General features: G+C 68.5%; 80 protein-coding genes and 1 tRNA gene (2 of these 81 running past the window's edge). 30 read left to right on the top strand and 51 right to left on the bottom strand.

Features of this window, described 5'->3' with window-relative positions; translation table 11 throughout:
- The 3 genes in view from P3L18_RS09430 to P3L18_RS09420 are tightly spaced (each overlapping or abutting the next) and all read right to left on the bottom strand, a layout consistent with a single transcriptional unit that may run on beyond the window.
- A protein-coding gene (locus P3L18_RS09430; RefSeq protein WP_276113948.1) for a cobalt-precorrin-4/precorrin-4 C(11)-methyltransferase crosses the window boundary here: on the bottom strand, positions 1–137 show its 5' end (the start). 661 nt of this gene lie to the left of the window's left edge; the window shows 137 of its 798 coding nt (coding positions 1–137); its start codon is at positions 135–137; the stop codon falls past the left edge of the window.
- Entirely contained in the window at positions 134–1,417 is a 1,284-nt protein-coding gene (cbiE, locus tag P3L18_RS09425) for a precorrin-6y C5,15-methyltransferase (decarboxylating) subunit CbiE (protein ID WP_265077969.1), read from the bottom strand. The genes P3L18_RS09430 and cbiE overlap by 4 nt, the downstream gene beginning before the upstream one ends.
- Positions 1,414–2,199, bottom strand: coding sequence for an SDR family NAD(P)-dependent oxidoreductase (locus P3L18_RS09420; RefSeq protein WP_170320203.1), 786 nt, complete (start codon positions 2,197–2,199; stop codon positions 1,414–1,416). Before P3L18_RS09420 ends, cbiE begins: the two co-directional genes overlap by 4 nt.
- A gap of 76 nt (positions 2,200–2,275) precedes the next feature.
- Between P3L18_RS09420 and P3L18_RS09415 the strand changes: the two genes are divergently transcribed.
- Positions 2,276–2,692 carry a PPOX class F420-dependent oxidoreductase gene (locus P3L18_RS09415; protein ID WP_006370174.1) on the top strand — a complete coding sequence of 139 codons (417 nt, stop codon included), beginning with the start codon at positions 2,276–2,278 and terminating at the stop codon, positions 2,690–2,692.
- A gap of 18 nt (positions 2,693–2,710) precedes the next feature.
- Here P3L18_RS09415 and P3L18_RS09410 read toward each other — a convergent pair whose 3' ends face one another.
- The gene (locus P3L18_RS09410; RefSeq protein ID WP_276113947.1) at positions 2,711–3,829 is read right to left on the bottom strand and encodes a Xaa-Pro peptidase family protein; all 1,119 of its coding nucleotides are present in this window, start codon (positions 3,827–3,829) and stop codon (positions 2,711–2,713) included.
- 121 nt (positions 3,830–3,950) lie between these two features.
- On the opposite strand from P3L18_RS09410, the gene P3L18_RS09405 reads away from it, so the two are divergent.
- On the top strand, positions 3,951–4,919 hold the full coding sequence (locus P3L18_RS09405; RefSeq protein WP_079929720.1) for a 5'-3' exonuclease: 969 nt from the start codon (positions 3,951–3,953) through the stop codon (positions 4,917–4,919).
- A 39-nt stretch (positions 4,920–4,958) separates the two neighbouring features.
- Here the strand turns inward: P3L18_RS09405 and P3L18_RS09400 are convergent, their stop codons facing one another.
- The 11 genes from P3L18_RS09400 to dop form a co-directional block, all read right to left on the bottom strand.
- Positions 4,959–5,930, bottom strand: coding sequence for a DUF4333 domain-containing protein (locus tag P3L18_RS09400; RefSeq protein ID WP_276113946.1), 972 nt, complete (start codon positions 5,928–5,930; stop codon positions 4,959–4,961).
- A gap of 231 nt (positions 5,931–6,161) precedes the next feature.
- Positions 6,162–9,002, bottom strand: coding sequence for a DEAD/DEAH box helicase (locus P3L18_RS09395; RefSeq protein WP_276113945.1), 2,841 nt, complete (start codon positions 9,000–9,002; stop codon positions 6,162–6,164).
- 91 nt (positions 9,003–9,093) lie between these two features.
- Positions 9,094–10,089, bottom strand: coding sequence for a twin-arginine translocase subunit TatC (gene tatC / locus P3L18_RS09390; RefSeq protein WP_276113944.1), 996 nt, complete (start codon positions 10,087–10,089; stop codon positions 9,094–9,096).
- 11 nt (positions 10,090–10,100) lie between these two features.
- A complete protein-coding gene (tatA, locus tag P3L18_RS09385) occupies positions 10,101–10,373 on the bottom strand; it encodes a Sec-independent protein translocase subunit TatA (protein ID WP_014360029.1) in 273 nt (90 codons plus the stop codon).
- A gap of 90 nt (positions 10,374–10,463) precedes the next feature.
- Positions 10,464–11,471: a WYL domain-containing protein gene (locus P3L18_RS09380; RefSeq protein ID WP_079929712.1), complete on the bottom strand. Its 1,008-nt coding sequence runs from the start codon at positions 11,469–11,471 to the stop codon at positions 10,464–10,466.
- Positions 11,471–12,469 carry a WYL domain-containing protein gene (locus P3L18_RS09375; protein WP_006370166.1) on the bottom strand — a complete coding sequence of 333 codons (999 nt, stop codon included), beginning with the start codon at positions 12,467–12,469 and terminating at the stop codon, positions 11,471–11,473. The genes P3L18_RS09380 and P3L18_RS09375 overlap by 1 nt, the downstream gene beginning before the upstream one ends.
- 16 nt (positions 12,470–12,485) lie before the next feature.
- On the bottom strand, positions 12,486–13,844 hold the full coding sequence (gene pafA, locus P3L18_RS09370) for a Pup--protein ligase (RefSeq protein WP_014360026.1): 1,359 nt from the start codon (positions 13,842–13,844) through the stop codon (positions 12,486–12,488).
- Between the two features lie 84 nt (positions 13,845–13,928).
- Complete coding sequence (prcA, locus tag P3L18_RS09365; RefSeq protein WP_006370161.1) at positions 13,929–14,744, bottom strand: proteasome subunit alpha; 816 nt, start codon at positions 14,742–14,744, stop codon at positions 13,929–13,931.
- Positions 14,741–15,610, bottom strand: coding sequence for a proteasome subunit beta (gene prcB, locus P3L18_RS09360; RefSeq protein WP_006370160.1), 870 nt, complete (start codon positions 15,608–15,610; stop codon positions 14,741–14,743). The genes prcA and prcB overlap by 4 nt, the downstream gene beginning before the upstream one ends.
- A complete protein-coding gene (locus P3L18_RS09355) occupies positions 15,607–15,798 on the bottom strand; it encodes a ubiquitin-like protein Pup (protein WP_006370159.1) in 192 nt (63 codons plus the stop codon). The genes prcB and P3L18_RS09355 overlap by 4 nt, the downstream gene beginning before the upstream one ends.
- 257 nt (positions 15,799–16,055) lie before the next feature.
- Positions 16,056–17,555, bottom strand: a complete 1,500-nt coding sequence (gene dop, locus P3L18_RS09350; RefSeq protein ID WP_006370158.1) for a depupylase/deamidase Dop — start codon at positions 17,553–17,555, stop codon at positions 16,056–16,058.
- Positions 17,556–17,714: 159 nt separating this feature from the next.
- Between dop and glgP the strand changes: the two genes are divergently transcribed.
- On the top strand, positions 17,715–20,270 hold the full coding sequence (glgP, locus tag P3L18_RS09345; RefSeq protein ID WP_276113943.1) for an alpha-glucan family phosphorylase: 2,556 nt from the start codon (positions 17,715–17,717) through the stop codon (positions 20,268–20,270).
- A 33-nt stretch (positions 20,271–20,303) separates the two neighbouring features.
- On the opposite strand, the gene P3L18_RS09340 is transcribed toward glgP, so the two are convergent.
- The 3 genes from P3L18_RS09340 to P3L18_RS09330 form a co-directional block, all read right to left on the bottom strand.
- Positions 20,304–22,856 carry an FHA domain-containing protein gene (locus tag P3L18_RS09340; RefSeq protein ID WP_006370156.1) on the bottom strand — a complete coding sequence of 851 codons (2,553 nt, stop codon included), beginning with the start codon at positions 22,854–22,856 and terminating at the stop codon, positions 20,304–20,306.
- Between the two features lie 193 nt (positions 22,857–23,049).
- The gene (arc, locus tag P3L18_RS09335) at positions 23,050–24,915 is read right to left on the bottom strand and encodes a proteasome ATPase (RefSeq protein ID WP_276113942.1); all 1,866 of its coding nucleotides are present in this window, start codon (positions 24,913–24,915) and stop codon (positions 23,050–23,052) included.
- A gap of 173 nt (positions 24,916–25,088) precedes the next feature.
- Positions 25,089–25,919 carry a tRNA (adenine-N1)-methyltransferase gene (locus tag P3L18_RS09330; protein WP_006370154.1) on the bottom strand — a complete coding sequence of 277 codons (831 nt, stop codon included), beginning with the start codon at positions 25,917–25,919 and terminating at the stop codon, positions 25,089–25,091.
- 191 nt (positions 25,920–26,110) lie between these two features.
- On the opposite strand from P3L18_RS09330, the gene P3L18_RS09325 reads away from it, so the two are divergent.
- On the top strand, positions 26,111–27,025 hold the full coding sequence (locus P3L18_RS09325) for a RecB family exonuclease (RefSeq protein ID WP_276113941.1): 915 nt from the start codon (positions 26,111–26,113) through the stop codon (positions 27,023–27,025).
- A gap of 29 nt (positions 27,026–27,054) precedes the next feature.
- Here P3L18_RS09325 and P3L18_RS09320 read toward each other — a convergent pair whose 3' ends face one another.
- Positions 27,055–28,677, bottom strand: a complete 1,623-nt coding sequence (locus tag P3L18_RS09320; protein ID WP_276113940.1) for a PE-PPE domain-containing protein — start codon at positions 28,675–28,677, stop codon at positions 27,055–27,057.
- 263 nt (positions 28,678–28,940) lie between these two features.
- On the opposite strand from P3L18_RS09320, the gene P3L18_RS09315 reads away from it, so the two are divergent.
- Positions 28,941–29,774 carry a thioesterase family protein gene (locus P3L18_RS09315; RefSeq protein ID WP_276113939.1) on the top strand — a complete coding sequence of 278 codons (834 nt, stop codon included), beginning with the start codon at positions 28,941–28,943 and terminating at the stop codon, positions 29,772–29,774.
- 30 nt (positions 29,775–29,804) lie between these two features.
- Here P3L18_RS09315 and hisG read toward each other — a convergent pair whose 3' ends face one another.
- The 4 genes from hisG to P3L18_RS09295 all read right to left on the bottom strand — a co-directional run bounded on the left by hisG (position 29,805) and on the right by P3L18_RS09295 (position 33,263).
- The gene (hisG, locus tag P3L18_RS09310) at positions 29,805–30,653 is read right to left on the bottom strand and encodes an ATP phosphoribosyltransferase (RefSeq protein ID WP_026920137.1); all 849 of its coding nucleotides are present in this window, start codon (positions 30,651–30,653) and stop codon (positions 29,805–29,807) included.
- A 69-nt stretch (positions 30,654–30,722) separates the two neighbouring features.
- On the bottom strand, positions 30,723–30,986 hold the full coding sequence (locus tag P3L18_RS09305; RefSeq protein ID WP_006370149.1) for a phosphoribosyl-ATP diphosphatase: 264 nt from the start codon (positions 30,984–30,986) through the stop codon (positions 30,723–30,725).
- Positions 30,987–30,992: 6 nt separating this feature from the next.
- Positions 30,993–31,676: an HAD family phosphatase gene (locus P3L18_RS09300; protein ID WP_079929705.1), complete on the bottom strand. Its 684-nt coding sequence runs from the start codon at positions 31,674–31,676 to the stop codon at positions 30,993–30,995.
- A 51-nt stretch (positions 31,677–31,727) separates the two neighbouring features.
- The gene (locus P3L18_RS09295) at positions 31,728–33,263 is read right to left on the bottom strand and encodes a hypothetical protein (protein ID WP_276113938.1); all 1,536 of its coding nucleotides are present in this window, start codon (positions 33,261–33,263) and stop codon (positions 31,728–31,730) included.
- A 131-nt stretch (positions 33,264–33,394) separates the two neighbouring features.
- Here P3L18_RS09295 and P3L18_RS09290 point away from each other — a divergent pair, with 131 nt between their 5' ends.
- Positions 33,395–34,318 (top strand): manganese-dependent inorganic pyrophosphatase, encoded by a 924-nt coding sequence (locus P3L18_RS09290; RefSeq protein WP_276113968.1) that lies wholly within the window; start codon positions 33,395–33,397, stop codon positions 34,316–34,318.
- A gap of 14 nt (positions 34,319–34,332) precedes the next feature.
- Here the strand turns inward: P3L18_RS09290 and metH are convergent, their stop codons facing one another.
- On the bottom strand, positions 34,333–37,944 hold the full coding sequence (gene metH, locus P3L18_RS09285) for a methionine synthase (RefSeq protein ID WP_014360015.1): 3,612 nt from the start codon (positions 37,942–37,944) through the stop codon (positions 34,333–34,335).
- A 50-nt stretch (positions 37,945–37,994) separates the two neighbouring features.
- On the opposite strand from metH, the gene P3L18_RS09280 reads away from it, so the two are divergent.
- Positions 37,995–38,876 (top strand): PAC2 family protein, encoded by an 882-nt coding sequence (locus P3L18_RS09280; RefSeq protein WP_006370143.1) that lies wholly within the window; start codon positions 37,995–37,997, stop codon positions 38,874–38,876.
- A gap of 3 nt (positions 38,877–38,879) precedes the next feature.
- Here the strand turns inward: P3L18_RS09280 and P3L18_RS09275 are convergent, their stop codons facing one another.
- The 6 genes from P3L18_RS09275 to P3L18_RS09250 form a co-directional block, all read right to left on the bottom strand.
- Positions 38,880–39,188 (bottom strand): hypothetical protein, encoded by a 309-nt coding sequence (locus P3L18_RS09275; RefSeq protein WP_006370142.1) that lies wholly within the window; start codon positions 39,186–39,188, stop codon positions 38,880–38,882.
- A 70-nt stretch (positions 39,189–39,258) separates the two neighbouring features.
- A complete protein-coding gene (mshC, locus tag P3L18_RS09270) occupies positions 39,259–40,500 on the bottom strand; it encodes a cysteine--1-D-myo-inosityl 2-amino-2-deoxy-alpha-D-glucopyranoside ligase (protein ID WP_006370141.1) in 1,242 nt (413 codons plus the stop codon).
- A 79-nt stretch (positions 40,501–40,579) separates the two neighbouring features.
- Entirely contained in the window at positions 40,580–41,473 is an 894-nt protein-coding gene (locus P3L18_RS09265) for an SCO1664 family protein (RefSeq protein ID WP_006370140.1), read from the bottom strand.
- Between the two features lie 57 nt (positions 41,474–41,530).
- The gene (locus P3L18_RS09260; protein WP_006370139.1) at positions 41,531–42,244 is read right to left on the bottom strand and encodes a DUF3090 domain-containing protein; all 714 of its coding nucleotides are present in this window, start codon (positions 42,242–42,244) and stop codon (positions 41,531–41,533) included.
- A gap of 27 nt (positions 42,245–42,271) precedes the next feature.
- Positions 42,272–43,051: an MSMEG_4193 family putative phosphomutase gene (locus P3L18_RS09255; protein ID WP_079929699.1), complete on the bottom strand. Its 780-nt coding sequence runs from the start codon at positions 43,049–43,051 to the stop codon at positions 42,272–42,274.
- A gap of 116 nt (positions 43,052–43,167) precedes the next feature.
- On the bottom strand, positions 43,168–44,010 hold the full coding sequence (locus tag P3L18_RS09250) for an undecaprenyl-diphosphate phosphatase (RefSeq protein WP_006370137.1): 843 nt from the start codon (positions 44,008–44,010) through the stop codon (positions 43,168–43,170).
- Between the two features lie 111 nt (positions 44,011–44,121).
- Here P3L18_RS09250 and P3L18_RS09245 point away from each other — a divergent pair, with 111 nt between their 5' ends.
- Genes P3L18_RS09245 through P3L18_RS09235 form a run of 3 tightly spaced genes read left to right on the top strand, consistent with a single transcriptional unit; the run spans position 44,122 to position 46,804 of the window.
- Positions 44,122–45,315 (top strand): hypothetical protein, encoded by a 1,194-nt coding sequence (locus P3L18_RS09245; RefSeq protein WP_276113937.1) that lies wholly within the window; start codon positions 44,122–44,124, stop codon positions 45,313–45,315.
- Entirely contained in the window at positions 45,312–45,707 is a 396-nt protein-coding gene (locus P3L18_RS09240; protein WP_276113936.1) for a DUF5703 family protein, read from the top strand. Before P3L18_RS09245 ends, P3L18_RS09240 begins: the two co-directional genes overlap by 4 nt.
- Positions 45,701–46,804, top strand: a complete 1,104-nt coding sequence (locus tag P3L18_RS09235) for a quinone-dependent dihydroorotate dehydrogenase (RefSeq protein WP_079929696.1) — start codon at positions 45,701–45,703, stop codon at positions 46,802–46,804. Before P3L18_RS09240 ends, P3L18_RS09235 begins: the two co-directional genes overlap by 7 nt.
- A gap of 53 nt (positions 46,805–46,857) precedes the next feature.
- Here P3L18_RS09235 and P3L18_RS09230 read toward each other — a convergent pair whose 3' ends face one another.
- Positions 46,858–47,403, bottom strand: a complete 546-nt coding sequence (locus P3L18_RS09230; protein WP_079929695.1) for a YbhB/YbcL family Raf kinase inhibitor-like protein — start codon at positions 47,401–47,403, stop codon at positions 46,858–46,860.
- A gap of 56 nt (positions 47,404–47,459) precedes the next feature.
- Positions 47,460–48,806 (bottom strand): M20/M25/M40 family metallo-hydrolase, encoded by a 1,347-nt coding sequence (locus P3L18_RS09225; RefSeq protein WP_006370132.1) that lies wholly within the window; start codon positions 48,804–48,806, stop codon positions 47,460–47,462.
- Positions 48,807–48,904: 98 nt separating this feature from the next.
- Between P3L18_RS09225 and P3L18_RS09220 the strand changes: the two genes are divergently transcribed.
- A tRNA-Leu gene (locus P3L18_RS09220) sits at positions 48,905–48,990 on the top strand.
- A gap of 63 nt (positions 48,991–49,053) precedes the next feature.
- Here P3L18_RS09220 and P3L18_RS09215 read toward each other — a convergent pair.
- On the bottom strand, positions 49,054–50,034 hold the full coding sequence (locus P3L18_RS09215) for a mechanosensitive ion channel family protein (protein WP_172398803.1): 981 nt from the start codon (positions 50,032–50,034) through the stop codon (positions 49,054–49,056).
- A gap of 104 nt (positions 50,035–50,138) precedes the next feature.
- On the opposite strand from P3L18_RS09215, the gene P3L18_RS09210 reads away from it, so the two are divergent.
- Together P3L18_RS09210 and P3L18_RS09205 are read left to right on the top strand one after the other, a co-directional pair.
- The gene (locus P3L18_RS09210; protein ID WP_014360008.1) at positions 50,139–51,182 is read left to right on the top strand and encodes a nucleoside hydrolase; all 1,044 of its coding nucleotides are present in this window, start codon (positions 50,139–50,141) and stop codon (positions 51,180–51,182) included.
- Between the two features lie 10 nt (positions 51,183–51,192).
- Entirely contained in the window at positions 51,193–52,146 is a 954-nt protein-coding gene (locus P3L18_RS09205; RefSeq protein ID WP_276113935.1) for an LLM class F420-dependent oxidoreductase, read from the top strand.
- A 27-nt stretch (positions 52,147–52,173) separates the two neighbouring features.
- Here P3L18_RS09205 and P3L18_RS09200 read toward each other — a convergent pair whose 3' ends face one another.
- The gene (locus P3L18_RS09200; RefSeq protein ID WP_276113934.1) at positions 52,174–53,460 is read right to left on the bottom strand and encodes a SidA/IucD/PvdA family monooxygenase; all 1,287 of its coding nucleotides are present in this window, start codon (positions 53,458–53,460) and stop codon (positions 52,174–52,176) included.
- A gap of 240 nt (positions 53,461–53,700) precedes the next feature.
- Between P3L18_RS09200 and P3L18_RS09195 the strand changes: the two genes are divergently transcribed.
- Positions 53,701–54,918, top strand: coding sequence for a chorismate-binding protein (locus tag P3L18_RS09195; RefSeq protein WP_276113933.1), 1,218 nt, complete (start codon positions 53,701–53,703; stop codon positions 54,916–54,918).
- 28 nt (positions 54,919–54,946) lie between these two features.
- Here the strand turns inward: P3L18_RS09195 and P3L18_RS09190 are convergent, their stop codons facing one another.
- Together P3L18_RS09190 and P3L18_RS09185 are read right to left on the bottom strand one after the other, a co-directional pair.
- Positions 54,947–56,458, bottom strand: coding sequence for a tryptophan 7-halogenase (locus P3L18_RS09190; protein ID WP_006370126.1), 1,512 nt, complete (start codon positions 56,456–56,458; stop codon positions 54,947–54,949).
- A complete protein-coding gene (locus P3L18_RS09185; RefSeq protein WP_006370125.1) occupies positions 56,455–56,706 on the bottom strand; it encodes a phosphopantetheine-binding protein in 252 nt (83 codons plus the stop codon). Before P3L18_RS09185 ends, P3L18_RS09190 begins: the two co-directional genes overlap by 4 nt.
- A 175-nt stretch (positions 56,707–56,881) precedes the next feature.
- Here P3L18_RS09185 and P3L18_RS09180 point away from each other — a divergent pair, with 175 nt between their 5' ends.
- From P3L18_RS09180 to P3L18_RS09165, 4 genes are read left to right on the top strand one after another with little or no spacing between them, the layout of a single operon-like run.
- A complete protein-coding gene (locus tag P3L18_RS09180; protein ID WP_276113932.1) occupies positions 56,882–60,088 on the top strand; it encodes an amino acid adenylation domain-containing protein in 3,207 nt (1,068 codons plus the stop codon).
- Positions 60,085–67,848: a non-ribosomal peptide synthetase gene (locus P3L18_RS09175; RefSeq protein WP_276113931.1), complete on the top strand. Its 7,764-nt coding sequence runs from the start codon at positions 60,085–60,087 to the stop codon at positions 67,846–67,848. The genes P3L18_RS09180 and P3L18_RS09175 overlap by 4 nt, the downstream gene beginning before the upstream one ends.
- Entirely contained in the window at positions 67,845–81,287 is a 13,443-nt protein-coding gene (locus P3L18_RS09170; RefSeq protein WP_276113930.1) for a non-ribosomal peptide synthetase, read from the top strand. The genes P3L18_RS09175 and P3L18_RS09170 overlap by 4 nt, the downstream gene beginning before the upstream one ends.
- Entirely contained in the window at positions 81,287–82,618 is a 1,332-nt protein-coding gene (locus tag P3L18_RS09165; RefSeq protein WP_276113928.1) for an MFS transporter, read from the top strand. The genes P3L18_RS09170 and P3L18_RS09165 overlap by 1 nt, the downstream gene beginning before the upstream one ends.
- A gap of 9 nt (positions 82,619–82,627) precedes the next feature.
- Here the strand turns inward: P3L18_RS09165 and P3L18_RS09160 are convergent, their stop codons facing one another.
- The gene (locus P3L18_RS09160; RefSeq protein WP_276113927.1) at positions 82,628–84,205 is read right to left on the bottom strand and encodes an AMP-binding protein; all 1,578 of its coding nucleotides are present in this window, start codon (positions 84,203–84,205) and stop codon (positions 82,628–82,630) included.
- 22 nt (positions 84,206–84,227) lie between these two features.
- Between P3L18_RS09160 and P3L18_RS09155 the strand changes: the two genes are divergently transcribed.
- The 3 genes from P3L18_RS09155 to P3L18_RS09145 all read left to right on the top strand — a co-directional run bounded on the left by P3L18_RS09155 (position 84,228) and on the right by P3L18_RS09145 (position 86,698).
- Positions 84,228–84,914: an isochorismatase family protein gene (locus P3L18_RS09155; RefSeq protein WP_020171367.1), complete on the top strand. Its 687-nt coding sequence runs from the start codon at positions 84,228–84,230 to the stop codon at positions 84,912–84,914.
- Positions 84,911–85,642: an SDR family oxidoreductase gene (locus P3L18_RS09150; protein WP_276113926.1), complete on the top strand. Its 732-nt coding sequence runs from the start codon at positions 84,911–84,913 to the stop codon at positions 85,640–85,642. Before P3L18_RS09155 ends, P3L18_RS09150 begins: the two co-directional genes overlap by 4 nt.
- A gap of 84 nt (positions 85,643–85,726) precedes the next feature.
- Positions 85,727–86,698, top strand: coding sequence for an ABC transporter substrate-binding protein (locus P3L18_RS09145; RefSeq protein ID WP_211544968.1), 972 nt, complete (start codon positions 85,727–85,729; stop codon positions 86,696–86,698).
- A gap of 80 nt (positions 86,699–86,778) precedes the next feature.
- Here P3L18_RS09145 and meaB read toward each other — a convergent pair whose 3' ends face one another.
- Genes meaB through P3L18_RS09130 form a run of 3 tightly spaced genes read right to left on the bottom strand, consistent with a single transcriptional unit; the run spans position 86,779 to position 91,990 of the window.
- The gene (meaB, locus tag P3L18_RS09140; RefSeq protein WP_006370114.1) at positions 86,779–87,795 is read right to left on the bottom strand and encodes a methylmalonyl Co-A mutase-associated GTPase MeaB; all 1,017 of its coding nucleotides are present in this window, start codon (positions 87,793–87,795) and stop codon (positions 86,779–86,781) included.
- Positions 87,792–90,056: a methylmalonyl-CoA mutase gene (gene scpA / locus P3L18_RS09135; RefSeq protein ID WP_014359996.1), complete on the bottom strand. Its 2,265-nt coding sequence runs from the start codon at positions 90,054–90,056 to the stop codon at positions 87,792–87,794. Before scpA ends, meaB begins: the two co-directional genes overlap by 4 nt.
- A complete protein-coding gene (locus P3L18_RS09130; protein WP_079929686.1) occupies positions 90,053–91,990 on the bottom strand; it encodes a methylmalonyl-CoA mutase family protein in 1,938 nt (645 codons plus the stop codon). The genes scpA and P3L18_RS09130 overlap by 4 nt, the downstream gene beginning before the upstream one ends.
- A gap of 278 nt (positions 91,991–92,268) precedes the next feature.
- Between P3L18_RS09130 and P3L18_RS09125 the strand changes: the two genes are divergently transcribed.
- The 4 genes from P3L18_RS09125 (at position 92,269) to P3L18_RS09110 (ending at position 95,910) form a co-directional block, all read left to right on the top strand.
- Complete coding sequence (locus tag P3L18_RS09125) at positions 92,269–92,934, top strand: TVP38/TMEM64 family protein (RefSeq protein ID WP_006370111.1); 666 nt, start codon at positions 92,269–92,271, stop codon at positions 92,932–92,934.
- Positions 92,935–93,067: 133 nt separating this feature from the next.
- A complete protein-coding gene (locus P3L18_RS09120) occupies positions 93,068–93,664 on the top strand; it encodes a hypothetical protein (RefSeq protein WP_006370110.1) in 597 nt (198 codons plus the stop codon).
- Positions 93,661–94,221, top strand: a complete 561-nt coding sequence (locus P3L18_RS09115; RefSeq protein ID WP_079929680.1) for a hypothetical protein — start codon at positions 93,661–93,663, stop codon at positions 94,219–94,221. The genes P3L18_RS09120 and P3L18_RS09115 overlap by 4 nt, the downstream gene beginning before the upstream one ends.
- Before the next feature lie 123 nt (positions 94,222–94,344).
- Positions 94,345–95,910, top strand: a complete 1,566-nt coding sequence (locus P3L18_RS09110; RefSeq protein WP_276113925.1) for an alpha/beta hydrolase-fold protein — start codon at positions 94,345–94,347, stop codon at positions 95,908–95,910.
- 34 nt (positions 95,911–95,944) lie between these two features.
- Here the strand turns inward: P3L18_RS09110 and P3L18_RS09105 are convergent, their stop codons facing one another.
- The 3 genes from P3L18_RS09105 to P3L18_RS09095 all read right to left on the bottom strand — a co-directional run bounded on the left by P3L18_RS09105 (position 95,945) and on the right by P3L18_RS09095 (position 98,530).
- On the bottom strand, positions 95,945–97,180 hold the full coding sequence (locus P3L18_RS09105) for an SPFH domain-containing protein (protein ID WP_006370107.1): 1,236 nt from the start codon (positions 97,178–97,180) through the stop codon (positions 95,945–95,947).
- 5 nt (positions 97,181–97,185) lie between these two features.
- A complete protein-coding gene (locus P3L18_RS09100; protein ID WP_006370106.1) occupies positions 97,186–97,614 on the bottom strand; it encodes an NfeD family protein in 429 nt (142 codons plus the stop codon).
- A 76-nt stretch (positions 97,615–97,690) separates the two neighbouring features.
- Entirely contained in the window at positions 97,691–98,530 is an 840-nt protein-coding gene (locus P3L18_RS09095; RefSeq protein ID WP_276113924.1) for a DUF3097 family protein, read from the bottom strand.
- Between the two features lie 79 nt (positions 98,531–98,609).
- On the opposite strand from P3L18_RS09095, the gene P3L18_RS09090 reads away from it, so the two are divergent.
- Positions 98,610–99,401: a hypothetical protein gene (locus P3L18_RS09090; protein WP_276113922.1), complete on the top strand. Its 792-nt coding sequence runs from the start codon at positions 98,610–98,612 to the stop codon at positions 99,399–99,401.
- Positions 99,402–99,452: 51 nt separating this feature from the next.
- Here the strand turns inward: P3L18_RS09090 and P3L18_RS09085 are convergent, their stop codons facing one another.
- From P3L18_RS09085 to P3L18_RS09050, 8 genes are all read right to left on the bottom strand, one after another.
- On the bottom strand, positions 99,453–100,595 hold the full coding sequence (locus P3L18_RS09085; RefSeq protein WP_043456437.1) for a ferrochelatase: 1,143 nt from the start codon (positions 100,593–100,595) through the stop codon (positions 99,453–99,455).
- Between the two features lie 4 nt (positions 100,596–100,599).
- Positions 100,600–101,433 carry an NADH-dependent enoyl-ACP reductase InhA gene (gene inhA / locus P3L18_RS09080; RefSeq protein WP_006370102.1) on the bottom strand — a complete coding sequence of 278 codons (834 nt, stop codon included), beginning with the start codon at positions 101,431–101,433 and terminating at the stop codon, positions 100,600–100,602.
- A gap of 73 nt (positions 101,434–101,506) precedes the next feature.
- On the bottom strand, positions 101,507–102,250 hold the full coding sequence (fabG1, locus tag P3L18_RS09075) for a 3-oxoacyl-ACP reductase FabG1 (protein ID WP_006370101.1): 744 nt from the start codon (positions 102,248–102,250) through the stop codon (positions 101,507–101,509).
- Positions 102,251–102,340: 90 nt separating this feature from the next.
- Positions 102,341–103,318: a VWA domain-containing protein gene (locus P3L18_RS09070; protein ID WP_276113921.1), complete on the bottom strand. Its 978-nt coding sequence runs from the start codon at positions 103,316–103,318 to the stop codon at positions 102,341–102,343.
- A 7-nt stretch (positions 103,319–103,325) separates the two neighbouring features.
- On the bottom strand, positions 103,326–104,264 hold the full coding sequence (locus tag P3L18_RS09065) for a DUF58 domain-containing protein (RefSeq protein ID WP_006370099.1): 939 nt from the start codon (positions 104,262–104,264) through the stop codon (positions 103,326–103,328).
- Positions 104,251–105,492, bottom strand: a complete 1,242-nt coding sequence (locus P3L18_RS09060) for an AAA family ATPase (RefSeq protein WP_276113920.1) — start codon at positions 105,490–105,492, stop codon at positions 104,251–104,253. The genes P3L18_RS09065 and P3L18_RS09060 overlap by 14 nt, the downstream gene beginning before the upstream one ends.
- A gap of 155 nt (positions 105,493–105,647) precedes the next feature.
- Positions 105,648–107,180, bottom strand: a complete 1,533-nt coding sequence (locus tag P3L18_RS09055; RefSeq protein WP_276113919.1) for an NlpC/P60 family protein — start codon at positions 107,178–107,180, stop codon at positions 105,648–105,650.
- A 383-nt stretch (positions 107,181–107,563) separates the two neighbouring features.
- On the bottom strand, positions 107,564–108,274 hold the full coding sequence (locus tag P3L18_RS09050; protein WP_276113918.1) for a DUF6676 family protein: 711 nt from the start codon (positions 108,272–108,274) through the stop codon (positions 107,564–107,566).
- A gap of 387 nt (positions 108,275–108,661) precedes the next feature.
- Between P3L18_RS09050 and P3L18_RS09045 the strand changes: the two genes are divergently transcribed.
- The 4 genes from P3L18_RS09045 to P3L18_RS09030 all read left to right on the top strand — a co-directional run.
- Entirely contained in the window at positions 108,662–111,472 is a 2,811-nt protein-coding gene (locus tag P3L18_RS09045; RefSeq protein ID WP_276113917.1) for an aconitate hydratase, read from the top strand.
- A 31-nt stretch (positions 111,473–111,503) separates the two neighbouring features.
- Positions 111,504–112,103 (top strand): TetR/AcrR family transcriptional regulator, encoded by a 600-nt coding sequence (locus P3L18_RS09040; protein WP_006370094.1) that lies wholly within the window; start codon positions 111,504–111,506, stop codon positions 112,101–112,103.
- Positions 112,104–112,164: 61 nt separating this feature from the next.
- Positions 112,165–113,811 carry a GMC oxidoreductase gene (locus P3L18_RS09035; RefSeq protein ID WP_276113916.1) on the top strand — a complete coding sequence of 549 codons (1,647 nt, stop codon included), beginning with the start codon at positions 112,165–112,167 and terminating at the stop codon, positions 113,809–113,811.
- A gap of 5 nt (positions 113,812–113,816) precedes the next feature.
- Positions 113,817–115,343 carry the 5' portion of a thiamine pyrophosphate-binding protein gene (locus tag P3L18_RS09030; protein ID WP_094600502.1) on the top strand. Its footprint extends 150 nt past the window's final position, so the window shows 1,527 of its 1,677 coding nt (coding positions 1–1,527); its start codon is at positions 113,817–113,819; its stop codon lies beyond the right edge, outside the window.

Here is a 115,343-nt window from a genome sequence, read left to right as displayed (position 1 = left end):
GGACACATCGCGAGGATTTCCGCGGGCACCAGCGATCCGGCCACCAGGGCGGTTCGGCAACGACCGAGGATTCGGGCGCCGCGCACGGTGATGAGGTCGGCGGCGCCCGGCCCTGCGCCGATCAGGAACAGGGTCACGACGTCACCGTCCCGTCGGTCGCCTTGGTGCCCGCCCAGCTGACGATCGGCAGTGCCGGGCGCCAGGTGAGGTACCCGCCGAGTGGTGCCGCGGTCTCCACCGCGACCCGACGTAGGGTCGATTCGGTGGCGTCGCTGCGCATCCGATGCCAGTCGGCGAGGATCGCCTGTGTCTCGATCGTCACCGCGTTGGCGACGAGCCGCCCGCCCGGCCGCAGCGCCGCCCACGCGGTGTCGAGCACCACCGGTGAGAGGCCGCCGCCGATGAATACCGCATCGGGAATGGGGGCGTGTACCAACGCATCCGGTACGGCACCACCAATCGTCACCCGTCCCGACACACCGTGCCGGTGGGTGTTGGTACGGAGTCGTTCTGCCCGTGCCGTGTCGCGTTCGAAGGCGATCACCACACCGCCTGGTTGCGCGCGCAACCATTCGATCGCCACGCTGCCGGAGCCGGAACCGATGTCCCACAACGTTTGTCGGTAGGACGGTGCCAACGCGCACACGGTGAGGGCGCGGATGACGGACTTGGTGATCTGTCCGTCGTGCTCGAATGCGCTCTCGTCGCGACCCGGCAGTGTCGAACACCGTGGGCCGATGCAGTCGACGGCGATGATGTTCAGTGGGTCGACGACGGTGGCCGGATCCCAGCTGTCGGCACGTGCGCTGGTCACCCGCTCGCGAGGCCCGGCCAGCTGCTCCAACACGGTGAACGGCGAAGCGCCGAAGCCGTGGGCCACGAGAAGGTCGGCGATGCGGACGGGGGTGGTGGCGTCGCGTGCGAGTATCAGCACGCGCCGGGCGTCGGTGATCTCGGTGAGCACGATCTCCGGGTCGGCTGTGACCGCACTGACGACCGCGACGTCCGCGAGATCCCACCCGAGGCGGGCGCACGCCAGCGAGGCACTCGAGACCGTCGGGATCACCTGCACGCGGTGTGCCCCGACCGCAGCCACGATGGTGGCGCCGAGTCCGTGGAACATCGGATCCCCGCTGGCCAGGAGATGGATGCGGGTACCGCCGGGACCGCCGTACCGCGTGAGCTCGGCGGACGACCCGGTGAGGACGGCATGGAGATGCTCCGACATCGGCGAACGCCAGGCAACGGTCGTGACGCCGAGATCGGGCAGCAGGGCCAGTTGTCGGGCCGAACCGAAGATCATCTGTGCCGAGGTGAGTTCGGACCGCGCGATCGGCGACAGACCGTCCCAGCCGTCGGCACCGATGCCGACGACGACGAAGGTCGAGTCGTCCTGAGCGGGAACGGAATCACTCATCGGGGCAGTCGCCGCCAGATCGCTCTCGGCAGCAGTCGCATTCCGACGAACAGCGGACGCAGGAGGGCCGGTATCCAAACCTCGGATCGTCGCTTGCGGTAGGCACGTGCCACCGCGTCGGCGACCTCGTCGGCCGTCACCGACAGCGGTGCGGGTCGGGTGCCCTGCGCCATCAACTCCGCCGTCATGTTGCCGATGACGAAGCCCGGCCGGGCCAACAACAGCCGAACACCACTGCCGTGCAAGGCATCCGCAAGACCGCTGGCGAAGCCGTCGAGGCCGGCCTTGGTGGAGCCGTACACATAGTTGGCGCGGCGCACCCGAATCCCGGCGACCGAGGAGAAGACGATGATGGTCCCGCTGCGCTCGGCGCGCATGGCCGTCGCGAGCGGGGTCAGCACACTGATCTGGGCGAGATAGTCGGTGTGCGCGATCTGCAGGGCGTGGGCCACATCGGTTTCGGCGCGCGCCTGATCGCCGAGGATGCCGAACGCCACGATCGCGATCCCGATCGGGCCGTGCTCGCGGGTGAGGGTGTCGATCAACGCGGGGTGGGTCGCGGTGTCGTCGGCGTCGAAGGCCACGGCGACGACGTCGGTCGCTCCCGCCGCGAGCAGGGTCTGCCGTTGGGGTTCGAGATCGTCGGGGCGGCGGGCGGCGAGCACGACGATCCGGCCGGCACACAGCCGCTCGGCCAACGCCACACCGATCTCGCTGCGCCCGCCGAAGACGACCACGGTCCCGCGATCGGGCTCCACACCCTCGTCTGCCACGGGATGCAGTATCGCATCGCGCGGGCGCCCGCGAGGTGCCGGGCATCCGGCGCGATGACCCACGCACGGTCGCTACCGTGAAACCATGCCACGCACGCGCGCCGATCTCGGCTCCGACGCCCTGTCCTTTCTCGCCGAGCGCCACCTCGCGACCATCGCGACCCTGCGCGCCGACGGCACACCGCACGTCGCGGCCGTGGGATTCACCTACGACGAGGCAGCGGGGCTGGCCCGGGTGATCACCAGCGACGGCAACCAGAAGGTACGCAACGTCGAACGCGGCGGATACGCGGCGCTCACCCACGTCGACGGGCCGCGCTGGCTGACCCTGGAAGGGCCGGCCAGCATCCGTCGCGAACCCGAGCAGGTCACCGATGCCGAACAGCGATACGCCCTGCGCTACCGCGAACCCCGGCCGAATCCGCGGCGGGTGGTCATCGAGGTCAGCGTCGAACGCGTGATGGGCTCGCGCACCCTGCTCGGCACCGAGCCGCAGCGGTGAAACGCCCGCCCCGGGAGCTCAGAGCACCACGAGGTCGTGCGGCCGCACGTTGAGTGCTTCGTGACCGTCGTCGGTGACCACGACGATGTCCTCGATCCGCGCACCCCATCGGCCGGCGAAATACACTCCCGGTTCGACACTGAAGGCCATACCCGGGCGCAGTAGCAGATCGTTTCCGCCCACGATGTAGGGCTCCTCGTGGACCGACAGGCCGATACCGTGCCCGGTGCGGTGGATGAAGTTCTCGGCCAGCCCACGCTCACGCAGCAGCTCGCGGGCGGCGGCGTCGATCGACTCGGCGGTGACGCCCGGACGCACCGAATCCACCGCACGCGCCTGGGCCTCCTGCAGGGCGGCGTAGGCGTCGGCGATCTCGACCGGCGGGGGTGTGAAGCAGTAGGTGCGGGTGGAATCGGAGTTGTACCCGGGCTCGACGGGGCCGCCGATGTCGATGACGACGACATCGTCGGGCTCGATCACCCGGTCGGAGTATTCGTGGTGCGGGTCGGCGCCATGTGGTCCGGAGCCGACGATGACGAACTCCGCCCCGGTGTGGCCCTCGTCGACGATCGCCGCGGCGATGTCGTCGGCGACGTCCTTCTCGGTGCGTCCCGGCCGCAGCCATTCACCCATGCGCGCATGCACCCGATCGATGGCCGCGCCGGCCCGGCGCAATGCTTCTATCTCCGCGTCGTCCTTGATCATTCGCAGTTCACGCAACACGTCGGTGGCCAAGGCGGGGGTGGCGGCGACCCGCTGCGCGATCGGCACGAGGTGCAGGGCGGGCATCGCGTCGGACACGGCGAGCCGTGGGTGGTCGGGCAATCCGGCCAGGGCCAGCGCGTGGGCGTCCTGACCGTCGACCCAGTCGACGATCTCGATACCGAGATCGTCGGCGGCCGACTCACGCACCGAGGCCAGCTCCAGACGTGCGACGACCAGGCGTGCGGTGCCGTCGGCGCCGATCACCAGCGCCGTCAACCGCTCGAAGGTCTCAGCGCGCGAACCGATCAGGTACCGCAGGTCCGGGCCGGGCGAGACGATCAGGGCGTCGAGTCCGGCGCCGGCGGCCAGTTCGGCCGCGCGGGTCACCCTCGTGCGGTACACATCGAAGTCGAATCGCGAAGCGCTTCCCATGCGGGCAGCCTACGCGGACCGCGGCGCTGCGACGGATTCGACGCCACCGGCGTGGGAGTGCCGCGCGGATGACAGAGTTGTGGGCGTGACCGACACCGGACGATCCACCCACGGCACCCTGATGCTGCTCGACGGCGCCAGCTTGTGGTTCCGCTCCTTCTTCGCGCTGCCGGAGAAGATGACCGCGCCCGACGGCCGGCCCGTCAACGCCGTCCGCGGTTTTCTCGACACCATCGCCACCCTGGTGACGCGCGAAGAACCGACGCGACTGGTGGTCTGCCTCGATCTCGACTGGCGACCGTCGTTTCGGACCGACCTCATCCCCTCGTACAAGGCGCACCGGGTCGCCCAGCCGGGCGGCGACGCCCACGGTAGTGGCTCCACAACCGTTGATATCGAGGAGGTTCCGGACACCCTCACCCCGCAGGTCGACATGATCCTCGACGTACTCGCCGCGGCCGGAATCGCCACCTCCGGTGCAGCAGGCTGCGAGGCCGACGACGTGATCGGCACGCTGGCGTTCGCCGAGTCCACCGACGACGTGATCGTGGTGAGCGGCGACCGGGATCTGCTGCAGGTCGTCGCCGACGATCCGGTCCGGGTGCGTGTTCTCTATGTGGGACGCGGGCTGGCGAAGGCGGAGATGATGGGTCCGGTGGAGGTCGGCGAGAAATACGGCGTGCCCAGCGAGCGTGCCGGTGCGGCGTATGCGGAGATGTCGATCCTGCGAGGAGATCCGTCCGATGGTCTGCCCGGGGTGAGCGGGATCGGCGAGAAGACCGCGGCCAAGCTCATCAACGAGTACGGCGGACTCGACGAGCTCGAGACCGCGGCCGCCGATCCGTCGTCGGCATTGACGCCGCGAAACCGCAAGGCGCTCATCGCTTCCGCCGACTATCTGAGCGCTGCACGCACGGTGGTCTTCGTCCGCACCGACGCGGAGACCGTGGAGAGCACCGACGACGACCGCCTACCCGCGGCACCGGCGGATCCGGAGCGTCTGGCCGAACTCGCGGCCGAACTGGGGATCGGGTCGTCGGTCGGCCGCTTGTCCAAGGCTCTGGGGTGGGATCTCGACGTGCCGCGCTGATCGCGTCCGGCCGCATGTCGTGGTGTGGCCCCGGTCGGCTCAGCTGGTCGGTCGCGCCACCTGGTACTTGCCGTCGTCGTCGAGGAAGGTGACCTTGACGTTCTGTTTCTGGCCGCCGACGGTCGCGGTGCATGTGAAGGAGTTGCCCTTCTTGACCTTCTGGCCGGAGGGACAGCTCACATCGGAGACGTCGCTCGCCTGATACTGCTCGGTGAGTACCTGTTTGACACCGTTCTGCGCGGCGGTCTGATCCAGTTCCCGCGGCCACCACCACAGCCAGCCGGTGACCACGATTGCGATCGCCGCGACGATCAGGACTGCGCCGACCGCTATCAACCCCTTCCAGAGCCCCTTCTTCTGCGCGGGCGCGGCCATGCCGGCGAACTGGTCGCCGGGTGCTCCATACGCCCCGTAGGGGCCCGGCTGACCGGGCTGTCCCGGTTGCGGCTGGCCGAACTGACCGAAACCCGCGGTACCCGGCTGACTCTGTGCCCCGTAGGGCGTGGTCCCCGGCTGCTGGCCATACGGCGCACCCGGCTGCTGGCCCGCAGCGCCGTACGGCGCACTCGACTGGCCGGGCTGCTGGCCGTACGGCTGGGCCTGACCGAATTGCTGGGGCTGACCATAGGGCTGTGCCTGGCCGAACTGTGCGGGCTGCCCCCCATACTGCTGCGGCTGGCTGGTGGGCGCCATCTGGGTCGGGTTGTACTGCTGACCGCTCGCCGCCCCGAATCCCGATGGTGCCGAAGGGGTTCCGTAACCCGGTGCAGGGTATCCGGGTTGCTGGGGAGGGCCGGGCTGGGCCGGATAACCGGCCGGGGTGGCCGTGGTCGGCGGCGCCTGCGGCGGTTGCTGCACGTGACCCGGAATCTGCACGACCTCGGTCTTGCCGTCGGATGCGGGTCCGGTCGGGTTCGCGCCGGAGTCGGGTGTGGCAGGGTTGCCCGGACCCGCGTCACCCGCCGCCGGTGTGCCCGGAACCTTGTTACTGGGGTCTTCCGGATTGGTCATCTGTGGTCTCCCGCCTTCGCTGCGCCGCTTGGCGTGCGCGTGTCGCCGATTCGCCCGACTCCATGGTCGGCGAACTCCCCCCGAGGTGCACCCGGCCTGTCCGCCGGCATCAGCGCGGGAGGTCGCCCACCGGCCCGATCAGCAAGAAACGTTACCCCAGCGACCGCCCTCGATCACTCAATGCGCCCGACGGCGACGAATGGTGTCGATCGGACGACCGAATATCGACGGTCAGCCCAGTTCGGCAGCGACCACGCCGCGGCGGATGGCCCCCACCGCAACGCGCGCGGGGCGCGCCAGCGGCGAGTCCTCACCCACGCACAGTCGGATCTGTTCGAGCAGGTCGACGACCTGTCGATTCCATCGGACGAAATCTCCGGGCGAGAGCAGATGTCCGCGTTCACCGGCCGCGGCGAGCGCCTCGGTCAGCGACCGGCCCGACACCCACAGCGAGACCGCAACGGAGAAGCCGGTGTCGGGTTCACGGGTCGGCGAGACGTGGTGGCGTGACTCGACGGCGGTCACCGATCGCCAGATCCCGACGGTGTCGGCGATCGCCGTGCGCAGTGCCGGATTGCCGCTCATCGCGTCGGCGCCGGAATAACTCTCGCGGCGCGACTCGAAGACCATCGCGGCGACGACGGCCGCCAGGTCCGGCGGTGAGAGCTTGTCCCAGATCCCCGCCCGGATGCACTCGGTGACCACCAGGTCGCTCTCGCTGTAGATCCGGCTGAGCACCTCGCCGGTCGGCGTGACACGCACGGTCTCGTCGACGTACTCCACATAGCCGAGTTCACTGAGCACCCCGACGATGTGGTCGAAGGTGACACCCAGCGTCGAGGTGCGCGCACCGATCCGCGCCTGCGCGTCGACGATGTCGCGCAACAGCCGATTGCGTCGTTCGGCCAGCCGGAACAGATCGTCGGAGGCCTCGATGCCGTGGGCGGGATGCGCCTTCAGCGCGTGCCGGAGCCGCTTCAATTCGGCGTCGTCGGCGGCCTCGGCACGCTTCTTGCTCCCGCGCCCCCGGGGCATCTCGATACCGGTGGAGCGCAGCGCCGACGCGAGGTCGCGGCGACCTCGCCCGGTACGACGATCGGCGTTGCGCGGCAAGCGCATTCCGCCGAGGACCTCCGGCGGATTGACGAAATCGGCGACCCCGACGCGACCACACCAGGCGTCCTCGGTGAGCACCAGGGGTTTCGGGTCGACCGGCGCCCCGGCGGACTCCAACACCACCGCGATCCCGCGATGGCGCCCCGTCGGCACACCGATGACCGCACCCCGTTTGAGCGAGGCGAGTTCGTCGGCGATCGCGTCCCGACCCTCGATGCGACGCCGGAACCGCAGATCCCGTTCGCGGCGACGGATGTCCTCACGCAGGGTGATGTATCCGAGGAAGCCTGCGTAGGGTTCCTCGGAGTCGTGCGCGACATCTGCAGCGTCTGCGGGGCCGGCCGTGTCCACGTCGACGCCGATCGGTCCCGGATCGATCCCCCGGCGCTGCGCAGCACCGGCGAGCTCGACGTCGAGGCGCCGCAACTGGCGGCTCATCTCGTCGACCTTGCGCGCCTGACCGACCACCGAACGGTCTGCCTGGAACTGTGCGAAGGAGCGGTTGAGCAGGTCGCGCGACCCGGCGAGGCCGAGTCGCCCGATCAGATTCACCGCCATGTTGTATTCCGGCGCAAAGGAACTCCGCAGCGGGAAGGTGCGCGCACCGGCCAGCCCGGCGACCTGCTCCGGGATCAGTTCCGGTGACCACACGATCACCGCGTGTCCCTCGACGTCGATCCCGCGTCGACCGGCGCGGCCGGTCAGCTGGGTGAATTCCCCGGGGCTGAGGTCCACGTGCGCCTCACCGTTGAACTTGACGAGCCGCTCGAGCACCACCGACCGGGCGGGCATGTTGATGCCCAGCGCCAGGGTCTCGGTGGCGAACACCATACGGACCAGTCCGCGGACGAACAGCTCCTCGACCGTGTGCCGGAAGGTCGGCAACAGACCGGCGTGATGGGCGGCGAACCCACGTCGCAGACCCGCCCGCCACTCGTCGACACCGAGGACATCGGCATCGGCGGGTGAGAGTTCGGTCAGATGCCGATCCACCACGTCGTCCACCGCCGCGACCTGATCGGGGGTGAGCAGGTTCAGACCCGACCGCAGACACTGCGCCAGCGCGCCGTCACAACCGGCACGGGAGAAGATGAACCCGATCGCGGGCAGCAGACCTTCCTTCTCCAAACGTGCGACGACCTGCGGCCGGGGCGGACCCGGCTTGCGTCGGGGACGGCCACGCCCGCGGCGCCCGCGCTGGTCATCGTCGTCGTCGAGGAGCATCCGGTGGCGGATGAAACGCTTCAACTCGGGATTGACCTTCGGCCGATGATCACCTGCCGCACCGCGGGAGTCGAACAGATCGAACAGGCGGCTGCCGACCAGCATGTGTTGGGTCAGCGGCACCGGCCGGTGATCGTCGACGATGACCGTGGTGTCGCCTCGGACCGTTTGGATCCACTCGCCGAACTCCTCGGCGTTGCTCACCGTCGCCGACAGGCTGACCACCCGTACCGAGGGCTCGAGATGCAGGATGACCTCTTCCCACACCGCGCCGCGGAACCGGTCGGCGAGGAAGTGCACCTCGTCCATCACCACATGCGACAAGCCGTTCAGCGCCGGCGAATTCGCGTAGATCATGTTGCGCACGACCTCGGTGGTCATCACCACCACCGGCGCGTCGGAGTTGATCGAGGTGTCGCCGGTGAGCAGCCCGACCGACGCGGCACCGTGCACCGCGACCAGGTCGGCGTACTTCTGGTTGCTCAATGCCTTGATCGGCGTGGTGTAGAAACACTTGCTGCCCGACGCGAGCGCCAGGTGCACGGCGAACTCACCGACGATGGTCTTGCCCGCACCGGTGGGGGCACAGACGAGGACGCCGTGGCCGCTCTCCAGAGCGTGGCAGGCGCGGATCTGGAAATCGTCGAGACGGAAGTCCAGGCGGGCGACGAAGGTGTCGAACGCCGAACCCGCGGTGGCGGAGGGGGCGTCGAGCCGGTCCGAGGAAGTCATCGACACCAGCATGTCACCTTCGAGGCCATCGGTGCTCTCTGTGCAGCTCCGTCGTGGCCCGGTGAGACGTGGCCGGTGAGAGGTCGGTGGGTCAGAGGATGTCGTCGAAGGTGGATGCGTCGCGCACCCGGGCACGCGGCGTGCCCTGCTCGGTGGGGCGGCTCCCGGTGCTCACGCCGACGGCCGGCTCCAGCCGCGAGGCCACCGGCGGCGCGGACGGCGCGGGGATCATGCTGGCCTGGTCGTCGGACAAGGCGTCCCACTCCTGGGTGCGGCGGGTCTTGCGGCGATCGTTGACGCGGGCGATCTGGATGGCGACCTCGAGCAGCACCGTCAACGCCAGGGACAACGACAGCATCGTGAACGGGTCCTGGCCGGGGGTGACGATCGCCGCGAAGACGAACATGGTGAAGATGAGCCCGCGACGCCACGCCTTGAGCTTCTGATAGCTGACGACCCCGACGAGGTTGAGCGCGACGATGAGCAGCGGGAGTTCGAAGCTCACGCCGAAGATGATCAGCAGGTGGATCATGAAGCCGAAGTACTGGTCACCGGCCAGAGCGGTCACCTGCACGTCGTTACCGACGGTCAACAGGAAGTGAAAAGCCTTGGCCACCACCAGGTACGCCATCACGGCGCCACCGACGAACAACACCGCCGCCGCGGAGACGAAACTCATCGCGTACTTGCGTTCGTTGGCGTGCAGGCCGGGGGTCACGAACTGCCAGATCTGATACAGCCAGACGGGGCAGGCCAGCACCATGCCGGCGGTCAGCGCGACCTTCAGACGCAACATGAACTGGTCGAAGGGGCCGGTCGCGAGGAGCCGACAGCTACCGTCGGCGGTCAGCGTCGCCCGGGTCGACGGCGGCAGCGAACAGTAGGGTTCGCGCAGCAGATCGCCGAGGGATGAGATGCCGGGGATGCCGTGCGAGTACCAGATGAAGCCGACGATCGTGGTGACGACGATGGCCGCCATCGCCACGAGGAGTCGGTACCGAAGCTCCTGCAGATGCTCGACCAACGGCATGGTGCCGTCGGGGTTGAGCTTGCGTTGTCGCTTACGCGGGTCGAGTGGGATCCGCACGCCGTACGCGCCTAGGCGGACTTCTTCGTGTTGTCGGCCGGCGCGTTCGGAGCGGCCGCGTTGTGCGTCGGCGTCTCCGAGGAGGTCGGCAGTTCACGCGGCGGGGCGGGTTCGGCTGCGGTCGGTCGGGTCTCCCCGTCCTTCTGCATCTCCTGCACTTCGCTCTTGAAGATCCGCAGTGACTGGCCAAGTCCGCGTGCGGCGTCGGGCAGCTTCTTCGATCCGAACAACAGCACCAGAACCACCAGCACGATGACCCAGTGCCACCATGACATTGCACCCATTGAACTACCTTTCCCCGTCATTTCTCGGCCCGAGCGCCATCGTACCCCGCACCCCGGGCCGCCCGTCACCGCAAGTGCGACGACTCGTGATCACGCCCCCGCCGGGCCGGTCGTATAGCGAGCCCGGGCGCGCGCGGCCTCGACGCCGATCGCCGTCGCCATGTCGGCGTCGTCGACGACGCGCACACGCCCACCGAATCCGAGGAGGAAGCGGGTCAACCAGTCCGCCGAGCCGTAGACCAGGCGAGCCCGGACCGGCGCGGACGGATCGGGCCGATTCTCGATCGGTTCGAGTGGTTCGACGGTGTAGTAGTCGAGAATCCACAACTCCGAGGAGTCGATCTCGATGTCCACCGACGGAAGGTCCGGGTTCTCGGTGAGAATCGGCGACTGCACGGTGTGGCGTGCCTGATCGGGCGGTGCGGCCGGTTCGTCGAGCATCACCGCCTCGTCGATCCGGTCGAAGCGGAACAGCCGGACGCCCTCGCTCTCGCGGCACCACGCCTGCAGATAGGTGTGACCGTCGACGGCCTGCAGCGAGATCGGGTCGATGATCCGCCGGGTCACCACGTCGCGGCTCGCCGAGTAGTAGTTCAACGCCAGGGCACGGCTCGACCGCACCGCCTCCCGAACGATGCGATAACGGGGTGACTCGGTGAGGTCGTCGCCCGAGGCCGAGGTGAGAGGTGCGAGTCCGGAACCGCCCGCGGCACCGGGTGCCGGGGCGCCGACCGCCTGCTCGATCTTGGCGATGGCCCGCCCGGCCGCTTCGCGGTCGAGAACACCCGGGGTGTCGACGAGCGCACGCAATGCCACCAGCAGGATGCTGGCCTCGGTCGGGGTGAGCCGCAACGGCCGGTCCATCCCCGCGGTGAATCCGACGTGTACGTGTCCCTCACTGAACTCGACCTCGATGAGATCGTCCGGGTAGTAGCCCGGCAGGCCGCAGACGAACAGTTGCTCGAGGTCCTTGGTCAGCTGGCGCTCGGTCACCCCGAGATCGGCCGCCGCCTGATCGATCGAGATACCGTCGTGGGCAAGGAAATACGGGACGAGCGCAAGCAGGCGGCTCAATCGGGACGGTGCAGCCTGGGCCATCAGGCGCTCACCTGCGTCAGGGTGTCCAGAGCATCGATGACGATCTGCCTCAGTTCCGGTGGCGAGAGCACCACTGCGTCGGCGCCCGCGCCGAGCACCATCCGCGCGAGACCGGTCAGCGAGCCGATCTCGATGTCGAGGATGTCGCCGGGTTCGCCGTCGTGGTCCTGCGCGGTCTGGCCGGTCGCATGTCGCCGTAGGCCCGCGGCGCGCCCATGCGCCACCCATACCCGCGCCGTACGGCCGTCGGCTCCGGCTGCGGATTCGACCGCCGAGGCCACAATCGCCTGCAGATCGGTGCCGTCGGGGACGGTCACCGAGCCCGGCTCGCCGACAGCCGTCACGTCGGTGAGCCGGCTCAGCCGGAAGGTGCGGGTGTCGGCGCGGTCCCGATCGTGGCCGACGACATACCAGCGGCCCCGATGGGTGACCACACCCCACGGTTCGAGGGTCCGCGGCATCCCCACCGATCCCGATCCGGCCCGGTAGGTGAAAGTCACCGCGCGTTGCGCCTCGATCGCCGGCAACAACGCACCGAGGGTCGCCTCACTGCCCATCGACCTCGCCGAATCACCCGCGGAGACGCCGATCTCGTCGTCGGCGCGGACGTCGAACCCTGCGGCCCGCAACTTGAGGACCGCGGTCTGCGAGATGGCCGAGATCTCCGGGGTGTCCCACAGCGTGGCCGCCATCGCGATCGCCGCGGCCTCGTCCCGGTCGAAGGAGATGTCGGGCAACTCGTAACTGTCACGATTGATGCGATACCCGTCGAGCCCCTGCCCCATCGCCGAGGGCCCGGTCACCAGCGGAATGCCCAACTCCCGCAACTCGGTCTTGTCGCGTTCGAACATCCGGTTGAATGCCTCGGCCGACTGTCCGTCGTCGTGGTAGCCGACCACATTGCGTCGGATGTACTCGGCGGTGACGAACTGCTTGGTCGCCAGCAGGCAGATCACCAGATTGAGGAGCCGCTCGACCTTCGAGACCTTGGTTGCCACCCGTCGAGCCTACGACTCACATGGACGCGATCAGGCGATCGACGCGCTCGTCGACCGACCGGAACGGGTCCTTGCACAGCACCGTTCGTTGCGCCTGATCGTTCAGTTTGAGGTGGACCCAGTCGACGGTGAAATCGCGACCCGCCTTCTGCGCCGCGGAGATGAAGTCGCCACGCAGTTTGGCCCGGGTGGTCTGCGGCGGTTCGTTCACCGCGGTCTTGATCGCCTCGTCGGTGGTGATCCGGCGGACCAGACCCTTGCGGGACAGGACGTCGAAGACACCGCGACCGCGTTTGATGTCGTGGAAGGCCAGGTCGAGTTGCGCGATCTTCGGGTCGGACAGATCCATCGAGTACCGGTCCTGGTAGCGCTCGAACAGCTTGCGCTTGATCACCCAGTCGATCTCGGTGTCCACCCCGGAGAAGTCGCCGCTCTCCACCGCGTCGAGCATCCGGCCCCACAGATCGACGACCATGTCCATCTCCGGATCCGGGCGCCGGTTCACCAGGTGTTCGACGGCCCGCGCGTGATACTCGCGCTGGATGTCCAGGGCGCTGGCCTGCCGACCACCGGCGAGCCGGACCGGGCGACGCCCCGTGGGGTCATGGCTGACCTCGCGGATGGCACGAATCGGGTTGTCCAGGGCGAAATCCCGGAACACCACGCCGGCCTCGATCATCTCCAGCACCAATGCCGCCGAGCCGACCTTGAGCAGCGTCGTCATCTCCGCCATGTTGGAATCGCCGACGATGACGTGCAGCCGCCGGTACTTCTCGGCGTCGGCGTGCGGCTCGTCGCGGGTGTTGATGATCGGGCGGGAGCGCGTGGTCGCCGACGACACACCCTCCCAGATGTGCTCGGCGCGCTGCGACAGGCAGAAGGTCGCCGCCTTCGGGGTGGCCAGCACCTTCCCCGCGCCGCAGATCAGCTGCCGGGTCACCAGGAACGGCAACAGCACATCGGAGATGCGGGAGAACTCGCCCGCCCGCACCACCAGATAGTTCTCGTGGCATCCGTAGGAGTTGCCGGCCGAATCGGTGTTGTTCTTGAACAGGTAGATGTCACCACCGATGCCCTCGTCGGCCAGGCGCTGCTCGGCGTCGATCAGCAGATCCTCGAGGACGAGTTCACCCGCCCGGTCGTGGTTGATCAGCTGGACCAGACCGTCGCATTCGGCGGTCGCGTACTCCGGATGCGACCCGACGTCGAGGTAGAGCCGCGCGCCGTTCTGCAGGAACACATTCGACGACCGGCCCCACGAGACAACCCGCCGGAACAGATAGCGGGCCACCTCGTCCGGACTGAGCCGACGATGACCGTGGAAGGTGCACGTGACACCGAATTCCGTCTCGATGCCCATGATTCGACGCTGCACGTGATCAACCCTACCCGCGCGCCGCCCCGGCGACCTGCCGGACGCGCGACGCGAAATCCCCATCCGCAGCCGGGAAGAAAGTGCTCACTGCGGCGCAGGATCGGTGGAACCCGCGGTGGACTCACCCGGCTCATCCGAGGTGCCGACGCCATCAGTGCCGACGCCATCGGTGCCGGCTCCGTCGACACTCGCGAGCAACTCCGCGACGCGTGCGGCGGTGAGCCGCTTGAACGCCCGCCGGGGCCGATTGCGGTCGAGGATCGCGACCTCGAGATCACCCGGCGTGAGTTCCCGGGGCGTGGCCGCGGCACCGTTACCCGTGTCGGTGGGGGTCGCCAGCGCGGCGACAGCCACCGAGAGTGCATGCGCGAGATCGAGATCCGCCGCATAGCTGTCCTTGAGGGCGGCCGCGATGGATTCGGTGGCACCGCCCATCACCAGGAACCGCGTCTCGTCGGAGATCGAGCCGTCGTAGCCGATCCGGTACAGCTGCGAGGGCTTCGGCTTACCGGGTCGGGCCACCTCGGCGACGCAGAGTTCGACCTCGTAGGGCTTGGCCTGTTCGGTGAACACCGATCCGAGTGCGTTGGCATAGGTGTTGGCCAGGCTCAGCGCCGACACATCGTTGCGGTCGTAGCTGTAACCACGCATGTCCGCGAGCTGGATCCCGGCCTTGCGCAGACTCTCGAACTCGTTGTACTTACCGACGGCGGCAAATCCGATGCGATCGTAGATCTCACTGGTCTTGCGCAGCGTGTTCGACGGGTTCTCCGCGACGAACAGCACACCGTCGGCGTAGGTCAGGATGACCACACTGCGGCCGCGGGCAATACCCTTGCGCGCCAACTCCGAGCGGTCGCGCATGATCTGCTCGGCACTTGCGTAATAAGGAAAGGTCACCGCGGATCTCCTTCGTGCTCGGCGGCGCGGCGGTCGATGATCGCACGCGCGGCCGCCTCGATGGCCTCCGAGTCAACCTCGTGGGCACCCTGCGCACCCACCACGACCGCCAGCGGGAAGATCTTGCGAACCAGGTCGGGACCACCGGTGGCGGTGTCGTCGTCGGCAGCGTCGTAGAGGGCCTCCACGGCCACCGCCAGCGCGCCGTCGGCGTCGAGATCACGGCGGTAGAGCTTCTTCAGCGACGATTTGGCGAACACCGATCCGGAACCGATGGCGGTATATCCGCCGAACTCCTCGTGACGGTCGCCCGCGACGTCGAAGGAGAAGATCCGACCGCGCTCGGTCGGGTCGTCGTGATCGATGTCGTAACCGACCAGCAGCGGGATCGCGGCCAGACCCTGAAGCGCCGCACCGAGATTGCCGCGCACCATCGAGGCCAGCCGGCTCACCTTGCCGTCCAGCGTCAGCGGCACACCCTCGATCTTCTCGTAGTGCTCGAGCTCCACGGTGAACAACCGGATCATCTCGATCGCGATACCCGCGGTACCGGCGATACCGGCCGCCGAATACTCGTCGGTGATGTAGACCTTCTGCACATCCCGCGTGGCGATGAGATTGCCCATGGTCGCTCGCCGGTCGCCGGCGAGCACCACCCCGCCCGGATAGCTGACCGCCACGATGGTGGTGCCGTGCGGGATCTCGGAGGTGTCGGTGGCGGCACTCATGTGCTGTGCTCGCGCCCCCGGCAACTGCTCCGGAGCGTGCACCCGGAGGTAGTCACTGAACGAAGAGATGTCCGCGCCAAGGGAAAGAGCCGGTCGCCGTACGGGATTGGGGAACAGTGAATCGAACCCGTCGCTCACTGGCCGCCCTTCTGGACATAGGCACGCACGAAGTCCTCGGCGTTCTCCTCGAGCACGTCATCGATCTCGTCGAGCAGATCATCGGTGTCCTCGGTCAGCTTCTCGCGACGTTCCTGACCCGCACCGCCGTCCGAGCCGAGATCGTCGTCGTCCCCGCCGCCGCCGCGCTTGGTCTGTTCCTGCGCCATCTGCACTCCTTAGCTCTGCGGCGTCTCCGCCGCCGCGTGTGTTCTGCGCCTCGAGCACCGCTCTTCGTCGTCAGCGACAACGCTCGCTTCGCTCGCTGGTCGCTTCCTCCTGCATCGCGGCGCGGCGCAGAACACCGTGTCGGACACTCTGCCCGGTGGCCGGGTGTCCCGCCTGCACACCGAACAACGGTGTAGACCCACACTACCGGCGGCGCCGGGATTGCGGCGGACCTAACACACGAAAATCCGACCACTCGTCAGGTCGTCAGCTGCTCAACGAGGTCGGCTGCGGAGTCGACGGAGTCGAGGAGCTTGCCCACGTGGGCTCGGCTGCCGCGCAACGGCTCCAGCGTCGGGATACGCACCAACGAGTCGCCGCCGAGATCGAAGATCACCGAATCCCAGCTCGCCGCGGCGACGTCGGCGCCGAAGCGTCGCAGGCACTCACCACGGAAGTAGGCGCGGGTGTTGGTCGGCGGTTCGGTGATCGCCCGCGTCACCTGAGCCTCGTCGACCAGACGTTTCATCGATCCGCGCGCGACGAGCCGGTTGTAAAGACCCTTCTCCAGGCGCACGTCGGAGTACTGCAGATCGATCAACTGCAGGCGAGGCGCCGACCAGCCGAGGCCCTCGCGCTGCCGGAAGCCCTCCAGGATCCGCAGCTTCGCCGGCCAGTCGAGGATGTCGGCGCACTCGAGCGGATCCCGTTCGAGACGGTCGAGGACATCGGCCCACGTGGCCAGGACGTGCATGGCCCGCTCGTCGTCGGAGTGTTCCCGCTCGTGGAACCCGACGCACCGGTCGAGATACTCACGCTGCAGCGCCAGGCCGGTGAGTTCGCGCCCGTCGGTCAACGCGACGGTCGCGGCCAGGCTCGGATCGTGACTGATCGTGTGCACCGCCTGCACGGGGCGCGCGAGTTCGAGGTCGGAGAAATCGACCCCGGCCTCGATGAGATCGAGCACCAGCGAGGTGGTGCCGACCTTGAGGTAGGTGGCGGTCTCGGCGAGATTCGCGTCGCCGATGATGACGTGCAGACGCCGATAGCGTTCCGGGTCGGCGTGCGGCTCGTCACGGGTGTTGATGATCCCGCGTTTGAGGGTGGTCTCCAGCCCCACCTCGACCTCGATGTAGTCGGAGCGCTGCGAGAGCTGGTATCCCGCCTCGTCGCCGGACTGTCCGATGCCGACGCGGCCGGAGCCGGTGATCACCTGACGCGAGGCGAAGAACGTCGTGAGACCGCCGATGACCGCGGTGAACGGGGTCTCCCGGTTCATCAGATAGTTCTCGTGGGTGCCGTACGAGGCACCCTTGCCGTCGATGTTGTTCTTGTAGAGCTGCAGACGCGGGGCGCCGGGCACACTCGCGACGTGGCGTGCGGCGGCCTCCATGACCCGCTCCCCCGCCTTGTCCCAGATCACCGCATCCATCGGGTCGGTGACCTCGGGCGCGGAGTACTCGGGATGGGCGTGATCGACGTAGAGGCGCGCGCCGTTGGTGAGGATCATGTTCGCCGCCCCGATCTCGTCGGCGTCGATGATCGGTGCCGGACCCGAGCCGCGGCCGAGGTCGAATCCGCGCGCGTCACGCAGCGGCGACTCCACCTCGTAATCCCAGCGCGTGCGCTTGGCGCGGGGCACCCCCGCGGCCGCGGCGTAGGCCAGCACCGCCTGGGTGGAGGTCATGATCGGATTCGCGGTCGGGTCCCCCGGAGCCGAGATACCGTACTCGACCTCGGTGCCGATGATTCGCTGCATGCATCCGAGCGTAGAGGTCGGAGGCCGACGCCACCGATCCCACCCACCTGGGCATCGTTGGTCGGCACGCATGCACCGTGTGTCGGGATCGGGACGAGCTGATGAACGCCCGCCCCGCTTGCGGTGCGTCCGGTCGCCGACGTCGGTAGCGTCTACGCCGTGAAAGCCTTCCGCCGGTTCACCGTCCGCGTACCGCTCCCGGCCCCGCTCGCCGACCTCGACGTCCTGGCCCGCAATCTGCGCTGGGTGTGGCACAGCGACACCCAGGATCTGTTCGCCACGATCGACCCCGATCTGTGGCAGTCCTTCGCCGATCCACTACGCCTGCTCGCCGAGGTCGATCCGGCGCGACTGGCCGAGCTCGCCGACGACGACGGCTTCCGCGGTCGGCTCGAAGCACTGCGCGCAGAGCTCGACACCTATCGGGCCGAACCGCAGTGGTTCGGCCGTCAGGAACGCGACGGGGTGCCGATGCCCCCGGGTATCGCCTACTTCTCGATGGAATTCGGCATCTCCGAGGTGCTGCCGATCTACTCCGGCGGCCTGGGCATCCTGGCCGGCGACCATCTCAAGGCGGCCTCGGATCTGGGCCTGCCGCTCATCGGGGTCGGCCTGTTCTACCGCTCGGGCTACTTCCGGCAGAGCCTCTCGCACGACGGGTGGCAGATCGAGCGATACCCCGTCAACGATCCGGGGCTGCTGCCGCTGGACCTGCTGACCGACGGCGAGCATCCGGTCGACGTGACCGTGTCGATGCCCGGCGGACGCACCCTGCACGCCCAGGTCTGGGTCGCGACCGTGGGCCGGATCCCGTTGCTGCTGCTCGACACCGACATCCCGGCCAACGACGACGAACTGCGTTCGGTGACCGACCGGCTATACGGTGGCGACCAGGATCATCGGATCAAACAGGAGATCCTGCTCGGCATCGGCGGGGTGCGCGCCCTGCGCGCCTTCATCGCGGCCACCGGCCGCCCCGAGCCCACGGTGTTCCACATGAACGAGGGACATGCGGGCTTCCTCGGCGCCGAACGCGTGCGCGAACTCGTCGAGTCGGGCCTCGACGTCGGCTCCGCGGAGTCGGTGGTGCGCGCGTCCAACATCTTCACCACCCACACCCCGGTCCCCGCAGGCATCGACCGTTTCGGCAAGGACCTGGTCTCGTTCTACCTCGACGCCGACCCCGGTGGTGGGTCCCGGTTGCTGCCCGGCCTGTCCGCGGCGACGGTCCTCGAACTCGGCAACGAGGGTGATCCCGGCGTGTTCAACATGGCGCACATGGGTTTTCGGCTCGGCCAGCGGTCGAACGGGGTGTCGCAGCTGCACGGCGAGGTCAGCCGAGAGATGTTCGCCGGGCTCTGGCCGGGCTTCGACGCCGACGAGGTGCCGATCGGGGCGATCACCAATGGCGTGCACGGCTTCACGTGGGTCGCGCGCCCCTGGCGCGAACTCGTCGGCGCCGACGAGGACTCGGCGGCATCCCGGTACGCCGAATTGTCGGCGGCCGATCTGTGGAAGACCCGGCAGACGCTGCGCGGCGGGCTGGTCGACGAGGTCCGCCGACGCGCACACGCCAGCGGCCGGGACCGCGGATTCAGTGAGGTCGAATTATCCTGGACCGCTGATCTTTTCGACCCCGAGGTGCTGACCATCGGCTTCGCGCGCCGCGCCGCGACCTACAAGCGGCTCACGCTCATGCTGCGCGATCCCGACCGTCTCAAGCGCATCCTCACCGACCCGCAGCGTCCGGTGCAACTGGTCATCGCGGGCAAGGCGCACCCGGCCGACGACGGCGGCAAGGCGCTCATCCAGCAGGTGGTGCGTTTCACCGAGGACCCGGCGATCCGCGATCGCATCGTGTTCCTGCCCGATTACGACATCTCGATGGCGCGGCACATCTACGCCGGCTGCGACGTCTGGCTCAACAACCCGGTGCGGCCGATGGAGGCCTGCGGTACCTCGGGGATGAAGTCGGCGCTCAACGGCGGCCTGAATCTGTCGATCCTCGACGGATGGTGGGACGAGATGGCCGACGGCGAGAACGGCTGGGCCATCCCGTCGGCCGAGGGCGTCACCGACGAGAACCGGCGCGACGACCTCGAGGCCGAGGCACTGTATTCGCTACTGGAGAACTCGGTCATCCCGTTGTTCTACGCGCGTGAGACCAGCGGCCTGCCCGAGCGATGGGTCGAGATGGTCCGGCACACGCTCTCGGTTCTCGGTCCGAAGGTGCTCGCGTCCCGGATGGTTCGTGACTACACCACCGAGCTGTATGCGCCTGCGGCCCAGTCATTCACGGCCGCGGTCGCCGACGACTACGCGGCCGCCCACGACCTCGCCGCCTATCGCAGGCGCGTCGAGGCGGCGTGGCCGTCGGTGATGATCGCGGGGCTCGACGAGTCCGGCGACCCGGGTGCCCGGCAACTACAGCTGACCGCCCAGGTCGGTCTCGGCGGGATGGCTGCCGACGAGGTGACGGTCGAAGCGGTTCTCGGTCGGGTCGACGACGCCGGCGACATCGTCGAGCCGACCGTGTCGCCGATGAGCCCGGCCGGTGGTCCCGACGCCTCGGGTCGGGTGGCCTTCACCACGACGATCACCCCGCACCGTTCCGGTGTGCTCGGTTACACCGCGCGTGTGTTGCCGCGCCAGCGGCTGCTCGCCGACGACGCCGAACTCGGACTCGTGCGGTACCCGGCGCCGGCCGGCGGGTGAGAGAGACGGCTCGGAGACCCCCGCGTCTGCGGCTCAGCGCTTCTTGAGCCGCAGACGCGAATAGGTGAACACATACAGGATCACCGCGATCACCAGCAGCACCCCGAACGCCAGTCCGGCGTGAGCGGGTGAGGTCTGCCAGAGTGAGACCTTCTGGGTCGCGTCGGGATTGATCGTGGGCAGATCGACTGCGCCCGCCGACGCCACGTAGCCCCAGTACGACGGGAAGATCCACGAGAGCTGTTGTAGGCCGGGCTTGTCCAGCGCGAACAGGCCACCGCAGAACACCAACTGCACCATGATGATGATCACCAGCGGTGGCATCGCCTGCTCCTGCGAGCGAACCGCCGCCGAGATCGCCAGACCGACCAGGGTCGACACGCACGCCAGCGCGGCGATCGCGACGAACAGGGCCACCGGCGGCGGCACCAGCGGACCACCGAGATGCGGCAGCCCACGGCCGGCGAAGGTGATCGCGACCATCACCGCGCTCTGCAGCATCGCGGTGCAGAAGAACACCACCACCTTGGCCCACAGGTAGGCGCCCGGTCGCAGCCCGACCGCCCGTTCGCGTTCGAAGATGTCGCGCTCGCCGACCAGGTCGCGCATCGTCAACGCCGCACCCATGAACGCCGCCCCCACCACCAGCACGACGAGGATCTGCACCGCCTCGACCGGGTCCTTGGCCGCCGGACGCGGCGGGATCAGGTTGGGGTCGGCGGCCATCTTGGCGTTGAATCCATCGCTGCCCGGGATGACCAGCGTCAGCAGGCCCAGCACCACCGGCAGCAGGACCAGGAACGCCAGGTAGCCGACGTCGGCGAAGATCAGGCGTATCTGCCGGCGACCGATCGTGCTCGACTGTCGCGTGAAGCTGGTCTGCGGCACCGGTATCGGGGGCCCCGGCGGTCGCGGCGGTGGTGGTGGTGTCGGCGCTCGTCTGCCCTGCAAATAGCGCATGTGCGCGGTGTCGGGGGCATCGGCGACGAAGGCGAAGATCTCCGCCCAGTCCGAGGTGCCCATCGCGGCACCGACCTGTGTCGGCGGTCCGCAGTAGGCGGTCTTTCCGCCCGGCGCCAGCAGCAGCACCTGGTCGCACATCGACAGATAGGTCAGCGAGTGGGTGACCACCAGGACCACGCGGCCGGCGTCGGCGAGGCGGCGCAGCGTCGACATCACCTGGCGGTCGAGGGCCGGATCGAGGCCGGAGGTGGGCTCGTCGAGGATCAGCAGCGAGGGCCCGGTGAGCAGTTCCATCGCCACCGACGCGCGTTTCTGCTGGCCGCCGGAGAGCTTCTCGACGCGTGTGTCGACGTGCTCGGTGAGCTGCAGCTCGGCGAGCACACCGTTGATCACGTTGTCGCGGTCGGCTTTCGACAAATCCGGCGGCAGACGCAGCTCGGCGGCATAGCGCAGGGCCTGGCGCAGGGTGAGCTTGTGGTGCAGGACGTCCTTCTGCGGCACCATGCCGATCCGGGTGCGCAGCGAGTCGTATTCCTCGTGGACGCTGCGGTTCTCGAAGGTGACCCGCCCGCTGGTCGGCGAGTTCAGCCCGGCGACGATGCGCGAGACCGTCGACTTGCCTGCACCCGAGGGGCCGATCACCGCGGTCAGCGATCCGGGTCGGGCCGAGAACTCGACGTCCTGCAGGAGTTTCTTACCCCCGTCGACGACGAGGCTCACACCGTTGACCTGAAGGCCACCGGCGACCACATCCTGGGACTGGCCGCGCATCAGGCTTCCGCCGGACACCACGAAGTCGCTGTTGCCGATGGTGACGACATTGCCGTCGGTCAGCCGAACCCGTTGCACGCGTTGGCCGTTGACATAGGTACCGTTGACGCTTCCCAGGTCTTCGATGTACAGACCGTCGGGTCGGGACAGCACCCGGGCGTGATGGCGCGAGGCGAGTACGTCGCTGACGACGATGTCGTTGTCGGGGGTGCGGCCGATCGACTGTGAGCCGGCCAGCGAGATCGTCTCGCGGCCCGGACGTTCGGCGCGTCCGGGCAGCTGGTAGATCGCCGAGACGTTCTGCTTGAGTGCCTGCAGGTGCGGCGCATCGGCGAGTTCGGCGGGCATCGGCGCGACCGCCCCGGGTTCGTAGGAGCCGGGCGCCGGCACACGCATCGGTATCCGAGCAGAACCTGCAGCGACCGGTCGTGGACCGGATCCCGCCGGGCCGGGCGGGGCAGGAGGTGGGCGTCGTGGGGGTTGCGGCGGAGGCGGGACCGGCGAACCCGGCCGCGCGACGGCGCCGTACGGCTGCCCGGCGGGGCCCGCCGCCGGCGGGGCGTCGAGCGCCACCTCGACGAGCGGGCCGGTGGTCGCGTCACCGAGCCGGAAGCCCGCGCCGCCGGTCAGTGGCAGTTCGGACACCCGTTGCGGACCATGGAAGAAGCCGTTCGTGCTGCCTGCGTCGACAGCCCACCAGCCGGTCCCCCGCCACTCGATCGACAGGTGATGCCGAGAGACCAGCGGGTGGTTCACGACGACGTCGTTGTCGGGGGTACGGCCGATACGAACCCGTGGCGAATCGCCCAGTCGGTGCGTGATCCCGGCGACCGTCAGCCGGCCGGGGATCATCGAGACGCTGCTGTTCATCACCGACAGACTCTAATGCGTCCGAGGCCACCCGTCCCCGCCTCGTCGTGTGCATGACGGACAAATCGGGGGTGTCGGCGAAAGGTGCCGACGAGACAGGTGGGGGTCGGACGAGAGCTGCCCACTCCCGAATCGGGAGTGGGCAGCGCCGAGCCGGTCCCGGACCGGTGTCGACCTAGAGGTACTGGCCGGTGTTGGTCTCGGTGTCGATGGCGCGGCTCGCGCCCGAACTCTTGCCGGTGACCAGCGTTCGGATGTAGACGATCCGCTCGCCCTTCTTGCCCGAGATCCGGGCCCAGTCGTCGGGGTTGGTGGTGTTGGGCAGATCCTCGTTCTCGGCGAACTCGTCAAGGATCGAGTCGAACAGGTGCTGCACCCGCAGACCCGGTGCGCCGGTGTCCAATTGCGACTTGATGGCGTACTTCTTGGCCCGGTCGACGACGTTCTGGATCATCGCACCGGAGTTGAAGTCCTTGAAGTACATGACCTCTTTGTCGCCGTTGGCGTAGGTCACCTCCAGGAAGCGGTTCTCATCACTCTCGGCATACATGCGCTCGACGACCTTCTCGATCATCGCGTTGACGCATGCGGTCCGGTCGCCTCCGAACTCACCGAGGTCGTCGGCGTGCACCGGTAGTGACTCGGTGAGGTACTTGGAGAAGATGTCGATCGCCGACTCGGCGTCGGGACGTTCGATCTTGATCTTCACGTCGAGTCGTCCCGGCCGCAGGATGGCGGGATCGATCATGTCCTCACGGTTGGAGGCACCGATGACGATCACGTTCTCGAGGCCTTCGACACCGTCGATCTCGCTGAGGAGCTGCGGGACCACGGTGGTCTCCACGTCCGAGGAGACACCGGAGCCACGTGTCCGGAAGATCGAATCCATCTCGTCGAAGAACACGATGACCGGGGTCCCCTCCGACGCCTTCTCCCTGGCCCGCTGGAAGATCAGGCGGATGTGTCGCTCGGTCTCGCCGACGAACTTGTTGAGTAGTTCGGGGCCCTTGATGTTGAGGAAGTAGGACTTGGCTTCCTTGGCGTCGTCGCCGCGCACCTGGGCGATCTTCTTGGCGAGCGAATTGGCCACCGCCTTGGCGATCAGCGTCTTACCGCAGCCGGGAGGACCGTAGAGCAGCACACCCTTGGGCGGACGCAGCGCGTAGTCGCGGAAGAGATCCTTGTGCAGGAACGGCAGCTCGACGGCGTCGCGGATCTGCTCGATCTGCCGACCGAGGCCACCGATGTCCTCGTAGCCGACGTCGGGCACCTCCTCGAGCACGAGATCCTCGACCTCGGCCTTGGGGACGCGCTCGAAGGCGAAGCCCGCCTTGGTGTCGATGAGCAGGGAGTCACCGGGGCGCAGCTTGCGACGCTTGCCGTCCTCGCCGTCGACCTCGCCACGTAACGGCTCGGCCAGCCACACCACGCGCTCCTCGTCGGCGTGCCCGACGACGAGTGCGCGGTTGCCGTCACCGAGAACCTCACGCAGCGTGCTGATCTCGCCGACCGAATCGAAGTCGCAGGCCTCGACGATCGTCAGCGCCTCGTTGAGGCGCAGGGTCTGACCCTTGTGCAGCACCTCGGTGTCGATGTTCGGCGAGCACGTCAGGCGCATCTTGCGCCCCGAAGTGAACACGTCGACGGTCTGGTCCGGATGGATCTCGAGCAGCACGCCGTAACCACTCGGGGGCTGTCCGAGCCGGTCGACCTCTTCGCGCAGGGCGACGAGTTGCTGACGCGCCTCTTTCAGGGTTTCGAGGAGCTTGGCGTTGCGGGCGGTGAGGTTGTCGACGCGATCCTGGAGATCCTTCGGATCCGACGCCCGGGTGAACGCCGAGCGCTCCCGTTCCGCACGCGCCGCGGCCAGAGGCGGGGTGTAGGCAGGGGTGAACGTCTCCCCCGCATCGACGTCGCGCGTACGCGCGGGGTCGACGTCGCGCGTACGCGCGGGGTCGACGTCGCGCGCATGCGTGGACTCGCTCGGGTCATTGCTGCCCGTGTTCTCCACCGAGGCTTCATGGCGATCAGATTCGGTCATTACTGACTCCTCTCCCCGGCAATCGCTCCCAATGGAGCGCTTGCGCCGTAACACCACGCTACCGGCAGGAGAGAAGAATCGCCGTGCACTGTGCGAGGAGAGATGTTGATGGTGTGTTAAATGTGCGTCTTCGCAACGTATTAGCGATGTTTCCGGCGCGGCGGTGCGCGGATTCAGCCCCGCGTGGGGCGCCGTTGCGGCCGGAGCGTGGTGGTGCCCTCGGCCAATCGTCGTGCCGTGATCAGAAACGCGGTGTGTCCTTGCATTTTGTGTTCGGGCCGGACCGCGAGGCCGACCGCGCTCCAGTCACGTACGAGCGACTCCCAGGCCCGAGGCTCGGTCCAGCACTCCTGGTCGCGCAGCGCCTCGATGACACGCGACAATTGCGTGACCGTCGCCACATAAACCGTCAAGACTCCGCCTGGTTTCATGATCGAACGCACCACATCGAGCGGCTCCCACGGCGCGAGCATGTCGAGGATGACGCGATCGAATTGCTCGGTGACGGCGATATTCGCCAGATCGTCGATCACCAGCGACCAATTCGCCGGATGGCCGCCGAAGAACGTCTCGACATTGCGCTGGGCATGCTCGGCGTGATCTTCGCGGATCTCGTACGAGGTCACCTCGCCACGCTCGCCGACGGCGCGCAACAACGAGCAGGTCAACGCACCGGACCCGGCACCGGCCTCGAGCACTCGCGCACCGGGGAAGATGTCACCTTCGGTCACGATCTGCGCGGCATCCTTGGGGTAGATGACCTGTGCACCGCGGGGCATCGACAGGACGTAGTCGACGAGGAGCGGACGGAGCGCCAGGTATTCGGTTCCGCTCGTCGCCGCGACGATGCTCCCCTCGGGCGCGCCGATGAGGTCGTCGTGTGCGATCGCACCGCGGTGGGTGTGGAACTGTTTCCCGGTTTCCAGGATCACCGTGAACTTGCGGCCCTTGGCGTCGGTGAGCTGGACCCGGTCCCCGACGACGAACACGCCACTCGACGCCATCAGGTGGTGCTCTCGCGCAGCATGGGGGTGTTCCTCTCGGGGCTGGTGTTACATGTGTTGTCTACTGTGGCAGGACGTTTCCACTGTCGAGGATGTGGTCCCCCACCGCGCGCGGCGCTTGTCACCGACGCTCGCGGCGTTTGTCGCCGATGTACTCGGGTTTGTCACAGCCGCGCCCTACCCTGCCAAATGTGACGACCACAGTTTCTCCCGGGTCCACCCAGGCCACTGCTGCACCCGCCCCGGCCGCGGGCGGCCCGACCCCGGACGAGGTGTCCGCGCCGGGCTCCGGGCGCGGTCTCGTCGGTCGGCCGTTGGCTCTGTCACCCTCTCGTGCCGCCGACTTCAAACAATGCCCGCTTCTCTATCGCTATCGTGCGATCGACCGGTTCCCGGAGACACCGACGAAGGCCCAGACCCGCGGAACCGTCGTCCACGCCGCACTCGAGAACCTCTTCGACATGCCGGCGTCACTGCGCACCCAGGAGTCCGCGGACTTTCTCGTGGAGGGGGCCTGGGCGGCGCTGTGCGAGGCCGATCCGACGCTGGCCGAGTTGATCGGATCCGGCGATCACGAGGCCTTCCTCGCCGAGGCGCACGGACTCATCGAGAACTACTACCGGATGGAGAATCCGACGGCCTTCGATGCGGCCGCGGTGGAAGAACACGTCGAGATCGAGGCCGATGACGTGCTCATGCGCGGTTTCATCGATCGGATCGACATCGCACCCACCGGGGAGATCCGGGTGGTCGATTACAAGACCGGTCGCGCGCCCGGTGAGGCGTATGAGGCCAAGGCGCTGTTCCAGATGAAGTTCTACGCGCTGGCGATCCTGCGGATTCGGGGGGTGGTCCCCGCCCGTCTGCAACTGATGTATCTGTCCGACGGGCAGGTGCTCACCTACACCCCCGATCGCGACGAGCTCGAGCGTTTCGGCCGCACGTTGTCGGCGATCTGGCGGGCCATCCGGGCAGCCGTCGCCTCCGGCGACTTCCGGCCGCGTCGATCACGCCTGTGCCGGTACTGCGAACATCACGAACGGTGCCCCGAGTTCGGCGGCGAGATTCCCGAATACCCCGGTCCACCACCGGGTTTCACGGCCTGAGCCGACGCTCGGCCGGGTGGTGTGTCAGATCACCCGGCGTTGGTGGCGCCCGAAGCGCCGTCGCCTGAGCCCCCGTCACCTGAGCCCCCGTCAGTTGCGTCGGCCGTGCCTGTTGTTGCCGTCCCTGTCGTACCCGAGGTCACGGTGTCGGCGTGCCGACCACTGCCCTGCAGGCGGTGCCGTCCCCCGCCCTGTTCGGGCTGATCGGCCGGGGACTGCTCCCCCGTCCCGGCGCTCCCCGTCTGGGTGGTTCCCGTCTGGGTGGTGGACGTCTGGTCGCCGCCGGGCGCCTCGGGTGCTCGATGTCGCCCGGCGGTCGTCGGTGCAGTGAGCGCCGAATCCTGTTGGGGTGCAGTGGTCTCGCTCGGCGCGACGGCCTGACTCAGCGGTGCGGTCTGGCTCGGTGGCGCGGGCTGGCTCGGTGGCGCGGTGTCACCCAGCGGCGCCGCGGTGTCGGGTGCGGATGCGGTCCGGGCTTGTGGCGACGACGCCGTGCGTTGGTCCGGGCTGATCACGACCGGTACGGCCGCGTTGTCGACGGCGGGGCCTTGCAGCGGATAGAAGGCGTTGTTGACCTTGTCCCAGCGCGCGACGTCGGCGGTGTCGTAGCCGATCCCGAGTTCGTCGTTGACCAGCATCGCCAGCATCGTCAACGGATGGTGATCAGGCTGATAGACGAGGTAGGTGGTGTTGCCGTCCTGGCTGTACAGCGTGGTCGGTTCCTGGCTGTAGTCGATCAGGTCCCCGTAGTTGTCGGCGCCCATGCCGGAGTGGATGGTGATGAAGCCTGCCGCGTCGACGAGGAGCGAACTCACCGGCCGATACCAGACCCACTGGAAGTTGGCGACCGGATCACCCACCACGATCACCGAGGTCACCGGCAGTTGGTCACCCGTCGCGCCCGGATCGCGAGCACCGTTGGATTCCGCACCGAACGCCTCGAAAAACGCCCCCACCAGCGGTTGCTCGGCGGCCCAGGCCTTCAACCCCCACGGGGAGCGCGGATCGGAGATGAGAATGATGTGCGAGCTGGCCGTGTCGATCGAGCCCGAGCCGACGGCCTGTTCGGCAGCGTTGCCCAGCGCTTCGGCGCCCTGGGAGTAGCCGGTGTAGACGACGTGGGGCGCGGTGGGCGCAAGCTTCTGAAACTCTCGCATCACCGTCAGATTGTTGGCCACCGCGATATCGCGCGACTGGTCGTAGGTCGGCGCGAAGATCGGGAGCACTGCGCCGGACCGTCCCGAGGTGAGTGGCGCAAGTGCTTCGGGATAGTCGATGACGATGGTCTCGCGCCCGGCGCGCATGCCCTTGATCCGTGGGTACAGCGTGCCGTCGTCGGTCCCGGGTGTGACAACGATGATCGCGGAGCGGTCGGCATGGGGGTCGCCGACCGACAGCCAATCGGGACACGGATCGGGAATCGGGGTCGTGGCCCCGGACTGATCGCCGGATGAGTCGCCTGCGGGCGCAACCGGACAGTCGTCCGGTGTTGCCGCGCGCACGACACCCTGGTCTTCCAGCCATGCGATGGTGCCGTCGACTCCGGCACCGGCTGCGGCAGTGGTCGCCGACAGGGTCATCGGTACGACCGCACCGAGACACAGCGCGCATCCGGCGGCCGTACTCGCGACCGCCTTTCGTACTCCGTACAAGACGTCTTCCCCTCGATCGATCACCGCGTGGACGTCGCGGATCCACCAGGGCTCCCATCAATGAGTCATGTTGCCCGCTGTTCGTGATCAACATGCTCGGATCGACGGTGGTGAACGAAGTTCATCCTGGACGTTTGACCGGTCGAACTCGGTGCAAATCCACGAAGATTCATCCGATCGGACGAACAGTTGCGATCGTTCAACCGACTTCGACTCCCGGCCTGTACCCACCCCGGAGCGGACTATGCCGACTCACATAGGCTGTGGTCGTGGAGACCAGTTACTACGTTCCGGAGGGTCCGGGTTCGGACGGGTTCGAATACTTTCGACCGACGTCGGCGACCATCAGTCCGTGGTCGTCGGACATCCAGCACGGCGGTCCTCCCACCGGACTGTTGATGCGGGCGCTCGAGCACGCGGCGCCGGAGACGTCGATGCACTTCACCCGAGTGACCACCGAGATCCTGGGTGCGGTCGGGCTCGAGATGAATCGGGTTCGGGCGCAGGTGATCCGGCCGGGCCGCCGCATCAGCATGGTCGCCGCCGACCTCGAGGTCGTCCAACCCGACGGCTCGTATCGTCCGGTGGCCCGGGCGGTGGCGTGGCGATTGCGCGCCCACGACACCTCGACGATCGCGGTGCGTCCCCAGTCGCCGCTGCGTCCGACACCCGAGGACATCGATGTGAAGGTCGGCGTCACCGCGGATAGCTCACTCGGGGTCGACTGGGGCACCGAGGGATTCATCGGCTCGACGGAGTCGGCGGTCACCACGGGCAGGCTCGGCGCCACACCGGCGGTCTGGCTACGGCCGGCGGTCGAACTCGTCGCCGGGGAGAAGATCTCCGATCTGCAATCGATCATGACCGTCGTCGACGTCGCCAACGGCCTCGGCACCCGATTGCGTCCGGACGAGTGGACGTGGATGAACACCGACACCACCGTGCATTTCTCGGCGGTGCCGTCCGGGCAATGGCTCGGCATCGACGCCGAGATGGCCGCGGGCTCCGATGGATTCGGCGCGACCTTCGCCGACCTCTACGACGCGGACGGATTCATCGGACGGTCCGCGCAGACGGTACTGCTCGACGGGCGCTGAGTGGCAACCGGCGGCCTACGCCCGTAAGGCTCAGAACCGGCAGGATCGGATGTCGGAGGCCAGGATCGCCCGCACACCGAGTTCGGAGAGTTCGTCCATCAGGTTCTGGTGGCTCTTGCGCGGTACCATCGCGCGCACGGCGACCCAGTCCGGGTCGGCCATCGGTGAGACGGTCGGCGATTCGAGGCCCGGGGTCAGCGCGATCGCCTGGTCGAAGATGCTGCCGCGGGGGCAGTCGTAGTCGATCATCACGTACTGCTGACCGAACACCACGCCCTGCACACGCTTGACGAATTGTCGTGCGCGCTTGTCGGTGTCGGTTCCGGCACGACTGATCAACACGCCCTCGGAGTCGCACAGCGACTCACCGAATGCGGCCAGTCCGTGCTGACGCAGCGTCCGTCCGGATCCGACGACGTCGGCGATCGCGTCGGCCACGCCGAGCTGGATGGAGATCTCGACCGCTCCGTCGAGGCGGATGATCTCGGCCTCGAGTCCGCGCGAGGCCAGGTCGGCACGGACCAGATTCGGATACGACGTCGCGATCCGTTTGCCTGCGAGGTCGGCGACGGTCCACTCCTGGTCGCCGGGCGCCGCATAGCGAAAGGTGGAGCTGCCGAACCCCATGGCGAGCTCCTCGTCGACCTCGGCGCCCGAGTCGCGCGCGAGATCGCGGCCGGTGATGCCCAGGTCGAGGGTCCCGGCGCCGACATAGATGGCGATGTCCTTGGGACGCAGAAAGAAGAACTCGACGTCGTTGGCGATGTCGAGGACGGTCAAGTCCTTGCTGTCGGTCCGCTTGCGGTAGCCGGCCTCGGCCAGGACGGCGGCCGCCGACTCCGACAGCGCGCCTTTGTTGGGTACTGCGACTCGCAGCATGATCACTCCAGGGGTAGCTGGTGAGCTGAGGGGATGACGGGCGATGGGCCGCGCCGGATCGGGCGCGACCTACAGATGGCGGTAGACGTCGGCCGGCGAGAGACCGCGCTTGATCATCATCACCTGCAACCAGTAGATGAGCTGGGAGATCTCCTCACCGAGCGACTCATCGGACTCGTGCTCGGCGGCGAGCCACACCTCGCCGGCCTCCTCGATGATCTTCTTGCCGAGGGTGTGCACGCCCGCGTCGAGGGCGGCGACGGTTCCGCTGCCGGCCGGCCGGGTTTGCGCCTTGTCGGTCAGCTCGGCGAACAGCTCGTCGAAGGTTTTCACGAGTTCCTATCCTCGCACGTGGGCTGTTTCGAGTTCGGCGAGGGTGACCCCGACGAGCGAGGTCCGGAACTCCCGCAGCGGACCCGGCGGAACCGGCGCCGTCGAGGGCACCACGAGCGTCGTGCACCCGGCGGCGGTCGCCGACGAGGTCCCGGTCGGCGAATCCTCGACCGCGCGGCATCGGCGGGCGTCGACCCCGAGGAGCTCCGCCGCCCGCAGATACGGATCCGGTGCCGGCTTGCCCGTGGCGACCTCGTCGCCGCACACCGTGACGGCGAAGAACCGCCGGTCGAGGGTGTCGAGGGCGAGCTCGGTCAGTTCGCGGACGGTGTTGGTGACCAGTGCCATCGGGATACCGGCCGCGGCGACGAGTTCCAGCGTCTCGCGGGCGCCCGGTCGCCACGGCAGGTCGTCGGCGAACAGTTCGGCGACCCGGTCGAGCAGCCAGCGTTCGTCGCGGGCATGATCACGCTCGGCCGCCGAGAGTCCGGCGGCGTCGTAGACCTTGTCGAGTGCGTCGTCCATAGAGTTGCCCAGCGTCGACTCCCGCAGCTCCGGGGTCATCGGATAGCCGTGTCGCAGCGAGAGCTCGGCGACGGCGACGTCCCACAGGCGTTCCGAGTCGAGCAGGGTGCCGTCCATGTCCCAGAGGACGGCGTCGGGAGTACGACGATCGGCGGTTGTCGGCACGAGAGAATCATCGCCGACGAGCGGTGATCACACCCAATCCGGTGACCCCGGTCACCGGCCGAGGACCGCTCCGCGAGCTCGCCGCAGGGTGTCGGCCACCGCCCAAACAAGCCCGAGCGCGGCCAGCCCCATCATCGACGCGTAGATGCCGAGTGCGGTGTCGCCTCGCCCGGAGGTGTAACCACCGGAGCCACCGTGTCCGCCGGGCGCACCTGCTCCGGTGCCGCCCGGGGCACCACCACCCGGTGCCCCGGCTCCGGGCTGACCACCGGTATCGCCGTGCCATCCGCCGCCCGATCCGCCGCCGAAGCCGTGCTCTCGACCGGGGCCCTGGCCACCGCCGAAGCCCCGACCCCCGCCGAAGCCCTGACCACCCCCGAAGCCCTGGCCACCCCCGGAACCCTGACCACCGAAACCGCGGCCGGCACCGAAGCCCTGCCCCTGATCCCCGCTCAGTGAGGAGTGGTACACACCGATCGCCGCGGCCTGGATGAGAATCGGGATGATCACGAAGCGCAGCGGCAGGTAGAACGCCATGATCACGCTGAGCACTTCTGCCAGGTAGAAGTACCGGTCGTGCATCGCCGGCAGCAGGAACGGCACGATCACCGCCGACGCGGTCGCCACCACGAGGATCGACGCAGGCGTCACCGGCGGCTTCTTCCACACCGACCACGCCAGGAACATCACGATGATCGCCGCGGCGAGTCCGATGCCCAGGCGCGCCAGCCAGGTGGCGTCGCCGGAGATCGGGATCAGTTGGTACAGGTTGGCCGCCCCGAGGGTGAGTTGTTTGTAGGAGTCGGTCTGGTGCAGATATACCGACAGCGCATCGGACCACGGGGCGCCGACCGCCACGGCGGGAAGCACCGCGGCGACGAATACCGCGGGAATCGCGGCGAGGGTGTACCACGGCAACCTGCCGCGTAGCAGCATCCACGCCAGGATCGGCAGCACGAAGACCGCCTGCAGCTTGAACGACAACGACAGTCCGAAGAAGGTGCACGCCCACAACGAGTTCAGGACATACGCCCGGTGGGTGATGCCCACGCGCTGCGCGCGCAGCAAGAAGTAGATGCCACCGACCGCGAATGCCGAATAGATCGCGTCGGCCTGACCCCACCACGCGCTGTTGGCGATCACCGACGGGAGGAACATGATCACGCCGAAAGCCAAGGCACGCAGGGTGAATCGATCGGTGCGCAGGGCGACGATCCGGTAGGCGAAGAAGCCCAGGACGAGATCGAAGGTCACCGAGAGTGCCTTGATGCCGATCAGCGTCGGAGCGTGGACGACGGTGAGCAACCAGATCAGGTAGAGGTAGGGGTAGTTGTAGTCGGCGAACTGCTCTTTGAACGCCCCGAAGCCCTGTGTGTCGAGGGTCTCGTACCAGCGCGACAGAAACGCCCGGTAATCCATCGTCTCCATCGAGTGGAAGTGCCACCGCACGCCGAGCGCAACGGCCACCAGGGCGCCCAGCACAAGCCATCGTGCCCACGTCGGCGCGGTGCGAGAAGGTCCGATGTCGGTCGTCGGTTCGTCTCCGGCATCGGACACCTCGGTGTCCGGAAGGGTCGCAGAGGTCATGACACCAAGGGTGGACACCGAAGCTGGGAGGCCGGTGGACGCACGCTGGGAATCGAATGGCCCCGCCCCCGCGCGCGGCGATCCGCGTAGTGTTCGCCTCGCACACCCCCGGCAACCGTGAGGACGGCGGCATGACGGTTCTCGTCTTCGGACATCGCAATCCCGATACCGACGCCATCGCGTCGGCGCTGGCTCTCGCCGAACTCGAGGTGGCACTCGGAACCGACGCCCAGGCGGTCGCGCTCGGCCCGCCGAATCCCGAAACCGCCCATGCGCTGGCCTCTTTCGCCTTCGGCGCGCCCCGGGTCATCGAGTTTGCACGGCCGGAGACCGATCAGGTGATGCTCGTCGACCACAACGAACGGCAGCAGAGTGTCGCCGACATCGATGAGGTGACCGTGCTGCGAGTGGTCGATCACCACCGCGTGGCCAACTTCACCTCGGTCCTCCCGCTGTATTTCCGGGTCGAACCCGTCGGATGCACCTGCACGATCCTGGCCCGCATGTACGCGGAGAACGAGGTGCCGATCCCCCGCGCGATCGCCGGGATGATGGTGTCGGCCATCATCTCTGACACCTTGCTGCTGCACTCCCCGACCACCACCGATGACGACCGTCGGGTCGCGGCCGAACTCGCCGGCATCGCCGGGATCGACCTCGACACCTACGGCGACGCACTGCTGCGTGCCGGCGCCGCACTCGGCGATCTCGGAGCCGCCGAACTCATCGACCGGGACGCGAAGAGCTACACGCTGGGCACCACGCAGGTGCGTCTGTCACAGATCTCGAGCACCGATCCCACCGAGGTCCTCGACCGGCGCGATGAGTTCCTCGCGGCCATGGAGACCGAGCGCGTCCGGGCGGGTGACGATCTGTTGCTGCTGTTCGTCACCGACGTGCTCCGCGGGGATTCCGAACTCCTCGTGGTCGGCGAACCCGTCGCCGCGGTCGAGAAATCCTTCTCGGTCACCGTCGTCGACGGCCATGCACACCTGCCGGGAGTGGTCTCCCGCAAGAAGCAGGTGGTGCCGCCGTTGACCGCGGCCCTGCGCTGAAACTCGCGCCGTACTCAGGTGTTGAAGTATTTTGCCTCCGGGTGGTGCAGCACGAAGGCATCGGTCGATTGCTCGGGATGCAGCTGCAGTTCCTCCGACAGGTGCACTCCGATGCGTTCGGGCTCGAGGAGCTCCATCATCTTGACGCGGTCCTCGAGGTCGGGGCATGCCCCGTACCCGAACGAGAAACGCGCACCCCGGTATTCGAGGTCGAAGAAGCCCTGCGCGTTGTCGGGATCCTCGGCGTCGACGGCGCGGTCGGCGAACGCCAGTTCACCACGGACCCGCTGATGCCAGTACTCGGCCAGCGCCTCGGTGAGCTGCACGCTGATCCCGTGCACCTCGAGATAGTCGCGATAGGCGTCGCGTGCGAACAACTCGTTGGCGAAGTCGGCGATCGGCTGCCCCATGGTCACCAACTGGAACGGCAGCACATCGACGCGCCCGTCGGCCAGCGCCGCCTCGCGGGAGCGGACGAAGTCGGCGATGCACAGGAACCGTGACCGCTGCTGCCGCGGGAACGTGAACGAGAACCGGGTCGGCGCGTCGGGTGTCGGCTCGGTGAGTATGTGCACCACATCGCCGTCGCTGACCGCCGGGAAGTAGCCGTACACCACAGCTGCGTGCGCGAGGATGCCCTCGGTGGAGAGGCGATCGATCCATTCACGCAGACGGGGTCGGCCCTCGGTCTCGACGAGTTCTTCGTAGGTGGGTCCATTGCCTCCGCGCGCACCGCGTAATCCCCACTGTCCCAAGAACAGTGCGCGTTCATCGAGTAGCTGGAGGTAGTCCGCGACCGGGATTCCCTTGATGATCCGGGTGCCCCAGAACGGCGGGGTCGGGATCTCGTTGTCGGCGATGACATCCGAGCGTGCGGGCACCTCGACAGGCGTCTCGGCGGCCTTGCGTTTGGCGGCGATCCGCTGTGAGCGTTCGTGTCGCGCCTTGCGTTCGGCTGCTTTCTTCGCCGCGGCGAGGGAATCGGCGCTCTCCGGGACCGACCCGCCGCCGCGTTTGAACGCCATGATCTCGTCCATCAACCGCAAGCCCTCGAAGGCATCCCGCGCGTAATGGACCTGGCCCTCGTAGGTGTCGGAAAGGTCGTTCTCGACGTAGGCGCGGGTCAGGGCGGCACCGCCGAGGAGCACCGGGTAGTTGTCGGCGAGCCCCCGGGCGTTGATCTCCTCGAGGTTCTCCTTCATCACCACCGTCGACTTGACCAGCAGGCCCGACATGCCGATCACGTCGGCCCGCTTGTCCTCGGCGACCTCGAGGATCGTCGAGATCGGTTGTTTGATACCGATGTTGACGACCTCGTACCCGTTGTTGGACAGGATGATGTCGACGAGGTTCTTGCCGATGTCGTGCACATCGCCCTTCACGGTGGCCAGCACGATGCGACCCTTGCCGTCCTCGCCGGTGGCTTCCATATGTGGTTCCAGATGTGCCACAGACGTTTTCATCACCTCGGCGGACTGCAACACGAAGGGCAGCTGCATCTGACCGGAGCCGAACAACTCACCGACGGTCTTCATCCCGGACAGCAGGGTCTCGTTGATGATCTCCAGTGGCGGTTTCTGGGTCATCGCCTCGTCGAGATCGGCCTCGAGGCCGTTGCGTTCACCGTCGACGATGCGCCGCTCGAGCCGCTCGAACAGCGGCAGGCGTGCGAGCTCCTGCGCGCGCGACTCGCGGGCCGAGGCCGCCGAGACGCCCTCGAACAACTCCATCAGCTTCTGCAGCGGGTCGTAGTCCTCGCGGCCCTCACTGCGTGTGCCCGCCGCCCCGCGACGGTCGTAGACCAGATCGAGTGCGACGTCGCGCTGTTCGTCGGGAATCTTGTTCATCGGCAGGATCTTCGACGCGTGCACGATCGCCGTGTCGAGTCCGGCCTGCACGCATTCGTGTAGGAACACCGAGTTGAGCACCTGCCGCGCCGCCGGGTTCAAGCCGAAGGAGATGTTCGAGATCCCCAGGGTGAAGTGGACGTCGGGATGCGCCTCGTGCAGCCGGCGGATCGCCTCGATGGTCTCGATGCCGTCGCGGCGAACCTCCTCCTGCCCCGTCGAGATCGGGAAGGTGAGGGTGTCGAGGATGATGTCCTCCTCGGCGAGGCCCCAGTTGCCGGTGATGTCGGCGATCAGACGTTCGGCGACGCGGATCTTCCAGTCCGCGGTGCGCGCCTGCCCCTCCTCGTCGATGGTCAGCGCGACCACCGCGGCACCGTGTTCGACGACCAGTGACATGATGCGCGAGAAGCGCGACTCCGGCCCGTCGCCGTCCTCGTAGTTCACCGAGTTGACCGCGCATCGGCCACCGAGCGCCTCGAGTCCGGCGCGGATGACCTCCGGTTCGGTCGAATCCAGCATGATGGGCAGCGTCGACGAGGTCGCGAACCGACTCGCCAGGGCGGTCATGTCCGCAGCACCGTCACGGCCCACGTAGTCGACATTGAGGTCGAGCATGTGTGCGCCGTCGCGGGTCTGCTCCTTGGCGATGTCGAGGCAGCGCTGATAGTCCTCGGCGAGCATCGCCTCACGGAATGCCTTGGAGCCGTTGGAGTTCGTGCGTTCGCCGATCACCAGGAAGCTGGCGTCCTGATCGAACGGAACCGCGGAGTAGAGCGAGGACGTCTCCGAGATGTGTGCCGGGGCGCGATCGGCCTTGGTGGTCTCGGCGACCGCGGCGGCCACCTGACGGATGTGTTCGGGGGTGGTGCCGCAGCAGCCGCCGACGAAGGCCAATCCGAACTCACCGACGAAAGTGCTGAGCGCCGAGGCCAATTCGTCGGGCTGCAGCGGATACTCCGCACCGTTGGGCCCCAGTTGCGGCAGCCCAGCGTTGGGCATCACCGACACCGGGATCCGGGCGTGGCGGGACAGGTACCGCAGATGCTCGCTCATCTCCGCGGGCCCGGTCGCGCAGTTGAGTCCGATCATGTCGACACCGAGCGGTTCGATGGCGGCCAGCGCCGCTCCGATCTCGGAGCCGAGCAGCATTGTCCCGGTGGTCTCCACGGTGACGTGGGAGATGATCGGGATCCGTCGGCCGAGCTCGTCCATCGCCGCACGTGCGGCCACCACCGCTGCCTTGACCTGCAGCAGATCCTGCGAGGTCTCGATGAGGACGGCGTCGGCCCCACCGTCGAGCATGCCGGCGACGCACTCGAAGTAGGCGTCGCGGATCACACCGAAGGTGGTGTGCCCGAGACTCGGGAGTTTGGTTCCCGGACCGATGGATCCGAGGACGAACCGGGCGGTACCGTCGGCCGAGGGCCCCATCTCGTCGGCGACGCCCCGCGCGATCGCTGTCCCCTTGTAGGACAGTTCACGGATGCGGTCGGCGATGTCATAGTCGCCGAGATTGGACAGGTTGCAGCCGAAGGTATTGGTTTCCACCGCATCGGCGCCGGCCTCGAAGTAGGCCCGGTGGATCTGCTCGAGGACGTCGGGCCGGGTGTCGTTGAGGATCTCGTTACAACCCTCGAGACCTGCGAAATCGTCGAGTGTGAGGTCGGCTGCCTGCAGCATGGTCCCCATCGCGCCGTCGCCGACCAACACGCGGCGCGCCATGGCCGACAGGAAGGTGGTGTCGTGGTTTCCCGGGTTCGGCGTGTGCGACGACATGGTGTTCAGAGTAGTTCGCTCTCTCTTGGGTTCGGTCGTAGGCTGGATCAGTGAACGCCGAGCAGATGTCGAACCTTCCCCGCTTGCGCAAACCCATCCTGCTGGCCGCCTTCGAGGGCTGGAACGATGCCGGCGATGCCGCGAGCAGCGCCGTGGAGCACCTTGCGCTCATGTGGGACGCGCGTCCGCTCGCAGAGATCGACTCCGACGACTACTACGACTTCCAGGTGAACCGTCCGACGATCAAACAGATCGACGGGGTGACCCGCCGAATCGACTGGCCGACCACATCCATTTCCTACTGCAGCCCGCAAGGGGCCGACCGGGACATCGTACTCGTGCGCGGTATCGAACCCAACATGCGGTGGCGTGGTTTCTGCGCCGAGATCGTCTCCTACGCCGAAGCCCTCGACGTGGAGACCACCGTGATGCTCGGCGCCCTGCTCGCCGACACCCCGCACACCCGACCGGTGCCGGTCACCGGCAGTGCCTACAGCAGTGAGGCGGCCGCTCGATACAACCTCGCGGAGAGCCGCTACGAGGGACCCACCGGCATCACCGGGGTGCTGCAGGACCTGTTCGTGCAGGCCGGGCTGCCCGCGGTGGCGTTCTGGGCCGCGGTCCCCCACTACGTCTCGACCCCGCCGAATCCGAAGGCGACGGTCGCGCTGCTGAACCGCGTCGAGGAGGTGCTCGACATCGAGGTGCCGCTGGGCACGCTGCCCGAGCAGGCCGAGGAGTGGGAGCAGGCGGTCACCGAGATGACCGAGGACGACGAGGAGATCGCCGACTACGTCCGGGGGCTCGAGGAGCGCGGCGACGCCGAGATCGACACCGACGAGGTGATGGCCAAGATCGACGGGGACGCACTGGCCGCGGAGTTCGAGCGCTACCTCAAGAGACGCGGCGGGCCCGGGTCGTTCGGCGGCTGAGGCTCAGCCGATCCGTTCGATCGACACGACCGGCGTGGTGATCCGCCACGTCCGGACGTCGGGGTCGTCGGCGGCACGCACCCAGAACTGTGCGGACTCCCCGACCCGGCAGGACTTCACCCCGAGCAGCGGGATGTCCTCGGAGTCGCGGCGCAGCGTGCTCACCGCCCACTCCTCGCTGTCGGTGCTGCCCACACCGGGTGCGCGCAGCAGCGTCATCTCATCGAAGTCGATGAGGTAGGTCGACGTCCGGGTCTGCACGGTCCACACCCCGGTTGCGGTGTCGGGATTGATCTCCTGCACACGAGCCACGCGCAAACCTTACTCACCCGGCGGCCCCGACAACCACCCGAGGTCGCCTTCGACGGGTCGGGCGGAGCAGTCAGGCCAGGCTCACACCGAGCAGCGCGTCGACCGCGGTGGCAAGCGCCTCCGGCGCCGCGGTGTCACCGCCGATCCCCTGCTCCACGTCACGACACCAACCGTCGACCGCGTCGAGGGCCTTGGGGGTGTCGAGGTCGTCGGCGAGATGCACGCGAATCCGCTCGATCACCGGCGTCGCGTCGGGGCCCTTGCCGCCTGTGACGGCACGTCGCCAGCGCGCGAGCCGCTCGGCGCCGATCGTCAGGACGGCATCGGTCCACATCCGGTCGCCGCGATAATGATCGGCGAGCAGTGCGAGCCGGATCGCGGCCGGGTCGACACCCTGCGCCCGCAACCGTGAGACGAAAACGAGGTTGCCACGGCTCTTGGACATCTTCTCACCGTCGAGTCCGACCATGCCGGTGTGGACGTAATGCCGTGCGAAGCGCCGGGATCCGGTCAATGCCTCGCCGTGCGCGGCAGAGAACTCGTGATGCGGGAAGATCAGGTCGTTGCCGCCGCCCTGGATGTCGAACTCGATGCCGAGCCGGTTCAGTGCGATCGCCGAACACTCGATGTGCCAGCCGGGCCGTCCACGCCCGAACGGCGCATCCCAGGCGGGTTCGCCAGGTCGTTCGGCACGCCACAGCACCGCGTCGAGCCGATCCCGTTTGCCCGCGCGATCCGGGTCCCCCCCGCGTTCGGCGAAGAACCGCAGCATCGTTTCCCGGTCGTATCCCGACTCGTAGCCGAATTGCTCGGTGGCGTCGATGCGGAAGTAGACGTCGGGGAATTCGGGATCGTCGACGACGTAGGCCGCCCCCGAGGCCAGGAGTTTGCCGACCATCTCCACGACCTCGCCGACCGATTCCATCGCGCCGATGTAGTCGCGAGGTGGGAGCACCCGTAGCGCGGTCATGTCGTCGCGGAACAGCTGAATCTGCTCACTGCCGAGGTCGCGCCAGTCCACTCCGTCGCGCTCGGCGCGCTCGAAGAGCGGGTCGTCGACGTCGGTGATGTTCTGCACGTAGTGCACGTCGTGGCCCTGATCGCGCAGCACGCGATTGACCATGTCGAAAGTCAGATACGTTGCGGCGTGCCCCAGATGGGTGGCGTCGTACGGGGTGATCCCGCACACGTACATGGTGGCCGTGGGGCCCGGGGCGACGGGGCGGACCGCGGCGCCCGCGGTGTCGAAGAGTCGGAGCGCGGGTCCGGCGCCGGGGACGGCGGGAACCGCGGGATCGGGCCACGAATGCATGCGTCCACTGTATGGCGGGCTCGCCAGGGATCGCGGACGGGGGCCACGGGTCATCGACGCGGGTGGGCGCGGCGACGATTCAGAACGGGGGCCAGGGAATGGGCCGATGGCCCGGCGGAAGCGGCATGGTCTCGGTCTCGGCGAGAACCAGTGCGCGGATGGTCAACGCGTCGATTTCGTCGACGGTGATGTGCCGGGCCAGGTCGGTGCGCAACGTCGACGACGTGGTTTCCAGTGCCTCGGCGAGGCCGACGACATCGGCGAGCAGGTGCGCCGGAACGGGTTCGCCCGCCCAACCCCACAGCACCGTGCGCAGTTTGTCCTCGCTGTGCAGGCAGATGCCGTGATCGACGCCGTACACCCCGCCGTCGAGCCCTTCGAGCACGTGACCGCCCTTGCGGTCGGCGTTGTTGAGGAGCACGTCGAGCACGGCCATACGCAGCAGACGCGGATCATCGGCGTGCACCAATTCGACCGGTTCTCCCCGCCCGTCCAGGGCACGCAGGATGGACCGATATCCGTCGGGCACCGCGTCGGGCGGACAAAGATCCACCAGATCGATTCTCGGAGCCGGCAATTCGGGGTCATCGGGGTCCGGGGTGTCGATCCACCGTTGCACCATCCCCACCCCGAGCGGTCCATCGCGCAGCACGGTCGTCGGGATCGCGTCCCATCGCAGCGACTGCGAGATCAGATAGGACGCGACTTCTCGTCCGGCCAGGGTGCCGTCGGGGAAGTCCCACAGGGGGATCTCGCCGCGCACCGGCTTGTAGACACATCGCACCGCGCGGTCGCCGACGACGGCGTCGCACACCAGGGTGGCGTTGCTGGCCGTCGGGATGCGGCCGATGATCGTGAGTTCGCCAGCGCGCAGCACTGCATCCTCGGCGACATCGGTGTCATCGGCGGCGTCGGCCCCCGACTCCGGGTGCGAATCGGGTTGCGGCACACCGGAAGCGCCCACGGCGCTCATGGCGCGGCCGCGCACTGGTGCTCGGTCCGGCGGTCGGTCACGACACCGCCACCGCGGTCATCGGGAGCCACCCTCCGGACCTGCGTCGGGATCGTCGCTGCTGTCGCCGCCCGGGTCGTCGGACGGCGGGTTCTCGTCGTCACCGAGCAGCGGCGGACCGTCGGTGAGCCCGTTGAACACCTCGGGATCGATGAAGTCCAGCGACTTGCTCAGTTCGGCATCACGCTTGTAGCCGTTGGTCCGTACACAGAGGTGCCCCTGGTCGTCGAGCGGTTCGCCACAGAGCGGGCACGGGGGTCGGCCCGCCGAGATCACCCGGGTGGATCGGGCGGCGAACTCGCGGGCGGCGCGCGTCGTGAGGAACACGCGCACCGCGTCCGGGCCCTCGTCGGTGTCGTCGAGGACCACGCTCTCGTCGAACTCGCCCTCGGTGATGGCGAGCAACTCCACCACGACCGCCTCGGATTCGGCATCCCACCCCAGCCCCATGGTGCCGACCCGGAACTCGGCATCGACGGGCATGACGAGCGGACTGAGGTCGTTGACCTGCTCGGCCTCCGGCGGAATCGGGGTCCCGAAACGCCGATGGATCTCCTCGAGCAGGGCGCCGATCCGTTCGGCGAGAATCTGGACCTGCTGCTTCTCCAGGACGACGCTGATGATGCGCGCCTCGTGCACGGCCTGGAGGTAGAACGTGCGGTCACCGGGCTGCCCGACGGTACCCGCGACGAATCGGTCAGGACTGCGGAACACGTGTATCGCTCGTGACATCACCCACCTCCTTACGCTGTGTGGTCATTATCCGTCCCGGCCGGTCCCCGCGGCCACCGGTGCCTCCGGCTGCGGTTCGATGTCGGCGGGCCCGGCAGATGGTGGTGGGCTCGCGTCGTCGGAACCGGTGTCGCCGCCGATCACCGCATCGTTGGACGCCGGTGGCCGGATTGGCACCGACAAGGTCTTCGTCGAGTTCACCGTGTGCACGTAGGGCCGGGTATCGCCGTAGCGGATGATGCTCACCGAGGCGGGCTCGACGACGATGCGTTGGAACGAATCGAGATGCATCCCCATGGCATCGGCGACGATCGCCTTGATCACATCGCCGTGCGAACAGGCCACCCACACCCCGGCCCCGTCCGACCCGCCGTACTCGCGGTCGAGAGCACGAACCGCCGCGACCGCCCGTGCCTGCACGGTGGCCAGGCCCTCACCGTCGGGAAAGACCGCTGCGGACGGATGCTGCTGCACGGTTCTCCACAGTGGCTCCTTCAGCAACTCGCCGATCGTGCGGTTCGTCCACGCACCGTAATCGACCTCCGCGAGATCGTCGACGACGACCTCCGGCACATCGTGTCCCGCGTCGGCCAGAGCGGCCAGCAGCGGGCCCATCGTCTCGGCGCACCGCTGCAGTGGTGACCGGGCGACCGCGGTGATCGCGGCCAGACATGGCTGCAGACGGTCGACGAGCTCGGCGGCTTGCCCCCGGCCCTTGTCGTCGAGGGCCACGCCGGGAGTGCGTCCCGCGAGCACCCCGGAGGTGTTGGCCGTGGAACGTCCGTGGCGCACGAGGATCACGGTCATGCCCCAACCTTATGCATCCGCAGGAAACACAGCACATCGGTCCCGGTGGGCGAGCTGACGGCTCCAGGTCATGTGGCGTCGATGACACCGTGTCATGTGGCGTCGATGACACCGTGTCATGTGGCGTCGATGACACCGCTGGCCAACAGGCCCATCACGACGAGACCCAGGATGACCCGATAGCCGCCGAACCAGTTCATCGAGTGGTGGCTGACGAAGCGCAGCAGCCAGGCGATCGAGACATAGCCGAGCACGAACGCGACGAGGGTGGCCACCACCAACTGAGCTCCGGCGGCCTCCATCCCGCCACCGGTCGGATGGATGGCGTCGGGGATGCTGAACAGTCCCGACGCCAGCACCGCCGGGATGGCGAGCAGGAACGAGAAGCGGAACGCGGCCTCGCGTTCGAGCCCGAGGAACAGGCCTGCGCTGGCCGTCGCCCCCGACCGGGAGACGCCCGGAACCAGCGCCAGACACTGCGCCAGACCCATGACGATCCCGTCACGCAGCGTCAACTGCTCCATCGAGCGGCGTTGGGTCGCGAGACGTTCGGCCAGCCAGAACACCCCCGAGAACAGGATCAGCACCGTCGCGACCAGCCACAGATTGCGGGCCGCCGAACGGATCTCGTCCTTGAGCAGGAAACCGATCAGACCGATCGGGATGGTCGCGAGGATCACGTACCACCCGACGCGGTAATCGAGCCCACGCTCGTCGCGGGCGAGTAACCCGCGAAACCACGCGAGCACGATCCGGGCGATGTCACGGGCGAAGAAGACGAGCACCGCGGCCTCGGTGCCCAGCTGGGTCACCGCGGTGAACGACGCCCCGGCATCCTCCCCGAACATCAATTCCGAGGCGATGCGCAGGTGTCCCGAGGACGAGATCGGCAAGAATTCGGTGAGGCCCTGGATGGCGCCGAGGACGATCGACTGGGCCCACGTCATGGTGTCGGTCACGGCGGTCGATGCTACGCGGGATTTGTCCGATCCCCTCGATACCGAGAACCGTCAGGGTTCCGGCGCCACTGCCGACCCGCGGCGGCCGGACCCCACAGGGGTGTGTGCAAGATGGGTGGCATGTCTGCCAGTCGATCCCGCGCCACGGCCCGTACCAGCGCTCGCCGGACCATCGGTCTGCTCGTCCCGCTCGCCGCGGCCGCACTCGTCGTCGCGGGATGCAACTCCTCCAGCGGTTCGCAGACCCCCACAGATGTGGCCACCGTCACCCCGGCATCCGCGAGTCCCGCACCGCCGGGTGTACCACGCACGCCCGCCGGCGTGACCGTCCCCACCCCCGCCGGATCCGCGTCGCCCGCGCTGTCGGACGGGCGCTTGGCGGTGATCGGTCCCGGCGGCACCGCCGTCCTGCGCTTCGACGAGTCGGCCATGACCGCAGCCGCGTCGGCGACTCCCGGGGCACTTCCCACAGCGACATACGTCGCAACCCCCGCGCTCACCCACCTCGTGGGCACCGGTGACGGCGGCTTCATCGGTGTCGGCCCGGGCCACGTCGTGCGAATCGGCCCCGACGGTCAGGTGCGCAGCGACGTCCTGCGCACCGAGAACCCCAGCGCCCTGGCCCGCACCCCCGACGGTCGCACCCTGGTCGGCACGGAGAACGGCCACGTGCTCGTCCTCGATCGCGATCTGGCCCAACAACGTGACATCGCCGGATTCGTCCGCGTCGACGACATCACCGTCTCGCCACCGGGCGCCGATCTACCCGGCGAGCAGGTCGTGGTACTCGACCGCGCGCAATCCTCGGTGACCCCCGTCGATCTGGGCAACGGTGATCTCGGGCCGGCGCTTCGAGCCGGAAACGGTGCCACCAACTCCGCCGTCGACCACAACGGTCGCGTGCTCGTGGCCAACACCCGGGACGACGAGATCGTCGGATTCTTCGGATCACCGCTGGTGATGCGGTTCCGCTATCCGGTGTCCGATGGCCCCTACGCCGTAGACTACGACGACGCCCGCAATCTCCTGTGGGTCTCGACGACGGGCAACAACGAAGTGGTGGCCTATGACCTCGCCACCGGCGAACCGGCCGAGAAGCATCGGTTCGCCGCGGTCGCCCAACCGGATGCGATCGTCGTCGACGACGCGAGCGGGACGGTGTTCGTGCTCTCGGCCCGAGACGGAGGAATCCAGGTGGTCACGACAGCTGCACAGACCGGCGGTGCGCTGGTGCCGCCCACCGCGACCGGTGCCGCGCCCACCTCGGCGACCACCGCTCCCGCAACCACCGGAGCCGCCCGATGACGAGGCGGCCGGGGCAGGTATCCGTCGGATCGGGACGCGCGGGCGTGCGCAACGGGGCACGCTATCCGCGCGGCTGGGAGGTCACCTCCGAGGACTACGAGTGTCTGTTGGTGCGACTACCCCCGGACGTCACCCGCGTCACCGCGTCGATGCGGTTGTCGTTGGAGGCCGAATTCGGCGGGTGGGAACTGTCCCGCGTGCGGCTGTATTCCGACGGCACCCGCAAGGTGCTGCTGAAGCGTCGGCGGGCGCCGCGCGATCATGGTGCCGGCACCGGCAACGGCACCGGCACCGGCACCGGCACCGGCACCGAGAATACTCGGAATAGCTTGTCCCCCAATGGTTCTCAGTCAGACCATGCGCACCCCGAGCACGGCGCCCGGGCATGCTGACCCGCCTCAATCGGGCACTGTATCCGGTGCTGCTGCGCCTGATGTTCCTGCTCCCGCCCGAACGCATCCATCGCATCATCTCGGCCACCATCGTCGCCACGATGCGCGGGCCTGCCCTGCGCGCACTGTCGGCGCGTCTGCTCGCACGGCACGACCCGATCCTGCGGCAACGGGTGTTCGGCGTCGACTTCCCCGCCCCGCTGGGACTGGCCGCCGGCTTCGACAAGTCGGCCACGGCCGTGAACGCCTGGGGGCAGCTGGGTTTCGGCTTCGCCGAGATCGGCACCATCACCGGTCGCGCACAACCGGGCAATCCCGCTCCACGGTTGTTCCGACTGCCACGCGATCGCGCGCTGATCAACCGGATGGGCTTCAACAATCCCGGTGCAGAGGTCGCCGCCGACCACCTACGAGCGGCCCGCCCCGGGCCGGTGCGCGTCCCGATCGGCGCCAACATCGGCAAGACCAAAGTGGTGCCCGTCGACGAGGCCGTCGACGATTATCGGCTGTCCGCACGGCTTCTCGGACCCCACGCCGACTTCGTGGTGGTCAACGTCAGCTCACCGAACACACCCGGACTCCGTGATCTGCAGGCCGTTGACTCGCTGCGCCCGATCCTTGCAGCGGTACTCCAGGAGGTGACGGTGCCTGTACTGGTGAAGATCGCCCCCGACCTCGCCGACACCGATATCGACGCCGTCGCCGACCTGGCCGTCGAACTCGGGCTCGCCGGGATCGTCGCCACCAACACCACCATCGGGAGGCAGGGCCTGCGCACACCGGCCGCCGAGGTCGAGGCGATGGGCGCAGGCGGACTGTCCGGGGCACCACTGACCGCACGATCCCTCGAGGTGCTCCGCCGGCTGTACGGCCGTGTGGGAGGCCGCATCTCGCTGATCAGCGTCGGCGGCATCGAAACCGTCGACCAGGCGTGGGAACGCATCCTGGCCGGCGCCGACCTACTGCAGGCCTACACCCCGTTCATCTACGGGGGCCCGGTGTGGGTCGCCGGGATCAACGCCGGGATCGCCGACCGCGTACGGGCGGGCGGATACCCGAACCTCGCCGCGGCGGTCGGGGCCGGCACCCGTCACTGAGCGCCGGCACTGACTGCGGCGTCACATATCCGCTGTGTCACATGTCTTCTGTGTCACATATCTTCTGCAGGCTGCTCGTACGTGCCGACGAGAGTGGCCCGCGCGATGGCGTGCGAGAACAGGTTGAACCCCAGGTAGGCGGGTGTGGCGCCCTCGGGCAAACCGAGGGACTCGACGTCGACGGCGTGCACGACCACGAAGTAGCGGTGCGGGCCGTGGCCGGGAGGCGGTGCGGCACCGACGAATCGACGCAACGACGCATCGTTGGCCAGTGTCACCGCCCCGGCCGGCAGACCGGACCCCTCGTCGTCACCGGCTCCCTCGGGCAGGCTCGTCACCGACACCGGGATGTCGGCGACCGCCCAGTGCCAGAATCCCGACGCGGTCGGCGCGTCGGGGTCGTACACGGTGACCGCGAAACTCTTGGTGTCGCTGGGGAATCCGGACCAGCTCAACTGTGGCGACGAGTCCTGACCGCCGGCTCCCATCAGGCCGCTCACCTGCGGATTGGCCAGCGGCGCACCATCGTCGAAGCTGGTGGAGCTCACCTCGAAACCCGGCAGGGCGGGTAACGACTCGTACGGATCGACGTTCGACATCGGATCACCTTTCTCGTGGTCGGCGCGCTATCCGACCCACTGTATGTGCGCGCAGATCAGCTGTGCAGCAAGAAGTGTTCGAGCACCTTGGTGCCGAACACGACCGAATCCACCGGCACCCGCTCGTCGACGCCGTGGAACAGGGCGGCGAAATCCAGTTCGCGGGGCAACTGCAGTGGAGCGAAACCGAAGCACCGGACGCCGAGTTTCGCAAACGCCTTGGCGTCGGTGCCGCCGGACATCATGTAGGGCACGGTCCGTGCGCCCGGATCGTGGGCGAGGATCGCCGCGTTCATCGCGTCGACGAGGTCGCCGTCGAAGGTGGTCTCGTAGGAGTCGAGGTGGGTGATCCACTCCCGGGTGACATTCGGCCCGATGAGCCTATCGATCTCGGCCTCGAACTCCTTCTGCCGTCCGGGCAGGATGCGGCAGTCGACGACGGCCTCGGCCTTCTGCGGGATCACGTTGGCCTTGTAACCGGCCCGCAGCATCGTCGGGTTGGCCGTGTCCCGCAGCGTCGCCCCGAGAATCCGGGCCAGGCTGCCCAGTTTGAACAGCGAGGTCTCCAGATCGGGTGCGTCGGGACGAAGGTCCAGACCGGTCTCCTCGGACACCGCGGCCAAGAACTCGGCGACCGATTCACTCATCACGAGCGGAAAGGTGTGCCTGCCGATGCGGGCGACCGCCTCGGCCACCTCGGTGACGGCGTTGTCGGCGTGCAAGAAGGACCCGTGTCCGGCGGTGGCGTCGGCGGTCAACCGCATCCACGCCAGCCCCTTCTCGGCGGTTTCCACCAGATACAGCCGCCGTTCGGTGCCGTCGGGCCGGTCCACCGTCAGCGAATAGCCCCCGACCTCACCGACGGCCTCGGTGATGCCCTCGAACAGATCGGGCCGGTGTTCGACGAGCCAGTGTGCTCCCCAGGTCCCGCCTGCCTCCTCGTCGGCGAGGAAGGCGAAGACCAATTCGCGCGGCGGCGTCGTGCCCTCGCGCCGGAACTGCCGTGCGAGTGCGAGCGCCATGCCGACCATGTCCTTCATGTCGACCGCACCGCGGCCCCAGATGTAGCCGTCCTTGACGGTGCCGGCGAAGGGATGCACGCTCCAGTCGGCCGGTTCGGCGGGCACCACATCGAGGTGGCCGTGGATCAGGAGTGCTCCGCGATCGGAGTCCGGGGGTCCGGGCAGGCGGGCGAAGACGTTGCCGCGACCGGGTTGACCCGACTCCACGTACTGGGTGGTGTAGCCCACCTCCTCGAGCATCGACGCCACCCATTTGGCGCATTCCTCCTCGCCTCGGGTGGTCTCCAGCTCTCCGGTGTTGCTGGTGTCGAAACGGATCAAGGTGCTGACGAGGTCGACGACCTCGTCGACGGCGCGCGGGGTGTTCGACTCTTCGGTCACACCCTCACTCCTACGGGATTTGGGATACCGGGGCAACCTCGGTTAGTGTTATCGCCGCCGGTGTGAGAGCTCGCCTCGCACGCCGGGTTGACAATCTAGTCCGAGTGGCGGAATGGCAGACGCGCTAGCTTGAGGTGCTAGTGCCCTATTAACGGGCGTGGGGGTTCAAGTCCCCCCTCGGACACGCACACCAGACGAGGTCCCCGGGAATCCTCCCGGGGACCTCGTCTCGTTCTGTGGCTTCTGCTCAGCCGTCGGCGTCGGCGCCGACGAGCGTCCGGCCCCCGACATAGGGCAGATCGATGTCGTGTTCGTCATAGGCCCGCAGGATCTCCCGGCGCAGTCGGCGCTGCACCGCCCACTGCGCGTTCGGTCGGGTCGTCACGGTCAGACGCAGCACCACGCGATCCGACGCGACCTCCTGCACCCCGAGCATCCGCGGCTCGTCGACCACATCGGCGGCCAGTGTCTCGTCCTCGCCGATGGCCCGCATCGCGGCGTCGAGAGCGACCTTCTGCGCGCGATCGAGGTCGGCACGCAGTGACACCGGGACCTCCACCCGGGCCACGGCGTACTCCTGGCTCATGTTGCCCACGCGGGCGATCTCACCGTTGCGGACGTACCAGAGGGTACCGTCCACGTCGCGCACCGTGGTGATGCGCAATCCGACGCTTTCCACCGTGCCGACGGCCTCGCCGAGATCGACGGTGTCGCCGACACCGTATTGGTCCTCGAGGAGCATGAACACGCCGGTCACGAAGTCGCGCACCAGGTTCTGCGCCCCGAACCCGACGGCCAGACCGATCACGCCGGCAGAGGCGATGAACGGCGCGATGTTGACGCCGAGCACCGACAGGATCGCCAGTGCCGCCCAGGTCAGCACGATGATCGACACCGTCGACTTCAGCACCGACCCGATGGTGCGTGCACGTTGATAACGCCGCTGTGCCACAGCTGCTTTCGTCGCAGCCGGGGTCTTCGCCCCGGTTGGCGAACGTTCGCGCAGATGCCGGATCAGGGCCGGTGCCCTGCGGTCGGCGCCGTCGGGGTTCCCACGGGTGGCGCGATCGATGAGGCGATGGGCGACCCACCGCACGATCAGCGCCCCGACGATGTAGCAGACGATGCGAATGGGCCGTTCCACCAGCCACATTCGGTTGGTGTCGGTCCATTCGAAGGCGAGCTGCGTGATGGGGCCATGGGCCGCGCCGAGAGTCGAAAGGTCCATGCCCCGACGGTACGGAAATCCCACGATCCGTCGAACCCGCTGCGCAGCGGTGGTGGATGCACCGGAATGGGCGGGTGAGCACCGGCAGGTGGGAGACTGGTGCGGTGACCCACCGTGTGTTCTTCGACTGCGATACCGGGATCGACGACTCGCTCGCCCTGCTGTATCTGCTCGCCCGCGACGACGTCGATCTCGTCGGGATCGCCAGTACGGCCGGCAATGTGCCGGCCGATGTGGTCGCCACCAACAACCTCGCGTGGCTCGCGCTCTGCGGCCGCGAGGACATCGCGGTCCATCAGGGTGCGCCCGGCCCCCTGGTTGCCGACCTGATGACCACCGAGGACACCCATGGGCCGCTCGGGGTGGGCTATGCCGAGCTGCCGACCCCGACGCAGACCGTCGCCGGACTCGACGCCGCGGACGCGTGGGTACAGGCGGCCGCGGCACATGATGGCGAGCTCGTCGGACTCGTGACGGGGCCGATGACCTCGCTGGCCACCGCGATCCGTCGCGACCCCGACCTGCCGGTGCGGTTGCGACGACTGGTGATCATGGGTGGGGCGTTCCATGTGCACGGCAACACCACGCCGACCTCGGAATGGAATGTGGCCGTCGATCCCGAGGCCGCGGCCGAGGTGTTCGCGGCGTTCGGCACCGACGGAGCGCCGGAACCGATCGTGTGTCCACTCGACCTCACCGAATCCATCGCCCTGACCCCCGATCACACGGTGCGGCTGGCCGCCGCGGCCGGGAGTACCCCGCTGGAGTGCCCGGACCCCACCGACGAACCGGGCACGCGGTCCGTGGCGACCAATGTGATCATCCGGCATGTGATGGACGCGCTGCGTTTCTATCTGGAGTTCCACCATGCTCACGACGAGGGGTACATCGCCCACCTGCACGACCCGTTCGCGGCGATGGTGGCGCTGGATCCGTCATGGGTGCAGACCCGTCCCGCCCGGGTCGCGGTGGAACTGACCGGCACCCTGACACGCGGCACGACGGTCGCCGACGAACGCGGGATGTGGGGTGGCGCACCGAATGTGCGGGTGGCCTCGGCCACCGACGTCGATCGCGTCTTCGACGACCTCATCGAGACGGTCGCGACGCTCGCCCGGCGCGTGGGCAACCCGGCCACGGGAGCGTAGCGTTGGCGCGGTGACCCGCCTCGGATACCAGATCCCGAACTTCACCTATCCCGACACCGCACCCGATCAACTCTTCCCCACGATCACCAAGCAGGCCGTCGAGGCGGAGAACTCCGGCTTCGACACCGTTCTCGTGATGGACCACTTCTATCAACTCGCGATGCTCGGTGAACCCGACGAACCGATGATCGAGTGCTACACACTGCTCGCCGCGCTGGCCCAGCACACCTCCCGGGTACGGCTGTCGGCTCTCGTCACCGGCAACACCTACCGCAATCCCACCCTGCTCGCCAAGATCGTCACCGCCCTCGATCTGGTGTCGGCGGGCCGTGCCCAACTCGGCATCGGCGCGGGTTGGTTCGAGCTCGAACACGACTCCCTCGGTTACGAGTTCGGTACGTTCACCGATCGGTTCGAGAAACTCGAGGAGGCGCTGCAGATCATCCTGCCCATGCTGCGCGGTGAGCGGCCGAGCCTGGCGGGCAAGTGGTATCAGGTCAGCGACGCCGTGAACTCCCCCGCCCCGCTGAATCGGATCCCGGTGATGATCGGTGGCGGTGGTGAGCGCAAGACGCTGCGCATGGTCGCCCAGTATGCCGACGAATCCAACCTCATCTGCGGGGTCGATGAGATCGGTCGCAAACTCGATGCCCTGGCGCAGCACTGCGAGCGCCTCGGCCGCGATCGCTCCGAGATCGTCGTGACCCTGCAGACCTCGGCGTGCGTGGCTCCGACCCACGAGCAGGCGCAGCAGGAGTTCGACGCCTATGTCGCCCGCAACCCGCGTGCCGAGGCACGTCGCGGCGGCGCGATCATCGGCTCGCCGGAGGAGGTCGCGCAACGCTTCTCGGCACTGCTGGACACGGGGATCGACGGGGTCACGGTCAACGCACCCGCCAACGGCCATATCCCCGGCCGGGTCGACCTGCTCGGTCGGACCCTCGCGCCGCTGATCAACCGCTAGGCAGGATCCGCCGATCCGCGCAGCGAACTACAGAACCGCGGCCCGGCGCCCCGTTCCGTTCACCGCATCCACGCGTGCGGACAGCGATTCGACGATCTCCCCGGAGCGGACCGCGACGTTGGACAGCAGGGTCGCGGTCAGCCCGTGGGTGTGCTCGGAGTTGCCCTGCACGTAGATGGCGCCGGTCACCTCGGGATCGGTGCGCAGCCGGTAGCTGCGGTCGAGCACCGGTCGCCCATGGACATCGGCATGGCAGAACCGTCCGAGGTCGCCGAGCATGTCACCGATCGATGTCGGTTCGAAGCCGGTGGCGAATACCACGGCATCACAAAGGATCTCGAGCTCCTCACCGTTCATCCGGTTCACCACCCGCAGACGGGCCGCGTCGTCGGTCTCGGCGACGTCGAGTACCTCGGTGCAACCGTGGACGAACAACCGTCGGTGCCCGTCGACCCGTTCGGTGTATTCGCGTCGATACAGCTCGTTGATGAGTTCCGGATCGACGGCCGAGTAGTTGGTGCCGCGGTGGTAGGTCAGGATGCGCTCACGCCAGGCGGGTTGCGCCGCGAAGTAGTCGTCGACGGCACCGGGATCGAAGATCCGATTGGCGTAGGGGCTGTCATCGGCCGGGGTGTAACCGTATTTGGCGAAGACGGCATGCACCTGCGCGTCGGTTTCCTGATGCAGGAACGCGGTCACCTCGGCGGCGCTCTGACCGGCACCGATCACCGCGAACGCTCCGTGAGTGCTCTCGGGTAGCTCGGCGAAGCGATCGAGTACGTCGTGATTGTGGAAGACCCGTCGACCGGCGACCACGCCAGCGGGCAGCTTGGCGCGTATTCCACCGCCGAGCACCAGATGTCGTGCGCGACACGCGGCCGTCGGGGTCCTCACCTCGAAGGCGCCGTCGTGCCAACGCACCGAGGTGACCTCGGACGAATACTGCACGGGTATCGACACTCGCGCCGCTGCCCACTGCAGATAGTCGTGGAACTCCGAGCGCAGCGGGAAGAAGGTCTGCAGGTTGATGAAGTCGGTCAGCCGGTCCCGCTCGGCAAGATACTTCAAGAACGTGTAGTCGCTGGCCGTATTCCGTTGTGTGGCCAGATCTTTGAGAAACGACACCTGCATGGTGGCGCCCGGCAGCAGCATCCCGGGATGCCATTGGAATCGATCGCGTCGCTCGAAGAACTGCGCGGTGATCGGCGTTGCGGCAGTGCGATTGTGCTCCTCGAGAGCGATGGCCAGCGCCAGATTCGACGGACCGAACCCGATGCCGACGAGGTCCACCGTGGAAAGGTGCTCACTGCACACGCGCTACTCCTCTACTCCCTCGCCGGGGCTGTGGGACTCGGGGCTGTCGGACCCGGGCCCGGGGATATCGGGTCCGGTCAGGCGCGCCGATCGGCGCCATCCGGTGGCACCTTTGCCGACGTTCAGAAGGTAAGTCTAACCTAATCTCCAGGCGCCCGTTAATCGGACGCGTCATGCCCGGTGACCACCCCGATCGCCACAGATCGACCGTTCACCCATCCCGATCGGAGAACACGCGAGATGATCTCATCGCCGACGTCGGCCGAGCACACTCCCGACGCCCTCGGCACCGCGACCGCGCTGTCCGGTACCGCCGATGACGCACATTTTCTTTTGTGCCGCAACACCTACCACGTGATCGGCATGGGGAGGAGCACCGTGTACCGCCGCGCGGAGGCGGCCGCCTCCGCGCTGCGCGACGGTGCGGTGACCGCAGTGGTCGGAGCCCTGCCCTTCGATATCCGTGAGCAGGTGTCACTCATCGCGCCCGACCGGATCGAACTGCACCACGGTCGGTGGATTCCACAGACGGTCGCCCTCGGTGACCACCGCGCCGGGCGACCGGTGGCTCAGTCCCGCATCGTGGCCGCCGTGCCGTCGCCGGCCGACCATCGTCGCCGGATCGCGGCGGCGATCGACCGGCTCGCCGACCCCCATGACGCGCTGGCGAAGGTGGTGCTCGCACGCGCCCTGACGGTCCACTCCGCGGTGCCGGTGACCGGGTGGGAAGTGGCCGCGCGACTGCGTGCCATCGATCCGCGGGGATCGGTGTTCGTCACCGACCTTCCCGGTCCGACATCGGGTTCGCTCTCCCAACTGGTCGGCGCCAGCCCGGAGGTGTTGATCCGCAAACGCGGCAACATCGTGTCGGCCTATCCGCTCGCAGGTTCGTCGGCACGCCTGACCGATTCCCGGCTCGACGCCGAACAGGGTCGGGCACTGGCGAATTCGACGAAGGATCGCACCGAACACCGATTCGTCGTCGATGCCTTGCGGGTGGCTCTCGCCCCGTTGTGCCGCACGCTCGACGTGCCCGACGAACCCGAGCTCATGACGACGCCGACGATGTGGCATCTGGGCACCCCGATCCGCGGTGAGATCGCCGACCCGTCGACCACGGCCCTCGATCTCGCCATGGCCGTCCATCCGACTCCGGCAATCTGCGGCACGCCCACCGACCTGGCCCGCGATCACATCGTCGCGACCGAGGCCCGGCGGGGCTTCTACGCCGGGGCGATCGGGTGGGCGGGCGCCCCGACACGCGGTCGAGACGGCACCATCGTCGCCGGTGACGGTGAGTGGATGGTCGCGATCCGCTGCGCCGAGATCGCTCCCGGCGGCCGGGAGATCACCACGTGGGCCGGAGGCGGCATCGTCGCCGACTCCGACCCGGACACCGAACTCGCCGAGACCGACGCCAAGTTCGCGACGATCCTCGCCGCCCTCGGTATCCGCTGAGCCGTCGGGACGGCGGGCGAGCGGCCGGTCAGACCGCGATCTGTACCGGTTCGGCCCACGCGAGTCCGTCGGCCGAGGGCACCAGACCGCCCTCGAGCAGCGGCGGTTCGGTCGCGCGGTCGCCGACCGCGCCCCGTGCCTGCAGGGCGTTCATCTCCTCCATCACCTCACGCACCACCGGCGCACCGAACATGTGCCCCATCCGCTGGCCGGAGTCGGTGTCCATACCGCCGGTGGCTCGGGCGGCCTCGGTCAGTGCGTCGGAGGACCGGCGGAATCGCGAGACGATCGATGACGGGTCGGTCAGTGCGTTCTCACCCGAGTAGCCGCCGGCGACAAGGGAGACGAAGGCCGTCATGTCGTTGCGGTCGAAGTTGGTGACCTTGCGCGCCTTCCAGAAGTACGAGTCCTCGGATTGCTCCATGTCGTAGAAGGCCGAGAGGAATTCGTAGAACACGGCGTACTCGCGGCGGTAGCGGCCCTCGAACTCGCCGAAGGCACGCTCCTCGGACATCGTGCCGTCGAGCACGCTGTTGATCGAACGTGCCGCCAGCACACCGGAATACGTCGCGAGGTGCACCCCGGTCGAGAACACCGGATCGATGAAGCATGCGGCGTCGCCGACGAGCACCATGCCGTTGCCCCAGAAGCGGGTATTGGCATACGAGTAATCCTTGCGGATCCGGATCTCGCCGTAGGTGCCCTCGGTCACCCGCGTGGCGTCGGCGAGCATGTCGCGAACGATCTCGCACCGGTCGATGTAGTGCTGCAAGGTCTGTTCCTGCGCGTTGAGCACATGCTGCGCCTTGTCCTTCGCGACGACCACCCCGACGCTGGTGAGCGTGTCCGACAGTGGGATGTACCAGATCCAGCCCTCGTCGAACGCCGCGCAGAGGATGTTGCCCGCATCGGGCGCCGAGAATCGTTTGCCGCCTTCGAAATACCCGAAGACCGCGACGTTCTGGAAGAACTCGGAGTACACGCGTTCGCCGCCCGCGCGCGAGGACAGTCGGGTCGTGTTGCCGGAGGCATCGACGACGAACCGGGCCCGCACGTGGTGTTCGACGCGGTCGGCGTCGAGGTAGCGCACCCCGGTCACCCGACCCGTCTCATCGGTGTCGACGCCGTTCACGCGGCAGTTCTGCCGAACGTCGACGCCGTTCTCGGCCGAGTTCTCCAGCAGGATGTGATCGAATTTCATCCGCTCAACCTGGTAGGCGTAGGAGCCCTCGCCGGCGAATTCCGGGGAGATCGCGAACAGGAAGTTCCATGGCACCGGGTTGGTGCCCCACCGGAAGCTGCCGCCGCGCTTGTGCATGAAGCCGGCGTCGCGGACCTTCTCATAGCAGCCCAGCAGCTTGCACACCCCGTGAATCGTGGAGGGCAACAACGACTCCCCGATCTGATACCGCGGGAAGGTCTCCTTCTCGATCTGGATCACGCGGCGGCCGCTCTTGGCCAGCAACGTGGCGGTGGTCGACCCACCCGGACCGCCACCGACGACGACGACGTCGACGCTCTCGGTCGTGACCTCGCTCATCGGGCCTGCTCCATCGACAGTTCACGTACCCAGGAACCGACCACCGGATCGGCGGCCAAGGACACCAGATCGGCGCGCACCGCACCTGCGGCGCGCCACCGCTCGATCAGCGACATCAATCGCACCGAATCCAGGCCGATGTCGAGGACGTTGGTGTCGTCGGTGATCTCGGTGGCGGGAACGTCGAGGATCTCGGCGATGTCGCCGATGATCCGGTCGCGGGTCACAACTGCATCCACAGATGCCATGGGCAGATCCTCACTTCGTACGGCCACCGGATGCGGTGGGATCGTGGGTCGGTACGGTGAGCGAGGCACCGTCCGCGGTCGCCACAGTAGCTTAGCCTGGCCTAATTTACGCCCGCGCTCGGAGTCGGCGTCCCGTGTGATGATCCTCGCCTAAGCAAGGGTAGGCTCTCCTATCATGCTTGAGCTCGATCTCGCCGCACGCGAGCCTTCGTACCCCGCGTCCGCGGCCGCATTGGGATTGTGGGCTGCGCAGTCGGTGGTCGGGGCGTCTGCGGTGTTCACGATCGGTCAGCTCGTCGAATTCCGTTCCGCGCCCGACCTCGACAGGCTGACCGCCGCCGTCGCGGCGGCGGTGACGGAGGCCGACCTGCTCCGCGCCCGATTCGTCGAGACCACCCCCGCCACCGACTCCGATCCGGGCTCGGGCCTGCACTTCGTCCTCGGGGACCCGGTGCCGGTCACCCGCGTCGAGCTCCGACCCGACGCCGACGCGCCACTCGAACACGCACGCACCGTCGTCACCGGGTCCATCGATCCGCGGACCGGCCCCTGCGCCCGGGTCGAGATCCTGCGTGCCGGCGACCGGATCGCCCTGGTCATCGTGGCCCACCATCTGGTGCTCGACGCCTACGGACTCGGCCTCCTGACCCGCCGCATCGGCCACCTCTACGACGATCCCGCCGACCCGCGCCGCCTCCGATCGGTCACCGACCTCCCCGATGGACTCGACGCAGCGGGATTCGACGCAGCGGGCCCCGATGACCGCACGTTCTGGGCCGACCAGTTGACCGGGATCACGGCTCCGCTGACACTGTCGGACCGCCCGCGCGGTCATCGGGTCGCCTCGCGAATCCTCACCCGCCGCAGCGTGATTCCCGCGTGCGGCGCGCTGACCCGGAATCCGTCGATGCTGACCGCCGTCATCGCCGCCTTCTGCGGTCGGCTCGCGGGCACCGACGACGTCGTGCTCGGCTTCCCGATGATGAACCGGCTCGGCTCCCCGGTGGCCAACTGCGCGTGTTCGGCGGTCAACGTGATTCCGTTGCGCGTCCACACGCCCGCACACCGCTCGATCGCCGAGATCGCTGCCGGGGTCACCGACCGCCTGCGTACTGTCTCCCCCCACGCCCGATACCGTGGCGAGGACATCGTTCGGGACCTGCGGCGACAAGGCGTCGACGGCGCGACCGGTCCCACGCTCAACATCAAGCCGTTCTCGGCGACCGTCACCGTCGGCGGGCATGTCGCCGACGTGCGGTCGCTGGCTCGGGGGCCGCTCGTCGACATGGCGATCACCGCCGCCGACCTCGACGGCGATCTCGAACTGGTCCTCGACGCCGACGCCGACTTGTACCCACCACGGCGCGTCGACGAGATCGCCGGCAGCATAGCCGAATTCGCCGAGGCGGCGGCCCGCACCGTCGACTCCGTGCGCCCCAATTCTGTGCCCACCGTGGGCATCGGCGCGGTCTCGCTGGACGGCGCTGCCGACGAGCGCCGCGCGGCCCGAATCCGCGACGAGGACGCCAGGACTCGCACCCCGATCGGCGCGACATCTCTGCTCGATCGGATCGCCGCCCAACCCGCGGACGCGATCGCGCTCATCTGTGGCGCGGCGCGCATCGACCATCATGAACTGCGCACCCGTATCGCCTCGGTGTCCGACGAGCTCGGCGCACTCGATGCCGAGGACATCGTCGCCGTCGCGCTGCCCCGCGGGGTGGATCTCGTCGTCGCACTCCTCGCCGTCCATCGCAGCGGCGCGGCATTCCTGCCGCTCGACCCGGGTTTTCCGGCCGAACGGATCTCGGCGACCCTCGCCGACGCCGACCCGGTTGCCGTCGTCGAGGAGGGCCCCACCGGGGTGAGTGTCCGTCGGCTTCGGGAGCACACCGCCTCGTCGACCCGGCGTGCCGGCCGTGCCGGCGGTCGGGACGGCGATCCCGCCTACGTGATCTACACCTCGGGCTCGACCGGCACCCCCAAGGGTGTCGTCGTCGGGCACGGCGCACTGCGCAACTTCACCGACGCGATGATCGACGAGATCGGCTATCGGCCGGGGCGATCGGTGTTGTCGGTCACCACCATCGCCTTCGACATCGCCCTGTTGGAAACCCTTGTCCCCCTTGCCGCGGGCGCGACGGTGGTCCTCGCCGACGCCGACGACGTCCACGATCCCGGGCGGCTCGCGGGGCTGCTGCGCACCCACCGCATCGACCACATGCAGGCCACCCCGTCGTTGTGGTCGGCGCTGTTGGACTCAGACCACGCCGAGGCCCTACGCGGGGTCGACGTGCTCGTCGGCGGGGAGGCACTTCCCACCCGGGTTGCCGCCGGCCTGCTCGATGCGGCGGCATCGGTACGCAACATGTACGGACCGACCGAGACCACCATCTGGTCGACCACCGCACCGGTGGTCGATGAACACGCGATCGTGATCGGCTCGCCCATCGCCAACACCGGGGTCCGCATCCTCGACGCCACCCTGCGCCCGGTCCCCGACGACGCGATCGGCGAGCTGTACCTCAGTGGCGCCGGACTGGCCCGCGGATACCACCGACGAGCCGGGCTCACCGCCACACGTTTCCTCGCCGACCCGTTCGGGGCGCCCGGGACACGCATGTACCGCACCGGCGATCTGGCTCGCCGCAGGACATCGGAACACAGCCGGGCCACGGGGCAGATCGAATGCCTCGGCCGCACCGACCACCAGGTCAAGATCCGGGGTTTCCGCGTCGAGCTCGGTGACATCGAAACCGCACTGGCAGAACATGACTCGATCGAGCGCGCCGTCGTGGTCGAGCGTGACGGCCGGTTGGTGGCCTACGCGACCCCCGCCGGAGAATCCGGGATCGACGCGTCGGCGCTGCGATCACATCTGGCCCGGCGGCTGCCGGACTACATGATCCCGGCCACCGTGCAGGTGCTCGAGGCGATCCCGCTGACCCCCAACGGCAAGGTCGATCGCACTGCGTTGCCCGCACCGGACTTTCAGGCTCTGGCCGGTCAGGGTCGGGCCCCGGTCACCGACACCGAACGCATCCTCGCCGAGATCGTCGGCGAGGTGCTCGGGGTTGCCGGCGTCGGCGCCGACGACGACTTCTTCGTTCTCGGCGGTGACAGCCTCACCGCCGTTCGCGTCGTCGCCCGCGCAGCCGTCGGAGGTGTGCGTCTCACCCCTCTCGACGTGTTCGACCATCCGACCGTCGCCCGGCTCGCGGCAGTCGCGTCGATCGTCTCCCGATCGGCGGGCACCGATCCGGGCGGCGATCCGGAGCGCGGTACACCACCACACGAGCACCGCCTGCAACCCCGTGCGCACACCACCGCGGGGATCGACGCCGACGAGCTCGACGACCTGATCGGGGAGGACCTGCTGTGAGCGCTCCGGAGGCAACAGATGGCGCCGTCACCGAAAGCGTTGACACGCAGGCAAAGCGGGCGCTCGAGGACGTGTTGCCACTGACCCCGGTGCAGGAGGCGATCGTCTATCACTCCACGCGGTCGCGCGAGCACGACTCTCACGACCCGTATCTGATCATCGCCGATCTCGACCTCGCCGTCGTCGCGTCCGGTGCCGACTCCGGCGATGTCGACGACTCGGCGCTACGGTCGGCGCTGGAGACGGTGATCGCCCGGCACGCCATGCTGCGGACCTCTTACACGCGACGGCGTACCGGCGCGCCGGTCGCCCGCGTGCACACCGAGGTCGAGATCCGGATCGACACCGTCGATCCCGCCGAGTCGGGGGGGCCCGAGGGCCTCCGCGAATCCCTGCGCCGGCAGGGGATCTCCCTGACCTCCGCACCTCCCCTGCGCGCGGTCGTGGCCCGCGACGCGCGCGCCGGTACCGCACACCTGCTGCTGGTGGTCCACCACGTGGCCCTCGACGGATGGTCTCTGCACCGCGTCGTCGACGAGATCGTGCACGTGCTGCGCGGCGAACCACTCGACCCGGTCGTTCCCATCAGTGACTTCCATCGGTGGCGGACGACGCTGCCGAGCGGACTGGACTCGTGGCGTCGCGCGCTGACTGGCCTGCGGGCACCGACCCTCGTACCGGTCGATCCCGTTGCCGCACAAGGTTCCCGGGTGATCGCACGCTTCCTCGGTGTCGAGGCGTCGCGGCAGCTACGTACCACCGCACGATCCGCGGGCGCCTCGGTCAACACCCTCATCCAGGTCGCGTGGGCGTTGGTGCTCGCCGACCTCGACGACTCCGACGATGTCGTCTTCGGCGCGGTGGTCTCGGGCCGTGATCCCGCACTGCCCGGTGTCGACGAGATGGTCGGCATGCTGATCAACACGATCCCGGTGCGGGTCCGGCTCGACCCCACCGAGACCGTCGTCGAGCTCATCACCCGACTCCAGCGGGAACAGCTCGCCCTGCTCCCCCATCACCACACCGCTCTCGGTGACATCGGCGCGGCGACCGGGCTCGGGGAACTGTTCAACACGCTGCTCGTCTTCGAAAGCTTTCCCCGCGGCGCGGTCCGACCCCAGCTCGAGGACGAGAACACCTACGCCGCAACGGTTCTCGTCGAGGATGAACCCGACATCCGAATCCTGCTCGAGCACCACGGCGCTGACCCGGCGCTGCTCGATCGCCTCCTCGGCATGCTGGAGACGATCGCCGCCGCACCGGACACACCACGCGGCGGACTGCCACGATCCGACCGCGGCGACCCCTCCATCATGTCCGGACCACCCGCCACCGCCGCGGAGCCACCTGCCCGGCGCATCGCACACCTCGCCGCCGGACAGGGTGACGCGGTTGCTCTCCTCGCCGGCGAGGTCAGCGTCTCACGCCGCGACCTCGACCGCGCCGCGGCATGCGCCGCCGCCGCGCTGCGGGCGCGGGGTATCGGCACCGAGTCGATCGTCGCGATCCACGCGCACCGCACGCCGGGCATGGTCGCCGTGCTGCTCGCCGTGCTCCGGGTCGGCGCCGCCTACCTACCGATCGATCCCGCCTACCCGAGGGCCCGGGTGGAGTTCATGCTCACCGACGCGCGCCCGGACCTCGTCGTCGACGACGCCCTCGCCGCCGAACTGACCTGCACCGAGCTGACCCACGCCGAGCTGACCCGGACCGAACTGACCCGCGCTGAGCTCGCCGCCGACACCGCGTCCGACACCGAACCGGTATCGCCGCATCCGGATTCGGCCGCCTACCTGGTCTACACCTCCGGGTCCACCGGTACACCGAAGGCAGTCATCGGCACCGCAGGCGCCCTGGCTCGCCGGCTCTCCTGGGCCGCCACCGACTGGGAAGCCCCGGTGGTCCTGGCGAAGAGTTCGATCGCCTTCATCGACGGAACCACCGAGCTCCTCGGCGCGTTGTCGGCCGGGGCCACCGTCGTCCTCGCCTCCGACGCCGAACTCCGTGACGCCGGCCGACTCGCCGAACTCGCTGCCGCCCACGGCGTCCGGCAGATCACCGCCGTGCCGTCACTCGCGCACACCATCGTCGAGGACGGTCGTGCACCGGATCTCGATCGGTGGATCGTTTCCGGTGAACCGTTGCCCCCGGCCGTCGCGGCTGCGCTCACCCCACATGCCGGTGAGGTCATCAACTCCTACGGTTCCTCCGAGGTCGCCGGCGATGTCACGACGGGCGCGATCACAGGCGACCACGGTGGCGCGATCCACGTCGGAACACCGGTGCCGGGCACGCGCATCGTCGTACTCGATCACCTGCTGCGTCCGGTACCGGCAGGCACCGCGGGCGAGGTGTATGTGTCCGAAATACGGCCCGGCGCCGGACAACTCGGACGCGGCTATCGCGCGCATCCCGAGTGGACGGCCACGCATTTCGTCGCCGACGTCACCGGTGGTGCACGGATGTATCGGACCGGTGACCGGGGGCTGATCGACACCGCCGGGCGACTGCGCCTGCTCGGACGCCGCGACGCACAGGTCAAGATCCGCGGTGTGCGAGTCGAACTCGGCGAGGTCGAAGCCGCTCTGACCGCCGTGCACGGCGTGGCGCAGGCCGCGGTGACCACCACCGGAACTCGCGACGGCCACCACCGAATCCACGCGTTCGTCTCCGGGACCGTGTCACCGCAGTCGGTCACCGCGTCGGTGGGTCAGGCCCTACCCGCGGCGATGGTGCCGTCGACGATCACCGTGCTCGACGAGTTGCCGCTCACCCCCGGCGGCAAGGTGGATCGCCGGGCACTCATCGCCCCCGAGGACCACGCTGCGAGCACCGGCGGAAGGGAGCCCCGGACCGACAACGAACGACTTGTGGTCGCCGCGGCCGCGGACGTCCTCGGCATCGATGAACCGGTCGTCGATGCGAACTTCTTCGATCTCGGCGGCCACTCACTGTCGGCGACGAGGATGGTGACCCGGCTGCGCGTCGCCACCGGCCGGGCACTGCAGGTCGCCGACGTCTTCGACAACCCGGTACTCGCCGATCTGGCGGGGTTGCTCCCACTTGCCGACGGCCGCGACGCCACGGATGCAGACGACACCACCGGCGGGTCCGGGCCCCGCGCCGCAGAGCGCCCCGATCCGCTGCCGTTGTCGCCGGCTCAACAACGGCTCTTGTTCCAGGCCGGAGTCGACGATTCCGCCTACACGGTGGCCTTCGCCGTCCGGCTCGACGCCCACGCCGGCACCGCGATCGATGCCGGCGCCCTGCGGGACTCCCTACACGGCATCGTCACCCGCCACGAGGTGTTGCGAACCCGCATCGTCAACGGCCATCCCGTCATCGATGCCCCGGATGCGGTGGCGACGACACTCGACGAGCACCGCCTCGACGAGCACGGCCCGGGGACCACCGAGCACGACACCACCGACCTCGACAGAACCATGGCCGCGCTCATCGCACGACCGTTCGATCTCGCCCGCGACCGGGTCCTGCGCGCCGACCTGATCGCCCTGTCGGCGACATCGTCGGTGTTGCTGATCACGGTGCATCACATCGCCGCGGACGAGTGGTCGGCGGGACGACTGTTCGACGAACTCGCTGCCGGGTATCGCGCCGTCGTCGAGCACCGAGATGATCGGGTTCCCGCCGCTCCGGCGGTCCAATTCGTCGATCACACGATCTGGCAGCTGGCGCGGCTCGGTGACGAGTCCGATCCGCATTCGCTCGCCGCCGAGCAACTCTCGTACTGGCGGGAGACACTCGACGGGATACCCGACGAGATCGCACTACCGGTCGATCGCGCCCGGCCGGTCGAACCGTCCCATCGCGGCGCCGAGGTTCATCGCACGCTCCCGCTCGGTGTCTGCCGTGCCCTCGACCGTCTCCCAGCGGCAACGGGTACGTCGCGCTTCATGGTGGTCCACGCCGCGGTCGCGCTGAGCCTCGCCGCCTCTGGTGCCGGTGACGACATCGTGGTCGGCACCCCGATCGCCGGCCGCGGTGACGCCGCCGCCGAAGACCTGATCGGGATGTTCGTCAACACGCTCGCCCTGCGCACCGACCTGCGCGGGAATCCCACTCTGGCACAGGTACTCACACGTGTCCGCAGCGCCGATCTCGACGCGTACGCGCACGCCGATCTGCCGTTCGAGCAGCTCGTCGCCGCGCTCGCACCGACCCGATCGCTGGCCCGGCACCCGCTGTTCCAGACCATGGTGCAGTACCGCGATCCCATCGTGGCCCCGCAGTTCCCCGGACTCGAGGCCACCCCGCTGTTCCCGCCCACCCGGACGGCCAAGTTCGATCTCACCTACGAGTTCGTGGGGCTGCCCGACACCGGCGACGGCAGTGGACTGCGACTGCGGCTCGAGTACGCGACCGATCTGTTCGACGACGACACCGCACATCGGCTCGCCGATCGCGCCGTCGCCGTGCTCGACGTGCTGGCCACCGACCCCGACCGGCGGCTGGCCGGGCTCGTCATGCCCGATGCGGTCCATGCGCTTGCGTCAGTAGGGGTTCCGGACGAGAACCGAGGCGCCACCGAGGCCACCCGCGGTCCGTCGACGCTGGTCGAGGTGTTCACCTCGACCGTGTCACGACACCCCGACCGGGTCGCGATCACCGACGGCACAGCCGCCCTGACCTACCGCGAGATCGACTCCCGTAGTGCGCAACTCGCGTCGCAGCTGGTCGCCGACGGCGTCACGGTGGGCGACCTGGTGGCACTGGTGCTGCCCCGCGGTGCCGATCAGGTGATCGCGGTTCTCGCCGTGCTGCGCGCCGGAGCGGCCTACGTCCCCATCGATCACGCCTACCCGGCCGAGCGGATCGAGACGATCCTCGACGACGCCCGACCGGTGCTCACCGTCGACGCCGATTACCTGAGCCGCGCCGGCTCGGACGGCCCGCCGGCCGGGTGGTCCGAGATCACGATCGGCGCCCGGCACACGGCATATGTGATCTTCACCTCCGGATCGACCGGGCGCCCCAAGGGCGTCCAGGTGACCCACGGCAACGTCTGCGCGCTGCTCGCGAACACCCGGGGCCTCTTCGACGTCGACGCCGACGACGTCTGGATGCTGTTCCACTCCTACGCATTCGACTTCTCCGTGTGGGAGATGTGGGGCGCGTTGTCGACCGGCGCCCGGCTGGTGATCGCCGATCGGGACACCACCCGGTCCCCCGCCGATCTCGCCGCACTGATCACCCGCGAGGGCGTCACCGTGCTCAATCAGACGCCGTCGGCGTTCGCCGCTCTCGATGCCACGGTGTCGTCGGCCGAGACCGGTGAATCGTTGTACGACAATACTTCCGGCCCCACCTCGTTGGCGTCGCTACGGTATCTCGTGTTCGGCGGCGAAGCCCTCGACCCCCGACGGCTCACCGGCTTCCTGCGCCGTCACCCGAGGGTCCGGGCGGTGAACATGTACGGCATCACCGAGATCACCGTGCACGCCACCCACCGCGAGATCGACGCCGCCGCAGCCGCTCACGCCACCGGCAGCGACGTCGGTGCGCTGCTCCCCGGATTCACCGGGCGATTACTCGACCGGCACCTGCGCCCGGTCCCCGTCGGCGTGGTCGGCGAGCTGTATCTGGCCGGCCCGCAGGTCGCCGCCGGTTACCTGCACCGGCCGGCATTGTGCGCCACCCGATTCGTCGCCGACCCGACGAGCCCGGGCGGGCTCGTCTATCGCACCGGTGACCTGTTCCGCCGCACCGCGACCGGTGAGCTGCACTACGTCGGCCGCAGCGATCTGCAGGTCAAGATCCGCGGCTACCGCATCGAACTCGGCGAGGTGACCGCAGCGATCGGCTCGCTGCGCGGAGTCGCCGATGCGGTCACCATCGCCCGTCCCGGCCCCGGTGGTGATCCCCGGCTGCTCGCCTACGTCGTTCCCGCAGGCCATGATCCGGCCGGTGCCGAGTTGACCGCCGACGCCGTCCGGGCTGCACTCGCCCAGCGGTTGCCCGAGCACCTGGTGCCCGCCGCGATCACCCTGCTCGACCGGATCCCGTTGACCACCAACGGTAAGACCGATACGTCGGCACTCCCCGATCCCGAACCCCCGGCCGAGTCGGGTGCGGGCCGTGAGCCCATCACCGACGCCGAACGGATGATCCAGGAGATCTTCGCCGAGACGCTGCGGCTCGACCCCACGTCGATCGGCGTCGACGACGACTTCTTCGCCCTCGGTGGTGACTCCATCCTGTCCACCACGATCGTCAACCGGGCTCGACGCCGAGGCCTGCGGATCACGCCGCGCGAGGTGTTCGCGCACCGAACCGTCGCCGGTCTCGCCGGCGTTGCCGAACCGATCGTCGCGCCCGCTGACGGTGCGCCGAACGACGGTGCGCCGAACGACACGGCTGCCCCGCACTCGGCCCCCACGCCCGTCGCCCTGTTGCCGATCATGCACCGCCTGCGCGAGCTCGGCGGCACCGTGGACCGCGTGAACCAGTCGCTCGTGATCGACACCCCACCGGATGCCGACACCGAATCCCTCACCGCCGCACTCCAAGCGCTTCTCGATCATCACGATGCGTTGCGCATGACCCTGTCTGTGACCGCCGGGGTGTGGGGCCTGACGGTGTCGCCACCCGGATCGGTCCCCGCGGCCGAGATTCTCGTCGAGATGCCGATCGATGCCCACGGAAGTGTCGCCGACACCGTCACCGTCGCCTCCGACGCCGCGGCCGCACGCCTGGCACCGACGCAGGGACGTATGGTCGCCGCCGCCCATCTGCGGCCGGCGACCGACGCGGATGCCGGTCGGCTCGTGCTGGTGATCCATCACCTCGCCGTCGACGGGGTGTCGCGGCGCATCCTCATCGACGACCTCGTGGCCTTCCACACCGACGGCAGACTGCCCGCGGGCTCCGATGCGACCATCGCCGACCACGCCGCGGCGGTGGCGGCTCGCGCGGGCGCACCGGAGCTGCTCGGCGAACTCGACCACTGGGTTCGGGTTCTCGCACCCGGCGGCGACCTGCTGCCCGGTGTACCCGCGGGCGTTGGGGTGGTCGGCGATCAGCGTCGTCATGTGGTCACCCTCGACGTGGCGACCTCGCGGGCGCTGGTGACCGACGCGCCTGCCGCATTCGATGTCGGGGTGACATCGATCTTCCTGGGCGCGTTGCGAATCGCCGCCTCGGCGGTCCTGCGCACCGCCGATCTGATCGTCGACACCGAGCGTCACGGCCGCGATACCGAGGCGGCCGGCCTGGGGGCCATGGATCTCTCACACACCGTCGGGTGGTTCACCACCATGGCACCCGTGCGTCTGTCCGGACCCGCCGACGACGACGCGGACCCGCTGGACGCGGTCCGTGACGCCGACCGGCAATGGCACGAAACGCCCTGCGCCGGAGCAGGATACGGGATGCTGCGTCACCTCAACCCGCAGACCTCGGCGGCGTTGGCGACGATGCCGAAGGCCTCGGTGTTGCTGAACTATCTGGGCCGATTCACCGTGGGCAGCGGTGGCGCGTGGCAGCCATCGGCCGAGTCGTCGTCGTTGCGGGCGCTGCCCGACCCCGATCTCGGCTGCGATCATCTGCTCGAGATCGACGTGGTGTGCCGGGACGAGGCGCACGGGCCCGTTCTCTCGGCGACCTTCGGCTACCTGCAGCACTTTCTGAGCGACGACGCGGTGACGCGATTGGGCGTGGCATGGGCGGATGCGTTGTCCACCCTGGCCGCCCTGTCCGCACGTGATGAGTCCACATTCGACGATTCCGGAGTTCCCACGTGACCTCGACGACCCAACCGTCCGCATCCGCGTCAGCCCCCGGAACCGGTGCGGGCGAACCGGTGGTGCCCGTGCTCGCCGGACAGCGCGACATCTACTTCGGGCTGCAGGTGGCCGCCGACCCCGCGCTCTACAACACCGGGCTCTACATCGAGGCCACGGCGTCGTTGGATCTCGAACGTCTCCGCGCGGCGGTCCTGGCCACCATCGATCGGGCCGAGGCGATGCGCGCGGTGTTCATCGAGCTCGACGGCGAACTCGGTCAGCGCGTCCTGCCGATCGAGGACTTCGATGTGCCCATCGTCGACCTGCGCGGCCACGACGCCCATCAGTGGATGGCCGCGGACATGGCGCGGCCCATGGACATTCATGCGGGCCCGTTGACCGAGTGCAGTCTGCTCCGGGTGGGCGGGCGCGCTGCCGGCGCGCCGACACCGGTGTACATCTATCTGAAGGTCCATCACCTCGTCTGCGACGGGATGGGTCTGGTCGCCTTCTGCGAGGCCGTGCGCTCGGCGTACGAGGGCGCCACCCCGGCCGCGGGCTGGACATTGCGCGAGGTCATCGAGTCCGAGCAGGCCTATCGCACCGGCCCGGAATTCGAGGCGGATCGACGGCATTGGACCACGATGATGGCCGACCGGCCCGATCCGGTTCGGCTGCTCGAGGGTGAGGTGGCGCCGGGCGTCGGACGCGCACACGCACGTTTCGAGATCGATGTCGAACGTCTGTCGGTGCTCCGGGAATCGGCCACGCGCGCCGGGGTCCGGCCGACGATCATGCTGATCGCCGCGGTCGCCGCCTTCGCCCACACCCGCACCGGCAAGGACGACCTGGTGTTCGCACTACCGGTCAGTGGCCGGGTGGACCGCCGGATCCGGACGACCCCGTCGATGGTGACCAGTGTCCTGCCGCTGCGGGTGCAGGCATCCGATCGCGATCGTCTCACCGACCTCGCCCGACAGGTCGACCGTGCCCTGTTCTCGCTCCTGCCGCACAGCCGATTCCGCGGTGAGGATCTCGGTCGCGCGCTCGCCGCCGCTGCCGCCACATCGACAAACCCCGCCACATCGACAAACCCCGCCGAATCGACCGGCCCGTATCGCATGTTCGGTCTGGGCGTGAATGTCATGTCGCACACCACCACCCAGACCATGGGCGGTGAACCGATGGTCGTCCACGCCCTGGCGTCGGGACCGGTCTCCGACGTGGAGATCCAGATACAGTTGCGCCGCCGGGGTCTTCCCGCCGAGGTGGTCATCCGCGCGGTCGACGGGGCAGCCGAGGACGCACGCACTCTCGCCGCCGCCTTCGACGAATTCCTCACCCGCCTCGCCGACCGCCCCGGAGACCGGCTCGTCCACCTCGACGGCGCCGACCCCGTCCGCCAGGACGAGGCGATGCCGTCGGCCGCGGTGACGCCCGCCCTGCTGCGGCTCCGGGCAGGTGGTGACGATCCGGAAGAGCTGCCGCCGAGCCGGATTCACGTGTCGGTGGCGCCGCAGACGACCGCCGAGACGATCGAGGGGATTCTCGGCCGTCTGTCGGCACGTCACGATGCGCTGCGCACCACCCTCTCCCGCCCGGTGCCGATCCTCTGGACACTGAGCACCGCGCCCACCGACACCGCAGCGATCCGGCTCGTCGACATCCCGGGCGCGACCACGACGCAGCAGCCGGAGCCGCCATACGCGATCCTCGGTGAGCACGGCGACACCCTCACGGTTGTGCTCGATTCGGCGGTCGTCGACCCGGCGTCACGGTCGATCCTGCGGGCCGACCTCCTCGATGCCCTCGCCGACGTCGCCGCCGGGCGAGAACCCGATGTCGACCCGGTCCCGATGTCCCTCGGTCGGGCCGTCGCCGAACTGACCGCGGCGGCGACCGACACCTCGGCCCTGCCCCGATGGATGGAGATCCTCGCACCGGGAGCGGCTCTCCCCGCTCCTCACGACGGCGCCACGGCGACCGAAGCCGTGATACCCGAACCCGTCTGCCGCCGCACGATTCCGGCTGCCACGGCACCCACCACCCGGCAACTGCTGTCGGCGGTCGCCGAGGCGGTGCGCGCGGTCTACGGCACACGCGTCGGCACTCATCTGCTCGTCGACGTCGTCACCGACCTCCGGCCGGCCGGCGCCGAACGCACCACCGGCCCGTTCCAGGGGCTCACCCCTATGCGCATCGACCTCGCCGACGGCAGCACGACACCCGTGCCCGGTCCGGCGCTCGACCTCCTGCGCCACCTGTCTCCGCAGGTCGGCGCCGCGTTCACGGCCGCGGGGGCGACCGGCGAGATCGCCGAACCCACGGTGCTCGTCGGGGATTACGGTCTGCCGACCGATCACCCGGTCCGGGTCAGGGTCGTCGCAGAGGGGGTCGTCGCAGAGGGGGTCGAATCAGAGGGGGTCGAATCAGAGGGGGTGCGGACCCTGATCGTCGAGGTCGATCCGGGACTGGTCGCCGACGCCGAGGCCCTGGCCGACGCCCTCATCGACGCCGTCGCCCGGGCGGCTTCGCAGCATCTCGTGGTCCTCGACCCCGACGAGCTGGCTGCGTTGACCGCCGTGCACGGCGAGATCGCCGACGTGTGGCCGCTGACGCCGCTGCAGGAAGGTCTCTACTACCAGGCGCAGATGGATGCCGACGCCGACATCTACACCGCCCAGTTCTGGCTCGACTTCGGCCATCGCATCGACCCGGTGGCGCTCACCGACGCGACATATGCACTCCTGCATGGAAATCCGGAGTTGCGCGCCGCCTTCGTCGAGCATGACGGGCGGCCCGTACAGATCATCGCCGCCGACGTACGACCCGACGTCGCCGAGATCGATCTGTCCGACGCCACCAACCCCGACCTGAGCGAGCGCGTCGAACGAATCCTCGCCGAGGACCGCGCAACGAGCTTTCGACTCGACCGCGCTCCCCTGTGGCGGATGCGTCTGATCCACCTACCCGGGGGCCGCGATCGGCTGGTGGTGAACCGGCGATTCCTGTTGTGGGACGGCTGGTCCGGTGGACTGTTCGTCTCGCGGTTGCTCGCTCATCTCCATCACACCCCGGTGCCGGCGCGAGAGGCATCACTGCGGGACTATCTGGTGTGGCTGGCGGCCAACGGGTCCGACGATGCGTCGATCACGGCCTGGACCGACCACCTCTCCGGCTATGACGAACCCGCGCTGATCGCGCCCCGCGCGGCCGGCTCCACTCCTCGCGCGCCCCGACGCCTCGACGTCGAGCTCGGTGCCGATCTGTCGGCACGGCTGCGCGACGACGCACGCTCGGCCGGTGTCACCCTGAACACGATCATCACCGCCGCACTCAATCTCACGTTGTCGCGGCAGCTCGGACGCAGCGATGTCGCCTTCGGTTCGACGGTCGCCGGGCGTCCCACCGAGGTCGACGGGATCGACACCGTGATCGGTCTGTTCCTCAACACGGTGCCGGTGCGCACGCTACTGCGGCCCGACGAGACCGTCGGTCAACTGTTGCGGCGGATGCAGGCCGAGCGGGTCGAGATGATGGCGCACGACCACATCGGTCTGGCGCGGCTGCAGCAGGAGACCGGGCACCCGGTGCTCTTCGACGTCCTCTACGTGCTGCAGAACTTCCGTACCGACGACGAGGAACGCGAACAGGCGGCGCTGCACGACGTGATCGGTGAGGGCAGCCTCGATCACACCCACTATCCGGTCGCCGTGGTGGTCACCCCGTCGGCCGACATCCGTTTCCGGCTCGAGTACCGCGACGATCTGGTCTCCGAGCAGACCGCGACGGCGCTGTTCACCCGGTTCCGGCGGGCACTGGCGATCCTTGGCAATCACCTCACCGACCCGGTGGGCTCGGTCGACCTCGACCTCCCCGGAGACGTCGGCCTGGACGGCCCGATCCACCCACTGCCCGATCTCACGGTCTCCAACCTGCTGGCCGAGCGGGCCGCGTCGATCCCCGACGCCGAGGCCCTCGTCTTCGGCACTCTCCGGATGACCTACGCCGACCTCGACACCCACATCGATCGGGTGGCCCACGTGTTGTACGACCACGGCATCGGCGCGGAGAGCATTGTCGCGCTTGCGGTTCCGCGCAGTATCGACACGGTGGTGGCGCTCTTCGCGATCCTGCGGGCCGGCGCCACGTACCTCCCGCTGGAACTCGATCATCCCGATGACCGGCTGCACGGCATCCTCGCCGACGCCGAACCGCGGATCATCCTGTCGCACAGTCGCGTCGTTGCGCGTTTCGCCGGCGTGGCGGTACCGACGCTGGTGATCGATGATCTCCCCGAGACGGCGGGCCCCACCTGGCCGGTCCCGCGGGTCGACCCGGACTGGCCGGCCTACGTGATCTACACATCGGGGTCGACCGGACGCCCCAAGGGTGTGGTGACCCCCTACCGTGGCCTGACCAACATGCAGTTGAACCACCGGGAGAAGGTGTTCGAGCCGGCGATCGCGGTGGCCCGCGCCGCCGGTGTGCAGGGGCGGCTGCGGATCGCGCACACCGTGTCCTTCGCCTTCGACATGTCGTGGGAGGAATTGCTCTGGCTCGTCGATGGCCACGAGGTGCACGTCTGCGACGAGGATCTGCGTCGCGACTCCGCCGCGCTCGTCGCCTACTGTGCACGGCATCGCATCGACGTCGTCAACGTGACCCCCACCTACGCGGCACAGTTGTTCGCCGACGGTCTCCTCGACGAGGACACGCACGTGCCACCGCTGGTGCTGCTCGGTGGCGAAGCCGTCGGCGATCCCGTGTGGACGGCTTTGCGCGAACACCCGAAGACCTTCGGCTACAACCTGTACGGGCCGACCGAGTACACGATCAACACACTCGGCATCGGCACCGACGAGTCCGACACCTCGTCGGTGGGCACACCGATCTGGAACACCCGTGCGCACCTGCTCGACGGGTGGCTGCGTCCCGTTCCGGCCGGGGTTGCCGGCGAGTTGTACATCAGCGGTGCCGGCCTGGCGCGCGGCTACCTCGGGCGGCCGGATCTGACGGCCGAGCGGTTCGTTGCCGACCCGTTCGGCACCGGCGGGCGCCTGTACCGCACCGGGGATCTGATGCGGATGCGCGCCGACGGCAACCTCGACTTCCTCGGTCGGACCGACGATCAGGTGAAGGTCCGCGGCCACCGCGTGGAGCTGGCCGAGATCGATGCCGCGCTCACCGCACTCGACGACGTCGCCGGATCGGCCGTCGTCGCCGCCGAGGACCCCAGCGCACCGGGCGTCAAACGCCTTGTGGCCTACCTGATTCCGGCGGATCCGGAGCTCGGTGTCGACGTCGCCGATGTGCGCAGGCGCCTCGCCGCGACGTTGCCGGACTACATGGTGCCGACGCTGTTCGCGTCGGTGGCCGGATTCCCGATGACGGTCAACGGCAAACTCGACGTGAAGGCGCTGCCGCAGCCGGCGCCGGCCACCACCCGGCGGGCCCCGCGCACCGACCTCGAGCGTCGGCTGTGTGCGATGTTCGCCGAGGTCCTCGGGCTTCGCGGCGAAGCCGCCATCGATACACGCGAAGCCGCCGCCGATACCGCCGATCCGGTGGTGGGTGTCGACGACGATTTCTTCGAACTCGGTGGACATTCGATGGCCGCGATGAAACTGGTGTCGGCGTTGCGTGGCGAGCTCGGCGCCGAGATCACCATCCGCGATCTGTTCGAGGCTCGGACTCCCGCCGAGATCGCCGCCCGGGTGCACTTCACCGGATCGCGTACCGACATCGTCGTCGGGCCCCGCCCGGATCGGATCCCGTTGTCCCCGGCGCAGGAACGGCTGTGGGTGCTCTATCGCCTCGATCCCGACGACACCTCCTACCATTACGGTCACGTGATCCGCCTGCACCAGCCGATCGACCCCGACGCCCTGCGGGCCGCGGTGGCCGACCTGCTGATCCGCCACGAGAGCCTGCGTACCGTCATCGTCGACGGAGGCGACGGAACCGACACCACCGGCAGCGCCGCCGATCTCGTCGCGCACCAATCGATCCTGCCGGTCGAGCAGATCTCCGAGATGATCGGCGCACGGACGCTGGTCGAGGTGCACACGCTCGACGACGTCGACGACCCGGAGGCGGTGCTCGGTGAACGGGCCCGCGAGACGCTGACCCGCCCGTTCGACCTGCGTACCGCTCCCCCGATCCGGTTCCGTCTGGATCTGCTGGAGAAACCTTCTGCCACCGGCACTCTCGCCGGTGTGCTCACGATCGCCGCACATCACATCGCGACCGACGAATGGTCGGACCGGCCGATGCTCACCGATCTGACCGCCGCATATCTCGCGCGGGCGGCGGGTACCGCACCCGACTTCGCTCCGCTGCCGGTCCAGTACGCCGATTACGCGCTCTGGCAACGGGATCGGCTCATCGAGCGTGGTGATGAGCAACTCGACTTCTGGGCCTCGACGCTCGCCGATCTGCCCGACGAATTGCCACTGCCGCGTGATCACGCGCGGCGACCGGGTGTGGCGGGACCCGCGGCCACCGAGACCGCGATCGTGGACGCGGCGACCCGGGCCCGCCTGGCCGCACTCGCCTCGGCGCGGGGCGCCAGCATGTTCATGGTGGTGCAGGCCGCGGTTGCGGCTCTGTTGCATCGGGTGGGTGCCGGCGACGACATCCCGCTCGGCAGCCCCATTTCCGGACGCAACGACCCGGCACTCGACGATCTCGTCGGGTTCTTCGTCGGCACGCAGGTGCTGCGCACCGACGTGAGTGGCCGACCTCGTTTCGGTGAACTCGTCGAGCGGGTGCGCACGGCCGATCTCGCGGCCTTCGACCACCAGGACGTGCCGTTCCAACGCATCGTCGAACGGCTGACACCGCGCCGCGAGTCGGGCCGTAATCCGCTGTTTCAGGTCAGTGTCTCGTATCTGCCGCTCGACGCGGTTCCGCAGAGCTTCCTCGGCGTCAGGGCCACATTCATGCCGTTGGTCGCCGAGTCCGCGAAGTTCGACCTCGGCTTCACCGTCGTCGACCTCACGCACTCCGGTGAGTTGAGCGTCGCGCTCGAGTACGCGACCGCACAGTTCGATCCGTCGACGGCACGTACCCTGCTGCGCGGCCTGATGCGCGTACTCGCCACGGTCGGTGACGATCCCGACGTCCCGGTGAGTGACATCGTCCTGCTCGACGACGCCGAGATCGCGCGTCTACGCACCGAGGAACGGGGTCCGCGCGGCACGGCCGACGATTCCACGACCGTGGTCGATCTGCTCGACGAATACGCCGGGACCCACGGCGATGTCCTCGCCGTCCGTGACGTGAGCGGCATTGCGCTCACCTATGCCGACACCCGCACCACCGCACTGCGGATCGCGGATCGGCTCGATGAACACCTCGCCGGCACCGCCGATCCGGTGGTCGCCGTCCTCATGTCCCGTGGTGCGGCGCAGCTCGTCGCCCTCCAGGGCGTGTTGCATAGTGGCGCAGCCTATCTGCCGATCGACGCGGACGTTCCCACCGAACGTGTCTCCACCATCCTCGGCGCCGCCCGGCCCGTCGCGGTACTCGCCGACACCGTCACCGCGTCCATCGCCCGGGCGGCGGCGCCCGGGATCCCGACGATCCTCCTCGGGGCCGGCGGATCGCCAATCGACCCGGGCACCCCGGGTGCCGCCGGTGTCCTGCGTCGCACGGCACGACCCGACGATGCGGCCTACGTCATCTACACCTCCGGCTCGACCGGCACACCCAAGGGTGTCGTCGTCAGCCACCGCAACGTGGTCAATGTGTTGCGCTGGCGGCGCGACACCATTCCCGGTCGCCTCGGTGCCGGCGATGTGGTCCTCGCGAAGACACCCGTCGGCTTCGACGGCGCGGTGTGGGAGTTGTTGTTGCCCTTCGTCACCGGTGCCACCGTGGTCGTCGCCGCCGACGGCGACCACCGGGATCCACGACACTTGGCCCGACTCATCGGCGAGTACGCCGTCACCACCACGGTTTTCGTTCCCTCGCTGCTCGAGTTGTTCGTGGACCACCTCGCCGGACTACCGAGCCTGCGCCACATCATTGCCGGCGGTGAGGCCCTGCCGGCCGCGCTGGCCCGACGGGTGGGCGCTGCGGCACCCGGGGTGTCGCTGATCAATGCCTACGGCCCGACCGAGACCACCGTCGTCGTGACCGACCGGCTCGCCGACCCGACCGTCACGGGCCCGACGGTGCCGATCGGCCGGCCCGTTGCCGGCACCGAGTTGCTCGTCCTCGACGAGTCGCTGCGGCGCGTTCCCGACGGCGTGACCGGGGAACTGTATGTCCGCGGGATCCCGGTGACCCGCGGCTATCTCGGCCGGCCCGACCTGACCGCGGCGGCCTACGTCGCCGATCCCACCGGCGACGTGCCCGGTGCCCGGCTTTATCGCACCGGCGACCTCGTCGTCCGCCGCTCCGGCGAACTCGAGTACCTCGGGCGTGCCGACACCCAGGTCAAGGTCCGTGGCAACCGGGTCGAACTCGGCGAGATCGAAGCATGCCTGCGCGCCGTCGACGGGGTGGCCGCCGCGGCCGTTCGCGTCGACGGTGACCGCATCATCGGATGGATCGTGCCCACCGACCCGTCGGTCATCGACACATCCTCCTCCGAATCCCTGGCCGATCACACCGCACTGGTGTCGGCGGTCGAGCGTTCCATGCGGCGACGTCTGCCGTCCTACATGGTCCCGACCCCGATCGTGGTGTGTGAGTCGTTCCCGTACAACCACACCGGCAAACTGGATCGGTCGGCGCTACCCGTGCCGGACACCGCCGACAACAGCGGTGTCGACGAGCACAGCGCCACCGCACCACGTTCGACGATCGAAACCGATCTCACGGAGATCTTCGGTGCTGTGCTCGGTCACCCGGTCGCCGACGTGCATGCGGATTTCTTTGCCCTCGGCGGACATTCACTGCTCGCGATCAGGGCCATCAACCTGATCCGCGACACCCTGGGCCACGATCTCGAGTTGCGGACACTCTTCGATCACCCGACGGTCGCCGGGCTTGCCGCACACCTCCTCGCCCTGCCCGCCGACGCAGACTCCGACACCGCCGCGCGCGCAACGGAACTGCGGCGCCGCGCGGGTGGACGCGCGGTGTTGTCCTACGGGCAGGAGCGGATGCTCACGCTGCACGGCGTCGCCGGACCCACGAGCACCTACAACGTGCCGATGCTGTGGCGGCCCGGCGGACCGACGGGCCCGGCCGAGACCATCGATCCCACGGTGCTGCGCGCGGCGGTCGCCGATGTGGTGGCGCGCCACGAGGTCCTGCGAACTCGCTACCCCGACCAGCGTCCCGAGGTCCTCGACGATCCGGAGATCGTCGTCGAAACGGTGACCGACCCGACCGATCTCGCCCGGGTGGCCGCGCATGCGTTCGACCTGGCGACCGAGATCCCCATTCGGGTGGCGACCACCGATGACGTGGCGCTGGTGACGATCCACCACATCGCGACCGATGAATGGTCGGCTCCGCCGCTGCGCGCAGACCTGACCACGGCCTATCGTGCGCGAGCGGACGGACGCGCACCCCAGTGGCCGCGGCTGCCCCTTCAGTACTCGGATTTCGCTGCGTGGCAACGAGATCTGATCGAGGGTGGGCGTGGCGAGAGACAACTCGCCTTCTGGCGAAAGACGCTGCACGGGCTACCCGACGAGCTCGCGCTGCCCTACGACCACACCCGACCGCCACGCCCGTCCGGACGCGGCGACGGGGTGTTCCTCGCACTACGTGCCGAACTCGTCGGCGACCTGCGCCGCCTCGCTGCGGCCACCGGGACGTCGATGTTCATGCTGATGCGCACGGCGGTCGCGGTGTTGCTGTCGCGGCTCGGCGGCGGAGACGACATCGCACTCGGTACCCCGGTGACGGTGCGGTCGGACACGCGCCTGGAGAGCCTGGTCGGATTCTTCCTCAACACCGTCGTCCTGCGCACCGACCTGTCGGGCGACCCGTCGGCCACCGAACTGCTCGCACGGGTACGCGAGGCCGACCTCGCGGCTCTGGCCAACCGTGACGTCCCGTTCGAACGGGTCGTGGAAGCCGTTGCCCCACAACGGTCGGCGGCGATGAACCCGTTGTTCCAGACGATGGTGGTCTACGTCGACGGCGTGCTGCCCGGCGGTGATCCGGAGCGCAATCCCCCCGCCTCGCTGCCCGCACCGACGACCGCGAAGTTCGATCTGTCGTTCGACTTCACCGAGGACTCGACCTCGGGTGACGCGACCACCGCAGGATCGAGCGGGGCACGTGTGGGCGGGGTCATCGAATACAGCACCGACCTGTTCGACCGGCCGACCGTCGAGGCCATGGCAAAGCGGCTCGTGACGATTCTTGAGTTCATGGCGGCGCGGCCCGATACGCCGTTGCGTCAGTTGGACATCCGGACCGCCCGGGAGCGCCGGGAGCTGTACCGGCCCGGCCCCGAACCGACCACGTTCGACGTGCTGCTCGACGCCGCGGTCGAGCGGGACCCGTCGGCGCCGGCGCTGCGCGGGCCGGACGGGCGACGCACCTTCGGCGAGTTGCACGACCGGGTCCGGCTGATCGCCGCCCGATTGATCGGCGCCGGGATCGGCGCCGAGGACGTCGTCGTCGTCCGGCTCCCGCGCGGGATCACCGCGATGGAGACGATCTTCGGTGTCCTCTATGCCGGTGCGGCGTACCTGCCGATCGAGCCCGACACCCCCGCTGACCGGGTGGCGGCGATGATCGAGGCCGCCCGGCCGCAACGCATCATCGACCGCCTCGACGACGATCTCCTCGCACCCCGCGGGGACGAGGCGTCGTGGGTGCCGGAGATACGCAGCACCCCGATCCATCCCGAGCATCCCGCCTATCTCATCTTCACGTCCGGATCGACCGGGACACCCAAGGGCGTGGTGATCACCCACCGGGGGTTGAGCAACCTGTTCGCCAGCCACCGCCGGATGCTGCACCGGCCTGCGGTGGCGCGCACCGGCCGCGAGCGGCTGCGAGTCGGGCATGCGTGGTCGCTGGCCTTCGACGCCTCCTGGCAGCCGCAGTTGTGGTTGCTCGACGGCCACGAGGTGAGCATCGTCGACGACGAGGTCCAGCGCGACGCGCAGGCTCTCGCGGCCACCCTCCTCGAGCAGCGGTGGGACTTCCTCGAACTCACCCCGTCACATCTTCGGCAGCTCGGCGGCGTCGAGAGGTCGATGGCCGCAATCGGTTTCGGTGGTGAACCGATCTCCGGCGAACAGTGGGAGGCGCTGCGCGCGTTACCGGACTCCGACGCCTACAACCTCTACGGCCCCACCGAGGGCACCGTCGACGCGCTCGTCGCGCGGGTGTCCGACACGCCCCGACCGGTGATCGGCCATCCGGTCGACGGGGTGCGCGCCTACGTCCTCGACGACCATCTGCTGCCGGTCGCCGACGGCGTCGACGGCGAGTTGTACCTCGCCGGTGCCGGTTTGGCCCGCGGCTACCTCGCGCGTGGTGAACTGACCGCCGAGCGGTTCGTCGCCGACCCGATCGCCGGCGACGGCACCCGGATGTATCGCACCGGCGACGTGGTGCGCTGGACGACCGCAGGCGCAAACGGACCGGGCGCGGCGGCGATCGAGTATCGCGGTCGTGGCGACGATCAGGTGAAGATCCGCGGGCACCGCGTCGAACTCGGCGACGTCGAGGCGGCGATGCTCGCCGATGCCGACGTCTCGGCCGCGATCGCGGTGGCCCGGGGCGGTCATCTGATCGGGTACGTGGTACCGGCCCAGGATCGGACACCGGAGGCCTCCGCCATCCGCGCGCGGCTACGGTCCTCACTACCCGACTACATGGTGCCCGCGGTTGTGGTCATCTGCGCGACATTGCCCACCCTGAGCAATGGGAAGATCGACCGTCGATCACTACCGGAGCCGTCGTTCGATCGGGTCATCCGCACGCCGGAAACACCCGAGCAGCAACGCATCTGCGAGGCCTTCGCCGAGGTGCTCGATCTCGCCGCGGACGAGATCGGGATCGACGACGACTTCGCCGAACTCGGCGGTGACAGCATCGTGGCGATGCAGCTCGTCGCGCGATTGCGTGCAGCGAACTTCGTGGTCGGCCCCCGCGATGTGATGACCCATCGCACCCCGGCCGAACTCGCCGCACGCCTGCGCGTCCCCGTGGCGGGGCAGGCCACCGAAGCCGCGGCTCTGCCGCGTCTCGAGTCGGGCCCGGTCCCGGCCACCCCGATCGTGCGCTGGCTGCAGTCGCTCGCCGGATCCGATGCCCGGCTCGTCACCGGATTCCATCAGTCGGCATTGCTCACCGTGCCCGCCGGACTCGATGTGGATGCCCTCTCCGGCGCTCTGGCGGCACTCACGACGCGGCACGCGATGCTGCGGGCACGACTCGTCGCCGACGAAAACCCCTGGCGTTTCGACATTCCCGCAGATTCGGCACCCGTCCCGGTGCGCCGGGAGACCGACCGCGATGTCACGGCGGTGGCGCAGCGGGCACGCGAGCACCTCGACCCGGCGGCCGGCGTGATGATGTCGGTGGTGTGGCTGGACTTCGGAGACGAACCCGGACGTCTGCTCCTGCAGATCCACCATCTCGTCGTCGACGGCGTCTCGTGGCGTGTGGTCGTCCCCGAACTGATCGCCGCCTACACCCAGATCGTCGCCGGTCAGCCGGTCTCCCTCGGCCCGGTTCCGGCCGGATTCGCCGGTTGGGCAACCGAATTGGTGGCAGCCGATCGCCGCGGCGAACTCCCCCTGTGGCAGCGGCTCACCGCCTCGGCGACCGCGCCTGTGTTCTCGCGGCCACCGGCCCCGGACATCGATCGCGAGGTCCACGCCCACCGGCATCGGGTCACCGTCGACACGCCGGTCGCGCGAGCCGTCCTGGGTCCGTTGCCGGCACGGCTGCGGGTCGGTATCGACGACGTGTTGCTCGGTGCATTGGGTGCCGCACTACCCGCGCCGACACTCGTCGACCTCGAGGGGCACGGTCGCGAGGAGCAGGCCGTACCCGGTGCCGACCTCACCGGCAGTGTCGGATGGTTCACCGCCGTGCATCCCGTTGTCGTCGGCGGCGGATCCGATGCCGCCCAACAGGCGCGCGCGCTGGCCGCCACGCGTGCCGAGATCCCCGACGGCGGACTCGGCTACGGCCTCCTGCGCCATGTGGCCGGGATCGATCTGCCCTCGGCCGCCATCGAATTCAACTATCTGGGCCGATACCGGTCCTTCGAGTTCGACGGATGGGCCATGGCCCCGGAATCGGCGGAGATCGGCCCCGGCGAACTCATGCCCGCCGGCTACGGCCTGATCATCAACGTGGTCACCCTCGACGGGCCCGACGGTCCGCAACTGAGTGCCACATGGGTGTCGCAGCCCGGCGTGGTCGACGACGATACGGTGGCCGCACTGGCCGATCGATGGGTCGCCGCGCTCACGACACTCACCGAGAACGACACGACCCCGACACCTGGAGAGAACTGATGGCCGCAGCCGTCCGAGCAGTGCTCATCGACATCACCCCGCTACGGGTGAGCGTGCCCTTCCGACGGATCTTCGTGGCCCGGTTGATCTCCCTCGTGGGGATCGGCATGCTGCTGGTGTCGGTGCCGGTGCAGGTGTACAACCTGACCGGATCGTCGATGCAGGTCGGCACCGCCACCGCGGTCACCGGCCTCGCGACGTTCCTCGGCATGCCCCTCGGCGGTGTCCTCGCCGACCGGTTCGATCGCCGGTCACTGATCCTCGTCGGGCGCAGCGCGGCCGCGCTCGCCTTCATGGGGTTGGCCGCCAATGCCTTCGGCGTGTTCGGTCAGGCTGCGGCGCTACCGGTGCTCTATGTGTTGGCCGTGACCGACGGGCTCATCGGGGCACTGTCCATTGCCGCGCTGATGGCGGCCATACCGACGCTGATCGACAGGAGACACCTCCCCTCGGTCGGTGCGCTCGGGGCGTTCAGTGTTCGTCTGGGCTCGGCGGTCTCCCCCGGGATCGCCGGATTCATCATCGGCGCGGCCGGCGTGCAGTGGGCCTACGTCACCGCCGCGGTGGTGGCCACGGTGGCGGTGCTCATCCTTCTCGGATTGCCGAGTCTCCCACCGGATGCGGCGATTCTCGGCGACCGATCGGAGCGCGCCGACGAGGAGCCCGGCGACCGCACCCCGGACGACACGACGACCGTCGAAACCACCGCCGCCACGACACCGTCCCTGTGGCGGTTCCTGCGCACCCGGCGGGTGATCACCGCGGTGATGGCGGTGGGCACGCTGGCGATGTTCGCGCCGGGCATCGTCGCCCTGTTGCCGGCGCTCGTGGCGCAGCGATTCGACGGAAACGCCTCGATCACCGGCCTGCTGTTCGCCGCGGTGGCCACCGGCGCGATGCTGGGCGCGATCACCAGCGGTTGGCTCGGCGGACTCCGACGGCCGGGCGTGGTGTTGCTGGCCGCGCTCACGCTGACCTTCGTCATCATGATCGCTTTCGGACTCGCGCCCTACGCGTGGCTGATGCTCGGCCTGCTCGTCGTCGTCGGGTACTTCGAATCCGTCCAGGAGGTGCTGCGCTACACCTTGATCCAGCAACACACCCCAGGTCCACTGCTCGGTCGCGTGAACGGGATCTGGATGGCGCAGGAGGTGGGCGGGGTGACGGTCGGCTCGCTGGTCGCCGGAGCGTACGGAGCCATCTGGGTGGCCTCCGACGCGGTGATCTACTTCGGGCTGACGCTGCTGGTCCTGTCGCTGATCTGCGCGGTGGTCCTGCGCTCGCTGGTGCGCGTGCGCGGCGAACGCCCGACCGTGATCCCCGTGTCCTGACCCGCACGGTCAGCGGGTGAGCAACTCCCGCAACTTCTTTCGGCTGACCTTACCCACCCCGGTCTCGGGGAACGCCTCGATCACCTCGATGGCGTCGGGGAGCTTCCATTCGGCGAGGCCGGAGTTGCGGACGAAGGCGCGCAGGCCCGCCAGGGTGGGTGGGTCGTCGGTGTCGACGGGCACCACATAGGCACAGGTGCGCTCGCCCAGGTACGTGTCGGACGCGGCGACGACGATGGCGTCGCGGACAGCCGGGTGGGCCAGCAGATGCTCCTCGACCTGTTCGGCCGAGACCTTCTCACCGCCGCGATTGATGCGGTCGGCGGCCCGCCCCCGCACCACGAGGTTGCCCTGCGCGGTCAGTTCGACGACGTCACCGGTGCGATACCACCCGTCGGCGGCAAACGACTCCGGGCTCGCGTCGCGCCAGTAGGAGCGAATCGTGTAGGGGCCCTGGGTTTCCAGGAAACCCGGACCGTCGGTGACCGGCGCCCCGTGCTCGTCGACGAGCCTCATCTCGTCCAGCGGCGACATCGGTCTGCCCTGCGTGGAGGTGATCTGGTCGTCGGGGTCGTCGAGCCGCGTGTAGCAGACCAGACCCTCGGCCATCCCGAACACCTGCTGCAGCCGCACCCCCAGAGCGGGGCCGATCCGCCGCGCCAACTCGTCCGGACACCGCGCGCCGCCGACCTGCACGGTCTGCAGGCTCGACAGGTCCAGCGAGGTACCGGCCTCGGCAGTCTCGGTCCACAGCCGGGCCAGCGGTGGCACCAGGCCCACCATGGTGACCCGTTCGCGCGCAACGAGTTCCCAGGCGACCGACGGCGTCGGGCTCGGCGAGAGCACCACCGTCGCGCCGGCGTACAGCGCACCGAGGATGCCCGGGGAACTCATCGGGAAATTGTGCGCGGCGGGCAACACGACGAGATAGACCGTGTTCTCGTCGACACCGCAGACCTCATTGCTGCGCCGCACGCTGTACAGGTAATCGGCAGCCGTGCGCGGGATCAGCTTCGGCACTCCGGTACTGCCGCCGGAGAGCTGCAGGAAGCCGAGCTGCTCGGGATCGGCGCGAGGATGCTCGAGCGGTTGCGCCCAGAGCTTCTCGAAAGTGTCCGAGTCGATGAGCAGCCGCACCGAGTCGACCGCGTCGGCCACGCGTTGTGCCAGAGCCCCGTAGTCGACGCCGCGACCGCTCGCCGGAGAGATGATCGCCACCGCTGCGGCCGAGCGGGCGATGCCGACCAGTTCGGTCTCGCGGTGGGCGGGCAATCCGAAGACGGGCAGGGCGCGTACGCGGAACAACGCGAACACCGCCTCGACGTAGGCCACCGAGTTCGGGATCTGCACGATCACCCGGTCGTCGGCTGCGATACCCAGGCCGACCAGCCCGGCCGCCAGCCGCTCGACGCGTTCGTCCAACTCGGCGTAGGTCAGCGAGCGCTCGTCGTCGATGACGGCGATCTTGTCGGCGAAACGCCGGTCGCGGGCTCGCGTGGTGAGGATGTCGTCGAAGTTCTCGCCCGTCCAGGCACCTGTCGTGCGGTACTTCTCGGCGAGTTCGGGGGGCCAGGGTGTCGCGTGCACAAGGTGAGGCTACCCTAATGCTGTGGCCATTCCCCCGATCGCTCCGTACCAGATACCCGTGGGCCCCTTCCCCGCCCGCGTGGAATGGACGTTGCAGCCAGAACGCGCCGCGCTGCTGATCCACGACATGCAGCGCTACTTCATCGACGCCTACCGGCTCGACCACGAACCGATGGCCACGGCACTACCCAACATGATCGCGATCCGCGAAGCATGTTCGGCGGCAGGCGTTCCGGTGGTCTACACCGCCCAACCCGGCGATCAACATCCGTCGCGACGCGGCATCCTCTCCGACTTCTGGGGCAAGGGACTCTCCTCCGGACGCGACGAGGAGATCATCGAGCAACTCACGCCACGTGACGGTGACATCTGCGTCACCAAGTGGCGATACTCGGGTTTCCAGCGCACCGACCTACGCCAACTGCTCGCCCACCACGGCCGCGACCAGTTGATCATCGTGGGGGTCTACGCCCACATGGGCTGCATGATCAGCGCCACCGACGCGTTCATGAGCGACGTCGCCCCCTTCTTCGTCGTCGACGCGATGGGTGACTTCTCCCGCGACGAGCACCGGATGGCCGCCGAGTACATCGGCAAACGCGCCGGACGGGTCGTCCGCGCCGCACAGGTGTTGCGCGCTGTGCAGGTAGCGGCCACAGAACACGCCTCCGACGGTGTCGGCACGGATCGGTCCGGAGTCACGGCGTGACCGGAGGATCCACCGCCGGGCCGGCCGGGCTGGCCGGTGAGGTCGCCCTGGTGACCGGCGCCGCGGGCGGCATCGGGTCTGCCGTCGTCGACGCCCTGAGGGCCGCCGGTGCCACCGTCATCGGATGGGACCGTCAGCCCGACACCGATATTCGTGCCGTCGACGTGACCGATCGCGACGCCGTGCGCGCCGCCTGGGACGAGCTCGACACCGAACACGGTCCGATCGGTGTGGTGGTCGCCGCCGCCGGCGTGATGAGCGACGACTGGGACACCTGCATGGCCGTCAACGCCGGTGGCGTCCGCAACCTCCTCGACGTGGCCCTGCCCTCGATGACCGCCCGTCGACGAGGCTCGGCGGTGGTCGTCTCCAGCAACGCCGCCACCGTGCCGCGCACCGCGTTACCGGCGTACGCGGCATCCAAGGCTGCCGCGACCTCCTACGCACGGTCACTCGGGCTGGCCGCGGCCCCCTCCGGCGTACGCGTCAACATCGTCTCCCCCGGGTCGACCGACACCCCCATGCTCCGGGGTATGTGGGCCTCCGATGCCGATCGCGACACGGTGCTCGTCGGCGACGCCGCCCGCTTCCGGTTGGGCATACCGCTCGGCCGGATCGCCGACCCGGCCGACATCGCCGAGACCGTCGTCTTCCTCGCCTCGGATGCGGCGCGCCACGTCACGCTGCACGACCTGCGGGTCGACGGAGGTGCGACGTTGGACATGTGACCCCGTCGCCACGGGCAACGCCGCACCGGACGACACCTCGCCCGCCGAAATCTCCACTCCTCCTACACAACTGATTGGATTCTCGTGAAGAACACACGACCGATGCTGCGCGGCCTGGTGGTGGCCGTCGCGGTGGGCCTGATCGCCTTCCTCGGCGCCTGCTCCTCCCCCGACGACAACTCGGCACAGAGCAGTTCGTCGTTCACCCCGGTGACCATCGATCACGAATACGGCTCGACGGAGATCACCGCCAAGCCCACCCGCGTGGTGACACTGCTCAGTGACTGGACCGATACCCTTGCGGCACTGAATATCCCGATCACCGCGGCGTTCGTCCCGCAGGGCACGCCGACGTTCTCGTGGACCCCCGCCAACAACGCACAGATCGTCGAGGTCGCCGACCCGACCCAGGTGACCGTCGCCGAACTGGCCAAGTTCAACCCCGACCTCATCCTGGCCGGCTACCTCGGCAGCGAGGACCAGTACAACAAGCTCAAGGAGATCGCCCCGACGATCCCGGTACTGACCAAGGGCGCCACCGCCGACACCTGGGAGCAACTGACCACGACGGCCGGCAAGATCTTCGGCGTCGGCGATCAGGCACAGAAACTGATCGATGCCACCAATGGTGAGATCTCGACGTTCAAGTCGAACAACGCCAAGGCGCAGGGCAAGACCTTCACCTTCGCGCAGGTGGGCCCGACCGGTCAGGTCGGGGCGATCAACTCCACCAAGGATGCCGCTGCGGGCCTGATCGCCCAACTGGGCTTCACCCTGAACCCGCAGGTGGCCGCACTGCACAACGGTCAGTCCACCCGTGCGCTGATCTCGCCGGAGCGGATCGACCTGCTGAACTCGGATCTGCTGGTCGTCTATGTTCCCGGCGGCAACAACGCCGTGGTGAACCAGGTACCCGGCTGGAGCAACCTCACTGCCGTCAAGAACGGTACGGTCGTCTACCTCGACGACAAGACCCAACCCGCGTTCAGCGTGCCCAGTGCGCCGTCGGTCGGGTTCGTCATCGACACCCTGAATCCGGTGGCCGCCAAGCTCTGACCCGCGTGCGACCGACCCGCTGAAGAACACCGGCGCCGCACCTCGAAGGTGCGGCGCCGGTGTGCGTTCGGGTTGTCGGGTCAGCGGTTGTCGAAGGTCTCGATGATGCGCTGCGCGCCGAGCGCCGGGGTCAGCGTGGCCTCGCGTACCTGCTGCTCGACCTCGGCGCGCACCGACTTGACCTCCGGGGAATCGGCGAGGCGTGCCAGCACGGTCTCGCGCGCCATCTCCCACATCCACTCGATCTGCTGACGATTGCGTCGGGCCTCGAATTCACCTGCGGCGAGCAGTGTCTCGCGATGACGTTCCACCGCCGCCCAGTACTCGTCGACGCCGGTGTTCTCCAGCGCACTCATCGTCTGCACGGGTGGAAACCACAGTGCGTCGTGCGGATAGATCAGCCGCAGCGCGTTCTTCAGCTCGCGGGCGGCCGCGTTCGCCTCGGTGAGATGTTTGCCGTCGGCCTTGTTGACGATGATCACGTCGGCGAGCTCGAGGACACCTTTCTTGATGCCCTGCAACGAATCCCCGGTGCGGGCCAGGGTCAGGAACGAGAACGTGTCGACCATGTTGGCCACCGCGACCTCCGACTGGCCGACGCCGACGGTCTCCACCAGCACCACGTCGAAACCTGCGGCCTCGACGAGGACGATCGACTCGCGGGTGGCCTTGGCGACCCCGCCGAGCGTGCCGGACGTCGGTGACGGCCGGATGTAGGCACGCTTGTCCATCGACAACCGGCCCATCCGGGTCTTGTCCCCGAGGATCGACCCGCCGGTGCGGGTGGAGGACGGGTCGACGGCGAGTACCGCGACCTTGTGCCCCTGCTCGATGAGATGCAGTCCGAGTGCTTCGATCGTGGTGGACTTGCCGACACCGGGGACGCCGGTGATGCCGACCCGAAACGACTTGCCCGAGTGCGGAGTCAGACGCAGGAGCAACTCCTGCGCCGCGGCGCGGTGATCGGGCCGACGCGATTCGACGAGGGTGATCGCGCGGGCGAGATCCGCGCGGCGGTCCTCGAGGATGGCCTCGGCGAGCGCATCGACGTCGACCCGCCGGCGTACCGCTGCCCGTGTGCCGCTCTGGTCGGTCACTCGGAAGCGACTCCGGCGAGTTCGAGCCCGAGATTGTCGGCGAGCTTGCCGACGAGTTCGACCGCCGAGTCGGCGATGACGGTACCGGGCGGGAAGATCGCCGCGGCACCTGCCTCGTAGAGCTCCTCGAAATCACCGGGCGGGATCACCCCACCGACGACGATCATGATGTCGGGGCGGCCGACCTCCTCGAGCGCCTTGCGCAGCGCGGGCACCAACGTCAGGTGCCCGGCCGCCAGCGAGGACACACCGACGACGTGGACGTCGTTGTCGGCGGCCTGCGTGGCGACCTCCTCGGGGGTGGCGAACAGCGGGCCCACGTCGACGTCGAAGCCGAGGTCGGCGAATGCCGTCGCGATCACCTTCTGCCCGCGGTCGTGTCCGTCCTGGCCCATCTTGGCGACCAGCACGCGCGGGCGCCGACCCTCCGCCTCGGCGAACTGCTCGACGATCTCCGTGGCCGCCTCGACGCCGGTCACCGCACCCACCTCATGTCGATACACCCCGCTGATGGTCTTGATCTCTGCCTGATGGCGACCATAGACCTTTTCCAGCGCCGCGGAGATCTCACCGACGGTTGCCTGCTGCCGGGCGGCCTCGATGGCCAGTGCCATCAGGTTGTTCTCCATGCCGCCGTCGTCGCTGGCCGCGGCGCGCGTCAGATCGGCCAGGGCCGCCTCCACCGCCGCCGAATCCCGGCCTGCGCGAAGCCGATCGAGCTTCTCGAGTTGTTCGGTGCGCACCTTGGAGTTCTCGACCTTGAGAACCTCGATCTCCTCGTCGTCGTCGACGCGGTACTTGTTGACCCCGATGAGCGGCTGCTGACCGGAGTCGATGCGCGCCTGCGTGCGGGCGGCGGCCTCCTCGATCCGCAACTTCGGCAGACCCTCGTTGATCGCCTGCGTCATACCGCCGGTCGCCTCGACCTCGGCGATGTGCTCGCGGGCCTTCTGGGCGAGCTGATGGGTCAGCCACTCGACGTAGTTGCTGCCCGCCCACGGATCGATCGGGCGTGTGGTACCCGATTCCTGCTGCAACAGCAGCTGGGTGTTGCGGGCGATGCGGGCGGAGAAGTCCGTCGGCAGGGCGATCGCCTCGTCGAGGGCGTTGGTGTGCAACGACTGGGTGTGACCCTGGGTGGCCGCCATCGCCTCGACGCAGGTACGGGCGACGTTGTTGAACACGTCCTGGGCGGTCAACGACCACCCCGAGGTCTGCGAATGTGTGCGCAGCGACAACGATTTCGGGTTCTTCGGATCGAACTGGGCGACGAGTTCGCTCCACAGCAGACGCGCGGCACGCAGCTTGGCGACCTCCATGAAGAAGTTCATCCCGATGCCCCAGAAGAACGACAGTCGCGGGGCGAACTTGTCGATGTCGAGCCCGGCGTCGAGGCCGGCGCGGATGTACTCCACACCGTCGGCGAGGGTGTAGGCGAGCTCGAGATCGGCGGTGGCCCCGGCCTCCTGGATGTGATAGCCGGAGATGGAGATCGAGTTGAACCGCGGCATCTTCTGGCTGGTGTACTCGAAGATGTTGGAGATGATCCGCATCGACGGCTTGGGCGGATAGATGTAGGTGTTGCGGACCATGAACTCCTTGAGGATGTCGTTCTGGATGGTCCCCGCCAGCTTCTCCGGCGGCACGCCCTGTTCCTCTGCGGCAACGACATACAGCGCCAGGATGGGCAGCACCGCACCGTTCATCGTCATCGACACCGACACGCTGCCGAGGTCGATGCCGTCGAAGAGCTGGCGCATGTCGAGGATGGAGTCGATCGCCACACCCGCCATGCCGACGTCACCGGCGACGCGTGGATGGTCGGAATCGTAGCCGCGGTGGGTGGCCAGGTCGAAGGCCACCGACAGGCCCTTCTGCCCGGCCGCCAGGTTGCGGCGGTAGAAGGCGTTGGATTCCGCCGCGGTGGAGAAGCCCGCGTACTGACGGATGGTCCACGGCTGGTTGACGTACATCGTCGGATACGGGCCGCGGATGAACGGCGCCGCCCCGGGTACCGAATCCAACGGATACGGGTGGGCGCCGTCGGTGGTCACCGCATCCCGGTCGGCGCGGGTGTACACCGGCGTGACGTCGATCTGCTCGGGGGTGCTCCAGGTGACCTGCTCGGTGCTGTAACCGTGGGCGGCCGAGAGGTCCCCGATCACCTCCGCAGCCGCGTCGGCCGGTACCGCCGGCACCTCGACGGCGAGGTCGACGTCGGCGAAACTCGGTATCGCGGTTGTCTGTTCGGTGTTGGTCATGCGCTGGCTCCCGAGGTGGCGGGGACGGAGGGGACGAGCCGGTCGAAGAGGTCGGTGAGGGTGGCCACCGCGTCGATGCCCACACGCAGCGAGCCATCGGGGCGGTCGTCACCGGCGGGCCATTCCTTGTCCGGTCCGGCGAGCAGCACGTGCGCCAGACCCGCTGCCCGCGCGGCGGCCAGCGCCGCCGGACCGTCCTCGGCGTAGCGCGCCTTGGCGCCGCACAGGACGGCGATCGGCGTGCCGGTGTCGGCGATCGCGGTGGGGATGGTCGACGCGTCGAGCGGCCCGGGGTTCACCGCCTCGATCCCGCCCGCCGCGAGCAGATTCGCGACGAACGTGGTGCGGCCGTTGTGCTCGGCCACACTTCCCAACGGCAGCAACAGGATTCGCGGACGGGTGCCGGTGTCGGCGAACTGGGCGTCGGAGCGATCCCGCAACTGCTCGAAGGCGCGTCCGACGCGGGCCAGTCGCGGGGTCGCGCCGACGAGGTCGGTCGTCGTGGCCGGGGCGCCGGTGATCGGCTTCTCGGCGAGATTCGGGAACTCGTTGACCCCGGTCACCGATTCGCGACGATGGGCGACCGCCACGTCCCGGGTCTGCAACGACTCGGCGACACGCTCGGCGATCCACCCCGAGTCGAGGGCGGCGCGATATCCGCCCTGCTTCTCGATGTCACCGAAGACCGCCCACGCGTTCGCGGCGAGGTCGTCGGTGAGCGATTCGACGAACCACGATCCGCCTGCCGGATCGAGCACGCGTCCGATGTTGGACTCCTCGAGGAGCAACAGCTGGGTGTTGCGGGCGATCCGCCGGGAGAACGCGGCTCCGGAGGTGCGTGCATCGGCGGGCAACGCGGCGTCGTACCGCAGGACGGTGACCTGGTCGGCACCGCCGATGCCGGCACCGAAGGCGGCGATGGTGCTGCGCAGCATGTTGACCCACGGATCACGCTGGCTGTACATCGACAGGTCGGTGACCGCATGGGTCAGCGCGCCACCGGACGTCGGTGCGCCGATCACCTCGGCCACCCGAGCCCAGATACGCCGCAGCGCACGCAGTTTCGCGATTCCGGCGAACTGATCGTCGGCGACCGAGACGGCGAAGGTGAGCTGTTCCAGCGCGGCCGCGGGGTCGAGTCCGGCGGCGGTGAGATCACGCAGATGCGCCACCGCGGCAGCCACCGACAGGGCCAGTTCGAGTCCGTTGTCGGCACCGGCGGTGGCGAAGTCGGTGCCGTCGACCCGGAGGGTGCGAACCGCGGCGCCGTGCGCCCCCGCGACCTCGACCGCCAGTTCCGTGGCCGCCTCGGGTGCCACCGTGGGCCGTCCCGAGTATGCGGCGGTCAGCGGTGAGAGCCCGAGGGACAGCGTCGTCGCCGCGGTCGGCGCGGCGGTGTTCGCGCCCGCGGGCGCACCGTCGAGGACGGCGAGCAGGGCGCGTGCGGCCTCGATACCCGAGGCGCCGGCGTCGAGGGTGATCGGCACGAGATCCAGGTAGACACCGGACAGCACGGTGGCGAGGTCGTCGGCGGTCAATGCACCTCCGACGGCCAGCCACAGGCCGCTGGTCCCGTTGTTCATCGCCTCGAGGATCTCGGTGTTGACCTGTTGGGCCGATGCCGGATCGTCGCCGAATCGTTCGGTCACCCGCCAGCCGGTGAGGACGTCGCGGTGCGGGTCGGCCCCACGGACGTAGGGGAAGCCACCGGGGACACCGGGTTCTGCGGTCTCGTCTCGGCGCGTGTAGAGCGGGCGGACGGTCAGCCCGTCCCGGGTCTGCGTGGACAGCAGTGCCTCGGGGGTGTCGGGGAGATCATCGACCTCGACGCGCCGCGACTTGGCGAGCACCCCGGCCGCGGCCCGCGACCATGTCTCGTATGCCTCGTCGAGCGCCTGTCGGGACTGCTCGGGCTGTTCGCTGTGCTCGGGCATCGTGCTGCACACACCTCCATCATGCGCTCGGTCGAGAGCGTAGTTGACCTTAGCCGATCGCTCGCTCGGTACCGCACAGTAGGCCCGTGTCGTGACGTATGCCACGTCCGACACGCCTGGCCCGGCGGACTCGGCCGCGATCACGCGGGAGCCGGTCGAGCGGACCGCCCTAGAGTGGAGCGGTGCGTAACGATCGCAGTGGTTCCGGCGAGTCCGTGGCACCCGCCTCGCCCGAGCCGCCGATCCCGTCGGGGTCGCCGGGCCGGTCCAGAGATGCGATGACCACCCAATCGCGCCGCAGTATCCGCAACGCGGTCCTCGGACTCGTCGCGGTGTGCGCGGTGCTGGCCATCTCCTATCTCGTTCCCCTTCCCTCGGTCGGCAGTGTGCGCGCCTGGGGCGAGAATCTCGGGCCCGCCTTCGTCTGGGTGTTCTTCGGCGCCTACGTGGTATGCACGGCACTGCCGATCCCCCGCACCATCTTCACCGTCATGTCGGGGATCTTCTTCGGTCCCGTCGTCGGCGTGATCGGCGCGATGATCTCGGCAACCCTGGCGGCGTACCTGGCGTTCCGGGTGGCCCGTGGTGTCGGGCGGTCCCGCATTCAGCCATTCCTGCAGCGGCCGGTGATGCGAGCGGTCGAGTACCGGCTGGCCGCGCGCGGCTGGCTGGCCGTCGGGTCGCTGCGGCTGATCCCGGTCTGTCCGTTCTGGCTGCTGAACTACTGCGCGGGACTCTCCTCGGTGCGCACCGGCCCCTACCTGCTGGCGAGTGTGACGTGCATGGCCCCGGGAACCGTGGCGGTCGTGCTTCTCGGCGACGCGCTGACCGGTCGACAGAACCCGTGGTTGCTGGCTCTGAGCGCCACGTTCTTCGCGATCGGGGTCATCGGGCTCGTCGTCGACGTGCGGACACCCCTTCGGCCATCAACTTCTCAAACTTGATTTATCCATATCAAGTCATTTTGCTTGATATACCGATGACAAGTCCTCATACTTGTGGCATGAGGCACCACGGGCCGCGGGGTCCCGCAACCGCAGTCGCCGCAACCGCCCTGTCGGTGGCGGGTGATCTGCTGTGTTCGTGATGACGATCGACCAGCGCCGGAGCCGGACGGACCGCGACCGCGTTCCCGACCTGCTCACCGCCGTTGCCGACACCCCGGTCCTCCGACCCTTCGACCGCACCGCAGGCGACGAGGTCCAGGCCGTACTCACCGACCCGGACGCCGTCGTCGCCGTCACCCTGCTGCTGGCCGACGAGGGACATTGGAGCATCGGCATCGGCATCGGCGACGTCGAGACACCGCTCCCTGCGCAGACCCGGGCGGGCCGCGGTGAGGCGTTCGAACATGCGCGGGCCGCGGTGGAAGCGGCCAAGGCCGCGCGGCCACCGCTGGCGGTGCGCGGAGCGTCCCGGTGGGCCGAACACGCCGACACCGCTCTGCGTCTGCTCACCGAGATCGTGATCACCCGCTCGGCCGCGGGCCGGGAGGCCGTGTCGCTGGTCCGTGGCGGCCTGCGACAGACCGCGGCGGCCGAAGAGCTCGGCATCACCCCGCAGGCCATGTCGCAGCGATTGCGGGCGGCGCGCTGGGAACTGGAGTCGCCCACGCGAGATCTCGTCGCCGATCTCCTCGCCCGCGCCGACCGACCCGCCGAGGACCCCCGATGACCGCCACCGCCATCACGGTGCTCATCGTGATCGCCGCGCTCCCCGGGGCGGCGATGGCGCTGCACCGTCGGCTCGGCAACCGCGAGTGGATCGATCCGGCGTCGAGCGTCGTCTCGTTGCTGCTCGCATCGGTGGCCGCACTGTGCGCGTGGTCCGGTACCGCACCGACCACCCACGCCGTGTCCGTCATCGGATCCCTCGCGGCCACCACGGCCGCGGTGACCGCCGGCGGCGCCATCGTCCGATCGGTACTCATCGCCGGAGGCGTCACCAGAGCCCCGGCTCGCACCGCACCGCCCGCGGGTGGGCCGGACGAGCCCGAGTCCGGTCCGCTGCGTGGTGGCCGGGTGATCGGATACCTCGAACGGCTCGCCGTCGTCGGGACCCTGCTGCTCGGTTGGCCGGAGGGGCTGGCGATCATCCTCGCGGTCAAGAGCCTGGCCCGGTTTCCGGAACTACGCGCGCCGCATGCCAGCGAGCAGTTCATCATGGGCACCTTCGCCTCGGTGCTGTGGGCGTGCGGGATGGCCGGGGTGGGGCACCTGCTGGCCGTGTGACCGCGGCCGGCACGGTCCGATAAGTCGGGCTGGTCGGTTTCTCGAGCCCGAAATATCAAGCGTTGAGCGGACTCTCAGCTGATTGACGGCGAGGTGCCAGTTCCGGGACGCACACTGGCGCGAGTGGGTTCGCACACGTACGGACACGGCGTCTCGTTGCTCGACGGCTGGTTGCCGCTGACCATCGAGATCGTCGCCATCGTCCTCTTGGTCCTGGTCATCGCACGCCGGTCGCGACGATGGTGGCTGCTCTGGATTCCGGTGAGCGTCGGGGTCGGCGCACTGACGGTGTGGGCCGCATACGAATACTGGTCCTCAGAGGGTATGTCCTCCGACCCCGCGCCGCAGCTCTTGTGGTGGTGGATCGGCGCGCTGGGCGCCGCGGTGGCGCTGGTCGTCGTCGGTGCACGTCGCACCCAGTGGTGGCGCCGGGTGGCATCGGTGTTGTCGGTGATCGCCGTGCTCGCGGCGGCCGCGCTCAGTGTGAACCAGTGGGTCGGCTACTTCCCGACCGTTCAGGAGGCGTGGGCGCAACTGACTGCCGGACCGCTGCCCGACCAGATCGACAACTCGACGCTGGCCGCCGATCGCAACACCGTGCAGACCACCGGCAAGGTGGTCTCCATCGACACCGGTTCGGCGCACAGCGATTTCGCCCATCGCACCGAATATGTCTATCTGCCACCCGCGTGGTTCGCCGGCCCCACCCCGCCGACCCTTCCGGTCGTGATGATGATCAGCGGCGAATTCAACACCCCCGCCGACTGGATGCGCACCGGACATGCCGTCCAGATCATCGACGCCTACGCGCGCACACATCACGGACAGGCTCCGATCCTGGTGTTCCCGGATGTGGGCGGAAGCTTCAACAACGACACCGAATGCGTCAACGGGCCCCGCGGCAACGTCGCCACACATCTGACCGACGAGGTCCGTCCGGCGGTGATCTCGCAGTTCCGCGCATCGCCTGCCGCCGCCAACTGGGGCGTGGTCGGCTGGTCGATGGGCGGCACCTGCGCGGTGGACCTGGTGACCATGCACCCCGATGAATTCACCTCGTTCGAGGACATCGCCGGCGACGCCGCCCCCAACTCCGGCACCACGAGCCAGACGGTCAGCCGGCTCTTCGGGGGCAGCACCACGGCCTACGCCGACTTCGACCCGGCGACGGTCATGGCGCGCCACGGTCGCTACACCGGGGTCTCGGGGTGGTTCGACGAATCCTCCGGCGGCGGCTGGGGTCCCGGCGGTCCGGGACAGCACGGCGGACACCACCCGGGACAGGGCGGCCGGGGCCAGGGGAAGTGGGGTCAAGGACAAGGGGGCCAGGGACACGGGAATCAGGGCAAGTGGGGTGGCCCGGGCCAGGGTGGCACCGGACTCGGTGGCCGCGACGGCGGTGGGCACATCACCCCGGGGTCGGAGCTGACCGCGGCACGAACGCTGTGCACCGACGGTGAAAAAGTGGGCATCACCTGTTCGATCCATCTGCAATCGGGCGGGCACACATGGCAATTCGCCGAGCAGGCCTTCACCGACGCGCTGCCCACCATGGCCGCCGAGATCGGGGTACCCGACGCCGGTCCGGTGCCGGCGACCACGACGCACACGCCCTCGGGCACCGCACCGAGTGCCCCGTCGGCGTCGGTGAACGCGATGTCCGCACCCTCGTCCTCGCCACCGGCGTGAGACCCCGCCCGGCGTGGTGCCGGACGACGCGGACCTAGGAGCTCGGCTCGGCGGTGTCGGTCGGGGCGGCCGATTCGACCGCGGGTGCCGCCGCGAATCCCGGTGCCGCGTCGAGCGCTCCCGACGAGGTGGTGTCGGCGGGGATGGAGCGACGAGTGGCCGCACGCAGCGGAGCATCGGGTTCGACGGGCTGACGGGCAACCGCCTCGGCCTCGGCAACCGCACGCGCCACCCGCGGGTCGGTGGTCATGTCGAACCAGCCCTCGGTGTCGGATTCGTCGACGTCGGCCGGGATGTCGTCGGCGGGCTCGTAGCGGAACACCCCGTCGTCGCCCTTGACGCCGAACGACTTCGCGAATCCCTGGAGGGCCGAACCGAAGTCGGTCGGCAACACCCACACCTTGCTGGCTTCGCCCTTGGCCATCTCGGGGATCTGTTGCAGGTACTGATAGGCGAGGATCTCCGGTGTCGGCTTGCTCGCCTTGACCGCGGCGAAGGTCTTCTGGATCGCCTTGGCCTCACCCTGCGCCTTGAGGTAGGTCGCCGCGCGATCGCCCTGGGCACGCAGGATGCGGGACTGCCGCTCGGCCTCGGCGGAGAGGATCGCGGCCTGCTTGGCACCCTCGGCGGACAGGATCTGGCTCTGCTTGGCACCCTCGGCGGTCTTGATCGCCGACTCGCGCTGTCCCTCCGCGGCCAGGATGGTCGCGCGCTTCTCACGGTCGGCCTTCATCTGCTTTTCCATCGATTCCTGGATCGACGGCGGCGGCATGATCGACTTGAGCTCGACGCGCGCCACGCGCAGTCCCCATCGCCCGGTCGCCTCGTCGAGTACGCCGCGCAACTGGCCGTTGATCGAGTCCCTCGACGTCAGCGTCTCCTCGAGGGTCATGCCACCGACCACGTTGCGCAGTGTGGTGATGGTCAGCTGCTCGACGCCGGCGATGTAGTCGTCGATCTCGTAGACCGCCGACCGCGGATTGGTGACCTGGAAGTAGACGACGGTGTCGATCGACAGGGTGAGGTTGTCCTCGGTGATGACCGGCTGCGGGGGGAAGGACACCACGCGTTCGCGGATGTCGACGCGCGCCCGGATCCGGTCGATGAACGGCACCAGCAGGGTCAACTGCCCCGACACGGTACGGGTGTAGCGCCCCAGGCGTTCGATCACCGCCGCCTCCGCCTGCGGGATGAGGGCCACCGATTTCGCGAGGGTGACCACCACCAACACGATCACCAGGACGGCCACCACCAAGCCGATGTACTCCACGACCCTCACCCCTTCCATACGACGGCGGTCGCGCCGTCGATCTGCATCACGGTCACCTGTTCGCCCGGTTCGAAATGATCGCCGGGGGTCATCGCGCGGGCGGACCACTCCTCGCCGTCGATCTTCACCCGGCCGCGGTGTTCGTCGACGGACGCGAGGACCGTGGCGTGCTTGCCCTCGAGCGCCTCGACGTTGGTCAGCAATGCCGGTCGGGACATCAGATGCCGTTTGGCCACCGGCCGCACGAATGCCAGCAACGCGACCGCAACCACCGCGAACACCACCACGTCCACCCAGATGGGTGGTGAGACAAAGAAATCCACACCCGTGGCGGCGAGCGCGCCACCACCGAGCATGAGCAGCACCAGATCTCCGCTGACCATCTCGCCGATCAGCAGCACGATCACGGCCACCAGCCAGATCAGGGTGCTCATGGGTCCAGTCTGCCAGAATCGCCACCGGGGCAGCGGCGATCCGGACCGCGCCCGAGTCCCCGGAGCGATCGCCGACTCAGCCGTCGCCGTCCGCGGCGGTCACGAAATCGATGAGTTCCTCGACCGAGCGCAACAGATCCACCTCGAGGTCACGGAAGTCGTTGACCTTCGACAGCACCCGACGCCAGCCGTCTTGTGGTGTGCCCCAGCCCAATCGGGTACACACCCCGGCCTTCCACTCCTCCCCGCGCGGCACCGTCGGCCAGGCCCGGATGCCCACGGAGGACGGTTTGACCGCTTCCCAGACATCGATGAACCGATGCCCACGAACGAGGACGTGCTCCCCCACATCCGCGGTCAGGCGCTCCTCCTTGGAACCGGCAACGAGGTGGTCGACCAACACACCCGCTCGGCGATGGGCGGCAGGCCCGAAATCGGCGAGTACGGCGTCGAGGTTGTCGAGGCCGTCGAGCCCCACGACCACCACCCCCTCGGCGCGCAGATCCGATCCCCAGACGCGTTCGAGAAGAGTGGCGTCGTGCACGCCCTCGACGAAGATCCGGCTCGCACGGGCCGTGCGGGCGCGCGCCGCGGGCGCCACCCGTGATCCCGACGCGGTGCGCTGCGCCGCGACCGGACCCCGGGTGCGCGGTCGGACCAGGGTCACCGGTGCACCGTCGATGAGGAACGCCGCGGGATGCATGACGAAGACCCGCGTACGCCCGTGGCGGTCCTCGAGCCGTACCAGGTCGCCGGCATAGCTCTTCTCGAGTCCGACGACGGCGCCGCAGAATCCGCTGGCCGCGTCCTCGACGACCAGGTCTCGCTCTGCCGCCACCTCTGGGGTGCGGGGCGCGGCGCGGCGCGGCGCCGCCAGTACATCTCGTCCATAACGATCGTCGGTCACACCCGTCACGCTAACCAACTCCCGCCCCAGACCGGCGAAAGCCACGCCGGGCGCCGATGTGCGAACCGGAAGGTATCGTGGACGACCTATGACCAGTATCGACCATGTCCTGCAACACGCCTGGCCGGCCAGCGCCCTGGGCGCGTGGTCTGCGGCGTGGATCGCCGGACGCTGCTCCCCCGACGACGTCGTCGACACCCTCGCCGGATCCGCCGATCTGCACGTCCTCGACGACCGGACGGGCACGCCCGACCCGACCCCGGCCGGTGTTCTGGGAATACTCACCCTGCTCCGCGACGCCGGACGCCTCTCGGTCCGGCTCCCCAGCGCCGGCGACCCGCAGGGCCTCCCACCCGACGAGGCCACCACCGCCGCCTTCGCCGCCGGCGAGGTCCTGTTGATCGACGACGGCGCCGCGACGCCGCTGGCACTGATCCCGACCGAACACGACGGCTCCTGCCGCTGGCGGGCGATGCGCTACCGATCGGCGGTGCCAAGCGGGGCAACCGGGCTCGCCGGCGACATCGAATACGAACTGCGACAGGCGATCTCGACGACAGCCGAGCTGATCACGAAGATCGGTGGCCGGACGGCGACGATGCCCGTCGATCTGCGCGGAACGCTGCGCGCACAGACCCACCGCCACCTCGTCGAGGTGCCACCACACGACGACATGCGTGCGACACGCATGATCGAGACCGCGGCACAGGTCGAGTCGATCGCGATCCTCGCCGGCGAGGCCGGAGCCGGATTCGGGGCAACCGCCGCACAGTGGTCATCCGGCGATGGGGAGCTGCGGCGGCTGGTCGGTCTCGCCCATGCCGCGCGCGCCGCCGCGGTGAACCGGATCATCGCCGAATTCCTCGGCACCACGTGGTGATCGGCGGTCGCCGACGATCCACATCCCCGGTGAGGGTGATCGCCCCCGCCGTCAGCGGCGGGTCGGGCGGGCCACCGGGACACAGCAGCGGTCCCGGCAGATCGCCCCGTTGTCCCCGCACCCCATCGGCGGCTCGCCCGCCGGAGTGGTTGCAGCACCGGCATAGCGGTCATCGGCAAGGTGGTCGTCGACGAGATCGGCGATCAGGGACACGAAACGCGCGTCGGTACCCACGGTGTCGGCGCGGACGTAGTCCATTCCCAGACGCCGCGCGGTATCGGCCGCCTCGTTGTCGAGATCCCAGATCACCTCGAGATGATCGGAGATGAAACCCACCGGGTAGACGATGACCTGCGTGATGCCCTGTTCGGCCAGTGTTTCGAGATGGTCGCAGATGTCCGGGCTCAACCAGGGCACCTGCGGCGGCCCCGACCGCGACTGCCATACCTGGTCGTGGTCGTCGAAACCGGCTGCCCGCGCAACCATCTCGGCCGCGCGAGCCACCTGATGCGAATACAGGTGGCCGCCGTCGGCGGCGGGCCCGGAGTTCGCGTCGGCGGCGCTCGGCACCGAATGTGCCGTGCACACCAGACGCGGCGGGCGTGACGCGGGCGGAAGGAGGGCCGCCGCACGCGCGACCGCGTCACGGCCGGCCGCCACCATCGCCGGATGATCCCAATACTGTGGGAGTTTGCGCAGCAGAACGGGATCCGACGATGCGGCCGCGGGTCGGCGGCGCGAGAGCTCGGTCACCGCGTGCTCGATGTCCTCGTGGTACTGCCGACAACCGGAATAGCCGCCCCAGGCCGACGTCGGGAACACCAGAATCCGCCGATGACCCGCGTCGTACATCTCGGTGACGGTGTCGGCGATCATCGGATGCCAGTTGCGGTTACCGAAGAAGACCGGCAGCCCCTCGTGCCCGCGACGGTCCAACTCGGCACGCAGGGCCGCGATCAGGTCGAGATTGAGCCGGTTGATCGGTGACACACCACCGAAGTGCAGGTAGTGCTGCGCCACCGCCTCGAGGCGCTCCCGGGGCACACCACGCCCTCGGGTGACGTTCTCCAGGAAGGGGATCACGTCGTCGGGCCCGTCGGGCCCCCCGAAGGACAGGAACAGCACGGAGTCGAACGGCCGGCGCTCGCCGGTGCGATCGACGTCCCCGCGTTCGGGCGCGACGGTCACCGACACACGCTCACTTGATGAAGTCCTCAGGGAACCAGGTGTTGTGGCTCGCCCCGCCGTCGACGTAGACGATCGACCCGGTGGTGCCCGGCAGATAGTCGGAGAGCAGTGTGCACACACTGGTGCCCACCACGCCCGGATCGTTGACGTCCCAGCCGATCGGCGACGCACCGTTCCAGTACTCGTTGAGCATGTTCAGCTTCTTCGCGTCATCCGTCGCGGTGCCCGAAATCGCCTTGGCAGCAAGCGTTTTAATGGGACCGGCCGCGACCAGATTGGACCGGATCCGCTTGGCGTAGCCAACCTCACGCGCCACATAACGGTTCACCGACTCCAGGGCGGCCTTGGCCACCCCCATCCAGTTGTAGTCGGGCATCGCGGTCCGCGGATCGAAGTCCATGCCGACGATCGAGCCGCGTTCGTTCATCACCGGCAGCACCGCGCGCGCGAGCGACGCGTAGCTCCACGCCGAGATCTCGAAGGCCTTGGACACGTCGGGGCCCGGGCCGTCGAGGAACGGCACGGCGTCGGGGCCCATCAGGGTTTTGGGCGCGAACGCGATCGAGTGCACCACTCCGTCGACGCCCTCGGGCGCGAGTTCACCGACCTTGTCGGCGAGTGCGGCGAGCGACTCCTCGTCGGTGACGTCGAGCGGGATCGCCGGCGGGACCTCCTGCGGTAGCCGCTTGGCGATGCGGTCGATCAGCCGCAATCGCTCCGGGATCCCGGTGATGATGACCTTCGCGCCCTGCTCCTGGGCGACCTTGGCGGTGTGGAAGGCGATGGAGGCATCGGTGATGATGCCGGTGACGAGGACGGTCTTGCCGTCCAGGATTCCGCTCACGGCGAGAACTCCTCTGCTGTGCGGGGTCGGGGGATTGGAGAAAATCGATGGTGGGAGAACGGATCCGGAGAGTCTAGTGGCCCATACCGAGACCGCCGTCGACGTTGATCACGTTGCCGGTGACATAGGACGAGTCGTCGGAGGCCAGGAACGACACCACCGCGGCGACCTCTTCGGGCTGTCCCATCCTTTTGGCCGGGATCGCCTGGTCCACCGCGGTCTTGGTGTACTCCTCGGGCAGCGCTCGGGTCATGTCGGTGTCGATGAGCCCGGGTGCGACGACGTTGGCGGTGATGTTGCGGCCGCCGAGTTCGCGGGTCACCGACCGCGCGAGCCCGATCACACCGGCCTTCGACGAGGCGTAGTTGGCCTGGCCGGGGGTACCCATCAGACCGACGACCGAGCCGAGGTAGATGAATCGTCCCCACCGCTTGCGCAGCATGTCCCGGGTGGCCGCCTTGGTCACCCGGAAGGCCCCGGTCAGGTTGGCGTTGATGACCTTCTCGAAGCTCTCCACGCTCATCCGCATGAGAAGCGTGTCCTCGTTGATGCCGGCGTTGGACACAACCACCTCGACGGGCCCCTGATGCTCGGCGATCTCGGTGAACGCCCGGTCCACCGACTCGGTGTCGGTGACATCGCACACGACCCCGAACAACCCGTCGGGCACCCCGGAACCGCGATGGGTCACCGCGACCTTGTGCCCGTCGGCGAGCAGCCGCCGGGCCACGGCCAGACCGATTCCACGGTTGCCGCCGGTGACCAGTACCGATCGTGAGACCCGACCGGTGTCGGTCGATTCGTTGCTATCAGCCATGCGCCAAACCTATCGGTTGGATCGGTGTCACTTGCTGCCAGGTCGGCCCTGGGCGCGCACCCGCACACACCGACGCCTCCGGTGCACCGGCTACGGCAGGCGCTGGTTGATGACCAGCGAGCCGATGACCGCGGCGATCGCGAGGATCGTGCCGGAGATGATCCAGGGTCGCGAGCTGTCGCCCTTGCGGATCTCGTAGCCGATGTCCTGCTGCAGCGATTCGTAGACCTTGTTGAGCTCGTCGAGACTCGACGCGGTGAAGAACCGGCCGCCGGAGAGGTTGGCGATCTGACGCAGGGTGTCGTCGTCGACGGGCACCGGTACCTGATCGCCGTCGAGATCCACGGTGCCGGTCGCGGTACCGAAGGAGATCGTGGACACCGGGATGTTCTCCTCCTTGGCCTTACGGGCCGCGGTGAAGGCGCCGCGCGGGTCGTCGGGGTCGTCGGGCACCGTCTCCTTGCCGTCGGAGAGCAACACGATGCGTGCCGGTGGCGCGCCGGAGTCACCGCCGAGGACGGCGTTGAGCGTCTGGATCTGCTGGATGGCCGCGAAGATGCCCTCACCGGTGGCCGTCTTGTCGGCCAGTTGCAGTTTGTCGACGGCGGACTTGGTCGCACCGTGATCCGGTGTGGGCGTGACGAGATTCGACGCCGTCCCGGCGAACGAGATCAGGCCCAGGTTGATGCCGTCGGTGAGGTCGTCGGCGAATTTCTTCGCCGCGGCCTGCGCCGCCTTGAGCCGCGTCGGCGCGACGTCGGTCGACTCCATGGATCGCGAGACGTCCATGACCAGGATGACGGTGGCCTTGTTGCGCGGCACCTTGCGATCGGCCTGCGGTCCGGCCGCGGCGACGACGAGCAGGAGCAACGCGACGATCAGCAGGGCGATCGGGGCGTGGCGGGCCCATCGTGTCCAGCGACCATCGGGCGTGGTGACCCGGTCGAGGACCTCGGTGTTGGCGAACTGCAGGGTTCGCCTGCGACGAGCCCGGAGGATGTAGACATAGCAGGCGACGACGCCGGCCACGAGCAGGGCGAGCAACAGCCACCAGGGGTTGGAGAACACTCCGTGATCACCCGACCCCGGCCGCGAGGCCGCGGCGGCGCCGGCCGACGAACTTGACGACGTCGGTGAGCCAGTCCCGGTCGGTGCGCAGCGACAACACCGGACCGCCGCAACTGCGGATGGTGCGCCGCACCTTGTCCTGGTGGGCCTGGGCCGCCACCGAGAAATCATGGCGGAGGCGGTCGGTGATGGTCACCTCACGCACCTCGCCGGACTCGGCGTCGGCCAGGCGGACCTCACCGATCGGCGGCAGTTCCACATCACGCGGATCGAGCACCTCCACGGCGAGGAGTTCGTGGTGGGCGGCAATCGCCCGCAGCGACCGCTCCCAGGTGATCGGTCCGAGGAAATCACTGATCACCACGGCCAGACCGCGGCGTCGTTGCGGACGACGGAGCGCCTCGATACCGGCGTCGAGGTCGCCACGGACACCGGGAGCGCCGCGCGTGGTGGTGGCGATCGTCTTCAGCACATGTTGGGCGTGCACTCGTCCGGCCCGCGCCGGGACGCGGACGACCTGGTCACCGGTCACCACGATCGCCCCGTGCCGATTGCCGCCACCGGAGGTCAGGTGAACGATCGCGGCTGCCGCCGCGACCGCCAGATCCCTTTTGGTGCAGTTGACGGTGCCGAAATCGAGGCTCGCCGACGCGTCGACCACGAGCCACGTCTCGAGCTCGCGGTCGGCGATCATCTGACGAACATGCGGCTGCGTGGTGCGAGCGGTCACCGACCATTCCATGCGGCGGATGTCGTCGCCGGGCTGGTAGGGGCGCGCCTCCCCCGGCTCGGAACCGGGCCCCGGGATGAGGCCGAGGTGCTCGCCCTGCAGCACTCCGTCGAGTTTGCGCCGCACGGTGAGCTCGAGCATCTTCAGCGCCGCGGTGAGCTGCGGCTCCTCGAGCAGTCCCGCCCCGAGCGACGGCAGATCGCTATTGGCCGCCATAGTGCGCGGTCGCCTGGTTGGGTGCGTGCTGACCCGGCTGGGCGGTGATCTGCTGACCGACGCTCGGCGGCGCACCGACCGGCGATGCCGGCGGGTTGGGGTGATCCAGACCCGCCGGCTGCTGGGGTCCTGTCTGCTGGAGTCCCGGCTGCTGGTTCGACGGGTGCTGCTGGTTCGACGGGTACGGGGCGGCCATCGGTTGTGCGCCGACCTGCGGCAGACCGACGGTCTGCAGAATGCGGGTGATCACCGTGTCCGCGGTGATCTCGTCGGCCATCGCGTCGTAACTGAGGACCAGACGGTGCCGTAGCACGTCCGGGATGACCTCGACGATGTCCTGTGGGATGACGTAGTCGCGCCCGCGCACGAGCGCCAGTGCCCGGGCCGCCGCGACGATACCGAGGGTCGCGCGCGGCGAGGCGCCGTAGGACAGCCAGCTCGCGGCATCGGTCAGTCCGAGTTCGGCCGGGCGGCGGGTGGCGTTGATGACGCGCACGACGTAGTCGACCAGGGCGTGGTGCACGAAGACGTTGGCGGCGGTCCGCTGCAGGCGGATGGTGGCCGCGGGATCGAGGATCTGCGATGCCTCGGGGGCGACATTGCCCATCCGATAGACGATCTCGCGTTCTTCCTCCACCGACGGGTAGTCGACGAGCACCTTGAACAGGAACCGGTCGCGCTGCGCCTCGGGCAGGGGGTAGACGCCCTCGTTCTCGATCGGGTTCTGGGTGGCCATCACCAGGAACGGATCGGGCATCGGATAGGTCGTTCCGCCGATCGAGACATGACGCTCGGCCATCACCTCGAGCAGCGCCGACTGGACCTTTGCGGGCGCGCGGTTGATCTCGTCGGCGAGCAGGAAGTTCGCGACCACGGGGCCGAGTTCGGTGTCGAACTCCTCGCGTCCCTGACGATAGATCCGTGTGCCGATGAGGTCGGTCGGGACGAGGTCGGGGGTGAACTGGACGCGGGAGAAACTGCCGCCGATCACCTTGGCGAAGGTCTCGACCGCGAGGGTCTTGGCCACCCCGGGAACACCCTCGAGCAGGATGTGGCCGCGGGCGAGCAGGCCCACGAGAATGCGTTCGACGAGCTGGTCCTGGCCGACGATGACCCGCTTGACCTCGTAGATCGCCCGTTCCACGAGCTTGACGTCGGCGTCGCTCAATTCGAAGCCCGCCGCGCCGGCCCCCTGCGCCGTCGACTCGACTGTGGGATGTGAGGTCAACCCTTGCTCCTGTCGTTGCTGATCCGGCGACGGACGTACCCCCGCTCTCGTCGTTGCCAGCCTAGCGGCGCCGACTGAGAACATGCCACGAAGGGCGCGGGCGTCGCCGACGCCGGTAGGTCGGATGAACGAGCGTGAGCCCGCCGACCCACCGGTCAGAGGAGACGGACGACGTTGGGCATCGCGCCGTCGGTGCGCACCGGCGACACCTTCACCACGTCGCCCGACTGAGGCGCCTCGACCATCTTTCCGTCGCCGAGATAAAGGGCGACGTGCTCACTGGCGTTGGGGCCGTAGAAGATCATGTCGCCGCGCTGCATCTGCGCCAGCGGGAACTGCGGCCCCGAGGTGTACTGATAACCGGTGTAGTGCGGCAGCTCGATTCCGACGCCGGCAAAGGCATAGACCATCAGACCCGAGCAGTCGAACCCGATCTTGTTGTAGTCGCCGTAGCTGTCGGCGACGCCGCCGTCGCGGATGCCCTGGGTCGGCCCGTTGGCATCACCACCGCCCCACGCATAGGGCACGTTCAGCTGCGACAACGCGCGGTTCACGACGATCTCGACGGCCTGCGGGCCTCGCAGTCCCGGGCGGACGACGCCGCCTCCACCTCCGCCGGAGCTGCCGAAGAGCTGCCCGAGGCTGCCCGAACCCAGGCGCGAGCTCAGGGTGTCACCGCCGCCGCTGCCCAGCCCCGCTCCGCCGAGTCCGAGTTCGTCGAGCAGTTCCGAATGCGGCACCTGCTGCTGGCCGACGAGCCCGGAGAGGACTTTCTGGGTCACGTCGAGGGCCAGTCGCGCGGCGGCCTCGGCGGCAACCTGCATGGCGTCGTTGTCCCCGGCCGCCTGGGTGGGGCTGACGGTCACCGGGCCGGGTTGCGCCTGGCCCGGCAGATTGCGGAACAGCCCGGTCAGCAGATCCGCGGGCGCCGGGGCGTCGACCTGCGTCGGGCGCGCCGTCCCGCGCAGTTTGTCGAGTTGGGTCTGGACCGCGTTGCGTTGTTGGACCAGGGTGGCTCGTTTGCGCTGTTGGTCGGCGATCGCGCCGCGGGCCGCCGACACCGCGGCGACGGCATCGTCGCGGCGGGTCTGGGCGCTTTGCGCCGCGTAGGCGGTCTGGCGCTTCGTCGCCTGCAGCGCCGCCACCTGGTTGGCCTGCTGATTACGCGCCACCTGCAAGCGCCGGATGGTCTGCTGTTGGTCGCGGCCGAGCTGATTGATGACGGTGACGCGGTCGAGCACCTTCTGCGGGTCCGACGACGAGAGGTACTCGGTCAGCGTGCCCTCGTTCCCGCCGGTCCGATAGACCGAGCGGACGAACTGGTCGAACTCGCGTTGGGCGGCCTCGGTGGCCCGGGTTGCACGACCCAGTGATTGTTGGGCGTCGTCGGCGGCCACGGCGGCGAGACGCTGCGCGGCGACCGCGTTCTGATAGTCGACGACGGCGTGGTTGGCCGCCTCCTGCCGGGCGGCGACCGCGTTGTCGAGGTCGCTGAGATTCTGGTTGACCTGGGCGATCTGATTGATCAGCGCCGATACCGGCGAGCTCGGGGCGCGCGAGGTGGTCGGTGCGGCCGCCGCCGGACCCATCACGGCAACCAGCCCGACGGTCGCCGCGACGAGCGACGTCGCCAACGACGCCCATCGGCGCGCCGCCCTGCGGCCCACTCCTGTGGTCCCTCGCCTCACTGGCACTCCCTCGCCGTCTGTCAGCGGATGTGGTCATCCGTGGCACGAACAGCGTCTGCAACCCCGCGCGGCGCACGACGCCGACGATGCAACACGCATCACATATGGCGCATTGATGGACATGTACACCACACGTGACATTGGAACCGTACGTCACATTTGCCACAGGAGAAAACGGGTGCAACGAATTACAAAGACGTGATTACCTGCGCCGATGCTGTGAACTGCTCAAAGTCCGACAGGTTGGGTTGGTATCGAATTGGCAACGGACGCCGCTGCCGAAGCGTCAACCCTTCGGGTGACACCGAGACCATCCCCGAGGACGGCGCCGAAGACCCGCCGCCTGCAGCTCGGCCACCGTGTGCAGGACCCCGGAGGCCGTCCTAGGAGTCGTTCCCCGAGCCGGACGCGACAGCTCCGGAGGGGGATTTCTCGTCCGTCGCGGACTCCTCACCGGCGCCGTGACTGAGATCTGCTGGGGATGTCTGCGCGCCGCGGTCCCGACGCCGCAGACTCCGGATGCGGCCGACGATCGCCCCGATGACGACGACGGCGATCAGCACGATCGTGACCAGCGTCCAGTCGACCCCGGGTTTGGTGATCGCGTCCACCATCTGCTGTGCAGCCTGCGGAGGATTCGATAGCGTCAGATTGTCGGTGGCGTCCTCGAGGTTGACCCGGCTGAACTCCGGCGACGCACTGCCCACCGAATTGGGACCGAAGACCAGCACCGTCCCGCCGACGTGTTGTTGCAGTTCGGTGGCGATGTCGCGATACATCGTGAACGTGGGCATCTGCTGCTTGAGCACCACCAGATTGATGTCGTGCCCGTCGGCCTGGGCATGCGCCACGACCTGTTTGAGGGCGCCGATCTGCGCGGGGTCCTCGCTGTAGACGTGATCGTCACGGAGTTCGGCGGCGATCGCGGTCAGGTCGACGCCACCGGGGGCGGTGGTGGCGGTGACACCTTGGGTGTCGTAGGAGGAGGCGGGCGCCGCGAGAACGGTCGTGCCGGGTGCGGCGAGTATCTGGGCGCCGTCGGTGGCCGGACCAGGATTCATCGTCTCCGCTTCCTCGAGCAGGATGGTGCGCACCGGTCTCGGTGGCCACCACGTTTCGCGATCATTAAATGTGCGGTCGTCGGTGGATGCTCACCGAACCCCGATCAGAACGGTACGACAGAATGAGGAAGTCGTGAGCATCTGGGGGTCCGCGTCGCACGCGCCGGTGGACGGTCCTTGTTAGCAGTACGCCCGTACTGTTAGACTGGATTACGTCACCGCGGAAACCCCGCGGTCGCTGGATGAAACGTCGCTGGATGAAGCATCGAGCACGACCCCGACGCAGCCCGTCGGGTGGATGGTCAGAGTCGACGAGCCGGTCAGTTCGCCGATGAAGTACGCAGCCGTCCCGGAGACCGTCGCCCGGGACGTCACGCACACGCCGGCGCAGCCCGCCGGCCAGAGGAGAGTGGATTACACGTGAGTATCAATTCGTTCGGCGCGCGCGGCACCCTCGAGGTGGGCGACAACTCCTACGAGATCTACCGGCTCAGCGCGGTCGAGGGCACCGACAAGCTTCCCTACGCTCTCAAGGTCCTCGCCGAGAACCTGCTGCGCACCGAGGACGGCGCGAACATCACCACCGAGCACATCAACGCGATCGCGAACTGGGATCCCTCGGCCGAGCCGAGCATCGAGATCCAGTTCACCCCGGCCCGTGTGATCATGCAGGACTTCACCGGCGTGCCGTGCGTGGTCGACCTGGCCACCATGCGTGACGCCGTCAAGGAACTCGGCGGCGACCCGGACAAGGTCAACCCGCTCGCACCGGCCGAGATGGTCATCGACCACTCGGTCATCATCGAGGCGTTCGGCAACGCCCAGGCCTTCGAGCGCAACGTCGAGATCGAATACCAGCGCAACGAGGAGCGCTACAAGTTCCTCCGCTGGGGTCAGGGCGCATTCGACGACTTCCGCGTCGTGCCGCCGGGCACCGGCATCGTGCACCAGGTCAACATCGAGCACCTCGCCCGGTCGGTCATGGTGCGCGACGGGGTCGCCTACCCCGACACCTGCATCGGCACCGACTCACACACCACCATGGAGAACGGCCTCGGCGTCCTCGGCTGGGGCGTCGGCGGCATCGAGGCCGAGGCCGCGATGCTCGGCCAGCCGGTCTCGATGCTCATCCCCCGGGTCGTCGGATTCAAACTCACCGGTGCCGCCAAGCCCGGGGTGACCGCCACCGACGTGGTGCTGACCATCACCGACATGCTGCGCAAGCACGGCGTGGTCGGCAAGTTCGTGGAGTTCTACGGCAACGGCGTCGCCGAGGTGCCGCTGGCCAACCGCGCCACCATCGGCAACATGAGCCCGGAATTCGGTTCGACCTGCGCGATTTTCCCGATCGACGGTGAGACCATCAACTACCTCAAGCTCACCGGCCGGTCCGCCGAGACACTCGCCCTCGTCGAGGCGTACGCCAAGGAACAGGGCATGTGGCTGGAGAAGGACGCGCCGGAGGCCCAGTACTCGGAGTACATGGAGCTCGACCTGTCGACCGTCGTCCCGTCGATCGCGGGTCCCAAGCGCCCGCAGGACCGTATCGAGCTGTGGGACGCCAAGAACGCCTTCCGCAAGGACATCCACAACTACGTCGAAGAGGGCAACGCCCCACAGCTCAACGGTGTCGACGAGGCCAACGAGGAGAGCTTCCCCGCCTCGGATTCGCCGTCGACCTCCCCGGACGCGGCCAAGCTGTCGTTCTCCGACGAGCCCGCCCACAACGCCTCCAAGGGCGCCGAGGGACGTCCGTCGAAGCCGGTGACGGTGGAGTCGGCCGAGCGCGGAACCATGATCCTCGACCACGGCATCGTCACGATCGCCTCGATCACCAGTTGCACCAACACCTCCAACCCGTCGGTGATGCTCGGCGCGGGCCTGCTCGCGAAGAAGGCCGTGGACAAGGGACTGACCTCCAAGCCGTGGGTCAAGACCTCGATGGCCCCCGGCTCGCAGGTCGTGACCGGGTACTACGACAAGGCCGGCCTGTGGCCCTACCTGGAGAAGCTCGGCTTCTTCCTCGTCGGCTACGGCTGCACCACCTGCATCGGCAACTCGGGCCCGCTGCCCGAGGAGATCTCCAAGGCGATCAACGACCACGACCTCACGGCGACCGCGGTGCTCTCGGGCAACCGCAATTTCGAGGGCCGCATCAACCCCGACGTCAAGATGAACTACCTGGCGTCGCCGCCGCTGGTCATCGCCTATGCGCTGGCCGGGACGATGGACTTCGATTTCGAGTCCGATCCGCTGGGCCAGGACCAGGACGGAAACGACGTCTTCCTCGCCGACATCTGGCCGACCAACGAGGAGATCGCCGAGACCATCGCGAGCTCCATCTCGGCCGAGCAGTACGCCGAGGACTACGCCGACGTGTTCAAGGGTGACGAGCGCTGGCAGAACCTGCCGACCCCGGACGGCAAGACCTTCGAATGGGACGACGAGTCGACCTATGTGCGCAAGCCCCCCTACTTCGAGGGCATGACCCCCGAGCCGGAGCCCGTCGCCAACATCAAGGGCGCTCGTGTGCTGGCCAAGCTGGGTGATTCGGTCACCACCGACCACATCTCCCCCGCCTCGACCATCAAGCCGGGTACGCCGGCCGCGCAGTACCTCGACGAGCACGGGGTCGCACGCAAGGACTACAACTCGCTGGGCGCCCGTCGTGGCAACCACGAGGTCATGATCCGCTCGACCTTCGGCAACATCCGCCTGGCCAACCAGCTCGTGGACGTCACCGGCGGCTACACCCGCGACTTCACACAGGAGGGCGGACCGCAGTCGTTCATCTACGACGCCGCACAGAATTACGCGGCGCAGGGCACCCCGCTGGTGGTCCTCGGCGGCAAGGAGTACGGCACCGGCAGCTCGCGTGACTGGGCCGCGAAGGGGACCCGCCTGTTGGGCGTCAAGGCCGTCATCACCGAGAGCTTCGAGCGCATCCACCGCTCGAATCTGATCGGCATGGGTGTCATCCCGCTGCAGTTCCCCGAGGGCGAGTCGCACAAGTCACTCGGGCTCGACGGCACCGAGACGTTCGACATCACCGGCATCGAGGCACTGAACTCCGGTGACACCCCGGAGACCGTGCACGTCACGGCCACCAAGGAGGACGGCTCGGCGATCGAGTTCGACGCCAAGGTGCGCATCGATACCCCCGGTGAGGCCGACTATTACCGCAACGGAGGCATCCTGCAGTACGTGCTGCGGAACATGATCAAGGGCTGAGGCACCCGCTCGAGAACGAGGAGCAACTCAAGTGCCCAAGGTCAGCGATGACCGACTTGCCGCGCGTCGTCGGGAGATTCTCGACGGCGCGCGGCATTGTTTCGCCGAGTACGGATACGACGGTGCCACCGTCAAACGCATCGAGGAATCGACGGGGCTGTCCCGCGGCGCGATCTTCCATCATTTCCGTGACAAGGAAGCCCTGTTCCTGGCACTGGCGTCCGAGGACGCCGAGCGCATGGCCGACGTGGCAGCCGAACAGGGCCTCGTGCAGGTGATGCGCGATGTGCTGGCCCGTCCCCAGGATTTCAACTGGCTCGGCACGCGTCTGGAGATCGCACGAAAGTTGCGGACGGACAAGAGCTTTCGTGATGCCTGGATGTCGCATTCGGCCGATGTGGAGAAGGCCACGCTCGCCCGACTCGAACGCGGGCGCGCCTCCGGCCGCCTTCGTGACGATGTGCCCGCGGAGGTCTTGGTGAAGTATCTCGACCTCGTGCTGGACGGGCTCATCACCCGGCTGGCGACCGGTCAGCCCACCGATGATCTCCACGATGTACTCGACCTCGTCGAGGAGTCGGTCCGCGTGTCGCGGGGCGCCCCCGCGGGCCCAGTGAGCGAATCGCTGTGAAGTAGATCACCCTCGGTCAGCAAAGGTTTGCCTGGCCTAATTTTCTGGCTATCTTCACAGGATGCGTTCAGATTCTTCTTCGGTTGCGATCAGCCGACGTTCCGTGCTGCGCGGTGCCGGGGCCGGCGCGCTCGGTGCCGCCGTACTCGGGCCCGCCGTACTCGGTTCCCCGTCGGGGACACCGGCATCGGCCGCGCCGGGAGCACCGGCTCCCGGCGCCACCGCGATCGTCATCGGAAGCGGCTTCGGCGGTGCGGTGGCCGCACTTCGCCTGGGCGAGGCCGGGATCACGACCACGGTGTTCGAGCGGGGGCGGCGCTGGCCGATCCGCCCCGACGGCAACACCTTCGCGACCTTCGACCGACCCGACCGCCGTGCCGCGTGGTTCGACGACACCGCCGGGATCTCGAGCGTCGGTCGGGTACCCACCCAGCGTTATCCCGGCGTTCTCGACACCATCCGCGGCAACGGCATCGAGTCGGTGCACGGCGCGGGCGTCGGCGGCGGTTCCCTGGTGTTCGGCGCGTTCACCCTCCAGCCCGACAAGGCAGATTTCGAGACCGTGTTCCCCGGTGGCACGGGCTACGACGAGCTCGCCGCCGAGTACTACCCGCGGGCCCGGAAGATGCTGAACACCTCGGGCCTGCCCGACGACATCCTCGCCCACCCCAACTACGTGGGCGCGCGTTCCTGGTTGACAATCCTCGAACGCTACGGAATCGCACCGCAATTCGTGGAGTACGCCATCGACTGGGATCGGGTGCGTGCCGAACTCGCCGGACGCGCCAAGCCCGGCGTCTCGATCGGTGACCTGTCCTACGGCGTCAACAGCGGCGCCAAGAACTCCGTCGATCACAACTACCTACCCGCCGCCGAGCGGACCGGATTCGTGACGATCAAACCCATGCACGAGGTCTTCGAGATCCGGGAACGCTCACGGCGGCCCGGCTATATCGTGCGGGCCCGGCTGATCGACGACGCGCGGCGTACGGTCCGCGTCGTCACCGCCGAAGCCGACCATCTCTTCATGGCCGCGGGCTCCTACCACACCACGTCATTGTTGGTCCGGGCCCGCGCACAGGGCACGCTCCCCCGGCTGTCGCCGAAGATCGGCAACGGCTTCGGCGGCAACGGCGACTTCCTCATCGTGCGCACCGCGCTCCGTGACCAGCACGGGCCGATCCAGGGCGGTCCGGGCTATGCCCGCATCCGTGAGGACCGGCTGCCCGGTGGACCGGCCACGATGATCTATCAGGCCAGCCCCTTCCCCGCACCCGCGGGCTCGTTGGCGACCACACACCTGATCCAGGTGCACACCGACGAGCGCGGCACCATCGACTACGACCACGCCACCGGCGCGACGCAGCTGAACTACCCGTACCCCGAAGGTTCCAGCGTCCTGGACCGCCGCGCGATCGCCTTCGCCCAGCACTTCCATCAGCGGACCGAGACGCGATTCGGCCACCCGGCCAACGGCATCCCGATCTACGACCGGCTCTCCGGATTCGGTTCCGGCGCAACGTTCCACGGGCTCGGCGGGGTCGTCGTCGGGCAGGCTGCCGACGCCGAGGGCCGAGTCCGCGGGTATGACAACCTCTACGTCGTCGACGGCTCGTTCGCCCCGGGCGCGGTGGGATTGGTCAACCCGTCATTGACCATCACCGCACTCGCCGAGCGCACCATGGACCGTTTCCTGAGCACCCGCTGACACCTATGACCAGTCGATGTCGGGACCGCAGGGTCGCCGACCACATCGTCGAGCGCCTGCACGCCGAAGGGATCACCTCGATCTTCGGCGTGCACGGAGCGAACATCGAGGAGCTCTTCGACGCGGCCGTCCACGCCGGCCGGACCCGGCCGGTGATCGCCAAACACGAGTTCGCCGCGGCGGCCATGGCCGATGGCGTCGCCCGGATCTTCGCGCGTCCCGCCGCAGTGTTCACCACCTCCGGTGGCGGCGCACTCAATGTGGTTGCGGCGCTGGCCGAGTCGTACGACAGCCGGGTGCCCGTCCTCACCGTGATCGGCGCGCCGGCCACCGCAACCGTCGGATGCGGCGCTTTCCAGGACATGCTCGATCCCCCGGACACCATCGATCTGCGTGCCACGTTGTCCGGGGTCGCCGGAAGTGTCGGCGTCGTGCGGTCGGCCACCGAGATCGATACAGTCCTCGACGAGGCCATGCAGACGCTGCAGCGATCGTCGCCCGCGGTGATCGTGATTCCGAAAGACATTGCCGCCGAGCACCACTCCGACCATGACCCACCATCGCGTCGACCGGTGGAGCCGCCGGCCGTTCCCGACCTCACCGCGACGATCGATCGCCTGGTGGCCGATCGCGGTCGGGTCTGCATCTGGGTCGGTGACGAGGCCTCGCGTGCCGGGCTGTCGGCTCCGGTCCACGCGCTCGCCGACCTGCTGGGCGCCTCGGTGGTCGTCGCCCCGGGCGGGCGCGACGTCGCGGGACCCGGATGCGCCGGCGTGACCGGGGTGATGGGTCATCCGTCCGCGTCGCGTGCGATCGCCGACGCGCGCACCTGCCTGGTGCTCGGTTGCCGGATGACCCTGACCGACCGTGCCGGCCTCGACGAGTTCCTCGCCGCCCGCACGGTTATCCACCTCGGCGCCCACGCCCCGAGACTTCCCGGCACCGAGCACATTCCGTGCGGGCACCTCGCCGACGCCGTGTCCGACCTCGTCGAGCAGCTACGCCGTCGAATCGGTACCCGGCGCGGTCCGGACGACACTCGATTCGATCGGCGGGCCGTGGAGCTCCTCCCCGACCTCGACCCCGGCTCTGCGTTGCCGCGGATGAGCGCGGTCATCGACGCCGTCGGTAGGCAGCTGCCCGATGACGCAGTCGTCTTCGCCGATGCCGGAAACATCGGAGCGGCTGCGGTGCACCATCTTCCGTTCGGGCGTGGGCGATTCGCGATCGCCCTCGGTATGGGCGGCATGGGTCATGCGATCGCGGCGGGCGTCGGGGTGGCGATCGCCGGCGCCGACGATGTCCGGAGCGCTACACGCACAGTCGTCATCGCCGGCGACGGATCGTTCCTGATGCACGGCATGGAGATCCACACCGCGATCGAACACCGGGCACCGATGACCTTGATCGTCGCGAACAACAATGCGCATGGCATGTGCGTCACCCGGGAACGGATCTTCTTCCCGGATACGCCGGGGCTCAACACCTTCGGTCCCACCGATATCGCGGCCGGGCTCGCGGCGATGTTTCCC

The sequence above is a fragment of the Gordonia sp. N1V genome, from assembly GCF_029269935.1.
GTDB lineage: Bacteria > Actinomycetota > Actinomycetes > Mycobacteriales > Mycobacteriaceae > Gordonia > Gordonia polyisoprenivorans.
This window is presented reverse-complemented; position numbering and strand designations above follow the sequence as displayed.

Bases quoted from the DNA above. Each gene is read 5' to 3' on its own strand.
- P3L18_RS09125 (WP_006370111.1), top strand. From the start codon at position 92,269: ATGACCACCCAATCGCGCCGCAGTATCCGCAACGCGGTCCTCGGACTC.
- P3L18_RS09295 (WP_276113938.1), bottom strand. From the start codon at position 33,263: ATGACCTCTGCGACCCTTCCGGACACCGAGGTGTCCGATGCCGGAGAC.
- P3L18_RS09235 (WP_079929696.1), top strand. From the start codon at position 45,701: ATGCTGACCCGCCTCAATCGGGCACTGTATCCGGTGCTGCTGCGCCTG.
- P3L18_RS09290 (WP_276113968.1), top strand. From the start codon at position 33,395: ATGACGGTTCTCGTCTTCGGACATCGCAATCCCGATACCGACGCCATC.
- P3L18_RS09215 (WP_172398803.1), bottom strand. From the start codon at position 50,034: ATGGACCTTTCGACTCTCGGCGCGGCCCATGGCCCCATCACGCAGCTC.
- cbiE (WP_265077969.1), bottom strand. From the start codon at position 1,417: ATGAGTGATTCCGTTCCCGCTCAGGACGACTCGACCTTCGTCGTCGTC.
- scpA (WP_014359996.1), bottom strand. From the start codon at position 90,056: ATGACCAACACCGAACAGACAACCGCGATACCGAGTTTCGCCGACGTC.
- P3L18_RS09265 (WP_006370140.1), bottom strand. From the start codon at position 41,473: ATGAGCGCCGTGGGCGCTTCCGGTGTGCCGCAACCCGATTCGCACCCG.
- P3L18_RS09130 (WP_079929686.1), bottom strand. From the start codon at position 91,990: ATGCCCGAGCACAGCGAACAGCCCGAGCAGTCCCGACAGGCGCTCGAC.
- P3L18_RS09245 (WP_276113937.1), top strand. From the start codon at position 44,122: ATGGGTGGCATGTCTGCCAGTCGATCCCGCGCCACGGCCCGTACCAGC.
- P3L18_RS09035 (WP_276113916.1), top strand. From the start codon at position 112,165: ATGCGTTCAGATTCTTCTTCGGTTGCGATCAGCCGACGTTCCGTGCTG.
- P3L18_RS09260 (WP_006370139.1), bottom strand. From the start codon at position 42,244: ATGTCACGAGCGATACACGTGTTCCGCAGTCCTGACCGATTCGTCGCG.
- P3L18_RS09230 (WP_079929695.1), bottom strand. From the start codon at position 47,403: ATGTCGAACGTCGATCCGTACGAGTCGTTACCCGCCCTGCCGGGTTTC.
- P3L18_RS09415 (WP_006370174.1), top strand. From the start codon at position 2,276: ATGCCACGCACGCGCGCCGATCTCGGCTCCGACGCCCTGTCCTTTCTC.
- P3L18_RS09195 (WP_276113933.1), top strand. From the start codon at position 53,701: ATGATCTCATCGCCGACGTCGGCCGAGCACACTCCCGACGCCCTCGGC.
- P3L18_RS09405 (WP_079929720.1), top strand. From the start codon at position 3,951: ATGCTGCTCGACGGCGCCAGCTTGTGGTTCCGCTCCTTCTTCGCGCTG.
- P3L18_RS09255 (WP_079929699.1), bottom strand. From the start codon at position 43,051: ATGACCGTGATCCTCGTGCGCCACGGACGTTCCACGGCCAACACCTCC.
- P3L18_RS09090 (WP_276113922.1), top strand. From the start codon at position 98,610: ATGACCAGTATCGACCATGTCCTGCAACACGCCTGGCCGGCCAGCGCC.
- P3L18_RS09100 (WP_006370106.1), bottom strand. From the start codon at position 97,614: ATGAGCACCCTGATCTGGCTGGTGGCCGTGATCGTGCTGCTGATCGGC.
- P3L18_RS09380 (WP_079929712.1), bottom strand. From the start codon at position 11,471: ATGGCCCAGGCTGCACCGTCCCGATTGAGCCGCCTGCTTGCGCTCGTC.
- P3L18_RS09400 (WP_276113946.1), bottom strand. From the start codon at position 5,930: ATGACCAATCCGGAAGACCCCAGTAACAAGGTTCCGGGCACACCGGCG.
- metH (WP_014360015.1), bottom strand. From the start codon at position 37,944: ATGTCGTCGCACACGCCGAACCCGGGAAACCACGACACCACCTTCCTG.
- P3L18_RS09190 (WP_006370126.1), bottom strand. From the start codon at position 56,458: ATGAGCGAGGTCACGACCGAGAGCGTCGACGTCGTCGTCGTCGGTGGC.
- P3L18_RS09185 (WP_006370125.1), bottom strand. From the start codon at position 56,706: ATGGCATCTGTGGATGCAGTTGTGACCCGCGACCGGATCATCGGCGAC.
- P3L18_RS09355 (WP_006370159.1), bottom strand. From the start codon at position 15,798: ATGGCGCAGGAACAGACCAAGCGCGGCGGCGGCGGGGACGACGACGAT.
- fabG1 (WP_006370101.1), bottom strand. From the start codon at position 102,250: ATGGCTGATAGCAACGAATCGACCGACACCGGTCGGGTCTCACGATCG.
- P3L18_RS09065 (WP_006370099.1), bottom strand. From the start codon at position 104,264: ATGGCGGCCAATAGCGATCTGCCGTCGCTCGGGGCGGGACTGCTCGAG.
- P3L18_RS09340 (WP_006370156.1), bottom strand. From the start codon at position 22,856: ATGATCCCCGGCCGGCTGACGGTCGCCGGGATCACGCACCGACTGGGC.
- P3L18_RS09115 (WP_079929680.1), top strand. From the start codon at position 93,661: ATGACCGCCACCGCCATCACGGTGCTCATCGTGATCGCCGCGCTCCCC.
- dop (WP_006370158.1), bottom strand. From the start codon at position 17,555: ATGCAGCGAATCATCGGCACCGAGGTCGAGTACGGTATCTCGGCTCCG.
- hisG (WP_026920137.1), bottom strand. From the start codon at position 30,653: ATGCTGCGAGTCGCAGTACCCAACAAAGGCGCGCTGTCGGAGTCGGCG.
- P3L18_RS09165 (WP_276113928.1), top strand. From the start codon at position 81,287: ATGGCCGCAGCCGTCCGAGCAGTGCTCATCGACATCACCCCGCTACGG.
- P3L18_RS09395 (WP_276113945.1), bottom strand. From the start codon at position 9,002: ATGACTTCCTCGGACCGGCTCGACGCCCCCTCCGCCACCGCGGGTTCG.
- P3L18_RS09330 (WP_006370154.1), bottom strand. From the start codon at position 25,919: ATGGCGTCGAGTGGCGTGTTCGTCGTCGGGGACCGGGTCCAGCTCACC.
- P3L18_RS09410 (WP_276113947.1), bottom strand. From the start codon at position 3,829: ATGGGAAGCGCTTCGCGATTCGACTTCGATGTGTACCGCACGAGGGTG.
- arc (WP_276113942.1), bottom strand. From the start codon at position 24,915: ATGACCGAATCTGATCGCCATGAAGCCTCGGTGGAGAACACGGGCAGC.
- mshC (WP_006370141.1), bottom strand. From the start codon at position 40,500: ATGCATTCGTGGCCCGATCCCGCGGTTCCCGCCGTCCCCGGCGCCGGA.
- P3L18_RS09180 (WP_276113932.1), top strand. From the start codon at position 56,882: ATGCTTGAGCTCGATCTCGCCGCACGCGAGCCTTCGTACCCCGCGTCC.
- tatA (WP_014360029.1), bottom strand. From the start codon at position 10,373: ATGGGTGCAATGTCATGGTGGCACTGGGTCATCGTGCTGGTGGTTCTG.
- P3L18_RS09240 (WP_276113936.1), top strand. From the start codon at position 45,312: ATGACGAGGCGGCCGGGGCAGGTATCCGTCGGATCGGGACGCGCGGGC.